Origin of the sequence: Bacillus sp. 3255, assembly GCF_031456485.1 — a bacterium.
Classification (GTDB): domain Bacteria; phylum Bacillota; class Bacilli; order Paenibacillales; family NBRC-103111; genus Paenibacillus_E.
The window spans coordinates 114586-208089 of record NZ_JAVDUS010000017.1 but is presented as its reverse complement, the minus strand read 5'-3'; the positions used below and the strand labels follow the sequence as shown (position 1 = coordinate 208089).

The following is a 93504-nucleotide window of genomic DNA, read 5'->3' as shown; positions in this document are numbered from 1 at the left end:
GTAGACGACGAGGTTGATAGGTTCGAGGTGGAAGTGCAGCAATGCATGCAGCTGACGAATACTAATCGGTCGAGGGCTTATCCTAATATACCTAATGTTCAACTTTACAAGTTTCGTATCTAGTTTTCAGGGAACAACTCCCTACTGTGGCGTTTAAGATCGCCCTCGTCCCTATCTTATTGGGGATTAGCCAAGCGGTAAGGCAACGGACTTTGACTCCGTCATGCCTAGGTTCGAATCCTAGATCCCCAGTTTACTTCCTTCTAAGCGGTCGTGGTGGAACGGCAGACACACCATCTTGAGGGGGTGGCGCTCACAAGGCGTGAGGGTTCAAATCCCTCCGACCGCATCCCGGCAACAAATCAGAGAGGTTATGCGAATCGTAGAGCTATCTACGAATTGCATAACCTCTTTTTTTGTCGCCGTCCTAACAGGCAAATGCAAAAAATCCCGTGCTCTTCCAGATGAGCACGGGATTTTTGTCGTTATTTTTTATCCGCCAGCCAAGTGGCAACAGCGGAAATTTCGTCGTCGCTAAGTCTGCCTTTGAAGCTCGGCATAGCGCCTTTTCCGTTCGTAATGATGCCGGTAATTTGGTCTTTGGACAGTTTACCGCCTACTTTTTGCAGATTGGGACCTACGGCTCCCTCTAGATTGCCACCGTGACAGCTCACGCAGTTCGCCTTGAAAACGGTCTGTGCATCCGCTTTGGTCCCTGCCGTGCTTTGCGTTGCGGCTGGAGATGTCGTGGCTGTGGCAGCAGGGCTTGTTGCCGGCGGAGTTTCTTTTTTACCGCAAGCAGCGAGCGATCCTGCAAGCAGCAGCGTCAGGACGATTAACGTTTTCTTCATGTGTGTGTACTTCCCCTCAAATATTTGTAATAACGCTATCCTTACATTGCCCTCATTTTAATTTTTTCATACGAGATTCATGAATAAGATATTTAGCGAGTGCTCATGATATCCATAACTACCATAAGCAACCTGTCATTGAATAAATTCCAAGGAGGCAAACAGTATGGCTGAGAACAAAGAAGACAGAACCCCCGATCAGTCGAGGCGCAGTTTCCTGAAATATACCGGTACCGCCATAGGCGGAGCTGTTGTCGGTGGCGTGATCGGCAGTGCAATATCCGGAGGATTTAAGAATAAATCTGCGACACCGGCCCCATCGCCTAGCGCAACGCCGCAAGCTCAGGCAGGCGTGGACTACAATCGGGCGCCCATGTTTTTCAACCAGGCTCAGCTGCAAATAACGGAGGCCGCGGCCGAACGCATATTTCCGAAGGATGACAGCGGTCCGGGGGCGTCGGAGCTGGGGGTTGCCTTTTATATTGACCATCAGTTGGCAAGCCCTTGGGGCGTCAATGCCCGAACTTACCGGACAGGCCCCTTCGTGAAAGGGGAAGTGACACAGGGTGACTACTTAAGCATCCAACGCCACGAATTGATTACGATGGGGCTGCAGAGCATGGAGGACGCCAGTAAGTCCAAATATAACAAGACGTTCGTAGAGTTGGCGCCTGAAGAACAAGATGCCATCCTCAGCTCGATGGAGAAGGGCGAAATCACGGTGGTCAACGGGGTTACGGGAAAAACCTTTTTCAATCAATTTCGTGTGCTTGTGATGGAAGGGGTATATGCCGATCCCTTGTACGGAGGCAATAAAGATATGCAAGGTTGGAAGATGCGCAAGTATCCGGGCAATCAAATGAGCTACACGAACATCATAGACAAGGATCAGTTCGTCGTTATGGAGCCGCGCACATTGCATGATCATTTTGTTCATTAATTGGCAAATTCAATGAGGGAAGGGAAAGCATATGGCAACGAAAATGCCGAAAGTTCCGGTAGTGATTGTTGGAATGGGATGGGTCGGGGGCATCATCGCCGCGGAATTAACCAAGCAAGGCGTGAAGGTAGTTGGACTTGAGCGAGGTAAACCTAGAAGCACCCAAGATTACTTTATGGTGCATGACGAGCTGCGCTACGCTTCACGGTACGATCTGATGCAGGATCTTTCCAAGGAAACGGTCACGTTCCGGAATACAGACAAAGTTGCAGCTGTGCCTATGCGGGAATACGGATCTTTCCTGCTGGGCGAAGGGCTGGGCGGAGCGAGCATCCACTGGAACGGACAGACGTACCGCTTTCTTCCGTATGATTTTGAAATCTACAGCAAAACGGTCGAGCGTTACGGCAAACAGAAAATTCCTGAAGGCATGACGATTCAAGATTGGGGTATCACCTACGACCAGCTGGAGCCTTATTTCGATAAATTTGAAAAGCTGGCAGGCATCTCCGGCGATCAGGAGCAGAATCCGTTGGTGGGCAAGCGTTCGAATCCATTTCCTACGAAGCCGATGATTAAGACGCCGATACTGAAGCTGTTTGAAGAGGCGACCAAAAAGCTCGGCTATCATCCTTACATGATGCCGTCGGCGAACTTGTCGGAGCAGTATACGAATCCCGACGGGATAACCCGCGCCGCATGTCAGTATTGCGGGTATTGCGAACGCTTCGGCTGCGAGTACGGAGCTAAGGCCGACGCTGTCGTCACCGTGCTTCCCGTGGCGCAGAAGACAGGTAACTTTGAACTGCGCTCCTACTCCAATGTGATTCAAGTCATTCATGACGGCAAGAAAGCTAGCGGAGTCCTGTATGTCAACACGGTGACAGGCGAGCAATTCGAGCAGCCTGCGGATGTGGTCATTATGGCCAGCTATGTGTTCAATAACATTAAGCTCTTGCTCACTTCGAAATTAGGCAAGCCCTATGATCCGTCATCCGGTAAAGGCGTCATCGGCAAAAATTACTGCTACCAAACGAACGGCGGCTCAGCGACAGGATTTTTCGACGATAAGGAGTTCAACTTGTACGCTGGAGCCGGCTCGCTCGGGATGGAAATTCCCGACTTCAATGGCGATAATTTCGACCATAGCAATTTGAACTTCATCCACGGAGCCGGCATTCGCATCTCCCAAACCGGGCAGCGTCCGATCGCCACCAATTCCGTTCCCAAGGGGACCCCGACATGGGGCAAGGACTTTAAGCAGAAATCGCTGAAATACGCAAACAGCGTGCTGGCCGTCTCTCCGCAAGGTGCCAGCATGCCGTGGAAGCATCATTATGTGGACTTGGACCCTACATATAAAGATGCGTACGGATTGCCGCTTGCGCGGATTACGTTCGATTTTGAAGAACAGGACCGGCAGATGATCAAATTCGTCAGCGGGAAAGCCGCTGAAATTATGAAAGAAATGAAACCGACCACCATCGGGTCATCGGATCAGCTTGGACCTTACAATATCGTGCCCTACCAATCCACGCATAACACCGGTGGGGTCATTATGGGCTCGGATCCGTCTACTTCCGCGGTCAACTCGTATCTGCAAATGTGGGATGCGGAAAATGTGTTCGTCGTCGGAGCGTCGGCTTTCGCTCACAACAGCGGATACAACCCGACAGGCACGGTCGGCGCGTTAGCCTATAGAGCCGCCGAAGGAATCGCCAAATATTTGAAACAAGGCGGCATGGTCGTTTAGCCAGCAGGGAACAAGGAGCATGATCGGCCATTCAGCAAGGAGGGATGTCATGGAGCAGGAAGATTGGATCCTCCACTTGACGGAAATACGCAAGCGGCTGCTCATCGTACTTGCTTGGTTTGTTGTCACGTTAAGCGCAGGGCTGTACTTGGCCGGGGATATTCTGCTGTTTTTGAAATCGCAGCCCTTGATCGGTGAAATTCAATGGAATGTGTTCTCCTTTACGGATGGGCTCATGATCTACATGAAGTGCGCATTCCTCGTCGCCCTGCTGTTCACCGTTCCGGTGCTGCTATACCAATTATGGGCGTTCGTCCGCCCCGGGTTGACGGAAGCCGAATCGAGAAGCGCTCTTCCGTATATTCCCGTAGCTTTCGCGCTGTTCATCATCGGCATCTCGTTCAGCTATTGGGTCGTTTTCCCTATGATGATTCGTTTCATGATGCGCATGAATCAGACGATAGGGGCAATTGAAACGTATGGAATTGACCGGTATTTCGGTTTTCTGTTCCAGATCGTCTTTCCGATGTCGATTGCCTTCGAGCTGCCGGTTATTATTTTGTTCCTGACCAAAATCGGATTGCTCACGCCGGAGCGGTTAAAATGGTCGAGAAAATACGCGTACCTTGCCTTAACTATCACAGGCTCATGCATTTCGCCGCCGGACATGATATCTCATCTCTCCGTGACGGTGCCGCTGATTCTACTGTTCGAAATTAGCGTTCTGGCTGCCAATTGGCAGTGGAGAACGATGAAGCATAGCTCCGCCAACAGCTAACGCTTCAATCAAAGGAGGATACCTATGTTTAATAATATCGGAGTTTCGGGTTTGATTTTAATTCTGGCGATTGCCTTGATCGTCTTCGGTCCATCCAAGCTGCCGCAGCTAGGCAGAGCGTTCGGCGATACGCTGCGTGAATTCCGCAACTCGACACGCAGCATCATCGACGATGGCGAGCGCGGGGAGCATTTGATCGAGAATGAAGGGAAGAAGCCGTTTTGACGGTATGAAACAGGTCGGAATTGGAGCCTCTGCGGGGGCTCTTTTTTTGTGTGCATTTGTTATATAAAAATAAAAGAAATTCACTTTGTTATCGCACAATTATCTTCACAAAGTTATATAATAAATTAGTTGAACATAAATGTAATAATACAATGATCGGCATATTGAAGGGAGAGATCGTTCATGAGCAGCTTGTCTTCATCGATGGAGCATGAGAGAATGGCGGTTATCCGGCGGCGTCCTTATGATTATCAAAGAGTGCTCGCCAATCGTACGGAACGCAGGGAACACGATGAATGCGGTGAAACGGCGTTGTATGCCCTGTCTCCAATCTGTTTGGCCTTGTATTATGCCTTCGACCAGGAAACTATTGCGGAGTAAATGGCGCCATCCATAAAAGGAAAGATACCTGCTGAGTGAATAGCAGGTTTTTTTGTGCCGACACGAAGCTGCAGCTTGGTACAAATTTACTTTTCCAATTCTCCTATACTATACTTACGTTAATGTTATAGTACAGTTCAGCGAGGTGCGACGATGAGCGCAGGCCATTCAGAGCTTCATACAAAGCATGAACAGATTACGAAATACATCGAATCCTTGCCTGTCGGCACCAAGCTGTCCGTTCGGCAAATCGCGCAAGATCTGGACGTTAGCGAAGGAACGGCATACAGGGCCATCAAGGAAGCTGAAAACGCCGGGCTCGTCAGCACCAAACGCCGAATCGGCACGATCCGAATGGAGAAGAAAGAAGAGCCTGTCATTGACAAACTGACGTTCGCGGAAATTGTGAATGTCGTGGAAGGCACCGTGCTTGGCGGCTCCAGCGGCATCTACAAATCATTGAACAAATTCGTCATCGGCGCCATGCAGCTGGAAGCGATGCTGAAATATATCGAAGCAGGCAATCTGCTCATCGTAGGGAATCGTGTGCAAGCGCACATGTGCGCACTCAGCCAAGGGGCCGGGGTGCTGATAACCGGCGGCTTCGATACGACTCCTGAAGTGAAAGAGCTGGCGGATGAATTGCAGCTGCCGATTATCGGCAGTTCGTTCGATACGTTTACGGTGGCCACGATGATCAATCGGGCGATGGAGGACCGGCTGATCAAGAAGAAAATATTGCGCATCGACGATATCATGGGGAGAGATCGCCCGGTATACTCGCTTCTAGGCACGAATACAGTCAAGGACATGCAGAAGCTAGTGGAGGAAACCATGCATACCCGGTATCCCGTTATCGATCAACAACACATTCCGATCGGTATGATCACGACCAAAGACATCGTGGGAGCTAAGCCGGAGCAGCCTGTCAGCACGTTAATGACACCGAACCCGCTTGTGATCTCATTAACGACGTCGGTTGCCTCTGCCGGACACATGATGGTATGGGAAGGGATCGAGCTGCTGCCGGTGATTGACGGCGGACGCCGCATGATCGGCGTCATCTCCCGCAAGGACGTTATGAAAGCCATGCAGCATATGCAGCAGCAGCCGCAGAACGCGGAAACGTTCGAGGTGCAAATCTATGCGGGGATTGACGAGCTGCGGGACGCGGAAGGCAAGCTGTTTTTTAAAGGTACGATTACGCCGCAAATGACGAATTTCGAAGGCCTCGTTTCCGAAGGCGTTTTGACGACGATAATGATCCGCGCCGCTTACCGCACCGTTCAGGATCAGAAGAAGGGGGATCTCATGCTGGACAGCTCCTCCTCCTATTTCCTGATTCCGCTGCAGATCGACGATGTTATTACGATTGTACCGACGATCATCGAGATGAGCCGCAGATTTTGCAAGATAGACATGGAAATTGTGGCGAACGGCCTAAGAGCGGCTAGAGCGATGTTCACAGCGCGTATTCTATAAATATTGAGGAGGAACAAGGTCATGCTAGCTTCCATTCGAAAAAACGATAACGGCGGCTTCCTGGTTCAATACGACCGGCCGCTGCCGCATGCTGCCGCAAAGGTGTGGGCAGCGCTTACGGAGAATCATCTATTGGAGAAATGGATGTCCAATCTTCAGACAGTCGATCTGCGTCAAGGCGGCGTGATCCGCTTCCATATGAATGACGGTACAGGCGCATTTGAGAATTTAGAGATTACCGATTATGAAGCTTTCGCGGTGCTGGCGTTCACGTGGGGGGCTGACCGCGTCCGGTTCGAAGTATCGGACAAGCCCGAAGGCTCGCTGCTCGTGCTTCAAGAGTTCGTCGGCACTTTGACCGAGCATACGCCCAAAGATTTGGCGGGCTGGCACGTCTGCCTGGATATGCTGTCTGCACTGCTGGACGGACAAGCGATCGACTTTCCGATGGATCAATGGAAGGTATGGTACGAGAAGTATATCGAATTGGTCCATCATAGCAAAGAATAAAATAGGGCTGTCTCCGAGGTCTTGAAGACCAGGGGACAGCCCTTGTTCGTGCAGCTCTTAGCGAGCCGAGACAGTCTCTATTTCTTTAACGCTTTGATAAATAAGGTTAAACAGCTCTTCCAGGCTGCTTTCTTCAATGCAGGAGAACGCAACGCGCAGATCGGTTTCGCCTAGGGCAATGGTGCCTACGCCGTACTGGTTCAGCAGATGAACGCGCAGTGCTTCGGCATCGACCGTTTTGAGCTTCAAGCACATGAAATACCCGGAGTTGAATGGGTAGTAGCCCCATGCATCATCGAATTTGCCGCTGTCCAGAATCGCTTTGGTACGGTTGGCGCGGCCTTTCATGATTTCGTACTTCTCCTGCTTCTGCTGCTTGAACTCCGGTGAATTCAAGGCATGAAGCACGAAGGTTTGGGAAGGGTGAGGACCGCTGGAAATCGTCGCACGGATGATCCCCATTGTCTTCTGCTCCAGAGCGCTAAGCAGCGCTTCGCTTTGTCCCGCATAAGTGATGAAACCTACGCGGAAGCCCCATACGTACTCTTCCTTGGTCGCTCCGTCGATTTTCACGGCGAGTACGCGCGGATGAATGTCCGCCAATTTGCCGAATAGCGACTCGTGCAGAGAGCCTTCGAAGAAAAGGCCGAAGTAAGCGTCATCCGTCAGCACGACGACGTTAATGCCGGCTTCAGCGGCTTCCTTGATGGCTGCGGCAATCTCATTGCCTTCCTCGGCGCCGGGCGTGTAGCCTGTCGGATTGTTCGGGAAGTTCAAGACAACGATCGCCTTGCCTTTGGATTGCTGGGCCAGAAGCGCATCGCGCAGACCTGCAGCATTAAACCGCTGCTCTTCGTTGTACAGCGGATAATTCACGATTTGGGCGCCGCGGCGAATTTCAAAGGTTAATTCGTAATTCTCCCAATTCTTATCAGGGATAATCACGGTGTCTCCAACATCCGCGAACAGGTCGGCGGCAATGCTCAGGCCGTGTGTCAAGGCGTTCGTCACGATCGGGTTGCCGATCAGCTTGCTGCCGATCTCCGGGTTTTCTTCGAGCATCTTTTTGCGCCATGCCGTACGAAGCTCGGGCTTGCCGGCTGGCGGCGCGTATTCATATATATCTTTTGGCGCATAAGTGGAGAGGGTGTCTTGAATGACCTTCAAATGCATCGGCTGACCGTTCTCGATAGCAATGCCGATTGTTGCATTGTATTTCTTGGCTTTCGCCTTCGCTTCAGCGGACTGGCTGAGAATGCCTTCTTTCGGGAAGTAAATCGATCTACCTAATGCAGAAAGCATGTTAAATACGTGAGAATTTTCACGTTCCAGGGTCTCGTTTAACTGTCTTGCCAGAGGATTCATAAGCATGGGTCATTCCTTCCAATTTGCTATTCATTTTTTGCAGTTATTATACCACTTTCACTCCCGTACGTCACTGCGCGAAACAAATTTATTTTGGCTAGGATGGCTATCCTCGGCTACACGCTGACTCTGTCCAAAAAGCCCTCCAGCCGTTGTTTGACTTGGGGCCATTCCCGGTCCAAAATGCTGAACATGACCGTGTCCCTGACATACCCGTCGTGAAGCACACGGTGCTGGCGGAGCACCCCTTCCTTGTGAGCGCCGAGGCGAGCGATGGCGGTTTGGGAGCGCTCGTTTCTCAGATCGGTTTTGAGCTGAACGCGAAGCAGCTCCAATTGTTCGAAACTATGCCGCAGCAGCAAATATTTGCATTCGGTATTCACTCTCGAGCGCCATACGCGCGGATTGTACCACGTATGGCCGATCTCGGCGTGCCGGTTGGCGGCCGAGTAATCGAACAGCCGTGTGCTTCCGACGAACGTATCCGTATGTTTGTCATAGACGCTGTACGGCAGGCCCAGTCCTGCTTGCTGTTCATCCAGCGCTTGACGGACAAACTGTTCGACGGCCGAGCGATGCGGCAGCGGCGTCATATAGCTCCAGATCGCCGGGTCGGCGGCGGCTTCCGCCAATCCGCTAATATGCGACTCCTGCATAGGCAGCAGGACGACTTGCGTTCCTTCTAGAAGCGTAGGTTGGAAATTCATAGGGCATCTACTCCTTGTCTTTCTTTTGATTTTATGAGATTTTAGATAGCATAAAGGAAAAATGGCTTTGTAAGAAGGTCCAATTTCCGACTGTTTGTATGTACCAATCGGGAATGCTTTTGGATCAAACTAATGGAGGACAGTATGGAGTTTCACATCCCTTATCGTTCCTATCGGGATCGCTATTCGAGCAAATATGCTGCGCTGTATCATGCTCTGCACGACAGCATTCTGGGAGGCAAGCTGCAGCGCAATACGAAACTGCCGTCGAGCCGCGAGCTCGCGGCCCTGTACGAATTGTCGCGCGGCACGGTGAACCAGGTCTACGATATGTTGATCGCCGAAGGCTATTTGCAGGCCGATGTGGGGAGAGGAACATTCGTCGTCTACAGCGGGGGGACGGGGAAGCAGCAGCCGTTCGCCGGCAAACCGATTCAATTGTCCGACTGGGGGCTTCGGGTTTGCGCAGCGGATAATCTGGGGCGGGGACAGCGGCAGATTCGAGATCAAGGTCAGGGGAACAGTCCGGGGCCTGAGTACGGGGCAGGGAAAGAGCGGGTATCCTTTACGATGGGTCACCCGCTTATCGAACAATTCCCCCGGGAGCTGTGGAACCGCGGGATGTACGAACAGGTGCGGCGCATGACGGAGTCCCCGCAGGAAGAAGCCTACATCGCCGAGGGGCACTATGCGCTTCGCGAAGCGATCGCACAGCACCTGAGGCGGATGCGCGGCATTGATGCGCCGCCGGAGCGCATCGTCATCACAGGCGGGTCGATGCAAGCCATCGCGCTGCTGACCCAAGTGCTCGTGAATGAAGGCGATCCCGTCATCCTGGAGCGCCCGGGCTACCAAGGCGCCGCCAAAGCGGTGCTGGCGGCAGGCGGCGTGCCCGTCCACGCGGCGGTGGACGGGCAAGGCTTGATCCCGCAGCCGTGGAACGCCCGGCTGCTGTTCGTAACGCCCAGCCGCCAATTCCCCACGGGGGCGGTGCTGGGCCTGGACCGCCGCCAGCTCCTGCTGCGCTGGGCGGCGGAGCAAGGCGCTGTCATCGTCGAAGACGACTATGACAGCGAGTTCAGGCACCGCGGGCGGCCGATCGAGCCGCTCAAGGTGCTGGACCAGGAGGGCCGGGTGGTCTACATCGGCACCTTCTCCAAAACGATGCTGCAGGACCTGCGCATCGGCTATGTTGTGCTGCCGGACGCGCTGCACGGCGCGTTCGCAGCCGCGAAGCGGCTGTATGAGCCGCACCCGTCGGGGCTGCTCGAACAGCGCTCGCTCGCCGCATTCATGGCGAGCGGCGGCTACGAGCGTCACCTGCGCCGCATGCGGCGGGTGTACGCGAGCAAGTTCCTGCTCCTGCAGGCGCTGCTGCAGGAGCAGCTCTCCACCCTCTTCGATTGGGTGGAGAGCGATGCGGGGCTGCATCTGTTCGGCTGGTGGCGGGGGGACCCCCGCACCTATGCCGCTTATGCAGCCGAGTGCCGCCAAGCCGGCGTCGAGTGGAGCGACGCCGCGTCTTATGCTTTGCCCCCGGGCCGGGCCGGGGTTATCTTCGGCTTCGCGCATCTGACCGAGGACGAAATCCGCCGAGGTGTGGCAATCTTAAGGCAAACCTATGAAAATACCGTTTGTTCACCAAAATGATTTTGGCATGATTGACAGAGTATGCTATTATCAACATGTGGTCAATTAATTATTTATTGTAGGAGTGATCCCAGGATGGCAGGATTAAATGGTGGAGGCACAAGTGTGATTGTGCGTTTGGAGATACATAAGGAACTGGTCACATTTGGGAAAATTGCAACGGCCATTGGCGATGCCGGCGGCGACATCGTTGCGATTGACGTAACGCGGGCCAGCAAAACAACGACAACACGGGATATTACCGTCAATGTCAACGATCCGGAACATACCGAGGCCATTGTTAAAGTGTTGAAAAGTATTCCAGGCGTTCGGATTATCAACGTCTCCGACCAAACGTTCCTCATGCATTTGGGAGGTAAGATTGAAGTCACTCCGAAAGTGCCGATCAAAAACCGGGACGATCTGTCCCGTGTCTATACACCTGGGGTCGCCCGCGTTTGTATGGCGATTCATGAAGACCCGGTCAAAGCTCATTCTTTGACGATCAAAAGAAATACCGTTGCCGTTGTGTCCGACGGTACGGCCGTCTTGGGGCTCGGCAATATCGGTCCCGATGCGGCGATGCCGGTGATGGAAGGGAAGGCCATGCTGTTCAAGCAGATGGCCGGGGTCGATGCTTTCCCGATCTGCTTGGATACACAGGATACGGAAGAAATCATTCGCACGGTGAAGGCGATCGCTCCGGCGTTCGGCGGCATTAACCTGGAGGATATTTCGTCGCCGCGCTGCTTTGAAATCGAAGAGCGCTTGATCAACGAGCTGGATATCCCTGTTTTTCATGACGATCAGCACGGAACGGCGGTTGTGATCCTTGCCGGGCTGCTGAATGCCGTGAAGGTGGTCGGCAAAGAGCTCGAGAACTGCAAAGTCGTCGTTACGGGCATCGGCGCGGCGGGGATTGCTTGTACGAAAATGCTGCTGGCCGCAGGCGTGACCAATGTCATCGGCGTAGACCGCCAAGGGGCGATTGTGCGCGGCGAGAGCTACGCGAATTCCGCATGGGATTGGTACGCCAACAATACGAATCCTCACGAGCAGAAAGGCACTTTGTCTGACGTGATCGCCGGCGCGGATATTTTCATCGGCTTATCCGGACCGGGCGTGCTGAAAGTGGAGGATGTCAAACGGATGGCTGCCGATCCGATCGTCTTCGCGATGGCCAATCCGACGCCGGAGATTACGCCGGAAGAAGCGGAGCCATACGTGCGCGTTATGGCCACCGGACGTTCGGATTATCCGAACCAGATTAACAACGTGCTGTGCTTCCCGGGTATTTTCCGCGGCGTATTGGATTGCCGGGCTTCCCGCATCACGCAAGAGATGAAGCTGGCCGCTGCCAAAGCGATTGCTTCGGTTGTAGGCGAAGACGAGTTGAATGAGTACTACATCATTCCGAGTGTATTCAATCACGCTGTTGTTGAAAAGGTGCGCGAAGCCGTCATGGAAGCCGCTTATGAAGCCGGCGTGGCCCGCCGCCGCACGCAGCGCGAGCATCAAGAGGCGCATCACGAATAATAAAAAGCCCGAGGCAGCTCTTAGCAGCGCCCCGGGCTTTTTTATTTGAGGAGCCGAAGAGGTCAGGGCCCGCGCCTAGCGTCCGCGCCAACCCGCACCAATCCGGCTAACGGACACAGCAGCCCTTATTCGGCGGGTATCAGCCGATTGGGAATGCTAACGGACACCAGTGTCGCTATTTGCCCATTTGGCCCATGTTTTCCTGCCGAAATCGGCAAATAAGGATACGTGTGTCCGTTAGAAACGAGAGACGCACGTTTTCGGTGAAATAACAGCCGCTGTGTCCGTTAGTCGGCTGTGTGAGCTGGGATGCTGACCCCGGGCTGTCATGGAATCCGCTTATGATTAGGGGAGCCGAAGGGGTCAGGGGGCGCCGCGCCTAGCGTCCGCGCCAGCCCGCACCAATTCGGCTAACGGACACAGCAGCCCTTATTCGGCGGGTATCAGTCGATTGGGAATGCTAACGGACACCAGTGTCGCTATTTGCCCGTTTGGCCCATGTTTTCCTGCCGAAATCGGCAAATAAGGACACGTGTGTCCGTTAGAAACGAGAGACGCTCGTTTTCGGTGAAATAGCTGCCGCTGTGTCCATTAGAGGTTTTCGTTCGGCTGTGCGAGCTGGGCTGCTGACCCGGGCCGTCATGGAAGCCGCTTATCATTAAGGGAGCCGAAGAGGTCAGGGCGCGCCGCGCCTAGCGTCCGCGCCAGCCCGCACCAATCCGGCTAACGGACACAGCGGCCCTTATTCGGCGGGTATCAGCCGATTGGGAATGCTAACGGACACCAGTGTCCTTATTTGCCCATTTGGCGCATGGTTTCCTGCCGAAATCGGCAAATAAGGACACGTGTGTCCGTAAGAAACGAGAGACGCTCGTTTTCGGTGAAATAACAGCCGCTGTGTCCGTTAGAGGGTTTCGTTCGGCGGCAGTGCGAGCTCCAACCGCCAAAAAAACCTTGCCCCAAGGCAGTCACAGCCTACAGGGCAAGGTTTCTATGTTTTACGCTTGTTCCTCCGTCCACTCCCGCAGCTTGCGGTCGGATGGTAGAAGGAACGTCAGGATGCCTAGCAGCGGAAGGTACGCGCACAGCTCCATGACGCGGGGGGTGCCGATGGCATCGCACAGGTTGCCGAGCACAACGGAGCCGATCCCGCCTAATCCGAAGGCGAGGCCGGTGATGAGACCGGAGACGGTGCCTACTTTACCGGGAAACAGCATTTGCGCATAGACGACGGTAACGGAGAAGCTCGATAAAAGGATGACTCCGATGACAACGAGTAAAATATAAGACCAGGTAATGCCGACATGCGGCAGCAGCAGCGCGAATGGCGCCGAGCCCAGCATGGAGAAGAAAATGACGTTGCGCTTGCCGAATCTGTCGGCGATCGGACCGCCGAAGAAAGTCCCTACCGCGCCGGCTGCGAGGAACAGGAAGATGAAGTCCTGCGCCCGGTTGATCGACATGCCGTAGTGCTCTTGCAGGAAGAAGGCGAAGTAGCCGCTCATAGCCGCCCCGTACCAGGAACGGACGAATACGAGAAAAATCAATACATAAATGGCAAAAAAGATGCGCTTGCGGTGGACCGGATTGACGGTCCGCTTGACCGCGGATTTGGCTTTGACCGGTGCCGTGACGAGCACGGCTTTGTACCAGCGCGCGATGTACAGCTGGACGGCGATGGCGACGGCTGCGACGCCTGTGAACCAGATGGACCCGAATAATCCGAGCGGGATGAAGATCCATTTGGTCATGACCGGCGCCAACGATTGGCCGAAGTTGCCGCCGACCTGGAAGATCGATTGGGCCAGACCTTTGCGTCCTCCGGCAGCCATGTGCGATACGCGCGAGCCTTCCGGGTGGAAGGCGGCGGAGCCGAGACCGACGAAGCATACGGCGAGCAGCACAACCCAGTAGGAATGAGCGAAAGCGAGCAGCAGCATCCCAATCAATGTGGAGGTCATGCCGATCGGCAGCATGTACGGAGACGGTTTGCGATCGGTGTACAGGCCGACGACAGGCTGCATGATGGAAGCCGTGAAGTTGATGGCGAACTGCACCCATCCTACCTGCGTGTAGGTTAATCCCATCTCGCTTTTGAGTATCGGGAAAATCGCAGGTATGACGGATTGAATCGAGTCGTTCAGCAGGTGAACGAGACCGATGGCCAATAAGATCCGATAGACGGTCGGTTTCACGTCACCCGCGCTCTGCAAGCTATTGGAGCCGGAAGACGGTGATGTTATAGCTGCCATGGTTCTCTCCTCTCCAGATCACTTATGATGTTTTATTTGAGAAAGCGGCCGAGGTCCTCTCCCATTTTCACTTTGGAGCCTAGCTTCAGGTCCGGACGGGGTTCGAACATATCGTCTTCAAACAGCAGCACGACCGTGGAGCCGAATTCGAAATAAGCAAGCTCCTGACCGCGTTCAAGCGTGTTGGGAAGCGGCTTCACATACTGAATTGAGCTTACGTTCAACGCCCCGACTTTCACGACGGCGACTTCGCCTGCACCATGCTGGATGAACGTGATTAGCCGTTCGTTGCGGCTGAGAACCCGTTTCATATGGCGAAGGCCGAATTCGTTGACCGGATATACCTTGCCGGGCACATGCTCTTTCTCGATAATATCGCCTGTAATCGGAGAATGAATCCGGTGATAGTCGGTCGGGCTCAAATACAGGACGAAGTAGAAGCCGTTCTTATAGTTGACCGTCCGGGGAGAGCGGTTAAGCAGCTCGTCGATCGTATAATCCTGGCCTTTGACGTTGACGATCTGACCCTCTTGAATGTCGCCAATGCCTGTAATCATGGCATCCACCGGACTTACGACACGGGTTGGATCGGCATGAATCGGACGAAGTCCCGGCTTCAACCGGCGGGTGAAGAAATCATTGAGGGATTTGTAATCCTTGATATGCTTCTCAGCATCCTCAATGCGTATACCGTAGGTTTGGGCAAAACGGGGGATGAACATCCGGCTTGCTTTGGACCTGGCAAAAGCTCCTGTCACCTGGGATACCCATTTGCGTGAGGAGAGCTCTGTTAGCAATTTGAAAAACGGTTTTGACATAGATTGACTCCTGTTCGTTCGAGTGGTTAAGTGCAGCTGCTGAGATTTGGAAGGGATCCAAGATCCCGGTAAAGGGTTCTTCGCTAATCTTGCCACAGAAAGGTAAAAGAATCAATTGTCGAATGGAGAAGGATTGCAAAGGTAGTCGCTTAAAAAATCAGCATACAGGCGGTTAGCGGTGAAATATGCGAATTGGGCAGATGATCCTATGGATGCAGGCAGTTATGCAGCCTATTAGAAGAACAAACCCAAGATAAACGCATAGAATGTTTAAATAGGTGGGTACGCCCGTAGGAGGAGTAGGGATATGCTCGTTTTCGTATTAGACTCAACTTCTCAATTGAGTACTAGGATAACCCTCGCTCAACTAGAACATGTCGTCCCTGAATGGCCTGTCCTAGTAAGTGCGAACGGGATCGGCAAGCAATTGAATAAGGAGCTTGCCGCCTATCATGACGATTTCTTCATGACGATTCAAGCCGGAGATCGGTTCGATGCGACATTCCTTCAAGAACTAAACGAACAGCTCCAACGTGTTTCCGTTAATTGCGCGGGCGTATTTGTTCATCCAAAACATAAGAGCGGCTCCCCAGAACAAAGCGGTAAGGCTCCGAGCGTCTGGCGCACGGCCGCTGTGAAACAAGGAGGGCCGGCTTGCTTTTCAGAGATAGAACGATTGCCCTTCGAACAATATGTTATGTATGAGAAATGGATCCAATTAAGCGAAGCTTGGGAATGGCAGCACATGCTTACTGAGCATTGGGAGCCTTGTGCGACCAAGGCTCCCAGTTGGAAGCGAAGCGAAGAGGAATGGAAGGCCATTAAGCCCATATTGCATGCAAAATCGCGAGTCCAACACGGCACAGCGGATCCGCTGATTTCTGTCGTCATCAGCACTTATAATAATGCTGAGTATTTACCATGGGCGATTCGCAGTGTGTATACCCAAAGCAATGCCCAGTGGGAGCTGCTAATCGTCGATGACGGTTCACAGGATCAAACGGGGGAAGTGCTTCGCTCTCTGGAGAGAGATTCGCGGATTCGATTCATAGAAAATGAAAGTAATCAAGGTAAGGCAGGATGTTTGAATCAAGCTTTGCGCCAAGTACGCAGCAGGTGGTTGCTGGAGCTTGACGCGGACGATTGGCTGGCGCCGGACTGCCTTGATGTATTGACTGCACAGGTACAATCGGCCTCCCATTCAACTGCCCTCTTCCATGGCAATTATTATGAATGGTACGAAAGGAAACCGCATCAGCTGCTGTATAGCGGCGTGCGCAACATGCCAGGCTTATTTGACAAACAACAATTTCTGACAATGGGACTGCCATTGGTACCGCGGTTATATCGCGTAGATGCTTTGAAGCAAATCGGTGGATGGTCTCAGGAAGATCCTTCACATGGAAGACTTTATGAGGATTTTGAAGTGATTACACGTCTTTCCAAAGATTTTTCATTTAGGCATATTCCCACGCCGCTTTATCATCGAAGGTTACGTAGATTCAGCATCACTCATCAGAATTATGCTCATTTTTCCAACTGGCGGGAGTGGATTGAGAAGCAATAAAAAAAGAGAAGACCTATATAGATAGGTCTTCTCAAGCAAGCTTTTAGTTCAAAATACGCAAATATTCAACGCTGCGGCTAAATACAGTAATTGATTGTTCTGGCAAGTAGTAGGCGGAATTCACAACCATTGTGAAATAACCATCTTCTACGCTTTGCAGTTGTCCTACGTAAAATTGATTAATAAAGTAAACTTCGATATCTCTACCGATAAGACCTTTTAGGAAGGATTCAAAAGTCCAATGTGGCTCTGGGTGTGGATGTGGATGTGGTGGATGGGGAAGAGGCATTCTCGATCACTCCTTTCTTAATAAATAACTTCAATACTCGTAATCGGAATCATGACGCCTTCTCCGCTTACTTCTTTGACGAGAATAAAATCGTCACCAACAATCATGAGTTCTCCTGAAATAGGTCCAGCGGCAGTTAGAACAGTCACTGGTTGAAATCGTAATTCTTTCAGTAGATGCATCATAGGTTTGGTTACTCTTAGGAGATTAATCTCCTGTCTTAAGTGCTCTGATTTTCCCACAGTTCTTACCTCCTTAAGTTAGTTAATCATTTACTGGAGTATACCTTTTTACCATATGATGTATATTTGGGGGCTGACACGGTACATGCCCTATGTCCATTCATCCACTTCTCATTTTATTTATTTGTTCATCTGCGCCGCAGAGCAGCTTATATTAGGTTAAAGCGGAAAAATATGGACAAATAGATACCTATCCCAATCACATCAGATGAAAGGCTCATATACTTCTAATGCAAGTAAATAACTACCGGAAGAGGGAAGGGATATCGATGGACAAAGCAACGCTGGAATTGCTGGTTGGGAAAGATGTTCGTGTAGATAGGGGGGGGCCGGAATCGAGATTGGGCAAGTTGCTCGTCGTAAAAGACGATTACATTGTTGTCTATATTAAGGATACTGGAAACGTTTATTATAAAACCGAACATATCAAAAGCGTTAGTGTAGATACACGCACGATTGCTGATACATCGGTTGTCATAGTAGATCCAGATCTCCCGGAACCATTATTGCCTCCGGTCATCGATGGTGTAGACTTCATTGCTGTCGTTAAAGAAATGAAATTTCGTTGGGTGCAAATCAACCGTGGAGGCCCTGAGAAAATTGAGGGTATATTAACGGATGTGACAGATATTCTCGTAACATTGACTGTAGGCAGTGAAATTGTTCGCGTTATGCCTTTCCATATCCGTAACATCAGCTACGTAAACAAAAACAACGAGCAACAGCAAAATGCTAACGGTCAACAAGAAGCCGCAAATAACAGCAAAGATAAAAAAGATAGCAAAAAAGACAAGAAATAAATAATTAGAAAATTGAATATGCTTTGCAACTTTAAAAAGCCGTACTTGTACGGCTATTTTTTTAACCTTTTGCAAGCGAATGTACAGGCTAGACGAAAGACTAGGAAAGGGGAGGTTAAGATGCTTATTAGTTTTAGTTATCTATTAATCAGCGGAGCACTTCTGTATCTGCTATTGAAGCCTGAATCTACCTCCAGGCATGCGGAAATAAAAACAGAATTTAAGGAAGAGATGCCAGTCGTTCATATATCGAGTATAAAAAGCGCAGGGAAAGGCAATGAGTAGCGCGGAGACTCTGCTGATGATCAGTATTTTCTTAGTTACGGTCATTTTTGTTATGTGGAGACCCCGCGGAATCAATGAAGCCCTTCCTACCTCCATTGCGGCCGCTACCGTTCTAGTCATCGGATTTGTCCCCTTAACCGACATGGTAAGCATTTTAAAAATTGTAAGCGGGGCTTCCATTACGATCCTTTCGACTATTGTGATGTCGATTGTTCTGGAAAGCATCGGTTTTTTTAGATGGGCGGCCTTGAATTTGGCTATAAAAGCAAAAGGATCTGGCGTGCTGCTGTTCTGGTATATTAATTTACTATGTTTTTTGATGACATTGTTTTTTAATAATGACGGGAGCATTCTCATTACGACGCCTATTATTATTCATACCCTGAGCATGTTGAAGCTAAAGCCGCATCAAAAAGTTCCCTTCTTAATTTCTGGGGCTTTAGTAGCTACTGCGGCAAGCGCACCGATCGGGGTAAGTAATCTAGCTAATCTGATTTCATTGCAAATCGTCGGGTTAGATTTGAATACCTATGCCAAGATGATGTTTGTACCCTCCATGCTCGGGATTGGCTGTATGGCCTTGATGTTGTTTCTTATTTTCAGAAAAGATATTTCGATTGGATACAAAACGAATATGAATCAGCAATTTATGATCGAGAACTCCTCTATGAGATCACATCCGCTGTCTTCAAGACCGCAGCAAGGGACGGATATCGACTGGAAAATGTTTCGAATCAGTATAGGTGTCGTCATTGCAACCCGGCTCAGTTTCTTTGTTCTCGCTCCGCTAGGCATTCCGACGGAATGGCCTGCCATTATTGGCGCGATCATCTTAATCCTGATTAGATGGTTTAAGAAGCAAATCGGCCCAGCCGATGTACTGAGGAAAAGTCCGTGGAGTATTATTTTGTTTGCTTTCAGCATGTACATTATCATTTATGGCCTTCACAATTCGGGAATGACTGCACTGATTGTGAAACAATTCGGCGATACGGTTGCAACAAGTCCATTTCACGCGATATTCACTATGGGCGGGCTGCTGACTGTTTTATCTAACCTTTGTAATAATCTGCCCTCCGTTATGATAGGTACTTTATCTATTAAAGAGATGGGGTTAGATCTTCATTTACAGCAAATTTCTTATTTGGCGAATGTCATTGGAGCTGATATTGGGTCTTTGATTTTGCCAATGGGGACGCTCGCTTCCCTGCTTTGGATGCATACATTGAGACAACATAATGTCCCCATGCATTGGGGGAAATATTTGCAAGTAACGATCGTTGTTGTGCCCCTCAGTTTATTCGTTAGTTTACTTGGCTTATTTATTTGGACGTCATATGTTTCGTTCTGAGTGATGATGAATAAGGAGGTAAGACGGATATGAATTGTTTACAGCCTATGCTCGGCAAAACGATCGAGTTGAAGATAACTGAGAACGTGACCCGAAGTGGTGTGTTAATTGACTATGGCGCCGATATCGTTGTTATTTATGACGGTAATGACTATCTATATGTGCCAGCTGTTCATATTCAAACAATCCAATTAACCAGTGTACCTCATGAAATTATAGGCTATAAAGTAACGGATGTCGTAAATGAGACTTCCTACGAAGAAATTTTGAAAAAGTCCTTTGGCATTTTCCTGCAGATTTATGTCTCCGGCAATCAATCGATCCACGGTTATATCACAAACGTACAATCGAATTATTTTGTTTTTTATTCCCCCATCCATAAGACCATGTATATCCCCATGTTTCACTTAAAATGGTTAATTCCTTACCCTAACAATCCATTGCCGTATGCGCTCAATAGCATATTGCCAGAGACTTCACCAGATAATCAGCTTAACGATACGTTCGAAGGCCAGCTAAAAGAGTTGGAGGGACATCTTGTCGTTTTCGACTGGGGAAGCAGCTCCAGCAAAATTGGCCTGCTGAAAAGTGTGAATCAACATATGGCTGAGCTGATCACGGCCGATCAAACCTCCGTTTTCCGAAATATACAACATGTTAAAACAGCTTGCTTTCCCAATCTCTAGAAGCAGGTATCTGAAAAACCTCCCTGGTGAGGTTTTTTTATATTATATGAAAAAGGAAATTAACTAGAAACGGTATTTAACTAGCAAATACTTGTACAATTAAGTATTTTCAGAGTAAAAACCGTCAATGCTATGGTAATGAGGTGAGCAAGGAAAATGACGGTAATCATAACGGTTATTATATGTATTATCCCTCCGGTTATGCTGTTGGGAGCTTGGCTGTTCAAGTCGTGGCGAGTTGTCTATAATGTTCTGGCCGTGCTGTGTGCGTATATTTTCGGTATCATCAGCACTTTGGCAATCTACGAAATTTTGCACGATAAAACGGTGTTTATGACTAATATTCATGCGGTTTTTCAAAATAATTGGTTTCTGTTAAGCGGAGCCTATTTGGGCAGTTATGGCATGTATGTGATTCAGCTCCGGATGTTGAAGCAGTTTAGGCAGGAATAAACATAGATGCAACTAAATGCGGACGTCCGACGTCCAACAATTGATAGGATCATACATAAGGAAGGTGAGCGGATGCTCGGAGTTGTCCAACGGTTTATGAAATATAGCCTGCCCCTAGGCTTAAGTCTGTCGGTACTGACGGGATGCTTCCAACACGCGCCAGCGAAACCTTCGGCTGTTCCTTCGCCTGCGCCGTCAGGGACGCATGCAAGCAGTCCCCCTGCTAGTCCTTCAGCCGTACCGACACCAACAGCGGATCCTGTTCAGACGATTCTTCAGGGAATGACTGTTGATGAGAAAATAGGCCAATTGATATTCGCTGGAATAGATGGTTATGAAATGAGTCAGCATGCTCGTGAGCTCATTGATTCCTATCATGTTGGCGGGTTGATATTGTATAAAACGAATGTGAAGGATACAGGCCAGTTGATTGCCCTTGTGAATGCATTGAAGCAAGAGAATGCCGGGAATAAGCTGCCTCTCTGGCTTGGGGTGGATGAAGAAGGCGGGAGAGTAACGCGCTTGCCTGATGAAATTGAGAAAACACCTCCGAGCGGAGAGATCGGAAAGACGAACAGTAAGGAGTTCGCCTTCGGAGTTGGCAGTCTGCTCGGCCAAGAGCTGAGAGCGTTCGGATTGAACGTTGATTTCGCACCCGTGCTCGATATCAACAGCAACCCGAACAATCCTGTTATCGGCGATCGCTCCTTTGGGGCCAATGCGCCGATTGTCAGCTCCTTGGGCATTCAAACGATGAAGGGCTTGCAGACTCAGAAGGTGATGCCGGTCGTTAAGCATTTTCCAGGACACGGAGATACGTCCGTGGATTCCCATGCCCAGCTTCCTGTTGTTCAGAATGATTTGGCAAGGCTGCGCAAACTGGAGCTCCTGCCCTTTGCGGAGGCGTTTAAGCAGCAAGCGGATGCGGTGATGGTAGCACATATTTTGCTGCCCAAAGTAGATGGCCAGAACCCGGCTTCCATGTCGAAGAAGATCATGACGGACCTGCTGCGGCAGGAGATGGGCTTCCAAGGACTGATCATGACAGACGACATGACGATGGGAGCTATTATTAAAACGTATGATATCGGTGAAGCTGCAGTTAAGTCGATTCTTGCCGGGACAAATGTCGTGATGGTCGGTCACGATTATGAGAAGGTGGTGGCGGTTGCCAAGGCACTTCGCCGAGCAGTCGATGAGAAGCGAATTCCCATGGCAGCGGTCGATGAAAGCGTAGTTCATGTTCTCAAGCTGAAACAGAAGTATCAGCTGACTGATGCGGCTGTGAAAACGCCTGACACGAAGCGAATAAATAGTGATGTGAAGCACCTTCTGGAAACCTATCTTCACAAATGAAAAAGCCTTTATTTCCCTGGTTATATTGCCTGGGGAGATAAAGGTTTTTGTTATATCCCTGCATGCTGCAATTAATAAACAGGGATTCCGCCATCCAATAAAAATTTGGCATAGGCGATCGGTTTGTAGAAGGTTGCCTTCCATTCATCCATCATATCGGCTTCCTTAAAGCTATAACGTTGATCTTTGCTGTTGCATTCAATAAATAAAGGGAAGCCATGGCTGGTAAGTCCGATGTCTAGCCCAATATCAGCCAAATGGGGCAACTCCGCACTTAAATGCTTGGTTACGCGCATTGTAAAATCAGTGATCTGCTGAAAAACGGCTGCCTGATCGAGTGCCGGATATTCTTTCGCCAGAATATCCGATAAGCGCATGACTTCGCCTCCTTGCGCCACATTCGTAAGAAAGTGCTTTCGGGAAGCCACTTTGGCAACAATCCCCGTTATTCCCCATTCGCCGCAATCGCCGCGCTGGACCGAAATGCGCAGATCAAATGGACGGCCGTCATATTGAGCCAGCGGTAAGCATTGCTGGACGATGTAAGAGCGGGTTTTGAGCTTTTTTTGCAGGGAGGCCGGGAGCTGTTTCGAAAAACGGACTTGCCGCCATATGCGATTGCTGATTCGCATGCTTGCCGGATAGATGAGATTCCAGCCTTTTCCAACCCGATCCATTTTCATAATCCCACGGCCAATACTGGAATTCGTTGGCTTAATAATAAGCGAATCATAGGCGTTCATCATCATTCTCAAATTTATCAGGTTTGCCGCGTACGTACCAGGCATATGCGGCCTTATCGAGTCGTCTTTCAGCAGAATCTGATGGATAAGCAGCTTGCTGTAACGGTTCCAACGATTAAATAGAATGATACCGTGCTGCGTCCAGCTTTCCAACATGTCATAAGAAGCATGATCCAGGTAAATGGCGCGGTTGTGAATGACTTTAGGCAGATCGATCCATGCAAGGACGAATTTATCGCCGGAGGGGATGTAAGCGCGTACCTTCATCGAATCTATTCGAACATCTTGAATGCGGAAATAGCAAGGAATCACCCCATATTTTTTGCCAGCTTCACTGTAGTAATGAATAGCTTCGTATATTGTCTTCCCTTGAGGGATGCCATCGAATAAGGTGTCGTTTATTAAAATGCCCACATAGGGATTTTCCATTGTATTCCTTTCACTCCTTTACATTCAATTTACTGGCAGGTGATGCGGATGTCTTCATTTAGTTTATGGAAAAGCAGGGCTGCTTGTTTGTACGGATGCTGATAGACCCGTTAGAAGATGTGACGTTTGCACAGAATGTAGGGGCAAATACCCAGACTAACCCATAAAATCCGCATATGTATAGAAAAGAGGCCGCATAAGGCATTTAACGGATACGGAAAGGGGTCAGAAAATGTGCAGCTTGCCGATCAAAGTAGCCATTGTAACACCCGGTACTTTCCCCATACCATCTGGAACAAGCAGTTCGGTAGAAATGGTCGTTAACCATACAGCCAAGCATTTAGTTAAACATATGGGGGTGTATGTGCTTGGGCGTAAAACATTGCATCAACCGAGCCATGAGGTTCAAGAAGGCGTTCATTATTTACGTGTTCGATACGAGAAACCTGCTTCTTATATAGCGAGGGTCAGCCAGCAAATCAAATTGGTAAAACCGAACGTTATCCAGGTTGAGAATCGTCCGCGGTTTGTACGGTATTTACGCAGGCGGCATCCGGGAATCAAGATTAGCTTAATGCTGCATTCCACCTCTTTTATTTCCATGCCTCACATCTCCGTTCGAGAGCTGTCGACATGCCTTCGAGCTGCGAATGTCATTGTTGTCAATAGTGATTTCCTAAAGCGGTTAATCCAACGTAAGGTTCCTAGCTGCTCCCATAAAGTCGTGACTCAGCATCTCGGAGCGGATCTGTCGCAATTTACATCCAAATGGACCCCGGAAGGAAGCGAATCCCGCCTGGAAACGCTGAAAAAGCTAGGGTATGAGAATAAGAAAATCATTTTATTCGTCGGAAGGCTCATCCCGAAGAAAGGCGTACATCATCTGCTAGATGCGATGCTCCAAGTGATCCGATCTGAGCCCGATGCTATCTTGCTTATTGTTGGCAGCGCCTACTACGGAAAAGATACACAAACGGATTATGTCCGTAAACTGCACAGGATGGGGAGCTCAATGCCGCAATATGTCCGTTTCTTCCCGTACGTGGCCCATAACGACATTGCCAAATGGTACCAACTGGCGGATGTAGTTGCTGTTCCTTCTGCACCGAATGAAGCATTCGGTCTAGTCAATGTTGAGGCCATGGCGGCGGGTGTGCCGGTAGTTGCCACACGTTCGGGGGGGATCCAGGAAGTTGTTAATCATGGTACAACCGGATATTTAATCAATCCGGACCAAATTGCGGATGAACTTCCCCGCTATTTGGTTCGAGTGCTTGGAGATGTGGAGCTTCAGAAGGTGATGGGCGAGCAGGGGTTGCAGAGAGTGAAGCATCTGTTTACGTGGGAACGAAGCGCTGACCAATGGTTTGAACGATATCGGAGCATGATGAAGTCCATGAGGTGATGCTACCTGGGTAACGATTTTGATTTCCGAGCATATCAAAATCGCACCTGGGTGACGATTTTGATTTCCAAGCATATCAAAATCGCACCTGGGTTAATGCACATTTTAAAGGGCAAACGTACATTTTACTGGATGTATGAATATGTTACAAATGACTAGACCATGAAGAAATGGAGAGGAGTCTATGAGCAAACGGAATAGCAATCGTGGCGTCCCCCGAAAGCAGCAAGTGCAACGAGTGAATTCCTATACGAACGAGCTGAAGTGGTTGGATGAATCGGATTCCGCGCTTGCCCAGCCTAATCCCGAACGCGAGCAAAAGAACAATGTTCAGGCTGTTGTCACCACGAATGCAACCAAAATGATTCCCAAACCGAAGAAAACGGAAGCTCCCCCCTTGGAAAAGCCGCAGCCGCAAGCCTCAATCCCGCCTAACCGTGCAGTCAACCCTGCACCACCGCTCATTTTGTTGACGGAGCGGAAAGCCGGAATGTCTTCAAACCCTGTTGTCTATACCGATGATATCGTTGAAGAAGCGATTACATCGGAAAAAATAGCCAATCGGGCAGTGGATGAAAGTAAAATCAAGCCGCAGAGCATTAGCACCAAGGTGATAAGGGACCATGCAATCGACCACACGAAGCTGGCTACGGCAAGTGTGACCAGAGAGAAAATTGCAAACAGCGCCATTCACGACGAACATATTGCCCCCCACAGCGTTTCCGGCGAGAAAATTCATAATCATTCCATTTCCGGAGAGAAGCTGATGGATAACAGTATCACCGCCGATAAATTGGCGGATCAAGTGATTGACTCCATCAAGCTGGCGAATGGATCGATCTTGTCGCACCATTTGTCCGAGATGGTGATTTCGACCGAATTGATCGATGACCAGGCCGTTAGCTCGGAGAAAATACGCAGCGGAGCCATTCAAGCCAAGCATTTGTCAAATAATATTATTGATACGGCCAAAATCTCAGACGCGGCTATCACGACGGATAAACTGAGAGATCAAGCAGTGACGCATGATAAAATTGCCGATGACAGCATCGGTCCCGTCCATTTACAGCCCGAAAGCATTCTCTTTCAGCATTTGGCTCCGGGAAGCGTTCAGAGCAGGACGATTAGTCCATGTCAGATAGACAGCATTCATATTGTAGAAAATGCGATTGAAACCGCCCATCTGCAGCCGGAATCCGTAATCGAAGAGAAGCTGGCCGAGCGGGCAGTCACAGAGGAGAAGCTCGGGGATCAAGCCGTTACAAGCGCTAAACTAGCGAAGGAATCGGTTGGATCTGTTCATCTGAAGAAAGCTTCTATCCAAGCTATGCATATCGGCAGCGAAAGCATTACCGGGGATAACATCGGAGCGGGTGAAATTGGAACGGAGCACCTGCGAAAAGGCTCCATACAAACCGATTTGCTCCAGGACGCTTCGGTTACATCCGAGAAGCTTGTTAACAGCAGCATCGAAGCAAGGCATATCCAAAATCAATCCGTCACGGCTGAACATTTGGCTGACTTTTCGGTTACAACCTCTAAATTAGCGCCTAGGTCCATCACTTCCGAACAGTTGGCTGCTGGGAGTGTCGACTCTATCCAACTCAAGGATGGGAGTATAACATCGGAGAAAATTGCCCCTGGAGCTGTCCAAGGGGTGCATGTCGGGCATGGAGCCATTGCCAAGGAGCACTTGGAGCTGCGTTCGATTGGCGAGGAACAGCTGGGGCTTTATGTAATCCGCAGAGAGCATATTGCGAATGAAGAAATCATTACGAGGCAATTGCATGAAGAGGCGGTCACAACCAGTAAAATTGCGGAAGAAGCCGTAACGAGCAATAAAATTGCGCCACTCACCATTGAAACGCGTCATTTACAAGAACATATCATCGAAGGCATTCATATTAAACCAGGCACGATTAGTTCCGAGCACCTGGGCGATAATTCAATCAAATTGGACGTTTTTGCCGACCGAAGTTTGTCTGGTAAGAAGCTAATTGAACAAACCGTTACGGAAGAGCTCATTGCTAATCATGCTGTAACCGGGCAAAAGCTTGCCCCTGGCTCTGTAGATTCACAGCACTTGCAGGAAGGCGTTGTTCAGACATCGAGTATTCAGGACGGCGCCGTACAGACATCTAAAATTCAAAACGAAGCGATTACTGAAATAAAGCTTGCTGATTTCAGTGTGACAGCCGGCAAGATTGCCGAAAAAGCGGTCAATAGCGAACATATTCTGGACGGAGCGATTACAGCAGCGAAGCTGGCCAATGAAAGCATTCATGGCAGCAAGCTGGTTGGCGGAGCCATTCATGCCCGTCATCTTGCGGAAGAAGCTGTAACCGGCTCAAAGCTGGCCCCACACAGTGTGGACGGCAGTAAACTGATTAGCGGAGCCGTACAGAACGAGCACCTGAAAGCAGGTGCTGTGAGCAGCGAGAAATTAGCAGAGGGCAGTGTCGTTAGCAGTAAATTGGCAATCGAGGCTGTTGGGACCGACCATATGGCGGACGAAGCGGTTACAGCATCGAAGCTGGCGCCATGGAGCGTAGACAGCACCAAAATTATCTGGGAAGCGATCAATACGCAGCACATTGCGGATGGTGCGGTTAGTGGAGAGAAACTATCGGAAGCTAGTGTGGATGGCAGCAAGCTGAGCCAAGAAGCCGTGCTCACGGAACATCTGGCTGACGAGGCTGTAACCGGAGCTAAACTGGCTGCGGGCAGTGTAGATGGCAGCAAGCTGGTCATCGGTACGGTGGGCAGTGAAATCCTTGCTGATGGCGCGGTAAGCCTTGAGAAATTGGCGTCCGGCAGCGTAGACGGCAGCAAGATCGCCGATGGTGCGGTCGGAACCGAGCATCTTGCGAACGGTGCAGTAACCGGTGCGAAGCTATCGGCAGCGAGCGTAGACGGCAGCAAGCTTGCCATTGGAGCTATTCAGGGTGAACATATCGCAGATGAAGCAATTAGCGGCATCAAGCTGGAGGCAGGAAGTATCGATGGCAGCAAGCTGATGACCGGGGAGGTCAGAGGCGACCACTTAGCTCCTGGCAGTGTGGACGGCAGCAAGCTGGTAGGCGGAACTATCGAGAACCATCATATTGCTTATGGAGCCATAACCCGGGCTAAGCTCGCTTCGGGCAGTGTCGACGCTACCAAGCTGGTTAATGCGTCGGTGGAGAATGAACATTTGGCTGACGGTGCGGTTACCGGCGTTAAGCTGGCCGCCGGCAGTGTGGACGCTAGCAAGATGACGAACAATTCGGTATTCGGCAAGCATATTGCTGATGGTGCTGTAAGCTCGTCGAAGCTGGCAACGGCCAGTGTGGATGGCAGTAAATTAGTGCTTGGTTCTATCAGCAGCGAGCATCTGGCGAATGGAGCCGTTCATGGCGAGAAATTGGCTGTCGGCAGTGTCGATGGCAGCAAGCTTGTTAAAGATGCGATAACCCGCGAACACCTGGCAGACGGTGCTGTGGATGGCAGTAAATTGGCTTCTGAAAGCATAGACGGTTCCAAGCTGGCGGAAGGCTCGGTTAGCTACCACCACTTGGTTGACGGTGTGATCGACAGTGCCAAATTGGCCATCGGCTCTGTCAGCAGCGAACATCTCTTAGACGGTGCTGTCAGCGGAGCCAAGCTCGAACCGGGCAGCGTGAATGCGAGCAAGCTGGCAAGTGGAGCGGTGGAAGGCGAGCACCTCGCGGACGGCGCGATTCTTGGTTCGAAGTTGGCGGCAGGCAGTGTGGACGCCGGCAAGCTGGCCGTTAACTCGGTGTTTGGGAAGCATTTGGCCGACGGTGTTGTCAGCAGTGCCAAATTGGCGGCAGGCAGCGTGGACGGTACTAAACTCGCTCACGGAGTGATCGGTGAGGCTCATCTTATCGATGGGTCTATTAGCGGAGCTAAGCTGAAGGAGGCCAGCATTGACGGCAGCAAGCTGGTGATCGGAAGTATCCACAGCGAGCATTTGGCTGACGGTGCAATCAGCATGAGCAAGCTGGCAGAAGGCAGCATCTCCGGCTCGATGCTGGCAACTGGCGAGATCACACGCGACCATTTACTCGACGGTGCCATTGATAGCCAGAAGCTGGCGAGCGAAGCTGTACAGGGCGAGCATCTGGCCAACGGGGCTGTAAGCAGAGCCAAGTTAGCCAAAGGCAGCGTAGATAGCAGCAAGCTGACCAAAAACAGTGTGAACAGCGAGCATCTGGCCGATGGCGCGGTGACAGGGGCTAAGCTTGCGGTAGGCAGCATTGATGCCAGCAAGCTGTCGAGCGGTTCCGTTTACGGTGAGCATATCGAGGATGGCGTCATTAGTGCAGCTAAACTAGCAGCAAACAGTGTAGATGGCAGCAAGCTGGTAAGCGGAGCCGTAAATAGCGGGCATCTTGCTGACCGCTCAGTGACGACAGCCAAGCTGGCAGAAGGCAGTGTAGACGGAACTATACTCGCCAAAGGCGTTATCAAGGGTGAGCATGTCACTGACGGTTCGATTAGTGGAAAGAAGCTGACGGCAGGCAGTGTAGATGCAAGCAAGCTGGCTCATAATTCTGTTTACGGAGAGCATCTGGCGCTTGGTTCAGTAGGCGGATCGAAGCTGGAAGCAGGCAGTGTGGACGGCAGCAAGCTAGCCGCTTGGGCAGTGAGCAGCGAGCATCTGGTAGACGGTGCAGTTACCGGAGCAAAGCTGGCCGCAGGCAGTGTAGACGGCAGCAAGCTCGCTGCAGGCAGCATTAGCGCTGAGCATCTTACAGACGGTTCAATTAACAGTGCCAAATTAATGGCAGAGAGTGTTGACGCGAACAAACTTGCTCCGGGAGCCGTGAATGGCATACACCTTGCGGACGGAGTCATAGACAGTTCGAAGCTAACGCCTGAAGCTGTACATGGCGAACATTTGGCCGATGGAGCTGTAAGCAGAGCTAAGTTAGCTGAAGGCAGTATAGATGGCAGCAAGCTTACTAAAGACAGTGTGAGTAGCGAGCATTTGACGGATGGTGCGGTGACCAGGACTAAGCTGTCAAACGGTTCCGTTTATGGCGAGCATCTCGCAGATGGTGTCATTAGCGCAGCTAAACTGGCCGCAGGCAGCGTTGACGGCACTAAACTGGTTGTTGGTGCCGTAAGTATGGAGCATCTGGCAGACGGCTCAGTGACGGCAGCCAAGCTGGCAGAAGGCAGTGTAGACGGAACTATACTCGCCAAAGGCGTCATCAAGGGTGAGCATGTCACAGACGGTTCAATTAGCGGAAAGAAGCTAATGGCAGGCAGTGTAGACGCCAGCAAGCTGGCCTATAATTCCGTTTACGGCGATCATCTCGCATTCGGCTCTGTGAATGGGTCGAAGTTAGCGGCCGGCAGTGTGGATGGAGGCAAATTAGCTGCTTGCTCCGTGAACAATGAGCATCTCGTCGACGAGGCGATTACCGGGTCAAAGCTGGCTCCTGAGAGTGTAGACGGCACAAAGCTTACCAAAGGCAGCGTTAGCGCTGAGCACTTGGTCGATGGAACAATCAGCGGTACGAAGCTGATGGCGGAGAGCGTGGACACGTACAAAATTGTCCAGGGAGCTGTGACCAGACGTCATTTAGCGGATGGGATCGTAGACAATACGAAGCTGGCGGATGGAGCCGTACATGGGGAGCATCTTGCTGACAACTCTGTTACCGGAGCGAAGCTGGCAAGCGGCAGCGTCGATGGCACGAAGCTGGTTCCTGGAGCAATCAGCAGCGAGCACCTCGCAGACGGTGCTATTAGCTTAGGTAAACTTGCCACAGGTAGCATAGACAGCGGTATGCTGGCCTTCGGTGCGGTAAGCAGCGTGCATCTTGCTGTTGGAGCAGTGACTGCAGTGAAGCTTGCGGCAGGCAGCGTCGACGGAAGTAAATTGGCCAGCGAGGCGGTAAGCGACGAGCATATTGCAGACGGAGCGCTAAGCGGATCCAAGCTGGCAGTTGGCAGTATCGACGGAAGCAAACTAGCCCCTGGCTCCGTATACGGCGAACATCTTGCTGTAGGGTCGATAAGCGGGACGAAGCTGACAGAGGGAAGTGTCGATGAAAGCAAATTATCATTCCGTACTGTTCAGCTGCCTCCTTCAAAGTCCGTCGCCATGCAGCAATTCGGCCTTGTTCCCTTCGAATACAAAGTGCAGGATGAAATCGTCGATGTTCAAATTTATTTCGATGAACCTTTTGCGGATAGCAACTATGTGTTAGTTGGAACAACGAATCATACCGTTTGCTATGCGGTTGTTAAGCAAAAATATACGAATTATGCGGTTTTATCATTAGTAAGAACACGTTTCTCCCCAGAAATCTACGGGATCGTCAACTGGATGGCAATAGGAAATAAATAACACAGTAATCAGGCAGGGTCGTGCTTCGCACCGATCCTGCTTTTTTTGCTGCCATCAGCAGTGAAAGCTAGGGATAAAACCCATTTTTTTGTCTTCTCCGCTATTCGTCCATGTTTCGCGGTAGTTGAACGCATAGAATGAAGCAGATATCCCGGATGCTTTGAAGGAGATGAGTCTCTGATGAAAGTCGTAATTATGGCAGGAGGCAAGGGACTGCGTTTTTGGCCGCGAAGCGTGGAAACGAAGCCTAAGCAATTTTTGGCTTTAACTTCCAATGAAAGCATGCTTCAGCAGACTTACCAAAGATTTAGCAAGTATGTAGACGTGGCGGATATTTATGTGGTTGCGGGCTCATCCTACACCACATTAATTCATGAGCAGCTGCCGCTCTTAGATCCGAGCCGCATGATTGTGGAGCCCTATCAAAGGGATACCGGACCTTGTATGGCTTTAACAGCGAGGTTTTTTTTGCAGCAAGAACTGGATGACGTCATCGTGACGACTCCCTCCGACCAATACATTCCCGACGATGCGGAATTGATGAGGGTATTGCTGGAAGCGGAAGCGATTGCGAAACAGGATGCATCGATTGTCACGCTAGGGATTGTTCCGACAAGGCCGGAGACGGGCTTCGGGTATATACGGGCGGAAGCGAACTCGATGCCAGGCCAGGCCAAGCGTGTGCTGAGCTTTGTAGAAAAGCCAGACAAGAAACGTGCCCGTGAATTCATGAAGGAGCCGAATATGTACTGGAATAGCGGTATTTTCATTTGGAAGCCTTCGACAATTAATTATTATATGAAGATTCATCAAAGTGAGATGTGGCATAAGCTGTGGCTATCCGATCTTCCATTAGAGACCGTTTATGCTTCGCTGCCCAGATTATCTGTGGACTATGCCATTTTGGAGAAAGCCGAGAGTGTGTATACGATCCCCGTTCATTTCGTTTGGGATGACGTAGGTTCGTGGAATGCGCTGGAACGGGTTTTTCCTAAGGATGAACAGGGAAATTTGTTTTTCGGAGAGGTCCACTCCCTCCATGCCGCCAACTCGATTATTTATGCGGAAGATCAAAAGGTGGTGGCAATCGGAGTCAGCGATTTGATCATCGTTTCCACGAAGGACGGCTTACTCGTTTGCCCGAAATCGGAGGAGCAAAATATTAAAATCGCGATAAGCATGATGGAGTCTTCAAAGTAGAAATTTAAGTCAATCAGGTGGTGAACGCATGAATATCGCATTCGATATGTCATTTACACGAACGAAATCACATGAGCGTGCTGTGGGCAAATTCGCCAGGAGATTCATACGTTCGATTCAGAAAGAAAATCATAACCACAGCTTCCATTCTTTCTACCCGGAAACAGGCCCGAATGCGCAGCCTATGGAGGTTCAGCTGGAACGATTTCTGAGAGAGAACGCGATTGATTTGTTTCAAATTCTGAGCCCGTTTGACATTTCGTCTGCAAGCCTCAAGAAAGCTTGGTTCGGGACAACGAAAGTGGCTGTGCTCCTGCATGACATGATCCCGTACGGCGAGTTTAAGAATAGTGATAACCAGGCTGCTTTTACCGATTTTATCCGATCCTGTGATTTGATACTCACGAATTCTGATCAATTAGAGCAGGAAGCGATCGATACGCTAGGAGTCATTCCAGAAAAAATAATCTCGATCTATGGCAGCATTAATAGGCGGTTTATGCACTCCGGCGATAAGGATGGCTTGCAAACGTTTGGGATCGGCAAACCTTTTGTCCTGAGCACGGCAAATGTGTTTGACACGAAGCTTATCGTGAAGCTGATCCGAGCCTTCGGTCAAGTAAATCGACAGCTGCATAGTAAATATCAGCTCGTCATCGCAGGTAAGATGGATGAAGCAGAAAAGCAATCCTTGCGTTTTGAAGCCATCCTTGCCGGAGTCGAGCAAGACACCTTGTGGCTTTCGGATGTCTCGGACGGAAAGCTGGCTCAACTGTACAGTCGTGCAGATGTATTTGTGTATCCGTCCCCGCATAAGGGCTATGGTGTGCAGGCGCTGGATGCGATGGCCTGCGGTACGCCTGTGCTCACATTCTCACAGTCTCCTTCGCGGTCAAGTGCGGCTTATAGTGTCGATCTGGCCAATCCCGACGGCATCGTTCAGGGGTTATTGGCATGTTTAACTGACGGTGCGGTAAGGAACGATTTACGGAATCAAGGATACGAATGGATCGATCGATTGGAGGAACAACCCGACGGAACGAAGGTTCATGAAGCGTATCAGGTTGTTTTGCGAAAAAAACTGGCGATATTCACGCCTCTTACACCTCTCAAAAGCGGTATTACTGCTTATATGAATGTCATTTTGCCAGCACTGCAAAAATCTTACGAATGTGATTTGTTCATTGATGGCGGCTACGAGCCCCTATTACCGCAAGAGATCGGGGAAGAACAAGCGAAACGCATTTATCCTCACGATGTATTTCCACAAAAGGCTGGTCAATATGATGAAATTTTGTACCAATTAGGCGATAGCATCCTTCATGCCTATATAACCCCATATGTATTGAAATACCCGGGTGTTGTTGATCTTCACGATCTTCAGTTGAAGAAAATGCTTCGCAATGGGACGGAATCCCAAGCCGAGCTGATCGACACGGAACAACTGCTGCACGCCGCCAAGTCCATTCTTGTTCATAATCAGTACGCCAAAAAAAAGCTGCAAAGCAAAGGGTTTCGCAATGTGGGCTATTGTGCGCTGCCGCAAAAGCTTCCGGTGATGATCTCGCTCTTGATGGATCGCGATTTTGTATTTTCCAGCTTCGGTCGCATTGCGGAAAATAAAAACCTGGAGCTAGCAATACGCTGCTTTAAAAGGCTGAAAGACGAAGGCTGCACGGACATGAAATACACGATTGCTGGGGATGGTTCGTCCCGCTATATCAAAAAGCTGAAAGCCTTCGTAGCTGAGCTGGGACTTGAGCAAATGGTGGAATTCAAAGGATCCGTCGATCATGCCGAATACCAGACAACGCTCAGCCACTCGGATGCTTGTATCCAGCTGCGGTACCCGGCGGACGGAGAAGCTTCAGGAAGCTTGCTCGACATTCTATCGCATGGCAAAGCTGCGATCGTTTCGGATGTTGATTCGTTCTCAGAGCTGCCAAGCGGTGTGGTTTGTAAAATCAAGCATGATGATGCAGTCGAAGATCGATTGTATATTACCATGCGACAGTTGTACAAAGACAAACATTTGCGCAAGCAGATGAGGGAGCGTTCGAGAAATTATGTAGCTGAGCACCATTCAGTTTCGAAATATGTGGAGAAATTTAAACGCATTGTTGAGGACGGGAAATACGACGAATTGCAAGAGGCATTGGCTGATGAAAAACCTGAAGCGGCTGCATCACCGCAATCGGAAGCCGGCTCGGACACGGCAGAATCCGCTGCTCCAAGCGAAGAAACGGCGAAGGCACCGATCGAAGGAAAAACCACCCGTACAGTTTATATTTCTCCTAACCGATACCGAAGAATACGAATTGGAAAGAGGCCGGTCTCTTATTTTTCATTCAATTTAAACGAACTGCCTCAAGGCTGCACCATAGAGCGTGCTGTGATGCAGATCCCGGCGATAACGAAAGTTCTTCGCATACATCGGATTAAGACGCCTTGGTCCACAAAGAGCATATTGCGCCGAAGACCCCGGGTTCGTAAATTACCGATTTTCAAAAGCGCGATGAATCGAAAAGCGAAGCCGAACCAAAGCTTGCTCTTTACGTGGGACTGTACCCGGCTGGCTCAAAATTGGCAGCAGGATCAGTTAAACAATCATGGCGTATTCGTATCTAATGCGTCGGCTGTGAGAAGGCCGAACCTGCATGTCGTTGTGAGCGGGGAATTTGAGTCATAGTTGATATCCAAGAAAGGAAGCGGGTATGTGATGGGGAAAATAAAAAAAGCGATCATCCCGGCTGCTGGCCTAGGAACGAGATTCCTTCCGGCAACAAAAGCAATGCCCAAGGAAATGCTGCCCATTGTCGATAAACCGACGATTCAATATATCGTCGAGGAAGCCGTCGAATCCGGCATTGAAGATATCATCATTGTAACTGGACGAAGCAAGCGGTCGATTGAAGATCATTTTGATATCAACTACGAGCTTGAATTTAACTTAAGGGAAAAAAATAAACAATCGCTGCTGAAAATCGTCGACGATATTTCGAATATGGTGGACATTCATTATGTGCGGCAAAAGCAGGCGCTTGGCCTCGGTCATGCCATTTGGTGCGCGCGTAAATTTATCGGCAACGAGCCGTTCGCCGTGCTGCTTGGCGACATGGTCATCGATAGCAATCCTCCGTGTCTCAAACAGCTGATTCAAATCTACGAAGAGAAGCAATCCTCTGTCATCGCTGTGAAAGAGGTCGCGTGGCCGGATGTCGGTATGTATGGCATCGTAGATGGAGATCTCATTAAAGATGGGCTCTATCAGGTGAAAGCTTTGGTTGAGAAGCCGGTTGTGAATCCTCCGTCCAATACAGCTATCGTAGGCAGATACATTTTGGAACCTGACATATTCGAAATTCTAGCGTGTACTCCTTCAGGTGCGGGGGACGAAATTCAATTGACGGATGCCATGCAGGAGCTGATGAAGCGTCAGCCTCTCTATGCCTATAAATTTGTAGGTAATTTGTACGATGTTGGAGATAAACTTGGTTTCTTAAAAGCCACGGTTGAGCTTGCGTGCAAGAATAAGGAGCTGCAGGAGGAATTCAAGAAATATTTGTACCGGGTTTTAGCAGAGGATGGTGGATCGCTTTGAAGAAAGTGGTAATCACCGGAGCAGCCGGGTTTCTGGGATCCCACCTCGCGAAGGAATTGATTAAGCGCGGCGACCAGGTTATCGGCTTGGATAACTTCTCAACCGGTAAAGCAGAGAACATACGAGAATTATCCGAATCTAAGCTTTTTACATGCTTCGCCTGTGACGTCGCTGAAGAGCACGCAGGATCCATGCCCGCATTAAGCGGGATCGATGAAATTTATCATCTGGCGTCTCCGGCATCCCCTAAGTTTTATCAGGCAGAGCCATTTGCAACGATCCGGGTGAATACGGCAGGTACGGCGAATATGCTCGAGTTGGCTCGCAGAAACAACGCCAAGATGGTATTCACCAGCACAAGCGAGGCCTACGGAGACCCGGTGGTTCATCCTCAACCGGAGGACTACAGGGGCAATGTCAATACGTGGGGACCTAGAGCTTGTTACGATGAGGCGAAACGGCTTGGCGAAGTGTATTGCTACGAATATGCTTCACGTTATGGCGTCAAGGTGAAGGTTGCCCGAATCTTCAATACGTACTCGGCGGGATTAAGGAATGATGACGGCCGGGTGATTTCCAACTTCGTTACGCAAGCCTTGAACGGCCAAGATATAACGGTCTATGGCGATGGCTCGCAAACCCGCTCTTTTTGCTATGTCGACGATACCGTTAGAGGCTTGCGATTGATGATGGACCGCGAAGAAGCCAATGGACAATTGATCAATCTTGGAAACCCTGTAGAAATCTCCGTGATGGAGGTCGCACATTTGGTCAAGAGCTTGGCGCAGTCCTCAAGCAGGATAACCTTCAGTCCCCTTCCTCAGGATGATCCTAAAGTAAGGCGGCCTGTGATAGACAAGGCGAAGACGCTATTAGGCTGGGAGCCGTTCATTGATTTAAAGGAAGGTCTGCGTCTTACGATTGAGGCATACCAGGCAAAACTGTCGAAGTAAAGGTGGAGGAGGATAGCGATGAAAGTTGTTTGTATAGGCTCCGGCTATGTAGGAAGTGTGACGGGAACTGCCTTTGCCATCCTAGGGTTTCCAACAATCATTGTAGACATGGACGCGCGTAAGGTTAACGAGATTAACGGAGGCATAAGTCCGATCTATGAGCCGGGCCTGGCTACTTGTATCGAGCGAATGGTGCAGGCCTCGCGTCTTTCTGCAACACAGACTTATGATTGTGTGTATGAGGCGGACGTTGTATTTATCGCCGTCGGCACCCCATCCAAACCGGATGGAGCAGTTGAGTTGAAATATGTCAAAGCAGCTGCCAGAAGCATTGGCGAGCATTTGAACCCCAGCCGGTTCACCGTTATTGTCAATAAGTCAACCGTGCCCGTAGGTACATCCGAACTGGTCGCAACGATCATCGAGGAAGTATCAGGCTTAGAGAACAACCGGCACTTTGCGGTCGTTAGCAATCCTGAGTTTCTGAGAGAAGGCTTCGCGTTAGAGGATGTGTTCTTCCCGGAGCGAATTATTATCGGCTCAGGCTCGCCGAAGGCAAAGAAGATGATGCGGGATCTCTACAAACCGCTGTTGGAACGAACGAATTATGCTGAGCTTACCGCGCACCTCGCGTCTGCCGACAGCCTTGAGGCTACGAAAACGGTGCTGTTTGAAACGGATGCGAAGAGTGCGGAATTGATTAAATACGTATCCAACGCCTTTCTTTCTGTAAAGATCAGTTATATCAACGAAGTGGCCCGGCTCTGTGACTCGCTTGGCGCCAATGTCAACGATGTCTCTTATGGAATGGGGCTCGACACACGGATCGGCAATAAATTCCTCCAAGTTTCCAGCGGGTGGAGCGGGAGTTGTTTTCCGAAGGATACGGCGGAAATATTATCCGAGAGCCAGAAGTACGGCAGTGAGCTTACCCTTGTGAAAGCAGCCATTGAATCGAATATCAGCATGCACGATTACTGCATCCAGAAGATTCAGAGAAGCCTGACCTCCTTAAATAGTAAAAACATTGCCATTCTCGGCCTCACATTCAAACCGAACACGGACGATGCCCGTCACACGCAAGCTTCTTATATCATCGGAAAGCTGCTTGATCTGGGCGCTAATGTGTCGGTGCATGACCCGAAAGGGATGTCCATGTTTCAACAAATGAACAGCCAGCTGCAAATCCGTTATTGTGAACGGCCGATCGATGCGGCCGCAGGTGCAGATGCGCTTGTCCTGCTAACCCACTGGGATGAGTACAGGCTGATGAACTGGGAGACCATTTATAAACTAATGAAAAATCGGTATATTCTGGATACGAGAAACTTCTTAAAGAAATTGAATCTCGGTGAGTTAGGATTTGCATACGAAGGCTTGGGCCTGCATTAATGATCCAGAAGGGAGTAGCCAATGGGGAGAATTAAGCCTGTTTCTTATGTCAAGCCTATGAGCGGGGGGAGATCCTCTCCCCACCTGATTCTGTTCGATGACGGTCATAAATATGTGGTTAAATTTAAAAATAACCCGCAGGGCAACTGGGTCGTCACTTACGAATATATCGTAAATACGTTGGCCAAACGGCTTCAGCTGCCAATTCCCGACTACAAAATCGTAAAGGTTCGAAGCCGGTTTATTAATGAGAACAAAGAGCTGGCTAGCATAGGGTTCAAATCGGGCAACCAGTTTGCCAGCCGATATATCGAGGACTCCGTAACGTTCCTTAATCTGCCCGGGAGCTTGGCAAGGGAACAGCTCGTCAACGCAGATCAAATTGCCGGACTTATCGTCTTCGATCATTGGATTGGAAACTCGGACCGAAATCCCAAGAATCTACTTTTCCTGCCGACAGAATCAGACAGTCAACGATACGAATTCAAAATGATCGATCATGCGAACTGCTTCAACATCTCGACGTCGAATCCGGAGAGAAAGTTCTTACCGCTGAAGGTACGGAAAAAAGAAATATATCGTTGGTGCAACACGCTGCTGAAGGACACCCAACAATTAAAATCGTATGTAGACAGAATCCTTGAGATCAAAAACAAGGAGATTTATGAACTCATCCAGTCCATGTCCAGCGATTGGCTGGTTGACGAACAAGCGAAGGATAGACTGTTCAGACATATCAAATATGCCAAAAAAGCTCTGCCGGCAACCATCGATGATTACATCAAATGGTATCTAAAGGGGAAAAAACAGTCGTAAACAAAAATCCGATAGGCGGCTCCAACTGTGGAGACTGCCTATCGGATTTTTGTTATGTGATGCCGGCCCGGCTCATGATCTCTTTGAAGTCATCCATAGCAATGTGAATATCGGCGCTCCTGTCATGAGGATCGACGTACTCTGGAGGGCGTTCTCCTTCGCCGATAATGTAGTAATGGCGATGTCCAATCAGACTGCTCAGGATGGGGTAGCAGTTATGAACCAGGCTTGGAGCGACCAACTCGATGATTGCCGCGCCTGGCGGGGTGAAGACCATGTTCGTCAGGCCTGCTCCGTGCGGCGCAACGATGATCTCCGCTGAAGCGAACAGCTGAATCTGTTCAGCTACCGTCAAGTCTTCGAGGATGACATAGTGAAAGCCATACGGCTTCAAATATGCATAAATATCCGCTTCGTTAGTCAGCATTCGTTTCCTAGCCTTGGATCGGCTAATAAACAACCGCTCGAAGCCGGGGACCGGCATGATTTGTTTATTAACCATAAGCTCTTGCTTAAGAAAATCAACTGCCCATTTGGGCCGGATGCCTCTGGTGAAGTAAGGGAGAACCAGCTTTCTGGGCTGTAGATGCAGCCCGTCATAACTTTCTATCACCTTGTCCTTGGGAATCCCAAGCGCTTCCAACGTCTCGTATTGAAAGGGTGCTAGTTTGGCCCCGTTGATGATGTACCGATCCGGTTGGAGGCCGCAAACCTTGAGCATATGAAGACGCGGAAGGACATCCATCATCCAGTGATAATAGATGCCGCTGTCCTTGATACTTAGCAGGGCTACGGTGTCCGAGGTGACCTTTAATTTGGGCAACCGGTCTAGCTCGAAAATGGAATGCTCTTCGGGGAGCTTGTGCTTCTCCCGCGAATGGCTCCATACCAGCTTATGATCGGGTGTCATTATATCCGGCTTCGGGCCGTAGACGATCCCTCGGGGGATGATCTCGACAATTCCGTTTCTTTGCTTAAAGGGCTGCACGGCTTCGGAGAAGCGAACTGTCCAGAACGTCGGATCTTCTAAGCCGATGGGTTCGTTGAGATGAACGGGGCTGCCTAAGTTCAATTTCTTCATATGCTTCCTTTTACGCAGGCCCTTGGCTCGGATCCATTCCTTCACAACCTTATAATAACCGTTGGGAATGCCCGTTTTGTTCACATTGCCCATGTGACCACTTCCCTTTATGCACTTATTTGTCAACACCAGCTTTCTGCAAAATCTTCTTTAAACCATCGATGTTCACGGTAATATCATCATATAAGCCCTTCGTGTATTTGTGTTCACGAATCGGGCGCTTGCCCTCGCCTATCAAGTAATAGTAGTCCAATTTCATATGGGCGGCGATGACCAGATAGTAATCCCTGACATAGTTCGGGGAAAAGATCTCGATCAGCTTCGTTCCGGGATTCGTGAAAACCAAGTTAGCCAATGAGGCGCCATGCGGAGATACGATGATGTCGGCGGATTGAAAAGCTCTGACCTGTTCGGCGAATGACATCGTACCCGGATGGATGCAGTGAAATCCGTAGGATTCCAAGTATTTTACAACTTCATCTTCATTCGTTATCTTGCGCCCGCCTGCATGAGCACGGCTTACGTACAGACGTTCATACTTTTTGGAGGTTCCTTTCGTGTTGCACGCGGATAATTCATCGCGCAGAAATTTGCTGGCCCATTCGGGATAGGTATGGGCATAGGGCGCCCACTTGGAATATTTATCAACAACGACCACTTTATTTGCCTTAAGGTGGAAATCTTCGGAGGCGATGATCACTTTCTCTTGAGGGATACCCAAAGCTTGCAGCATTTCTAGGTAAGGAAAGTTGCCCGGAGGGCTGATTACGTATTTATGAATGTTGACTTTACATTGACGGAGGATAGCAATTCGCGGAAGAACGTCAAACATCCAATGAAAATAATTATTCGGATACCGGAAAGAGAGATAGGCAACGGTTTTATTGAGATAGAGAGGTTCAGGGAGCCGATCCTTGCCGGCTAAAATCTCCGAATAAGAAATGTGCCGGATGAATTTATTCTCTGGCGTTAAAACAACGCCTCTGGCTCCGTAGATTCTCCCCTTCTTGATCACAGCGGCATAAATTGTCGGATATATCGTATCCGTCTTCCACTTCACTCCGCATCTGCGAAAGTACCAGTGAAGCTTTTTTTCTATCGTTTTGGGCTCCAAAAAAGGCACGTCTTGCTGGAAATGGAATTTTTTCAATCGATGCTTGTAGTTTAAAGATCTGCCGGTCTTAAACCATTGTTGAATGGTTAGATAGTTCCCTTTGGAGGGTACCCGTAAGTCAGATTCGAACTTCGCCAATGAGCTTCCACCTCAACTTCGTTCAGAATGATTTAAACAAATTTGCCGCGTTCCAATATCAGCTTTTTCATTGCTTCTCTGGTCTTTGCTTTCTTGTATTGTTTAAGAATAGCATCATTCGCATCATGATTCGGGTTGCCTTTCGTGCCTACATAAGGGTGCCAGAGGTGATATACATCGGAATCGAGACGACGGTAGGCTCCGCAGCGCACGTTTACCGATAAAGCGAACGCAGTATCTTCGCAGCCCCATCCTATAAATCGTTCATCGAACCCGCCGACCTTCTTATAGATTCCGCGCGGGAGCACATTTAGTTTCCCGGCCCAGCGGGAGAAATCTTTGCGGCGGTAGTCCTTGATTTTTACTTTTAAAGGCCATTTGGCTTTGCTCTCATAAATCTTCTTGGAATTTTCCTCCGAAATATTGAGCACATCGTGAAAAGGCACGACCCAAGTATAACGATCGAGGAGTTCGATGGACTTGGTAATGATGGCAGGATCATAAATGGTGTCATTGTCCGCTACGACAATAATGCTTCTTGTGGATTGCTTGAATGCGTTATTAATGGCTTTGGATCTGTTGAAAAGTTCGCTATTGTCTTCTCCAATACAGATTTCGGCATCCGGCATCGCTTTCTTATAAAATTTTTTGATCCATTGAAACGCGGCGTCTCTGGGACCATTGTCGGACTTATAAGGAATAAGCACAGATACGTCTTGGAACATAGGAAAACCTCCTTAGAGTTTCATAGAACTCGCATCATAAGCAAAAATTTTCATTCCTTTGTAGTATGTTATGCAAAAAAAACGATACAGCAGAGGCGGATGTACTAACTTTCACATTTAGTTTTCAATTAATTAACAATAAATTTACAAATAGATCTTTGAACTAGGAGGTTTGCCCAACACGGGCAGTAACCGGTGTAAATATATTGGAGATAGAGGTCTAGAAAGGATGGTGACCCCTGATTGAATATTTTATTCAAGGGCTACTTCTACACGGGCAGCGGCTATGCAGAGGGGAACCGGGTTCTTCTGCGCATTCTTGACAGGTGTGGTTATCGCGTTCGTATTGAACCCAGGGATAATGAGTCGGACAAAGGGCTTGCTTTGACAAGCGAAGAAAAACAGTATTTGGCTTCCTTTGAACATACGGAATTAACCTCCAACGATATATTCCTATTCCGGGGATCTGGCTCAGCGCTTCATACCCGTTCTGATTTTCGCATCAATATTGCGCACACGACCTTCGAAACGGACCGCATCCCTGCTTCGTGGGTAGCTACGCTGAATCGATTCGATGAGGTCTGGGTGCAATGCGGCTTTAATATGAAAACCTTCGAATTCTCCGGCGTTCAAGCGCCCCTGCGGTTTATTCCTTATTTTTTTAACGATCCGGCTTACCTCCCGCAGGGTGACAAGTTTGCACTGCCGCTCTCGCAGTCGTTCAAATTCCTTTCGGTGTTCGACTTGATTGAACGCAAAGGGTATGATGTGCTGCTGCGTGCGTACTTGAATGAATTCTCACGCAGCGACGATGTGGCTCTCGTGATCAAGGTCCGTGACCGCGAGGGGGTCGAAAAGCTGATGAGCATGATTGAAGCTCACCCTAAATCGAAGCTCGAGCGTCCGCCTGTCCATATTCTTGACGAAATGCTGTTAACACCTGAGCTGCTAAGTTTATATAGGGCTTGCAGCGCTTTTGTTCTTCCCACCCGCGGGGAAGGATGGGGGCGGCCTTTCTTTGAGGCGATGCTGATGGAAATGCCGACGATTGGCACCCGCTGGAGCGGACAATTGGAATATATGAACGAGGAAAACTCGTATCTTATTCGTGTGAAGAAGCTAGTCCCTGTCCGTCTGAAGGATCATCCCGATCCTTCTAAGTATGAAGGACATTATTGGGCGGAGCCGTCTACGAAAGATTTGCAGAGGAAGATGCGGTACGTCTATGAACATCAGGATGAAGCGAAAGAGCGGGGCAGGAGAGCCCGGCAGGAGCTGCTGAAGACATACAGCCTCCGGAAGGTTGCCAAACAGGTAGCTAAGGAAATCAATAAATTCGCAGTGGATCGTTAATCAACGGCATGGAAGGTGAGGATTCATGAACATTCTCTTGGAGGGTATCTTCTATAACGGACACGGCTTCGCTGAGGGGAATCGCATTCTGCTGCGTATCTTGAATCGAGCCGGTTATCAGGTCCGGATATTAGCCAGGGACTCACATGAAAGAAGCCTCGTCTTAGAGCCCAAAGAAGTTGCCTTCATCTCTTCCTTTGAAAAAAACAAATTGAGTTCCAACGACATCTACTTATGCAACTTTGTGGGAACGTCAATTCGGTATAATCCGGATTTTAGGATTAATATAGCGCGCACGACGTTTGAAACAGACCGGATTCCGGACGACTGGGTGCCGGAGCTTAACAAGTTCAATGAAGTTTGGGTACAGAGCACCTTCAACCTCGACACGTTTGCGAAATCGGGTGTAGACGTGCCGCTGCGGCTGATTCCGAACTTCTTCGATACGAACGCTTATGATCTTGACGTCAAGCCGCTGGCAATGCCGGTTGCCAAATCCTTTTTATTTCTAGCCGTATTCGATTTGCAGCAGCGCAAAGGCTATGATATCTTGCTCGAGGCCTTTCTGAACGAATTTTCACAAAAGGATAATGTTGCTCTAGTCATTAAAATCCGCAACAGCGGCGGAATTCACAAGTTGGAAAGCGTCATCGATGAGCATCCGAAATCCAAACGTGAAATGCCGGCGATTTATATGATTGATCAAATGCTCTCAACGCGCGAATTGCTCGGATTATATAAGGCGTGCCACGCATTCGTGCTTCCCACTCGCGGCGAAGGTTGGGGGAGGCCTTTTTTTGAAGCCATGCTGATGGAAATGCCGGTCATTGGTACGGGGTGGAGTGGACAAACGGATTTTATGAACGAATCGAACGCGTACCTCGTTAAGGTCGAACAATTGATACGGATTCAAAATAGTGATTACCCGATGTTCAATGGCCATCTGTGGGCACAGCCTTCGATACCGGACTTGCAGAAAAAAATGAGGTATGTATTCGAACATCCGGAAGAAGCCAAGCGAATAGGGAAGCAGGCGCGCAGCGATTTGCTCCGCAGCTATAAGCTTAACGATATCGCCGCGAGAGTGACGAAGGAACTAAATAAGTTTCGTTCTAAGGAAGGTGAGAATAGTGAACATCTTATTGGATGGTAAATTTTATAACGGGCACGGTCTTGCCGAAGGAAACCGTATTCTGCTGCGGATCCTTGATAAAGCCGGATATCGTGTGCGCATTCTAGCCCGGGATACGGCTGAGAAGCATAAGGTGCTGCCATCTGATGAAGTGAATTACATCTCTTCCTTTGAAAATACGCAATTAACCTCTAACGATATTTATATGTACAATTGGGTCGGCTCGCATGTACGCTACCAACCTGGATTTCGCGTTAACATTGCGCGTACGACATTTGAAACGGATCGGATTCCCGAATCCTGGGTTATGGAGTTAAACAAGTTTGATGAAGTATGGGTACAGAGCACGTTTAATCTACAGACGTTCACTTCATCCGGAGTAACCGCTCCGCTTTGCTTAATCCCCAACTTTTTTGATTTGAATGAGTTTACGCCGCAAGGTCCCCTTTTACCTTATGCGTTCCCTCCATCGTTTAAATTTCTGTCGGTCTTTGATTTAAAGAAACGCAAGGGATACGATGTGCTGCTCAATGCGTACTTGAATGAATTTTCAAAAGACGATCACGTTGCGTTAATGGTCAAAATCCGGGACAGCAGCAAAAATGAGAAGATCGAGCGGTTTATTGCGGACCATCCCAAACCTCGTAAGGATCGCCCAGCCATCTATATTGTCGATCATATGCTTCAGATGGAAGACATTCTGAAATTATACCGGCTATGTGACGCCTTTGTGCTGCCAACAAGAGGAGAGGGCTGGGGAAGGCCTTTTTTTGAAGCGATGTTAATGGAAATGCCCACTATTGGCACTAATTGGAGCGGTCATACGGAGTTTATGAATGAGGATAATTCCTACCTCGTGAAGGTCAAAAAGCTGGTCCGTATCGAGAATGCCGAGGATGATTTGTTTAACGGCCACTATTGGGCGGAGCCATCACTCAAGGATCTGCAGAAAAAGATGAGATACGTTTATGAGCATCCGGAAGAGGCTAAGGCGACCGGCCGCAAAGCCCGCCAAGATTTGCTGGCGAGATACAATTTGCAGGAAGTGGCCAGGAGTGTGGTTCGGGAAATGGATAAGTACCAGTACTTGTTCAACTAGTCCGGAAAGGCGGGGAAGCGGATGAATATTTTGCTTGAAGGTATCTTCTATAACGGACACGGACTTGCGGAGGGAAACCGTAATCTGCTTAGGATACTTGATCAAGCAGGATATCGTGTCCGAATCAAAGTAAGGGATCCGTCTGATAAATATAAGGTGCTGCATCCGAAGGAAATCGATTACATTTCCTCGTTCGAGAGCAACTCCTTGCCTACGAACGATGTGTATTTGTACAACTGGATCGGTTCCTTCGCCCGCATCAACCCCGATTTCCGTATTAACATCGCCCGTACGACGTTCGAGACGGATCGGATTCCAGACAGCTGGGTACAGGAGTTGAACAAGTTCGATGAAGTCTGGGTACAGAGCCGGTTTAATGAGATGACATTCACTTCATCCGGCGTCAAGGTCCCGCTACACCTCATTCCTAATTTTTTTGATTACCGGGGGTTTTCTCCGGAAGGGCCAGCGTTATCTTTGCCGATTACGGAGTCGTTTAAGTTTCTATCTGTTTTCGATTTGAAGAAGCGTAAAGGGTATGATCTGCTGCTCCAAGCCTTTTTAAACGAATTCTCGCAGGAGGATCAGACGGCATTAGTTATCAAATTGCGCGATAGCCGTCAGACGGATATAATTGAGCAATTTATCCATTCCCACCCGAAAGCGAAACGAAAGCGTCCCGGCATTTATATCATTGACCATATGCTGGTACCCAGCGATATCGCGAGCTTATACCGCGCATGCGATGCGTTCGTTCTCCCGACGAGAGGCGAAGGCTGGGGAAGGCCTTTCTTCGAAGCCATGCTGATGGAGCTGCCGGTGATCGGAACGAACTGGAGCGGGCATACGGATTTTATGAACGAACGCAATGCTTATCTGGTCGATATTCAGGGATTGGTGAAGATCTCCGGGAATGATAACCCTATTTGTAACGGGCATTACTGGGCAGAGCCTTCCATAGAGGACTTACAAAGGAAGATGAGGCTCGTATTTGACAATCGGGCGGAAGCGAAGGAAAAGGCCAAGGCTGCCAAACAAGAAATTTCGCAGATGTATAACAGGAGGGAAACCGCGAAGAAGGTCATTTATGAAATTGAAAAGTACAGGAGATGAGCTTGCTATGGCTGCGTATACAATAGCTGTATTTGGTCTCGGATATGTAGGATGCGTATCGGCTGCCTGTCTGGCCGAAATGGGCAATCAAGTCATCGGTGTGGATGTGAACCTGCACAAGGTGAATCTGATCAATCGGGGAATACCGACTATCGTTGAGAAAGGGATCGCCGAATTGGTGGCAGAGCAGCATAAACAAGGCAGGTTATCGGCAAGGAGTGATATTCAGACGGCCGTCGCGCAAGCTGATATTTGCCTCGTTTGCGTAGGGACTCCTTCGGATAAAAGCGGTTATCCCGACCTGTCCTTTATTCGGCATGTGGCGGATCAAATCAGTGATGCCATCAAGGGGCGAGAGAAGTTCCAAACCATTATTATCCGTTCGACGGTACCGCCAGGAACCTGCCGGGAGATTGAGCTGAGAATTGCCCGCTCGGGTAAAGTCGTCGACAAGGATTTTGCCGTTGTCAGCAATCCCGAGTTTCTGCGTGAAGGCACTAGTATTGAAGATTACTTTAACCCCCCCTATACGTTAATTGGAACTCGCAATGAGAAAGCATTAGAGATGCTAAGAAACATTTATAGCCCTATTCAGGCGCCGATCATGGAAACGGACAGAGAAGTGGCGGAGATGATCAAATACGTGAATAATTCGTTCCATGCGCTAAAAGTCGTATTTGCAAACGAAATCGCCGCTCTGTGTCATTCGATGAACGTCGACCCGCATACGCTGATGAACTTGTTTGTGAAAGACCACCATTTGAATATATCCCCCGCTTACTTGATGCCTGGCTTTGCCTACGGCGGATCTTGCTTGCCCAAAGACTTGAAGGCACTCAACGCGATGGCCCGTTCGAGAAATGTGGAGTTATCTGTCCTTTCTTCGGTTGAACGCAGCAATGCGTTGTTGATTGAGAAGGCGCTTGATATGATCGTAGCGGAGGGTATGGTTCGAGTGGGTGTGCTTGGCTTGGCTTTCAAATCAGGGACGGATGATTTGCGCGAAAGTCCCGTCGTGAAATTATTGGAAAGGCTTCTGGGCAAAGGCTACGATATTAAGATTTATGACAGCAATGTGCTTACTTCCCAGTTAGTGGGCGCGAACAAGCACTACATCGAATCGACAGTTCCGCATCTGGCCAAACTCCTCGCACCTAATCTGGAGGAGATCAAGGAATTCGCAGACCTTATTGTCGTCGCTCAGAAAAACGAGGAGAACCTGGAGTTCGTTCTGGACATTTTACCAGCGAAGCAAGTGATCGATCTGGTGCGCATTGTTGACGTGAAACCGGAAACGGATCATTATAAGGGACTGATATGGTAAGAGGGCAAATTTGTTTTGCTGAGGAGGAGTCCCACTTTATATAGAGTCGCATATGCTAATGGAGAAGTGAGGAAATCACAGCCAATGCGGATACAAAGGGAGGAACACGTGTGGAGGAAAGGATTACATCGATTCTTGAGTATATGGCGAAGTCCCAACATAAGCTGGCCGACATCTTGGAAGCCAAACGTTTCGCTGTTGAACATATGGCCGTTTTGGTGGGACAAATACCGGATAAGGATCCATCCCTAGGGGAAATTAAGACCCTGATGGAGCATTCTCTTGAAGTAACCAAAGGAATTGCCACCTACTTGAATAGTTTAGCAGATTTAGAGAATGCCTTATCGGATAATATAGCACCAATCATGAATATGATGAAAGAAGCTCCTAGCTACGAATAAGGATTGGGGTGAACACATTGGACAGAACGGAAAGCTACTTATCCATCTTGGATGCTATGGTGAAAATACAGTATAACGTTGCTTTGATTCTGGAAGCGAAAGCGGTCCATGCCGAGAAATCAAGAAACTGGATTTGCAATCACTTATCTACGGCTGCCTATGCGGACAACGCTGAGCATGTGAAGGAGTCGCACGACATTCATGAGCAGCTTATATCCGTCATTGAGGGGATTACTAAGATGGAAGTTGCTTTTGCTAAACATATGGGGGTACTCCTTGCCAAGGAGGAGGAACCTTCAAACGGAGTAGCGGGAGGCTTTGGCGATTTGTTCGGATTAGGAAGCGATATGGAAAAATGAGATCCGAGGATAGAAAAGAATTACTTCAATTAGATTTATTGGAGTCTATGGCCCTCAGCCAACGCGCCTTGGCGCGTATTATCGAGAGTGTCACACAATGCATAGAAACCTCGCCGTCGCTGGCAAAGCATGTCGCTGAGAACTTAAGCATCATTGCGAAATATCAGCAGGTGCTCACGAGAAAGATAACGGGTATTCAGATCAATGAGAAATCTAGAGGAACTCCTGCGCAGCCCTGGATAAATCCGCGTGCAAGAGTTCATCCCAAAGTCCCCTCTTCATCTAAGGTTAGATGAGGAGGGGTTGTTTTATTTGGGACATACCATTTATGCAATAAGCAAATTAACCCAAAACTCCCTAGACATTCGCCAATTTTTAGCCAAGCTGGGTTCATGCGTATGAATCTAGAAGGAGGTATTCATAGTATGGAGGAAGGTTGGTGGAAATGACCTAGTCAGACAAGTAAAGGAGTGAAGTCGAATGAGGAAAACTTCCAATGCAAAAGCCCGAAAGCAGCTAAAGGATGCAGCTCACAAACGAATGATAAAGTCTAATGTGAAGAAAAAACAGCAGCAGCTCAAAACTAGGAGACCTTTGAGTGTTAAACCTATTAGAAAGAGTCATGTTTTCTTAGCTACCATTCCAACAGAAACAGAACAACCTGCACAGCCTGTAGAGTTGCTTCAACCTCCAACTGCAATAGAAACCTCTGAGCCTCAGTCACTACCAGCATCCATCGAACCACCATCGAATCTAGAACTGCCGGTTTTGCACACGGGTGTGAACCTGATCGGTTACATTCGGACGGAGATTGGAATCGGTGAAGCGTGCCGATTAATGGCAAAGTCCTTCGAGACCGTAGAGCTTCCTTTCGGCATCGTCAATTTTGCAGATCCAGGTGCCAGGTCGGCCAGAAACAACGATATGACGTGGATTCACAAGGAAATGGATGGCGCGCCTTATAATGTGAACTTCTTCCATATGAATGCGAGTAATCTACGAGACGCTTATGACCATCCGTTCCATCCCTTGGGTCGGGAAATCTTTCGCAATCGCTTCAATATTGGATATTGGGCGTGGGAGCTGCCGGAGTTTCCCGATGAATGGCGAGGAAGCTTTGAGCTAGTCAACGAAGTATGGGCGCCTTCTCAATTTATTGTGGATGCTGTGCAGCAGAAGTCTCCCCACCCCGTTGTGAAAATTCCGCATCCGATCTATATGAGAAATGACCAATCGTATGATCGCCAGCGATTCGGGCTCCCTGAAAATCGATTTCTATTCTTAAGTATGTATGATACACACAGTACGAAGGCAAGAAAAAATCCCCAGGCTGTTATCAGAGCGTTTAAAAAAGCGTTCCCGCCGGATGATGAGTCTGTCGGCTTGGTCGTTAAGGTCAATAACCCCAAATCTAACCCCAAGGATCTTGAAGAACTTATGCAGCTGATGGAGGGATATTCCAACATCTATCTCATTCGGCAAATCCTAAACCGCGATCAAGTGGATACGTTAATTAACTCCACAGACTGTTTCGTATCCTTGCATCGCTCGGAGGGATTCGGCCTTGTCATGGCAGAGGCTATGTACTTAGGCAAGCCGGTAATCGGAACGAACTGGTCTGGAAATACCGATTACATGAATGCCGACAACGCTTGCCCAGTGGATTATAAGCTTGTTCCGGTTGGCCAGGACATCGGACCGTACAAGGCGCATCAAATTTGGGCTAAGCCGGATACGGAGCATGCCGCTTATTACATGCGCAGGCTGGTGCAGGATGAGAAGTGGCGGGCGTTCATTGCGCAAAATGGCAAGCATACCATCCGTTCCGAGTACTCGCCTTGGGTAATAGGACAACAGGCCAAAAAACGGCTAATGCAGTTAGGACTTATTTGAACGGCGGGTAGGGATAGATGTCCCATTTTCAGCAAAAGCCGAACAGGGGTTAAACGGATGCCGTGCCCTTCGGGATGAATACACATACAATGGGAACGAAACCAAATGGCAATTCGCTCAGGAGGAAGTGAATATGAAGAAGCGAGTGATACGAAAGAGCTTGAAACCGAAAGCGAAACCTCGCTATGCCTCCAAACCTTTATCCGAACAGGAAAAACCCAAAGTTTCGGTCATCATACCGGCAATGAACGAAAGTAAGACGCTAGCCTCTGTCATTCGTCAGGCTCAATTGGTGCATCCTTTTACAGAAGTAATCGTTGTTTGTAACGGCTCGACGGATGGTACAGAGAACATTGCCAGGAGGATGGGGGCAAGAGTGATATCCTTCAAGGAATCGTTAGGCCATGATGTAGGCCGAAGTATCGGCGCCATGCATGCGAGAGGTGACATCCTGTTGTTTACAGATGCCGATATTGTGATTCCGGCAAGGGACTTGAAACCTTTTGTTTATGCCGTTGAACGAGGCGTCGACGTAGCGTTGAACAGTTACACGGGCAAAGTTCTAACCGATGAAGTTCATCCTGTTGTACTAGCGAAGCATGCTTTGAATCTTGCCCTTTCCCGCCCTGATTTGCGTGGAGCATCCATGACGACAATTCCCCACGCGTTAAGCCGAAGAGCGCTTGAACAGATCGATGCCAAGCATCTGTCTGTGCCACCGCTAGCTCAAACGATCGCTGTGCGCAAAGGACTTGATCTTCACAAGGTGCATGAAGTCAATGTAGGGCGAATGAATCCGCGAAAAAGGAAAGCATACAAGGTAGATCCGCTGCGGCATCTCATTATCGGAGACCACTTGGAAGCCATCGAATGGTTACTGCAGGATACGAACGAGCGTGGTCTACAGACAGATTTATCCCGGGATCGATCCTTTGTGGGGTGAAGTTATGAAACGAAAAGCTACCGTACAGCGATTACGCAAGAAAGTGCCGATGCGGTTGAAAAGAAAGGGCAAACTGATAAGAGGAAGACGGATGGCACCATCGGTACAGTGGATACCTATAACGCAGAAGGCTGGCAGTCGCTATGCGGTTGATCACCCGCTTCCGGAAAATGAACAGCCTATCCGCTATATTAATTTCCTGTGGTATTACCACTATTCAGGGGAAGGCAGAAAAATCCCGGATGCATTATATGAACGGTGTGCGGAGGCTTTTCTTACCGGCTACTGCACACAAGCGGGCATCGAGAAGCCGGAGGGCACGTTGGTTCCGACACTGAAAAGCCTGTCGGCTGTCATCACAGTGTTTAATGAAGGCTCTACGATAGCGGGCGTACTCGCACAGCTGCAGCGTCTTCCGATGAAGGAAATCATCATCGTTGTCAACGGTTCAACCGATAACAGCTTCTCGATCGCCCGGCAGTGCCCGCTTGCAACGATTGTTCATTATCCATATTCCGTTGGTTATGATGTTGGGCGATCTATCGGGGCAAGGTTAGCGACAGCAGATATGGTGCTGTTTATCGATGGTGATATCCCGATTAAGGCAGGACAATTGGTTCCATTCATACGAGCTATAGACCGGGGAGCGGATGTAGCCCTCAATGATATGACCCCTTTCATCGGCCAATTTGCTCGTCGCGACGGCGTAACGGTGATGAAACAATTTTTGAATACGGTTCAAGGCAGACAAGATTTAAAAACGAATTCCATGACAGCCATTCCTCATATGCTTTCCCGGAATGCGATTGAACGAATCGGAGCAGCCAATTTGGCCGTACCTCCGAAAGCTCAAGCTCTGGCGATCCAGCTCGGCCTATCGATATGCGCTCCAGCCAGCATCGATGTGATCTCAGGCAATAAGGTGACCAAATGGAATACAGGAGCTTCCAATCCTGTCTCGAGTCTCATCCTTGGCGACCATTTGGAAGCCATGCACATGTTACTCAGCAGCTACTGCAGCCGGCTTCATTATAAGGATGGTATCCGGAAGCGTTCCGCACTTGGGGAGGGATTCCATTGAATGCAACCAGTATCATTATTCCGACATTTAATGAGAAAGCACTGCTGATGGATTGCATCTATTCCATTCGTCTTCATACGCAGGTTCCGTATGAAATTATTGTTGTCGATAATGGATCTACCGACGGTACACTTGAATTTTTGGTTCAGGAAGGAGTACCTTTCGTCTCATTTCCCGACAACAGGGGGTTTCCGGTTGCATGCAACACCGGCATGAAATTGGCCAAAGGCAGCACGATTTTGTTATTGAATAATGACGTGCTGCTAACTCCAAATTGGCTGGTCAATTTGTTGGATTGTCTTCTTCACAGACCGGATGTCGGTATTGTCGGACCGATGACCAATTATGCCAGTGGCAGGCAGAAAATCGAGGAGCCTTATACGACTCTCGAAGAGATGACGCTCAGGTACAACGAGCAGAAGAAAGGAACGTATACCGAGGTTCAACGTCTTATCGGTTTTTGCTTCCTATTTAAAAGAGAAGTGATGGACACCATCGGCTTATTGGATGAGCGGTTCAGTCCCGGACATTTCGAGGATGATGATTATTGTTATCGGGCAAGGCTGGCGGGCTACAAGCTGATGATGGCGGAGGACACTTTTATCTTCCATCATGGCAGCGCCAGCTTCGGCAAGAAAAGCCAGCAGCAGTTTAAGGCGATTGTGAAGCGCTCGAAGGATCTGTTTATGGAGAAATGGGGCGTGGATCCGCAACAATTTATATGAGCATCTGATGAAAGGGTGGGCGTTGCTATGAAGGGAGTTATTCTTGCAGGTGGAACGGGTACGCGTCTCCGGCCATTGACTCAAATAATGAACAAACACCTGCTTCCCGTCGGCAAATATCCGATGATTTATTACGCGATAGAGAAACTGAGAGAGGCAGGAATCTACGATATTTTGCTCGTAACGGGAAAGCAGTCCGCTGCCCTCTACATTGATTTCTTGGGCAGCGGGAAGGCTTGGGGAGTCAAGCTTACCTACAAAATCCAAGAGAAAGCCGGCGGCATAGCCGAAGCGCTGGAACTTGCTGAAAGCATCGTGCATCCAGGTGAGAAGCTGATCGTCTTGCTGGGCGATAACTTGTTTGAATCTTCGTTGACCTCTTACGTAAAGGAGTTCGAGAAACAGCCGGAGGGAGCGAAGGTATTTCTGAAAGAAGTCGATGATCCGAGACGCTATGGGGTCCCGGTGATGGACGGAGCGCTGATTAAACGGATTGAAGAGAAGCCGGAAAACCCGCAATCCTCGTATTGTGTTACAGGGATCTATATGTATGATTCCTCCGTCTTCCATCTGATTCGATCGATCGAGCCTTCAGCGCGCGGAGAGATGGAAATTACTGATGTGAACAATTTGTATGCCGAAAAAGGGCAGCTGACTTATCACATATTGAACGGTTGGTGGATTGATGCCGGAACGTTCCCGTCCTGGTACGAAGCCACCGAAAAGCTGAAAGAATACCCGAAAATTAACTCAGGTGATGAGCAGTGAAGACATACGATTATGTCATTATCGGAGGCGGCATTATTGGGCTCACCATAGCTCGCGAGCTTAAGCTAAGAGAGCCGGGAACCACCGTATGTATACTGGAAAAGGAAAAAGATGTGGCCGCACATGCCAGTGGCCGGAACAGCGGAGTGCTTCATGCCGGCTTCTATTATACGGCAAACAGTCTAAAGGCGAAGTTTACCAAAGAGGGTAATCAAGCGATGAGAACCTATTGTAAGGACAATGGGCTCAGCATCAATGAATGCGGAAAACTGGTTGTCGCCAAGGATGAGACCGAGCTGGCCGGTCTCGAAGAGCTGAAGCGGAGAGGGGATATCAACGGAGTTGAGCTGAAGTGGATCGACGAGGCCGATGTCCATGTCATTGATCCGAATGCAAAAACGTATCGCAAAGCTCTCTTTTCGCCTACGACGGCGTCGGTGGATCCCGTGGAGGTGTGCCAGATGCTTAAATATGACAATATGGCGCGCGGGGTTTCGTTTTATTTTCAGACACAATATCAGAATCATAGAGGAGATTTGGTATTTACCGATAAGCAAACATATAAGTTCAAATATCTGATTAATGCTGCCGGCCTCTATGCAGACAGTATTGCTCATGATTTCGGATTCGGCCTCAACTATACCATCATTCCGTTTAAAGGCATTTATTTGAAATATACGAAGAACAAAACGGATGTAGCTACGAACATCTACCCTGTCCCCAATTTGGGCAACCCTTTTCTTGGCGTGCATTATACCAAGACCGTCGATGGCAGCATTAAGATTGGCCCTACAGCGATTCCGGCCTTCTGGCGCGAGAACTATTCTGGTCTTCGGGGCTTTCGGTGGAAGGAATTTTTGCAAATTGTGGGCTATGAGGCGAAATTGTTTCTTACGAATTCCTTTCAGTTCAGACGATTGGTATTCGAGGAAATGCGGAAATATATGAGATCCTATTTCATAGGTTTAGGCCTATCAATGGTTTGGCAAATCGATCCGGACGGTTTCGGACATTACTTGCGTCCGGGCATACGCGCGCAGCTCCTGAACAAAGAGACCTTGGAGCTCGTACAGGATTTCGTGATCGAAGGCGATCATCGTTCAATCCATGTGCTGAACGCGGTGTCCCCGGCCTTCACATGCTCTATGCCGTTTGCTGCTTATGTGGTCGATCAACTCACACAACTACGAGGAGGCTCTACAGCATGAAAGTAGTTTCGACGAAGCTGCCTGGGGTGCTGCTGCTGGAACCGAAGGCGCATGGCGATCATCGCGGCTTCTTCATGGAAAGCTACAATCGAGAGCAGCTGGCACAGCTAGGCATTCACCATGAGTTCGTTCAAGACAATCATTCCCTATCCGTAGAGGCAGGGATCTTGCGTGGACTTCACTATCAGCTGGCGCCAAAAGCACAGACGAAGCTCGTTCGGGTCCTATCTGGCGCTGTTTATGATGTCGCAGTTGATATTCGAAAGAGCTCCCCGACGTATGGTCAGTGGATCGGCGTCATCCTGAGTGCGGAGAACAAGCGCCAGATCTTAGTGCCTCAAGGCTTTGCGCACGGTGTATGCACGCTTGTCCCTAACACACAGCTCCTGTATAAAGTCGATCAATACTACTCCCCCGAACATGATCGCGGCATTCAATGGAATGATCCGCAGCTTGCCATCGACTGGCCGGTTTCGGATCCCATTTTGTCAGCGAAGGATCACCAGCATCCACCACTTCAACAAGCGGATAATAATTTTGTGTAGCTGAAGAAAGCATCTTTGAGAAATACGCTAAGGAGGAACATTATGAAGACAATCTTGGTAACGGGAGCCGGCGGGTATATCGGCAGTGTGCTGGTCCCAAAGCTGTTGGATAAAGGCTACAAAGTGAAAGCGGTAGACCGCTTCTTTTTTGGTACAGATAAACTTCCACAGCATCCGAATCTTATTCTGATCAAAGAAGATTCCCGTCGTCTAAAAGAAGAGGTATTCGCCGACGTAGAGGCGGTCATCGATTTGGTAGCTATATCCAACGACCCCAGCGGAGAGCTGTTTCAGGAAGCGACTTACCAAATCAATCATATCTCCCGTGTCTCTACGGCTCATAAAGCCAAGAAACTGGGCGTTAAACGGTATATTCTTCCGTCCTCCTGCAGCCTGTACGGCTTTCAACCGCCAAAGGTTATCGTGGATGAAACCTCTCCTACCAATCCGCTTACAACGTATGCCAAAGCGAACGAAATGGCGGAGCATGGTGTCCTCCCGCTTGCTGATGACTCCTTCACGGTTGTCGTCATCCGACAGGCTACCGTCTATGGTCATTCCCCTCGTATCCGCTTCGATCTGGCCATCAACGGCATGGCGCTTGGCGCATGGCGAAACGGCGTCATTCCGTTAATGAGAGACGGCTCGCAATGGAGACCCTTCGTCCACGTCCAAGATACGACTGACGTGATGTGCCTGCTGCTCGAAGCAGCCCCTGATGTCATTAACGGACAAATCTATAATGTTGGCTCCGATCGCAATAACTACCAGCTCGGCCAATTGGCCGAGGAGATTGCCGGCAGCTTACCCAAACAAGTCACGATAGATTGGTACGGCGCACCCGATCACCGTTCTTATCGGGTCAGCTTTGACAAAATTGAAAAAGACTTGCAATGGAAGGGCAAATGGACCGCTGCGCAGGGCGCGCTGGAAATTTACAATGCGCTTGAAGCGGGCGAAGTGGTCAATATGGCTCAAACGATTACGTTGGATTGGTACAGCGAGCTGGTGAAATGGCATCGGATAATTGAAGATGTCAAATTGTACGGAGGTATCATGGAACTCAAGGGATGGAATGAGTGATGAGAAGGATTGTGCTGCTAGGCGCTAATGGACAGCTGGGATCGGATATCCTCAGACAATTTGCCGGAGATGACTCGTACGAGGTCATCCCCGTTACACGCAATCAATTGAACGTGGAGGATACGGAAACGATCATTCCTTTCTTAGAGAAGCTGGGATCGATTCATGTACTGATCAATTGCACGGCCTTTCACAATACCGAACAATGCGAAAAAGAGCCGCTTAAAGCTCTTATGGTAAATGCCATTGCGGTATTGCGCATGTCCGTCTTTTGTAAACAACACGGGGTCACTCTGATTCATTTCAGCACGGATTATGTATTCGATGGCGACAACGCTCTTCCCTACACCGAAGACGACGAGCCTCGTCCGCTGAATGCTTACGGTAACTCCAAAGCAGCAGGCGAGAAGGTTATTGCGGACTATTTGGATCATTATTTCATATTTCGCGTTTCCTCGCTATATGGGGTTGCAGGATCCAGCGGCAAAGGTGGAAATTTCATTGAAACGATGCTCCGCTTGGTTAAGCAGGGGAAGTCGGTTTCGATTGTCGACGATGTCATCATGTCACCTACCCATACACTCGATGTAGCTAGAGCAGTCAAAGTCTTTCTCGATAAGAATGTGACGGAATTCGGCATTTATCATTGCGCGGGCGAAGGGGCATGCAGCTGGCATGAATTGGCTGTTCAGGCATTTACCTTATGCGGGCTTACGTACGAAGCCACCCCTGTGCCATCCAGCCAATATCCTTCAGGGTGCCGGAGACCTTCTTACAGTGTTTTGGATAATAGCAAGATGAACCGTATTTATCCAATGCCGCCATGGAAACGTTCATTGCGGGAATACCTTCAGCTTAAAGGATATGTAGGAAATCAGGAGTGATCGTGATGAATGCCATAAGTGAACGCAAAAAGCTACGGCCCAAAACGGTCTGGCAGGCCCCACCGTCAGCAAAGCAAGACTGGGAGGCCGGCCATCGAGTTGGGTATGCAAAGGGATGGTCTTACGGATATCATATGGGACGCTGCCAAAGAATAGTCCGAGATATACCACAAGAGACCGGTATTCTTTGGGACTTGAAAGTTATGTATGTAAGGGCAGTTGGGGCTCCTTATGTTTCCATTGATGAAGGCATTGAAGATAGCTTGCGGAAGCTGGTACGCGAGGTTATCGTTGTGAATCAGGAAGATGATTTTGTTAGCATTTCCAGGGAAACCAGGCCGGATATCGCTCTAATGCTGTTTACACTTGCCCCCTCGTTCCCTATCGATAAAGTGCAGGCTCTCCGTTCTTTGGGCATTCGGACGGCGATTTGGCTGTCTGATGATCCTTATCATACGGACCAAACGATAAAGATTGTACCCTATTATGATTTTATTTTTACACTGGAGATCAGTTGTATAGATTTGTATAAGTCTATAGGCTGCAATCATGTTTATTATCTTCCATTCGGAATTAACCCAGGTAGCCTCTTGTTCGAACACGTCCCCACATCCTATCGCAAAGATATTTGCTTCATAGGCACGGCGTTCTGGAATCGGGTACACCTTATTGATGAAATTGCAGATTATCTCAAAGATAAAGATATCATGATTAATGGCTTTTGGTGGGAGCGCCTTCGTTCCTACGATAAGCTTGCCTCCAAGATTCAAGGATACTGGTTAGATCCAAAAGAAACCGCCAAACATTATCATGCCTCGAAAATCGTGATTAATCTGCATCGATCCATCGATGATGAAACACATAATAGTAATAGTAGACGCATTCCAGCTTACTCACCTAATCCCCGAGTTATTGACATTGCAGCTTGCGGCACACTTCAGCTAACGGATGTACGCCAAGAATTATCCAATTTCTACACGCCCGGTGAAGAATTAGATACATTTAGTTCCTCGCAGGAACTGGTATCGAAAATCGAATACTACTTGAATCATGAAGAGGAGCGGCAGCGAATTGCCTTACAGGGCTTATCTCGTACACTACGAGAACACACGTACCGGAGCCGCTTACATCAAATGTTAACGATTATGAATGGCGTTTAGCCACCATGTCGAAGAGGTGAGTATATGAAAGGAAGACGTAGCGATTGGAATCGGGGTCATGGGGATGGATATAACAGCGGATGGCGGCATGGGTATCACTTGGGCAGATGTGAGGCCATTGTGAAGCGAACGCCGGAGATAGGCACTCGAAGAGCGATCAAAGTCATGTATGTATCTTCGGGCAACTGGTCTTACCGGCCGATGGATCATGGCATTCAAGCAGAATTGGAGGCACTTTGTGCGGAAGTGCTGACGGTTGCCCCTCATGATGATGTTTTGGATGCAGCCAGGACCTTTAAACCTGATCTGCTCTTATCGCTGAATTCCGTTGAACTTCTCAAGGTTCAAGTCGTAGATGAAGTAAGGGCACTGGGAATCAAGACGGCTGTCTGGTTCACGGATGATCCATACTACACGGATGTCACCGTCGATATAGCCAAACATTACGATATTGTGTTCACACTAGAACAAAGCTGTGTGCCATTATATCAGGAAACAGGCTGCAGGGAAGTTTACCATATGCCTTTTGGCGTTAATCGCTCAATCTATTACCCTAAGCCTGTTAGTGCTGAGTACCGGGTTGATATTTGTTTTATCGGTGTTGCCTTCTGGAATCGTGTTGCCTTCTTTGAACAAATTGCAAATGAGCTTGCCTCCAAAAAATTGCTAATTGCCGGCTATTGGTGGGATCGGATGAGGAGTTATGCTTTGCTGGAGAGCAAAATCAAAAATGGCGTATGGATGTCGCCGGAAAATAGCGCGAGTTACTACAATGGTGCTAAAATCGTGATCAATATGCACCGGTCAATCGACGATTCTACCAACCAGAACACCCGGATAATTCCGGCGCACTCGATCAATCCCCGTTCGTTTGAAATTAGCGCCTGCGGCCAGCTGCAGCTGACAGACGGCCGTGCTAACCTGGGCAGCATGTACACACCTGGACAGGAGATTGCAACGTACGATTCCCCGCAGGATCTTATGGCCAAAATTGATTATTATCTTCAGCATGAAGAAGAACGCAGTCAAATGGCTTGGCGAGGACTTGAAAGAACGATGCGTGAGCATACGTACCGGAACCGGCTCGTGCACATGTTGGATCTTATTTTTCACTGAACAGATTATTAAGGCAGGTGATCTTATGTTACCCCTTCAGAAGAAACAGCGTGATGCGAAGCGAAAAGGCTCCGTTATCTCTTTCTCATCAGGCAGCTCAAGAGGCCGGCGTAAAAGGAAATTCCGGTTAGCGGCTGCGAAAAAGCTCCGGAAGCGTTCCAAGGCTTCAAGGGTGAAGATCGTCTACGTTCAATCGCCCGCAGCGCTCCAGGAAGGGCAGCAGACGTATAATCATGGCTTCGATCATGGATATGATAAAGGCTTCGGCAAAGGCTTCCAGGAGGGTAAGCACACAGGCGGAGAGGCCATCGTCGATGAATGCTTGCCGGAGTATCAGATACTGCCGGAAGTGCCGATTGAACAAATCATCGCTGCTGGCGTAGCATCGCTGCGTCCGCAAATTCTCCACTTGGTTACCGCACAGGACCTAGGCGAAAGAATCGTTGAGGCGTTGAATAAACGAACGCCGTTTTCCTTAGTCCGATTGGGTGACGGGGAGCTGCTGACTTTGGCTCAAGAATCGATCATGTCGATCGAGCAGATCAGGGAAGACGGGCCATTTCTCCCGTATGCCGGCGTCGAAGTGCCCGACTTGGAAGTGAAAAGCGAGCTGCTGACAGCGGTGCGAGGAGCGACGGTCGTAGGAATTCCTAAGCTGCGCGTACGGAACTTTCAACCACTCGCGTTTGCTGTTTTCAAGCATGAGCATATCGATTACCGTCAACTCACCCTAACAGACTCATTAGTCAATTATTATCTCTACCAAACAGGTTACTTGTCCCGAATTACGCAGGGCCGCCGGGTTTTGCTTGTCGGCAACCTTGCCCCGCAGCTCGGCGAAGTGCTTCGCCAACATCAGGTTGAGGTCGTAGCCGAAATCTCGCCGGTTCATGGTTTCAAAGACATTCCAAGAATCAAGTCGGCCATCGCGGAGCATGAATTTGATATTGCGCTTGTGTCCGCAGGCATTTCCGCGGTTATTATCTCCGAGTGGATTGCCTCTGCATTCGGCAAAGTCGCAATTGATTTTGGTCATCTGGCGGATGCAATTGTTAAAGGGGAGGCGCCATACCGGTGAGAAGAATAAGAAGGATAAGAAGACGGTTCTTCAAAACAAGAAGAGCGAAGAGGAGCAAAAGCTATAATCAACTGTACCGCATAGGCTATAACCTGGGCTATGACAACGCACACGGATACGGATATCAAAACGGCTGGGAAGCTGGTATTGCCAGCTATTCTCAGCCTTTTAAAGGCACCAGCATTATTATCGTCACGACGAATGATCAGCGGGTTCATCTTCAAAACTGTATAGACAGCATTTATGCATATACACCGGAGCCTTTCGAAATCATTGTAATTGATAATGCTTCAACCGATGACACAGCCGACTACTTGAAGTCGCTCAGGGGGAAGATTCGCTATCGCGTATTTAAATCGAACCTTGGCTTCGCTGGCGGAACGAATCAAGGCCTAAGGTTAGCGCGAGGAGAGACGCTGCTCTTTCTTAACAACGATACGATCGTGACGAAGGATTGGCTCAAAAACATGCTGATTTGTCTGCATAGCAGTGAGAAGATCGGCCTTGTCGGCCCGGTTACGAACTACATCAGCGGCGAACAGCTGATTGAAACGCAGTATACCTCTACGGAAGAAATGCACCACTTCGCGAGGAAGTTCAATGTTTCAGATCCCGGGAAGTGGGTGCAAACAGGGAGATTAACGGGCTTTTGCGTGCTTATGCGGCGCGAATTCTTCGATCGGCTCAGTTATTTGGACGAAGGCTTTGAGATCGGCAACTGCGAGGACGATGATTTCGGGTTCCGCGCACGGATGATGGGCCACGAGCTCATCGTTGCCAAAGACACGTTTATTCATCATGTTGGCAGTGTCTCCATTAAAGCGCTAGGGGAACTATTCGAGAAAGTATACAGCAAGAACCTAGATTTCTTTTCGCGGAAGTGGGGAGACTCGCATAGCTTACTTCATGAGGTTCAGCAGAAGCTGGCCGGAGGCATAGCATCTATGAATGACTTCTATCCGAGCCATACGATCGTCCGCGGTGTGTTGCCTCAGCTGTACTGGATCGAAAATGGCACCAGATATCCAATCGAAGGTGAACTGTCTCTTCTCGCAAGCCGTATTTCACAGGTTGATTTGCGGAGCTGGCCTATTGGTTCTCCGGTCTCGTCTCAGGATGTGGAGGCGAAGCTGGCTTATCTGGCACAAGGCGTGCAGGCAGATGGAGCGCTCCCGGAAGGCCTGCTGGTCAGAAATGCCGATAGTACGGTCTTTCAAGTGAAAGGTAATAAGCTTTGCCGCATCATCAACGATTGGGCGTTGTCGTTCTGGCATCTGAAGGAGCGGCATCAAGTAACGATCAACGGACAGTTCTTGGTGCGATATGCCCAGGGATTGCCGATTATTGCGCCAGCCTCAATTGTAGCGAATAACGTATAAAGGAGTTTGGGATGATGAGCGTTAAACGAACTGCACGCCGTAAGCGTGTTGCAGCCTCGCGGAAGGGCAAATCGCTGGGTGCCAAACGCAAGCTAGGAATGAAAGGGAAAACGAAAAAAATAATCGTCAAACGGCGGCTGAAGAAGAAAGCTCGTCTCGTTAAAAAAGGAAGATCCGCCTTAAGGTTTATTCGGAGCGGAGGGTACAATCGAGGCTTTGACAAAGGTTACGATACAGGCTACACCGATGGCTTCAACAAAGGTTTCGAGGATGGCTTCGAGCATATGTATTCAGCCTCATAAGGTGAAGAGTAAGAAACCTCTCTTTCGTGATGTGGATATTACGAAACGACGAGGTTTCTTCTTTTAGGTTTAAGAATAATACGTGTATAGTCCTCGATGATGAAGGGTCATCCAGGTATGCATCTCGGCTATCATCTGCGGATAGTCTGAGACAGCGTACGTGAAATCTGCCCGGGTGGAGATCAGGCTTTTGTCAGAGGTATAGCGGTCATACTTATAGATGATTACATCATCTTTAGCGAATTGCGTTTGGAGCATGTGCAGCAGCGCGTATTTGGACAGCTTGGGTTGCCCTGCTAGGTGGACAAGTCCGTGAATCGGATGCTGAAGGCACCAGTGAATCGCTTTGGCAAGCTCCAGGGTGGTTACGCCGTTCCAGAACACCTCGCTGTAGCCAGGTATCTCTCCTGTTTGCTGCATAAACCAATGGAACAGTCCGATCCCGTTTGGCTTTAACTCCGGCCCGATAATCGACGTGCGAATCGTTAAGGTGTTCGGGCCTTGCACCTCGCCCAAACTTTTGGTTCTGGCATACAGGGTCGCACCATCGGCGGAATCGGATTCCGTATAATCCCCGCGTAAACCTGAGAATACGCAGTCCGTACTTATATGAATAAGCCGGAAGGGATAAATCTCCGCCCACTGTGCGAGTTGATGCGGAAACAAACTGTTGACTTCAATCGCTTCAGCCTGGCGCCGGCCTGCCTCTTCATTGAGCAGTCCGACTGCGTTAATCACGACATCCGGCTTAATAGTGTCAAGCAGCTCCTGCACGCGGCTCCTGTCACGGATATCCAATGCGAAGGAACGAGGATCTCCAGGGGAAGCGGTTCTAGCTGTATCCCAAACCTCAAATTGAGGCAGATCGCTGAAGTAATGCTTCACCATGTGCCCCGCCATACCTAGTCCCCCGATGACGAGCAGCTTCATGGCAGGAAGCCTCCTTGTTCGAGCATTTCTCGAATTTCATCAGCATTCATCAGCAGGTCATTCGAGGCATATTCCGTAATCATCGTTTTCGGCAGATGGCTGTAGTGGTTGTAGAGATCGGGGTCCGCATTGGAGGGGAGAATGACGAAGTACTTATCGCTATATTGAAATGTATAGGGAGCTTCATGCTCCGAGATCAGGACTTCATGAAGCTTCTCACCCGGACGGATGCCAACCTCTCTTATCGCAAGCCTCTTGGTTGATAAACGCTCGATGAGAACATTGGTGATATCGGTAATCCGGCAGGCATTCATTTTCATAACAAAGGTTTCGCCTCCGATGGCTGCGCGTGCGGCACTTAATAGCAGGTCGATGGCCTCGGGAAGCGTTAAGAAGAAGCGGGTCATGTCTTTATCGGTAAGAGGAAGATCCTCTCCTTGGAGAATGCGGTTCTTGAAAAAAGGAACGACACTGCCGTTGGTGCCAAGCACATTTCCGCCTCTAATGCAGACAAAGCGGGTAGAGGTGTCGAGGTTGTTGGCCCGAATCATCAGCTTCTCGCCAAGCGCCTTGGTCATCCCGTAGAAATTAATGGGATTGACAGCCTTATCCGTCGAGACATCGATGACTTTCTTAACACGGTTACGAATGCTGGCGCGAATGACATTCTCCGTCCCTTTGACATTGGTTTTCAACGCTTCATCGGGTTGATCTTCACAGACTGGAACATGCTTGAGAGCAGCTAAATGGAATAAGTAGTCCACATTTCGGCAGGCTTCATCGAGCGCTTCCAGATCCCGGATGTCGCCGATGATAAATTTAAGCTTCGGATTGAATTGAAAGTCGCGCTGCATGCGCACTTGCGCGAATTCGTTCCTGGAAAATATCCGAATTTCCTTAGGCTGTTCCAACAGCAGCTTGCGAACAAGCTCCTGTCCCCATGATCCGGTCCCTCCGGTCACGAGAAGCGTTTGATTATTAAACATAGCTTTGTCCTCCTAGTACAATATTGACCACCTTCGAAGAAACATGAGGATCCAGATAGCCTTCCGGACAATCCCATGCAAGAGGAGAATTCAGCATGAGCTTGACACAGGCATGAATGCGTTCAGGCACAAGTCCGGAAAGAAGATTGCTTCCACAGATTAAGGTTTCCGGTCTTTCCGTGCTTTGCCGAATGGTAACGGCAGGGACACCGAGTATGCAGCTTTCCTCTTGGACCGTACCGCTGTCTGTAATGACACAAGCTGCGTGCATTTGCAAGTACAAGAAGTCAAAAAAACCAAACGGAGGGAGGAAATGGATTAAAGGGCTATAGCCGGTTATCCCCGATTTGACCAAGCGGTCCCGTGTCCTCGGATGTGTGCTGCAAATGATAGGCAGCTTAAGATCGTCAGCCAATAGATCCAATCCTTGGACGATTTGCCTCAGCCGGGAAGTATCGTCCACATTTTCCGCACGGTGAGCCGTAACAAGCAGATAGCCTTTCGACTGCAATCCTAAGTCTGTGAGAATTGTGCTCTTGCACGCCTGCTCTTTATAGTGCTGCATCACTTCATAAATCGGATTGCCTGTCATCCAAATCCTCTGTGGAGGGACTCCGTCTCGAAGTAAATTCTCTCTTGCCCCCGGCGTATAAGGCATATTGCAGGTAGAGATCGCATCGATTGCTTTGCGGTTGATTTCCTCCGGCACACGCGTATCGTAACAGCGATTCCCCGCTTCCATATGATAAACGGGTATACCGTGACGTTCAGCGATCAGGGCGGTCAGCGCACTATTCGTGTCACCTAGAACAAGCATGCGGTCAGGCTTTTCCTTGATCAGCACTTTCTCGACCTGGGTGAACATCTGGGCAATTTGCTCGCCAACGGTTTGTGCTTGAAGCAGAATGTGAACGTCCGGTTTTCGAATACCCATTTGCTCAAAGAAAACATCGCTGAGTGAACGGTCATAATTTTGTCCGGAATGCACGAGAATGTGAGTATCGGCAAGGAGATCGAGTTTGGATATGACTAAACTTAACCGGATAATTTCCGGACGTGTACCTAGAACGGTCATAATCTTCATCGCGAATGGCTCCTTTTTATATGTGAAGTTCCTTCATAGATTCCGATAATAATTTAATGTATCCAAGACGGACTGCTGCCATGGAATACTTGGCATCCAGCCAGTAGCTTCTCTAAGCTTTGCAGCGTCCCCAAGCACAATACCCGCTTCCTGACGGCGCAGCAAATGGTCTTGAATCGATATTTCAAACGGAATCGAAGCATATTGCCCCAACAAGCTAACCATGGACCGAATTGAATAAGCTGTTCCGCGGCATACATTATAGATTTCACCAGGCGGACAGGCTGCCACCTGCAGAAGGGAGAAGTAAGCGGCGACAGCATCACGGACGTCTAGGAAATCCCGCTGTACATCCATGTTTCCAACTTGGAGCTTGGGCGGAAGGAGACCTTTCTCCATCATAGCCACTTGCTTAGCAAACTGCGCGCACACGCCTGCTGCTGGTCCAGGGCCGATCAAGTTAAACGTTCTTGCTACAACGGTGGGAATCGCATAGACATGTCCATACATCTGCATGACAGAGGACATCAACTGTTTGCTCCAGGCATAAGGACTTACAGGGCTAAGCTGCGACGACTCGGTTAACGGCTCATCCTGCAGCTGATATTCATAAGCCGTACCGACAGCCAGACATGCACGAAGCTTGTGATCCGGACATGTTCGGATGGCCTCCAGGATATTCAGTGTCCCCCAGGTGTTGGCATAGATGACTTCAGCAGGGTTGTCATACGAAACGCTCACATCGTTTACACCTGCAAGATGGATGATATGGGTTACCTTGTATGTTAGCAGCAGCTGCTTTATGAAAGATAGCTTCGTTATATCGCCTGAGACATACTGCAGGCGGGGATGCTGAAGAGGACAGCTGATACTGCGTCCAACCCCCAAAACGTTCATATGTTTAGTGAATAAATAGGCAGCCATATGCTGTCCGACGAATCCGTTTATGCCCGTCAGCAGAACGAGTGGGGATTCCGCCATTAGGATTCACCGGGAAGCAGGATGGATTTAAGTTTGCCGAACTCTTCATTCGCCAAGGTGTAATCGGAGGGGCGCCCGATATCGAGCCAGAAATCCGTATTTTCATAATGCCGAACCTTCTGGTCATCCGCTAGCACGGCATGGATCAGATCAGGAATATCAAAGAACTTATTGGCAGGGATATAGTCGGTGATTATTGGATTCATCATATAAATTCCCATGCTTACGCAAGCCAAATGAGTAGGCTTCTCGATGATGTTTGTTACGTAGTCATCCTTCGTTTCAAGGACGCCGAGCTGGATCGGAATGCCTTTTTTTTGTGAAGCAATGGTGAGTAAACTGCCTCCCTCGATATGAAAATCTCTAAACTTGGCGAAGTTTAACGTCGTGAGAACATCACAGTTAATAAGCAGGAATGGTCCTGACATCCGCCGGAGACATTTTAGCGGACCGATCGTACCTAAGGGTTCTCGTTCAACATGATAGGTAATATCGACGCCTCGGGAGCTTCCGTCTCCGAAATACGTTTGGATCAGACTCGATAAATAGCCGCAAGCCATAGTGATGGATGTAAAACCATAATGGCGTAGCTGCTTCACAATAATTTCCAGGATGGGCTGCTCCCCGACGGGTAATAATCCTTTCGGAAGTACTTTCGTATAGGGAGCCATACGCATCCCTTTTCCCCCCGTCATAATAACAACTTCCACAGGAATCACCTCTTATACAACATATTCATCTGGACGATAAAGCTCTGGATGGCTTTTTATCCAGTCTATCGTTCGGGCTAAGCCTTGCTCCAGGGTAACGGATGGCTTCCAGCCGATCAGTGCAGCTGCTTTACTGCTATCGGAGAAGAGGCGGTCTACCTCGCTTTTCTCCGGACGTACACGTTCACTTGCGACGCGTACGGGCAGATCGCGGCCAATAAGCTGTTTGATTTTATCTGCTAACTCGCCAACCGATATTTCATTTCCCGATCCCGCATTGATGACCTGGCCAATAGCCCCATCATGAACGGCTGCGTGTATGAAAGCACGGGCTGTATCTTCTACGAAGGTGAGGTCGCGAGATGACGTTAAATTGCCAAGCACAATTTCGGATTGATGGAGGGCTTGATTAATAATGGTAGGAATGACGGCTCTCATGGATTGACGGGGGCCATAGGAATTGAAAGGACGAACCGTCACGGCCGGCAGAGCGTAAGAGCAGTAAAAGCTTTCAATAATTTTGTCCGCTCCGATCTTGCTGGCTGAGTAAGGAGATTGGCCTTGCAGCGGATGAGTCTCATCCATTGGCACATATCGGGCGCTGCCATAAACTTCGCTGGTGGAGGTGTGAATGAGCCGGGAGGCGCCTAATTCCAAAGCGGCTTGTGCGATATTCAGGGTGCCGACCACATTCGTTTGCACAACGTCATTGGGGTGGAGGTAGGAATAGGGAATTGCGATTAATGCGCCCAGATGAAAGATGGTGTCGTTCCCTTTGACAGCACGATAAACGGCATATGGATCGCGCAAATCTCCTTTAATGACTTCGATCTCCTTTTGAATATCAGTAGGAAGCGTGTCAAGAAAGCCGCGTGAATTACTGGAATTATACCGAATAAAGGCTTGCACCTTGGCACCCTCAAGAACTAGCTGGTGAACAAGATGACTGCCGATGAAGCCGGCGGCACCTGTTACCAATGCATGCTTTCCTCTCATCATGAACGGATTCACTCCTTTTTAACATATAATAGCAATCTATTCGCAGTTAGAAGTTTTGTTGTGGACTCGACCCTATTTTAACCAATAAATGGGTTGGAATGATGTTTCAAGGAACATTTAGGAGTTCGTGGAAATAACATAGTAAAGATCTTCCTTGTACGGGGAGGATGAATCTAGCAAATGGGTAAGGAGGTAAAGCTTGTGAATCAGGATCCGCTTGTGTCGATCGTTATTCCTTTCTATAACTGTGCTTATGTGAATCAAGCGATAGAGAGTGCGCTTGGGCAAAGCTACCCCCATATCGAGGTCATCGTGGTGAATGATGGTTCTACTAAATATCTGGATAAAGTCAGTCCTTACTTTGGGAGAATCGTCTATGTATCGAAAAGGAATGGAGGGACGGGCAGCGCTCTCAATGCAGGGATCAGGCGGGCCGCCGGCAAGTACTTCACCTGGCTTAGCTCAGACGATCTCTATGATCCTGATAAAGTAGCCAAGCAGGTTGCTTTCATGCAGGAACGCGGGGCGTCGGCTAGCTATGGCGCTTACTATCATATTGATTCTAACAACTGCAGAGTAATGGGAGGAAAGGCAGGGATCACGTATCCGGAGAGGGATCAATTTATCAAAATGATGCTAAGAGGATGCTTTATTAACGGCTGTACCGTGATGCTGGACATGAATGTATGGAAGGAAGTCGGTTTTTTCAACGAAAGTCTGAAATACACCCAGGATTATGATATGTGGATGCGGCTCCTGCATAAATATGACTTCTATTACTTGGATGAACCGCTGGTATCATACCGCGTTCATGCAGAGATGGGGAGTCAGAAATACGCCGGGTCCATCACAAAAGAAATTTATCAGGTTCAGTACAACTATAGAAAATCGTTAGAGGCGCTGCTCCACAAATAAAAAAAAACCATCCAAGTCTCATGAGGGATCCGTGAGTAATTGCCATCATGACTGGGATGGTTTTTCTATTAGGAATGGGAAATGATTTGATGGGCTACTAAATAATCAAGTATGGAGGATGTAGATTCCCCAAGGGGCTGTTGGTGCGAGGCGATAACGATCTCCGGTTGGAGCGGCGGTTCATAAGGGGCCGAAATGCCAGTGAATTCGGAAATGGAACCGGACCTTGCTTTCACATAGAGCCCCTTCGGATCCCGCTGTTCGCACACATGCAAAGGGCAATCTACGTAAACCTCCATAAATTCACCGGGGGCGAATAAAGATCTGGCCATATCCCGATCGACCCGGTAGGGTGAAATGAGAGCGACAAGCGTGATCATTCCTGCATCGACCATGAGTTTGGCGATCTCTGCGGTCCGGCGAATGTTTTCACTCCGATCTTCAGCGGAGAATCCGAGATTTCCGTTTACGCCATGACGCAGATTGTCGCCATCTAATACATAAGTACGAACTCCAAGTTGAAATAGGATGCTTTCCAGTTCGTAAGCCAAAGAAGATTTTCCGGCGCCCGATAAGCCAGTGAACCACAGCACGCAGCTTTTGTGGCCATTCATGAGCTGGCGGTCGTTCAGCGTAATGGTAGAGGGCTGCCGTTTAATATGCCGATTATTCACCTTTGCACCTTCTTTCATTCATTGTGGTTACATTCTTTTGCCTGTAATGGCATGGATGGCATCTTCGAATTTATCCAGACTTCGCTTCCATGTCCATTTGGCGGCCTCTGCTTCCCCGGCGGCAGCGAGTTTCTTGCGTAGTGCCGGGTTCTCAATCAACTGCCGGATATTGTGGGAAAGATTGTTCTCATACCGGTACGAAAGCAGACAGTTATCTCCGTGTCGGCAATAATCCATATTACCGCCGGCATAGGTGGTAACAAGAGCTGCACCGCATCTCATGGCTTCTAACCCGGGAATTTGAGCGGTGTCATACGTGGAGGAGCTGACGAAAATGTCCGCTTCACTATAGTGCCGGCTCATCGCTTTATCATCGACAGGCTGCAGGAAACGAAAATCATATTGTTTTTTTAACGATTGCAGGTAGGGAGAGGTTGAATATTCATAAGGCGGAGTGAAAATGTTAATCGAAATATCCGGGTACTGCTCTTTGATAATTTGGAGATGGTAGAGCAAATAGTCTTGTTCCCGATGCCACACATGCCCCCATTCAGGTCTTCGCAGGATAGCGGATATGTGCAGTTTGCTGTGGCGCTCACGGATATGTTCATTGCGGAAGGCCGAACTGATGCCAACCGGAACGATTTGACCCATAACGCCATGGTTTAGAGCAATCAATTGCTGCTGCCAAGCTGAGAGAACAAGGAGATGTCTCGTTAAATGATAAGTACGGAAAGTGATATCATTATTAGGGAGAAAAGCAGGCTCATAGCAAAGGCTTAACCGGATATGCACGCCTTTCCCTTGCTCGCTGGCGACCTGAGAACCGGAAACGATGGTGTAATAGTTTGAAATAATGAAGTCGCTTTTTGGAAACTCATCCACGTCAATATAATCGAGCTGGCGGGTACGGATGATTTTCGCCTTTATCGCGTATTCAATAATGCCGCAACGCGGCATTAGAATCGTGACTTCATGCCCTCTCTCTACTAAACCATTGACGAGTTCAGCTAGCATACGCTGAGCTCCCCCCATAGATAAAGTTATAATAGGGAATGTAAATTTCAATGTACGGTCTCCTTCCCAGACAATCAGATGTTAGATATCTTATGACTAAGTTTGTTGGTAGGAGTGGACGGTTGTTCGGATAAGAAAAAGTTTACACAAATCAAGACCTGGCCCGGTGGCCAGGTCTTTGGGTTATACTGTGGCAATTGCAATGCCGCTGATAGCAACAGGGCCTATGACAGTAGCAATCGTTAAGGCAGATGAGACATCAGCAATTAAACGGTAATTGTGGCTGCCCGCTGGCGGGTTAATATCCACTGTATTAAAAGAAAGATTTCCTTGCTCCAATAATGTTAAATTGCTTGAAGTGATCGTGAATATCGGTAATGTGTCTCTGACGATACGAAATGTTACATCCGGTAATCCAAGAGTCGCCGCATATCCAACAGTGGCACTTAAATATACACTCGTATTAGCTCCGAACGTAAGACCAAAATCGGCTAAGATAATACTGCTGGGCGCTGCCGGAATTGGTCTGCTAATCGAACCTGTTGAGGTAGATGGAATACTTTGAAAAGCATCAACAATTTGCTTGGCCATGGTGAATCCCCCTCTCCACTAACATTCACCATAAAGATAACTCTATGATGATACTCTTAACTTATGTAGGGGATTAATAGATTGACTGTGCAAGTTACATATTTTACATAAAAAGGGTATAAACACGGAAGGTATTTGTAGTCCTGAGAAACAGCTTGCTGAGTTGTCTTGATTTTTTGAGTAAAAATAGGTCCTTATACAATCCAATTTATTCCATTTTGAGTATAATGACGATAAGTTTTGTATATCAGAAATTGTAGTGAAAATAGAGAGGGGAGTTCTTCTATGACCGTACCTTCAAAGCTTCCTGGTTTCTTTCAAAATACGATACCCAAAAGCGGAACCCATTTATTGTTGCAGATCCTCTTAGGAATCCCCGATGTTACACACGATGAAAACAAACATATCTACGAAGGAACAGCCAAACAGGTTCAGACGCATTATCAAGTATTACGCGGCGCCGCGGACAATGAAATGATTACAGGACATATCTACCATATGCCGGAGTGGGCCGCCATGTTTCGTCAATTGCAGATGAAGCAAATTTTTATGCTCAGAGATTTGCGTGATATCCTCGTTTCTTTTGTTCATTTTGTCCGAACCATCCCCTATCCGTTTTCGTTTGCAGATCCAAACCTCCCATTGAAAGAAAGTTACATGCAAATTATTTACGGTATTCCTGAGATCGACTATCCCCATCTTGCGGACTATTATCGCTTGTTCCTGGGCTGGATGGATGAACCTGGGGTATGTACGGTTACCTACGAAGACTTGATGCGGTCTCAAGCATCCCGTAGAGCGACGATCAAGAAAATAGCTGAATATTTGTGGGAAGGACGCACGCCTCCGATATCCATTGAGCAGATGGTGGATCGAATGGAGGGTAACATCAATCCATCAGGTTCACCTACTTTTCGAGAGGGCAGAATCGGGGGGTGGGAGAAAGCATTTGATAACGAAATCAAGGATGCATTTAAAGAAGTGGCAGGAGATTTGCTGATTGAATTAGGGCAGGCCAAGAATAAGGATTGGTGATGGGGGGAGCTCATGGATAAGCGTAACGTGCCGAAAGTATCTGTCGTGATGCCTTTTTATAATTGTCCTTATGTAGAGCGGGCGATTCAAAGCGTCCTGCAGCAATCCTATCCGCATATCGAACTGATTGTCGTCAGTGATGGCTCCACCAAGCATACCGATCTTGTAAAGCCGTACTTATCTCGAATCGTTTATGTGGAGAAACCAAACGGCGGAACGGCGACAGCCTTGAATGCGGGGATTCGGCGGGCAACTGGCGAGTTGTTCGCGTGGTTGAGTTCTGACGATGTATATGATCTTACAAAAGTTGAAAAGCAGGTCAACTTTATGCTGCGTAAAAATGCCGCGGTCAGCTACACGAATTTTCATCTTATCGACGGGAACGACCACATCACAAGGATGAATGTTGGCCTGCATTTTGAAGACCGGCTCTACTTTCTAAAGCATTTGGTGAACAGCTGTCCTGTGAACGGTTCGACGATCATGATGAGAATGGACGTGTTCCAGAAGGTCGGGCTCTTCGATGAAGCCCTTCCGTTTACACACGATTTTGATTATTGGAAGAGGGCTGCGCACTTCTATACGTTTCATTCGCTTCCTGAATCGCTGACCCTTTACCGTGTGCATGATGCAATGGGGAGTGTCGTGCATAGCAAGGAACAATGGATGGAAATTCAATCGGTCAACGAAAAGTATAAAGGAAGTCTCGAACGTCTAATTAATGAAGTGAGGTAAGGTAAGCTCCTGTTAGCTAGAAAGGGTGAATCCTGCATGCTGCATGAACCGATATCTTTCTCTGGGAATGAATCGCTGACGATTCAGAATATGATTAGAGCACTGCCCAATTCCTTTACTTACGAGTTTTGGGTGAAGCCGGCCGGGGCGGGAATTCACCTGGGCGCAGAGGCATCGTATGGCATATACGGAAACACAGGACAGGCTTACATTATCGGACCGGCCTGCGGCGAGCATAGCGACGAGGCCGGTATTGGCATTTCCATCGGGGTGAATGGCATTTCGGTCTACGAACATACCATTGACCATTTGCCTGCTGTCCTTGTTTATCCTGTTTCCATCAACCAATGGGCGCATGTGGCCTTAGTCTATCAAGACAAGGTGCCTTCTCTGTATGTGAACGGACGATTGGCCAAAAAAGGTCAGCCAAGCATCAAGAGCATGATCTACCCGTCACTTGTTTTGGGAGGTCTTTCCCCATATGGTTGTTTTCAAGGCGAGATGAAGGAGCTAAGAGTTTGGAATCACGCGAGAACGCACGGGCAAATTAGCAGCAGTATGCATTCCTCGCTATCCGGGAATGAAATTGGATTGTATTGGTATTCGAATCACAAGACCAATCTGCTCGTACATCAGGGGTTGAAAAGAACCATGGAGGTCAGCCTCGTGCTGCCTTCCTATAACCGTTATCCCTACAATTTGCTTACTTTATTTTCACTGCAAAAGCAGACCTTTGACCTCTCTAAGGTAGAAGTTATTATGGTGGACAATGCATCTGATGACTCCACACCGTCTATCGTACAGAAGAATGAATTCCCTTTTGTATTTAAATATATAAAATGTGAAAAAAATGTGGGCAGACCCCGGTCCAGAAATATGGGCATCCGGGCGGCGAACGGGAAAGTCATTATTTTCTTAGACGCCGAAGTGCTTGTCGGTCCGGACTTTATTGAGCAGCATGTGCAGGCTCATCAAGCGCGCGACCGGTACATCGCAATAGGGACTATACATTTGCGAGGAGTGTACTCACTGATTCATCCTGGGTTTAGCAGCGGGCAATTCGAGCATATCAAGGCTATCATGAGTAAGTGCAAGCAGGAATACTCGAAGAGATGGCGCAAATATGCAACCAGCCCCCAGATCACTCCGCTTTTGAATAAAGAAGATTTAGAAAATGTACAATTGCTGAATTCGTTATCTTTTCTGAAGCCGCATGAGGAATATTACGAGAAGGAAGTTCTCCAGCATTATGGAGACCAATTGTCCGGGTTCATGTTTCCCTGGATTTTCTTCTACACCGGGAACATTTCCTTGCGGAGAAGCTTTCTTGGGCAGGCAGGTTTTTTTGAGGAGTGGGACGGCTACGGCTGGGATGACGTGGAAATGGGCTATCGCTTGTTTAAAATGGGGGCGCAGTTTGTCAATCTGGGCAAAATGGTTACGTACCACCAGGAGCATCCGATTTCCGCCTCGATTGGAGAAGAAGCGAATCTTAATTTTTACAAATTCCAAATGAAGCATAGCGTCATTGATGTGCAAATCTTTGCGCTTAATTTAGTTCCCCATGCGAAAACATTATACCAGCTAAACCAAATTCTCACGCAGTACAAAGCACTTTGTTATGAAAATGCGCGGGAGTTCGGACTTTTTAAACAAACGTTCGTAACTCTTCTGGAAAGAGCCAGCTATCGGCTGGCCCATAAAATGGAAGTGACGAAGCTGCTCCTTCCCGATGAGCCGTCCTATTCGAAGATTCAAGAGGAGAAATATAGAATCAGTCAAATGGGAAAATATCCGATGGTCATTGACGCTTTTGAAACGCTGTGCAGGCTATAAGCTTATCTTTTGCCTAGTTATCCCCAACGAACAATCAAGCCTGCATGCGTTAAGCCGCCGCCAAAGCCGTATAACAGAAGCGTATCTCCAGCTTTAACTTTGCCCTCTCTGATGCCAAGGTCCAGCGCCAACGGCATCGAAGCGGCAGAAGTATTCCCGTAGTACTCCAGGCTGTACAGCGCCTTGTCAAAAGGAATGCCGCTCTTTTCACAGATGGAATCAATCATCCGCAAGTTAGCGCTATGGGGGATGAACCAATCCAAATCATCAAGCTGCATGTTGCTTTTCGCAAGCAGTTTTTCTACCCCTAGCGGAACTGTGGATACGGCAAATTTGTACACCTCGCGTCCGTTCTGGACAAGCTTGCCGTTGCCTGTGAGCGGGATGTCCTGCCATCTCGCGGCCAATCCCGAACGGTACACATGCTTGCCGCCGGAGCCGTCCGAGCCGACGTGGTGCGCAAGGAAGGCAGGATGTTCGTCTTCGCGTTCCACGACGACAGCCCCGGCGCCGTCGCCGAAGAGGATACAGGTCGAGCGGTCGGTGTAGTCCGTGATTTTGGACATGGAATCGCCGCCGACAACGAGAACTTTGCGGTGCAAGCCGGCCGCGACAAGTCCGCTTGCCGTGTGCACGGCATAGGCAAATCCCGCACACGTAGCGTTCAGGTCGTAGGCGCCGGCAGCGGGGAGCTCGAAGTGCGCCTGGACTTGGCAGGCGACCGGCGTCGACGGCAGCTCCGGCGTATGCGTTGTGACGATAACCAGATCCACGCCGTCCAGCGATTGCGGGTATCGGTCCAGCATGTTTTGAACGGCTGCTATACATAGATGGCTTGTGAATTCCTCGGCCGCGGCGATCCGGCGCTCGCGAATGCCGGTGCGTTGGACGATCCATTCGTCGTTGGTGTCAACCATTTTCTGCAAATCAGCGTTCGTAAGTATATGGGAGGGCACGTAGCTGCCGATAGCGGTGATGCGGGCGTGCAAGGGAGTCGATGCGGGCATGGAAATCTCTCCTTATTGTTATCAGGTATTAGTACTTGGTACTAATTCTAAGGGAGATTGCTGCCGGTGTCAATGGGCAGCTGGAGAAGAGAATAACAATTGCTCATTCGCAGATTGTCCGAATTCGCCATACCTAAACAAATGGAGGCGTCTCCGCGATGAACGCGAAGACGCCTGAAAGCAGCGGCTATTGTGACGCTGAATGACCTTGGCGGGGAAGCTCCGCCGCCAGCCGTTTGAGCTTGCGCTTATCCCGCCACTGGGCGAGCGGCAAGTAGAAGGAAGGGACGATCACTAACGTAAGCAGCGTTGAGATGATCAATCCTGAGATAATGACGACAGCCATTGGCCGCCACAAGCTGCCTCCGATAATGGCCATGGGTAGGAGGCCGCTGATTGCCGTAGCGGACGTCATCAGGATGGGACGAAGCCGCGCGCGGCCGGATTCGGCGATGGCGTCGTACAGGGCCATGCCGCTGTGCCGGGCCTCTTCTATAAATTCAACGAGCACGATGCCGTTGCGCACGACAATCCCCGCCAGACTGACGAATCCCATGAGCGCCATGAACCCGATCGGTGCGCCCGTCACGAACAGCCCGATCAAAGCGCCCCCCATGGCCAAATAGACGGTCAACATCACCAGGAACGGTATGGATAACGAATAAAATTGAATCGCGATAATGATATAGATCAGACATACCACAATAATGGACAGCTTGCCGATGGAGGCGAAGGCATCGTTGCGGTCGGCGTTCTCGCCGGCGAATTCGATGGTGTAGCCATTGGGCTTGTGCAGTTGGTTAATCTGCTGCTCCAAATCCTTCACAATGTCAGCCGCCAATCTCCCGTCCGTATAAGATCTAACTGTGATCGTCCGCACCAGATTGTGGTGCTGCACGGATGTAATCATGCGGCTGGGCTGCAAATCGATAAACTGCTCGATCGGGTATAACGCCCCTGATTGTGCGGGAACGAGCAGATCGCCGATCGTTTGGGCGGACGGGGTCCCGTTCGTCTCGCTGAACAATGTGACGGGAATATTCTCGTTGCCCAGCTGCAGCTTGGAGACTTCGATCCCATCGGTAGCAAGCCTCGCCGTTGCCGACAAGTCCTTCTCGGTAATGCCGTAATGGCGGGCTTTCTCCTGGTCGAGCCGAAGATTCATCGTGTACGTATCCTCGCCGATGCTGTCGGAGACGTTGTCGGTGCCGGGGATGCCTTTCAGCATCGACTGCACTTGCTTCGAGAGCGATGTCAACTCGCCTAGATCCGAGCCGCTGATTCGCAAGGCGATCGGCGCCCCGACCGGAGGTCCCTGCTCCAGCTCCCTGGGCAGCAGCTCAATATCCGGATAGAGGCTGCGCAGCTGCTCGCGCCAGCTGGCTACGAGCTTGCCGGTGTGGGTCCGTGATTCGTCGACTTTCACATACAATTGGCCCATTCTTGTCCCGCTGGCATCGTTCTCCGCATAGTAGAACTTAGGCGTGGTTCTTCCTGCGTAGGCCGAGACGGATAAGACCCCGTCTTGTTTGGCCGCCCATACCGACAAACTTGCCATCATATCGGCGGTTTGTTTGTAGTCGGCGCTGACCGGCATTTTCACATCGACAAGAAATTCGCTGCGCTCCGCGCTTGGGAAGTACTGCACGCCAAGCAAAGGCAGCAAGCCGTAGCTGGCCGTCCCGATGACAAGGCCGATCGTGCCGGTTAACAAAGGCTTGCGCAGCAGGCGGCGGATCCATTTCTCATACTGCTCGCTCAGGTGCCATATGGGCTTGCCCAGAAGTCCCGGCATCTTGTTCTTGGCGGAAATTCCTTTGCGAAGGCTGCGTTCGCCGTTCCATTTGCGGAAAATCGGAACGATGGTTAGCGACATGGCCATCGACGCGGCTAATGTCAGGCTCACGACGACGGGAATCGGACGGATGAAGTCGCCGATATTGCCTTTCAGGAAAAATAGCGGAAAGAAAGCGGCCGCTGTGGCGATCGTTGCGGTAAGAATCGAAATCGCGACTTCCTGGCTTCCTTTCAACGACGCATCTAATGGGGAATCGCCGAGGGATAGCCGGCGTTCGATGTTATCGTTCACGACGATGGCGTCGTCGACAAGGATGCCGAGCACGATGACGAGCGCGACGATAGAAATCTGATTGAGATCGATAGACGTCATGCCGATCGGCAGGAACCCGAGCGCGATGGAGACGGGGATCGCCATAGCAACGATAATGGACGTTCCGAAGGCGAGCCCGAGGATGCAGACGAGCAGTACGGCAGCCATCCCGATGAGCATCTCCCGCGACAGCTCGTTAAACAGCTTGCTCACGCTTTCCTTTTGCGTGAACAACGATACCATCGTCACGTGCGCGGGGAGCTGTGCCTGCAATTCGGCGACCTTGGCGTCAATTCTCGACTGCAAGGAAGGAATATGTTGGCCCTTGGCCGGATAGATGACAACATCGATAGCGGGTTTGCCGTTGTAAAGAACTTGCTCCTTCGTTTTCTCCGGACCGATGCCGACCTGTGCGACATCTTGAATCTTAAGCGAATTGCCCTGCGCCGCGGAACGGTAGACGACCGTCTCCCCGATATCCTGAGCGGATTGCCATTCGCCCGTCAATTGCACGTAGGTGTCTTGTTTATTGGCACTCACATTCCCGATAGGCGTACGGTCGTGGGCGCTCGTCAGCGCCTGCATGACCAGCGTCCATGGAAGCTGGAGGCTTTCGAGCTTCTCCTTGTCCAGAATCACCTTGGCTTCCAGATCGGAGAGCCCGACGATTTGAACATCGCTGACCCCGGCTATCGCGCGTATCTGGTCTTTCCATATGAGGGAAATAGGGCGCAGCGACTCCAACTCCGATGAGCTCGGCACAGTCAGATGAATGATTTGAGCCGCGGTCTTGGCCAGGTCGTCGAAGATTTCGGGCTGGTGCGCTTCCGCAGGCAGCTTGCTCTGTGCCTCTTGCACTTTCTGTCTAAGCGTATCCCAGGCTCGTTTGTTGTCAACGCCAGGCTCCATCTCGACCGTTATGAAAGATACGTTGGTGGAGGATGTGGAATCGATCGACTTGATCGCGTCCATCTCCCGGATCTTTTCTTCCAGCGGTTTGGTGACGAGCTGTTCAACCTTTTCCGGCGAAGCGCCGGGATACACCGTCGATACCGTGGCGATGGAAACGGTGATTTCCGGATTCTCACGCTGGCTTAACTTAAAAAAACTGATGGTGCCCATCAGCACGAATACGGCAAAGAATAACAGCGTGATTTTTTGATATTTGATCAGTTTGGCAATCAAGCGGACTCCTCCTTCTGTTCTGCCGTTCCGGTTGGAGCCGAAACCTATTCGCCGGGGGTTACTTTCTCCATATGCTTAAGCTGGTATTGGCCGGACACGATCAGCGTATCGCCTGCCTGAAGCCCTTGGGAGATTTCCGTCATGGCATCCTTGCTGCGGCCCGGCTTAACCGTCCTCTTCTCCGCATGGTCCCCATTCAAAATGAATACATAGGGCTCGCCGTCCTCGCGAAGAATGCTGTCCGACGGCACGGCAATGACTTGCTGGCCTCCGTTGTCAGCTAGTAGAAGCTGTACGCGCATACCGGCTTTGAGCCGGCCCTCTTCGTTCGCAGCCTCGAGCTCCAGCGTATAAGTCTTCGTCTGAATGTTGGCGGCGGAGGCCAAATAAGTCACTTTGCCTTGATAGGTATCGGCGGAACCGGGAATCTGATACGAAAGGTCCGTTTGGCCTTGCACGAGCGGCAAATCCGCTTCCGTTATTTCGGCGCGGATTTTCATCGGTGTCTGCCGCTGGACAACGCCGATCTTCTGACCGCGGGGCAGCGTCATCCCTTCCTCGATGGGCATCTCGGTCAAGAGGCCGTCTGCCGGTGCCTTGACGTCATAATAAGACAGGTTAACTTCCATATCCTGCAGATCGATCTCGTTAGCCCGCATTTGGTATTCAATGGCCGCTAGGGGATTGGTGCTTCGGAGCGTCTGCAGTTTCTGTTCCAAGGTTTGAAGATTACGCTGCAGCTGGTTCACCCCTGTTTCCAATTGTTCCTTCTGTTCTTCGGTTGCCTGGCCGATATCATAGTCGTTCAGAACCCGGTTATATTGCTTCGTTGCATCTTCCAAGGCTTGCTTGGTTGAGGCAACATTATTCGTTAATTCAAGCGTGCTGTCGGTAAAATCTTTCTTGGCCTTAGCCATTTGTTCTTCCAAGCTGGCTCTGGCATACAGCAGCTTCTGCTGCTGGCGCAGCACATCCTTCTTATCCAGCTCGATAATGACATCGCCTTTATGAACCTGTTCTCCGCGTTTCTTCAGCACGCTCTGTACATCGCCGTCGACTTTCAGGATGACGTTCAACTCCAGCGAGGGAATCGCGTCAGCCGTCAGTGTTTTGGCGCCGGTCCAGACTTGTGAGGCGACCTTGGCGGTTTTGACCGGCTTGCCCGTTATGCCGGCAGCCTGGTCCGGTGCTGAGGCCGGGGATGAGGGCGCTCCGTGGGAACAGCCTGCAAGTGTAAGGGCCGTCAGAATCAGCACAACGCCGGCTTTATGCGCAGCGAAGCCCCGGGCTGTACGTGCGAGCTTCTTCGGCCAAGGATTCGATTGTGTAGACATGGTTCTCCCGCTCTCCATGGTAATGCCTCCCTATCTATCGATGAACTGTTTCCAAATTTAGTTATAACAAAAATTGTGACTGACGGTCAATAATATTTTGACTAAAAGTCATTTGTCTTGATTCTGAAATAAAGCCAAGTCGATAAGGTTCATCAGGTAATCGGTTTCAATTGGCTTTTTAGAGGAATATATATTTTAAACTGGCGGTCATTAATTTGTTGATCGGCGGGTATGGTTGGCCTACAATGATGGGCGGATTTGATAATGGGGCGGGCGGCTTTCCAACCACATGGTGAGCGCTTGTTCCCTTAATCGTTGCAGACCGCACGATTCGCATGTGCAGATTTGTCTCCATCAATAAAAAATGGATAAAAACCAAAAATTAGGTCACGCTAAACCTGTCGTCCGTTCCGGGCGAATGATACTGATGACGATGGGGAGTGAACGTAAACGTATGTTTCATGGCAGGAATAAGCATGTCTGGATCGTACTAATCTGTGTCGCCTTGTTCTGCTCGACCTCCACGACCGCTTTTGCCTACGGGAAAGGGGCGAAGGGCCCGGACGTTTATGCGGTGCAGGGGATGCTCAAATCGCTGGGCTACTATAGTGGTCCTATTACTGGCTACTACGGCAACCAAACCGCTGCTGGTGTCAAAGCGTTCCAAAGCCGGTATGGACTTCCGGTAACGGGGAATATTGATGACCAAACGCTGCAGTCCATTCTTTGGGCATATGGTAATTTGAAAATACCGAAGAAACCGGCGCCTCCACCGGCACCGTCGGCACCGCCGTCCACACCGCCGCCTGCACCGCCGCCATCCGAGCCGGAGCAGACACCTCAACCTGCACCGGAGGTTCCGCCGACATCTGGCCTCACGGTAGAGGAGCAGCAGATGCTGGATCTGGTGAATAAAGAACGTGCAGCCGTAGGGCTGGCTCCGCTGGCGGCCGATGCCGCGCTGACCAAGACAGCAAGGCTTAAGAGCCAGGACATGGTCGATAATAAATATTTCTCGCATGATTCGCCGACGTATGGCTCCCCTTTCGATATGATGGAGAAGTTCGGCATCACCTATAACGCTGCGGGAGAAAATATCGCTTGCAACCAATCGGTGCAGGCCGCGCATGAGGCGTTAATGAATTCGCCCGGCCACAAAGCGAATATTTTGAGCAAAGATTACACGCACATTGGGATCGGTATTGTGAACGGCGGCCCTTGCGGCAAAATGTTCACGCAGCAGTTCATCGGGAAATAGCTTCAAAGCCTCTGCCTGTTGATAGGGCGGAGGCTTTTTTGTGTTATTCGGATGCGGGGGAGGCTAACGGACATGGCAGCCCTTATATGGGCAAAATGGGCGGCTCCGAACATGCAACGGACACCAGCGCCGTTATTTGCGCATCTGAGCCTGATTTCGCACTGAAATCAGGCAAATAGGCGCAGTGGTGTCCGTTAGCGGGGGAAGCTGCCGATTGTCGCTCAAATAGCGGCCGCTGTGTCCGTTAGGATAGCCGCGGAGTTACTCGCGGGTACCTGGAGCAGGGGAGACTGGTCGGGAAGCGGCTAGCCCAGTCGGATTCGCCCCCGCGCGCGGAGGCTAACGGACATGGCAGCCCTTATATGGGCAAAATGGGCAGCTCCGAACATGCAACGGACACCAGCGCCGTTATTTGCGCATCTGAGCCTGATTTCGCCCCGAAATCGGGCAAATAAGCGCAGTGGTGTCCGTTAGCGGTGGAAGCCGCCGATTGTCGCTCAAATAGCGGCTGCTGTGTCCGTTAGAGCAGCCGGGCTTACCCAGTCGGATTCGCCCCCGTGCGCGGAGGCTAACGGACATGGCAGCCCTTATATGGGCAAAATGGGCAACTCCGAACATGCAACGGACACCAGCGCCGTTATTTGCGCATCTGTGCCTGATTTCGCCCCGAAATCGGGCAAATAAGCGCAGTGGTGTCCGTTAGCGGGGGAAGCCGCCGATTGTCGCTCAAATAGCGGCCGCTGTGTCCGTTAGAGCAGTCGGGGAGTTACTCGCGGGTTCCTGGGGCAGGGGAGGCTGGCCGGGAAGCGGCTTGCCCAGCCGGATTCGCCCCCGCGCGCGGCGGGCTAACGGACATGGCAGCCCTTATATGGGCAAAATGGGCGGCCCCGAACATGCAACGGACACCAGTGCCGTTATTTGCGCATCTGAACCTGATTTCACCCCGAAATCAGGCAAATAAGCGCAGTGGTGTCCGTTAGCGGTGGAAGCCGCCGATTATCGGGCAAATAACGGCTGCTGTGTCCGTTAGAGCAGCCGCGGAGTTACTCGCGGGTACTGGGGTAGGGAGGCTTCGGGAAGCGGCTTGACCAGCCGGGATGCCTTTTAGGCCGACGCGGCCGGCAGTTGGCGAAGCCGCCAAGCTTGCCGTGTATGCGCAAGTGGGAGGCACAGCCATTTGACAATGATAATCATTATCACTTAGAATAGCGATAATGATCATCTCATTTTAACCATGTCAGGATGTGAACCCTATGGTCAAGACACTTGCTTCAGGAGCGCATACCCTCCATTATCTGCGAACGGATGAGCTTCACATCGAGAGTGAAACGACACTTGAATTGGACAGCCAAGCGACTTGCGCGTTCGGGTATGCAATAGATGAAGTCATTCGAGTTACCCTGGAAAATGGGACTCACCGCCGCACCAATAAGATATTGACCGGTGAGCTGTTCTTCGTACCGCCGGACTGCCGCTGCATGATCAAGAACAGCGGCCACCACCGCGCCCGTGTAATCTGGATCCGATTCCAGAAGCTAACTTGCACGCAGCTTGGAGCTTCGGCGGGAGAGCAGGTCTCCGGCGATGATTTTTTGCATCAGGATGAACTGCAGCTGCACAGCTTCCGGATGCCGCACTTTTTCCATTGGGTGCCGGACTTCCTGAGCGATTGCGGCCAGCCGGATACGTCGCTGTATTACCAACTGCAGTCGCACCTCTACAAGATGGCGGCGGCCTTAACGGCTTGTCTGCATCACCCGAAGCAAGTGGAGGGCGATCTGGTCGAGTATGTCGAGCAGGCGAAGCAATATTTAATGGAGCATTACAACCAAGCGATCGATGTGGAGGAGATGGCCCGTCTGTCGGGAGCGAGCCGTAAGTTCTATCAGGCGTTCCGGGGGATCACCGGCCTTAGCCCGCATAAATTCGTGACGACGATTCGCCTGAACCGGTCATTAGGGCTGCTGGGCAGCTCGCCGTCCTCGATTGCCGAGGTTGCGCACGCTGTCGGGTATCCCGACGAGCTGTATTTCAGCCGGCTTTTCAAAAAGCATATGGGGCTGTCCCCTTCGGATTTTATGAAAAAGGCGCAAATTCGTGTTGCGAATCTCAGTGCGATTTTTCATGGGAACCTGTCCATTCTAGGCATTACGCCCAAGATCAGTTTGCACAAGGATTGGCATTTGGAGCCGGATCTCCATCCCTATATCGAACAAATTCGGGATTGCCGGCCGGACTTGATTCTGTGCGGTCCGCTTTCCGATGAGCTGCTCGAAACACTGTCCCACATCGCTCCGGTCACCGTTATTCAGTGGCGCGATTACAGCTGGAAGGAGACGCTGCTGATGATCGGCCGCTTGCTGGGTCTGTCCAGCGTGGCCGAGAGATGGCTGGCCTATTTCGATATGAAGGTGGAGAATGCCCGCGAACATATTCGGGAGCGGCTTGGCGGCAAACCGTTTCTTCTGGTCACCGCGCAAGAGAAGCACTACCGGGTGTATGGATTGACGAGGAAGAAGATGAAGGACTTATTTTATGATGAGCTGCGAATTACTCCGCCCAAGCCTGTCGAGCAGGTATCGTTCCTGGATACATACTCCCTCCATGAAGTAGCTTCAATGGACTGTGACAATGTCATTTTCTTCGTCTCCAACATGTACCCGAGCGAGTACTGCCTTAGCTTGGATTCGACGTGGCGCCGCCTGAAGAAGGCTTATAGTGACAGGCAGCAGCAAATTATATTCATACGCCATCAGGGACTGCTGATGTATAACGCTACGATGCATGACACCTTGATCGATGAGACGGTATACCATTTGTTGTCCAAATCATGACTGAGAGAAAAAATCCATATCGAAAACAGGAAATTCCATTCACGCGACCCTTCAATCGTGCCAAAATAGGTATCGTTGATAACGATTATCATTCTAAGTGCAGTCGTGAAGGCTGGACAGGGGGATACATGGAACTTACACAACTAATCAAAGAACGGCGATCCGTTCACCAATTTGCAGATAGACCGGTATCCGTGGAGCTTGTGACCGAGCTTCTGGATGCAGCCGTTTGGGTGCCGAACCACCGGCTGACGCAGCCGTGGCGCTTCGTAGTTATTCATGGGGAGGGACGCCGCAAGCTGGCGGAGACCGTTCGGAAGTTCAGACAGGAGAGAGAGTCCGACCCGGAGAAAGCAAGGGAAATCGGGGAGAAGATGTGGAACAAGTTCATGTCCGTGCCCATGTTCATCGCCGTCGTTCTGAAGGTGAACGAGGACCCGGCGATTGCCGAAGAGGATTATGCCTCGGCTTCCTGTCTCATTCATAATTTCAGCTTGTTAGCCTGGGAGCAGGGCATCGGTATGGTGTGGGAGACGTACCCGCTGCTGAAGCTGGAGGCGTTCCGGGAAGCTTTCGGCGTACAGGCGGACGAGCGCATCATCGCCAGCTTGCACACCGGCTATCCCGGCAAGATACCTCCGGTACAAGCGCGCATCCCAGCCAGAGACCGATTGACTGTCATGGAATAGGCTGCCTAAGGTCATGAAAATCAGATACTTAGTTCTCGCACTTCTTCTATTATCTACTGTTTCCCTATTTATCGGGGTTAAAGGAATCACGCCGTTGGATTTGTTCCATTTAACGGAGGATCAAGCCCATATCCTGCTGGTGAGCCGCATCCCGCGCCTCATCTCCATCCTTATCGCCGGGATCAGCATGAGCGTCATCGGACTGCTTATGCAGCAGCTTAGCCGCAATAAATTCGTATCGCCGACAACGGCGGGGACGATGGACTGTGCGAGGCTGGGGATCCTGGTGTCGATGATCCTGTTTGCGGATGCGACGCCGCTGCAGAAAATCGCCGTCGCCTTCGTCTTTACGCTCGCCGGCACTTATGTCTTCATGAAAATCTTGGACCGCATCCGCTTCAAAGATACGATCTTCATTCCGCTGGTCGGCTTAATGTACGGAAGCATCATTACTTCGATTTCCACTTTTTTCGCCTACAAGTTCGATCTGATTCAAAATATTTCGTCCTGGCTGCAGGGCAACTTCGCGACCGTCATGAAGGGACGATACGAGCTGCTTTACATCAGCATCCCGATGTTAATTATCGCCTATGTGTATGCGAACCGGTTTACGATTGCGGGGATGGGGGAGGATTTCGCTACGAATCTGGGGCTGAATTACCGGCAGGTCGTCAATATCGGATTGACGATCGTTGCGGTGGTCGCTTCGGTGAATATTTTGAGCGTCGGCATCATCCCGTTCCTGGGGTTGGTCGTTCCGAACATCGTATCCATCTATCAAGGGGACAATTTGAAGAAGATCGCGCCGCATACAGCGCTCCTTGGTGCTGTGTTCGTTCTGTTTTGCGACATTCTGGGACGTGTGATCATCTATCCTTACGAGATTCCGATCGGCTTAACCGTAGGCATCATCGGGAGCGGGCTATTCTTATTTCTGCTGTTGAGGAGACAAGCTTATGACGATTAGATGGAAGCTCAGTCTGCTCGCGCTCGCTGCCTTGACGGTCATTGCCGCCTTCCTTACGCTGCATGCGGGTGCCAACTGGGATTATGTGCTTCCCAGACGAAGCATTAAAGTCGTCAGCCTCATGCTGACGGGCGCAGCGATTGCTTACTCCACCATTTTATTTCAGACGATAACGAACAACCGGATTCTGACTCCGAGCATTATCGGTCTGGACGCTTTGTACATGCTCATTCAGACGACGGTCATTTTCTTGCTGGGATCGAAGAGCGTGCTGTCCGCCAATGGGAATGTCAATTTCGCCATCAGCGTCGGATTGATGTCGCTGTTTGCTCTGCTCCTGTTCAAGTTCCTGTTCCGGAGCGAGAAGAGACATCTGTACTTCCTGCTGCTATTCGGCATTATTCTCGGGACCTTCTTCGGCAGCTTCACGACGTTCATGGAGGTGCTGATCGATCCGAATGAATTCGCCATCCTGCAGAGCCGGTCTTTCGCCAGCTTCAACACGGTTAACAGCAAGCTGCTGGTGATTTCGGTTCTGCTAAGTGCCACAGCCACCTTATACAGCCTGAGATTCGTGAAATATCTGGATGTCCTGTCGCTCGGCAGGGATCAGGCTGTTAACCTTGGAGTGCCCTTTGAATATGTGGTGAAAAGGCTGCTGATCATCATTGCGATGCTCGTTTCTATCGCCACGGCACTGGTCGGTCCGGTCACCTTCCTGGGCTTGCTCGTGGCGAATCTCTCTTACCAGTTCATGAAGACATACCGGCACAGGTATTTGATTCCCGGCGCTATCCTGCTCTCCATCTTCTTGTTAGTAGGCGGACAGTTGATTGTGGAACGCATCTTCAGCTTCTCCACACCGCTTGCCGTTATCATCAATTTCATCGGGGGCGTGTACTTCTTATACCTGCTGCTAAGGGAGAATAAATCATGATTGAAATTAGCAATGTGTCCAAATCCTATGGTACCAACACCGTTCTTGAGCAGGTTTCCCTGCGTATCGCCAAAGGCAAGGTTACTTCGTTGATCGGGCCTAACGGCGCAGGGAAGAGCACTCTCATCTCGATCCTATCCCGGCTCATTGCGAAGGATAGCGGCGAAGTGTTCATTGACGGCGAAGAAATCGGCAAAGTCAAGAGCCAGGAGCTGGCTAAGCGAATCGCCATTCTGAAGCAATCCAATCAGATCAATGTCCGGTTGACCGTGCGCGATTTGGTGAGCTTCGGGCGATTCCCTTACTCTCAAGGCAAGCTAACGAAAGCGGACTGGCAGTTCGTGGATGAGGCGATCCGGTACATGGAGCTTGAGGACATGCAGCACAAATATCTCGATCAGCTGAGCGGAGGGCAGAACCAACGGGCGTTCATCGCTATGGTCATTGCCCAAAATACGGACTACATCCTGCTCGACGAACCGCTGAACAATTTGGACATGAAGCATTCCGTGCAGATTATGAAGGTACTGCGCAGACTTGCGGATGAGCTTGGCAAGACGGTCATCATCGTGATTCATGATATCAATTTTGCCTCGTGCTATTCGGACCGGATCGTTGCCTTTAAGCAAGGCAGATTGGTGAAGGAAGGAACGACGGATGAATTGATCGATTCCGCCGTCCTTCATGCTGTGTATGACATGGACATTCCGATTCAAGAAATGAACGGCAATAAAATTTGTTTATATTTTAAATGAAATGAAAGAGGTGCTCAACGATGAGAAAAATACTTGTATTACTTACGGCGGCGATGATCGCCCTATTTGCAGCGGCATGCGGGGCCGGCAGCGGAGCCGGTACGGAAACGGCCAAGACCGCGGCAGCGACCCCGCAACCGGCGGCGACAGCAGCGGCAACAGCAGCAACAGCAGCAACAGCATCAGCTTCACCTGCGGTACCTGCGGAAATTACCGTGAAGCACAAGCTGGGGGAAACGAAAGTGAAAACGAACCCGAAGAAAGTGTTCGTCTTCGATTACGGCGTTCTGGATTCACTAGACCGTCTTGGTGTAGAAGTAGTCGGCCTTCCGCAAACGAATATTCCATCGTATTTGGATAAATTCAAAGATGCCAAATATGTGAACGCGGGCACGCTGTTTGAGCCGGACTTTGAGAAAATCAATGCGAGCAAGGCGGATCTGATTATCATCTCCGGTCGTTCCGAGAAAGCCTACGCTGAACTTAGTAAAATTGCCCCGACCATCTACATGGGCGTAGATACGACCAAATATATGGAGTCGTTCAAAGAGAATGCCTTAACATTAGGCAAAATCTTTGGCAAAGAAGCGCAAGCGGCAGCCGAAGTCGCCAAGATCGAAGAGGCTTCGAAACAATTGCAAGCGAAAGCATCCGCATCCGGGAAAAACGCACTGATCGTCCTTGTACAGGATACATCGCTGAGCGCTTTCGGCGCCGGTTCAAGATTCGGTATCATTCATGACGTATTTGGCTTTAAACCGGCAGACAGCAGCATTCAAGTCACTACGCATGGCCAGAACATCTCCAACGAGTTCATTCTGGAGAAAAATCCCGATTACTTGTTCGTGGTCGATCGGGGGAAGGTTGTAGACGGTAAATCGTCAGGCAAACAAACGATTGAGAACGAGATTGTCAAGAAGACGAACGCCTTCAAGAACGGCAACATCGTTTATCTGGATCCGAACTTCTGGTACCTTTCCGGCGGCGGCTTGATTTCCGTTGAAGGCATGGTCAAGCAAGTTGCTGAAGCTGTAAAATAGGATAAGAAAAAGGCTGCGCGAACATCCGTTTGGATGTCCGGCAGCCTTTTTGGGCTCTTATACGATCCGGGTGGCGCGCAGCCATTGTGCGAATTCCGCTGCCGCAATCGGCCGCGAGATGAGGAAGCCCTGGATGCTGTCGCAGTTGATTTCGGCCAGGAAGTTGTACTGCTCCTGCGTTTCCACGCCTTCCGCAAGTACGCTCAGGTTCAGGCTGCGCGACAGGGAGATGATACTTTTGGCGATTTGTCCCCCCTGCGGCGATTTGTCGCCGATGAACGACTTGTCAATTTTGATTTGATGAATCGGCAGTTTGTTGAGCAGAGACAGAGACGAGTACCCGGTACCGAAGTCGTCCAGCGCAATGGATATGCCTAGCGCGCTTAGCTGCTGCAGCACGGCGATGGCTTTCTCTTCGTTCTGCACCGCGACGCTTTCTGTAATTTCCAGGCACAGACGGCTCGGATCCAGTCCGGTTTCCTCCAAGACGGATTGAACTTGGTCTCCGAAACAATGTTGATGAAATTGCAGCGCGGAGATGTTGACCGCCACCTTCAGGGGAGGGAGACCTTCGTCCTGCCAACGTTTGCTCTGCAGGCAAGCGTTCCTCAGCACCCAGTCGCCTAGCGGAACGATCAATCCGCATTCTTCGGCGAACGGGATGAAGTGCTGCGGAGGAATCATCCCTTTGTCAGGTGAATGCCATCTGACGAGCGCTTCCACGCCGCAGACTTGCCCGCTTGCCAGATCGATCTGCGGCTGGTAATAGAGAACGAGCTCGTCCAGCTCGATCGCTTTACGCAGATTGCGCTCCATCGTGAGCCGCTCATCGGCTTTATGGCTCATGGAGGCTTGATGCGCCTCCAATTGGTTGCGGCCTTGCTCTTTGGCCTTATACATCGAGATATCCGCGCTTTTAATGAGGGAATGCACATCCTCGCCGTCATCCGGATAGAAGGAGATGCCGATGCTGGCCGTAATGCTCAGCTCCAGCCCTTCTTCTTGGAAGGAGGCTTTCTGGAAACGGCCGATCAGATGGCTGGCGATGCTCACTCCGGCTTCCTTGCATGGAAGATTCGGGAGCAGAATGAGAAACTCATCTCCGCCGATTCGAGCGACAGTGCTTCCTTCATGGAAGGGTTCATTCAGCAGGCCTGCCACATATTGAAGCAGCCGGTCTCCGACCTGATGACCCAGGGAGTCATTGACAATTTTGAACCGGTCCAAGTCAATCAGCATAACGGCGAGCAGCTGCCCGGTACTTTGGGCTTGCAGCAGCTCCTCGTTGACCCGTTCGTGGAACAAGTTCCGGTTCGGCAGTCCTGTCAGCGCATCGTGATAAGCTAGAAAGGAGATTTTCTGTTCGGCTTCCTTTTGCTCAGAGATGTCCCGAAGAATGAGGAACTGCAGCGTTTCGTCATCGACATCCAAGTACTGCGTATCCACCACGAAGGTGAGAGACTTGTTGCCCAGATAAGATGTTTTGGTAATCTCGTGGTTGCTCAAAGGCTGTTTTGCTTCAAACAGCCTGCGATGCGTTTCCAGCAAATGCGCATGCATGTCTTTGGGATACGTATCCAAGAAAGAGTAGGAGCGCTTCCCGTGGTTCTTCTCTACCGGAGGCAGCATGCTCCTGCCGGCGGCATTGATTTCCACGATGTTGGCATCCTGGTCGAGTAGCGCTACGCCGAATGGAGCCAGTTCGAAGAGCAGCTCGTATTTCCGCGAATCATTGGGCAGCATGTCATACTTTTTGATGATCCTGCGCACGGCATAAATATAGAAAATGACGGCGTGGATGGAGATTTCCGGCAAGGCCAGATACGCATCCGAGACATTGCCGACAATATACAGGCTGAACGCCCACAACAGCGTAATGAAGCTGCACACCATGAGAATCAAGTATTTGTGATTCCCGCTGCCGTTATGCCGGCGGATGATATGGACCAGCAGCAGAATCTCTGTAAGACAATAGAAGAAAACAAAAGCGATCAAGCCGGGAAATAACGGCCCAACGGCGGGCTTCACCCACTCATTGTTCACGACGTAGCCGTCGATAACGAGCGGCGTGAACATGGTCAGCGGCGCGAACAGGCAGAAGGGCAAGCAGTAGACGATCAGCCGCACGGCTTTCGGTATCCTCTGGGCAAACTTGGTCAAATGGAAATAGAACATCATCCCGATGCCGGTGGATGCCAGGATGAGAGGGAGAAAGACGAACTGATAAAAAAGCGGGGCATAGGCCAGCGGGAACAAGTTCAGCATACATTGCACGATGCACATGACGGCGAAGCAAGCAACGAACAACGCCGCGGAGCGGTTGATAATGCTTTTGGGATTGCGAAGACCGATCTCAACGGACGAATAGAAGAAATAGAAGGCCGGAAGAAGATAAATAACGGATGTAAGGACTAGATGACGGGTCGACATGATGCGATTCACTTCCTGACGAAAATCTGATAGTCGACCACTTCGCTGCCAGATGAAGGTGTTCCTTCCTAAAAGATGACAGTCACCAGGCGGACACAGAAAAGCCCCCAAGCAGTCGATGCTGCCTGAAGGGCTGTATGAAACAATCAAGTGGCGGATACGGTCTTAATGGCTTCCGTCCATTCCGTATAGGTCTGAAGAGCTGTTCCTTGTTCGATCGCGTGCCTTGCCATGTAAATGCCTTGCTCGATGGAGCCGGCTTTTTGGGAAATCCACAAACGAACCGCGCTGTTGAGCAGCACCATATTCAAGTAAGGCAGCTCGGCTTCCCCGCGCAATACGGCTAGTGCAGTGTCGCCTTGAAGCTTGGCCGTCCATTCCACTTCAGGCACTTCGACCATCAATTCATAAATCTCCGGATCGACTATGAACAGTTCGCTGTTACCGTCTTGTATGACGAAGGTCCGCGTGCGTTTCTCGACGGACAAATCTTCCGAGCCTTCCATGCCCTGCACGACGATGCCGCGCGTAACGCCAAGATCGATCAGCAGGTTCGTCACTTTCTCGAACACCGTGCCGTGGAACACGCCGACCGCCATGTATGGTGCTTCGGTGAAGCGCAGCAGCTTCTCGGCGGTGTTGAACACCGTCCGCAGGCCGAGCTCTTTGCGCAGCTCGCGCAATTCGCCTAGCGGCGGGCACCAGCTTTCCGTCGGGGCGAACAGGAAACCGGTTCGGGCTGCAGCGGAAATGAGCGCTTCCCGCGATGTTGTCAGTACGGGGACGCCGAGCGCGTCCAGCACGTCCGTCAGCGTGATGCCCCATTTGGGCGGCATGCTGGGCGTGCCGTGCAGCGTAGCGGGCAGCCCGCAGGCGGCAAGCACGAACGCAGTAGGCAAGGTTGCGATGAACGTGCGGCCGCGACCATCATAGGGTCCGGCGCAATCCATACTGCCGGGGATCGGGTACGTGGCCGAGCGTTTGCTAAGAGCGTGGATGAACGCTTTAATTTCATCGGGCGACTCCATTTTGATCCGCTCGGCAACGAGGAAAGCCCCCATCTGAGCTTGTGTCGCGCCGCCTGTCAGCATGAGTTCTGCAGCTTGGGAAGCCTCTTCGTACGTAAGATCTCTGGCTCCGCGTTTCCCGCGGCCCACTTCTTTGAGTAAAGATATCATCGTTTCCGGCCTCCTTGATTCTGATCTTGTAGTATTTGGTACACCTTGACGATGGAGGTAGCGACATCTACCATACGCTTACGTTCATTCATAGCTTGTTTACGCAAAAAGTCGTACGCTTCCG

The 93504-nt window shown here is 49.8% G+C and carries 85 protein-coding genes, 2 tRNA genes and 1 rRNA gene (1 of these 88 only partly in view); 61 read left to right on the top strand and 27 right to left on the bottom strand.

Annotation, left to right across the window (positions count from 1 at the left end; translation table 11 throughout):
• The 3 genes from J2X61_RS24690 to J2X61_RS24680 all read left to right on the top strand — a co-directional run.
• Nucleotides 1-85, top strand: a 23S ribosomal RNA gene (locus J2X61_RS24690); the annotation flags it as partial.
• A 95-nt stretch (nt 86-180) separates the two neighbouring features.
• A tRNA-Gln gene (locus tag J2X61_RS24685) sits at nt 181-252 on the top strand.
• A gap of 15 nt (nt 253-267) precedes the next feature.
• A tRNA-Leu gene (locus J2X61_RS24680) sits at nt 268-349 on the top strand.
• Nucleotides 350-485: 136 nt separating this feature from the next.
• On the opposite strand, the gene J2X61_RS24675 is transcribed toward J2X61_RS24680, so the two are convergent.
• A complete protein-coding gene (locus tag J2X61_RS24675) occupies nt 486-851 on the bottom strand; it encodes a c-type cytochrome (RefSeq protein WP_274473510.1) in 366 nt (121 codons plus the stop codon).
• Between the two features lie 166 nt (nt 852-1017).
• On the opposite strand from J2X61_RS24675, the gene J2X61_RS24670 reads away from it, so the two are divergent.
• From J2X61_RS24670 to J2X61_RS24640, 7 genes are all read left to right on the top strand, one after another.
• Nucleotides 1018-1791: a gluconate 2-dehydrogenase subunit 3 family protein gene (locus J2X61_RS24670; RefSeq protein ID WP_274473509.1), complete on the top strand. Its 774-nt coding sequence runs from the start codon at nt 1018-1020 to the stop codon at nt 1789-1791.
• Between the two features lie 31 nt (nt 1792-1822).
• Complete coding sequence (locus tag J2X61_RS24665) at nt 1823-3544, top strand: GMC family oxidoreductase (RefSeq protein ID WP_274473507.1); 1722 nt, start codon at nt 1823-1825, stop codon at nt 3542-3544.
• A 49-nt stretch (nt 3545-3593) separates the two neighbouring features.
• A complete protein-coding gene (tatC, locus tag J2X61_RS24660; RefSeq protein WP_274473506.1) occupies nt 3594-4322 on the top strand; it encodes a twin-arginine translocase subunit TatC in 729 nt (242 codons plus the stop codon).
• A gap of 24 nt (nt 4323-4346) precedes the next feature.
• The gene (gene tatA, locus J2X61_RS24655; protein ID WP_274473505.1) at nt 4347-4547 is read left to right on the top strand and encodes a twin-arginine translocase TatA/TatE family subunit; all 201 of its coding nucleotides are present in this window, start codon (nt 4347-4349) and stop codon (nt 4545-4547) included.
• A gap of 183 nt (nt 4548-4730) precedes the next feature.
• A complete protein-coding gene (locus J2X61_RS24650; protein WP_274473504.1) occupies nt 4731-4928 on the top strand; it encodes a hypothetical protein in 198 nt (65 codons plus the stop codon).
• A gap of 153 nt (nt 4929-5081) precedes the next feature.
• Nucleotides 5082-6410: a DRTGG domain-containing protein gene (locus J2X61_RS24645; protein ID WP_310191524.1), complete on the top strand. Its 1329-nt coding sequence runs from the start codon at nt 5082-5084 to the stop codon at nt 6408-6410.
• A gap of 21 nt (nt 6411-6431) precedes the next feature.
• Nucleotides 6432-6920, top strand: a complete 489-nt coding sequence (locus J2X61_RS24640; RefSeq protein ID WP_274473501.1) for an SRPBCC family protein — start codon at nt 6432-6434, stop codon at nt 6918-6920.
• A 57-nt stretch (nt 6921-6977) separates the two neighbouring features.
• Here the strand turns inward: J2X61_RS24640 and J2X61_RS24635 are convergent, their stop codons facing one another.
• Together J2X61_RS24635 and J2X61_RS24630 are read right to left on the bottom strand one after the other, a co-directional pair.
• The gene (locus J2X61_RS24635) at nt 6978-8285 is read right to left on the bottom strand and encodes an aminotransferase class I/II-fold pyridoxal phosphate-dependent enzyme (protein WP_274473511.1); all 1308 of its coding nucleotides are present in this window, start codon (nt 8283-8285) and stop codon (nt 6978-6980) included.
• 116 nt (nt 8286-8401) lie between these two features.
• Nucleotides 8402-8992, bottom strand: coding sequence for a GNAT family N-acetyltransferase (locus J2X61_RS24630; RefSeq protein ID WP_310191521.1), 591 nt, complete (start codon nt 8990-8992; stop codon nt 8402-8404).
• Between the two features lie 144 nt (nt 8993-9136).
• On the opposite strand from J2X61_RS24630, the gene pdxR reads away from it, so the two are divergent.
• Both pdxR and J2X61_RS24620 read left to right on the top strand, forming a co-directional pair.
• On the top strand, nt 9137-10642 hold the full coding sequence (gene pdxR, locus J2X61_RS24625) for a MocR-like pyridoxine biosynthesis transcription factor PdxR (RefSeq protein ID WP_310191516.1): 1506 nt from the start codon (nt 9137-9139) through the stop codon (nt 10640-10642).
• A gap of 75 nt (nt 10643-10717) precedes the next feature.
• Complete coding sequence (locus J2X61_RS24620; RefSeq protein WP_274473496.1) at nt 10718-12157, top strand: NAD-dependent malic enzyme; 1440 nt, start codon at nt 10718-10720, stop codon at nt 12155-12157.
• 998 nt (nt 12158-13155) lie between these two features.
• Here J2X61_RS24620 and J2X61_RS24615 read toward each other — a convergent pair.
• Both J2X61_RS24615 and asd read right to left on the bottom strand, forming a co-directional pair.
• Nucleotides 13156-14409: an MFS transporter gene (locus tag J2X61_RS24615; RefSeq protein WP_274470853.1), complete on the bottom strand. Its 1254-nt coding sequence runs from the start codon at nt 14407-14409 to the stop codon at nt 13156-13158.
• 32 nt (nt 14410-14441) lie between these two features.
• Nucleotides 14442-15227 carry an archaetidylserine decarboxylase gene (asd, locus tag J2X61_RS24610; protein ID WP_274470852.1) on the bottom strand — a complete coding sequence of 262 codons (786 nt, stop codon included), beginning with the start codon at nt 15225-15227 and terminating at the stop codon, nt 14442-14444.
• A gap of 466 nt (nt 15228-15693) precedes the next feature.
• Between asd and J2X61_RS24605 the strand changes: the two genes are divergently transcribed.
• Nucleotides 15694-16794, top strand: coding sequence for a glycosyltransferase family 2 protein (locus tag J2X61_RS24605; protein WP_310191510.1), 1101 nt, complete (start codon nt 15694-15696; stop codon nt 16792-16794).
• Between the two features lie 43 nt (nt 16795-16837).
• Here the strand turns inward: J2X61_RS24605 and J2X61_RS24600 are convergent, their stop codons facing one another.
• A complete protein-coding gene (locus tag J2X61_RS24600; RefSeq protein WP_274470850.1) occupies nt 16838-17083 on the bottom strand; it encodes a hypothetical protein in 246 nt (81 codons plus the stop codon).
• Nucleotides 17084-17100: 17 nt separating this feature from the next.
• Nucleotides 17101-17325: a hypothetical protein gene (locus J2X61_RS24595; protein WP_274470849.1), complete on the bottom strand. Its 225-nt coding sequence runs from the start codon at nt 17323-17325 to the stop codon at nt 17101-17103.
• A gap of 269 nt (nt 17326-17594) precedes the next feature.
• On the opposite strand from J2X61_RS24595, the gene J2X61_RS24590 reads away from it, so the two are divergent.
• The 5 genes from J2X61_RS24590 to nagZ all read left to right on the top strand — a co-directional run bounded on the left by J2X61_RS24590 (nt 17595) and on the right by nagZ (nt 22256).
• Nucleotides 17595-18125 carry a hypothetical protein gene (locus J2X61_RS24590; RefSeq protein ID WP_274470848.1) on the top strand — a complete coding sequence of 177 codons (531 nt, stop codon included), beginning with the start codon at nt 17595-17597 and terminating at the stop codon, nt 18123-18125.
• 301 nt (nt 18126-18426) lie between these two features.
• Nucleotides 18427-19761, top strand: a complete 1335-nt coding sequence (locus tag J2X61_RS24585) for an arsenic transporter (RefSeq protein WP_274470847.1) — start codon at nt 18427-18429, stop codon at nt 19759-19761.
• Nucleotides 19762-19790: 29 nt separating this feature from the next.
• On the top strand, nt 19791-20447 hold the full coding sequence (locus J2X61_RS24580) for a DUF2642 domain-containing protein (RefSeq protein ID WP_274470846.1): 657 nt from the start codon (nt 19791-19793) through the stop codon (nt 20445-20447).
• Between the two features lie 156 nt (nt 20448-20603).
• A complete protein-coding gene (locus J2X61_RS24575; RefSeq protein WP_274470845.1) occupies nt 20604-20900 on the top strand; it encodes a transposase in 297 nt (98 codons plus the stop codon).
• Nucleotides 20901-20996: 96 nt separating this feature from the next.
• Nucleotides 20997-22256, top strand: a complete 1260-nt coding sequence (gene nagZ / locus J2X61_RS24570) for a beta-N-acetylhexosaminidase (protein ID WP_310191503.1) — start codon at nt 20997-20999, stop codon at nt 22254-22256.
• Between the two features lie 71 nt (nt 22257-22327).
• Here nagZ and J2X61_RS24565 read toward each other — a convergent pair whose 3' ends face one another.
• Nucleotides 22328-23428, bottom strand: a complete 1101-nt coding sequence (locus tag J2X61_RS24565) for a YheC/YheD family endospore coat-associated protein (protein WP_274470844.1) — start codon at nt 23426-23428, stop codon at nt 22328-22330.
• Between the two features lie 232 nt (nt 23429-23660).
• Here J2X61_RS24565 and J2X61_RS24560 point away from each other — a divergent pair, with 232 nt between their 5' ends.
• The 8 genes from J2X61_RS24560 (at nt 23661) to J2X61_RS24525 (ending at nt 39159) form a co-directional block, all read left to right on the top strand.
• Nucleotides 23661-24833, top strand: coding sequence for a glycosyltransferase family 4 protein (locus tag J2X61_RS24560; RefSeq protein ID WP_310191499.1), 1173 nt, complete (start codon nt 23661-23663; stop codon nt 24831-24833).
• A 184-nt stretch (nt 24834-25017) separates the two neighbouring features.
• Nucleotides 25018-31197: a WIAG-tail domain gene (locus tag J2X61_RS24555; protein ID WP_310191496.1), complete on the top strand. Its 6180-nt coding sequence runs from the start codon at nt 25018-25020 to the stop codon at nt 31195-31197.
• A gap of 180 nt (nt 31198-31377) precedes the next feature.
• Nucleotides 31378-32397 (top strand): mannose-1-phosphate guanylyltransferase, encoded by a 1020-nt coding sequence (locus J2X61_RS24550; RefSeq protein WP_310191493.1) that lies wholly within the window; start codon nt 31378-31380, stop codon nt 32395-32397.
• Between the two features lie 28 nt (nt 32398-32425).
• A complete protein-coding gene (locus J2X61_RS24545) occupies nt 32426-35086 on the top strand; it encodes a glycosyltransferase (protein ID WP_310191490.1) in 2661 nt (886 codons plus the stop codon).
• A 30-nt stretch (nt 35087-35116) separates the two neighbouring features.
• Nucleotides 35117-35998, top strand: coding sequence for a UTP--glucose-1-phosphate uridylyltransferase GalU (galU, locus tag J2X61_RS24540; protein WP_274470839.1), 882 nt, complete (start codon nt 35117-35119; stop codon nt 35996-35998).
• Nucleotides 35995-36951 (top strand): NAD-dependent epimerase/dehydratase family protein, encoded by a 957-nt coding sequence (locus J2X61_RS24535; RefSeq protein ID WP_396135493.1) that lies wholly within the window; start codon nt 35995-35997, stop codon nt 36949-36951. The genes galU and J2X61_RS24535 overlap by 4 nt, the downstream gene beginning before the upstream one ends.
• A gap of 18 nt (nt 36952-36969) precedes the next feature.
• The gene (locus tag J2X61_RS24530) at nt 36970-38343 is read left to right on the top strand and encodes a UDP-glucose dehydrogenase family protein (protein ID WP_310191485.1); all 1374 of its coding nucleotides are present in this window, start codon (nt 36970-36972) and stop codon (nt 38341-38343) included.
• Between the two features lie 21 nt (nt 38344-38364).
• Nucleotides 38365-39159: a HipA family kinase gene (locus J2X61_RS24525; protein WP_274470836.1), complete on the top strand. Its 795-nt coding sequence runs from the start codon at nt 38365-38367 to the stop codon at nt 39157-39159.
• Nucleotides 39160-39211: 52 nt separating this feature from the next.
• Here J2X61_RS24525 and J2X61_RS24520 read toward each other — a convergent pair whose 3' ends face one another.
• Genes J2X61_RS24520 through J2X61_RS24510 form a run of 3 tightly spaced genes read right to left on the bottom strand, consistent with a single transcriptional unit; the run spans nt 39212 to nt 42217 of the window.
• Complete coding sequence (locus J2X61_RS24520; protein ID WP_274470835.1) at nt 39212-40333, bottom strand: glycosyltransferase family 61 protein; 1122 nt, start codon at nt 40331-40333, stop codon at nt 39212-39214.
• A gap of 22 nt (nt 40334-40355) precedes the next feature.
• The gene (locus J2X61_RS24515; RefSeq protein ID WP_274470834.1) at nt 40356-41492 is read right to left on the bottom strand and encodes a glycosyltransferase family 61 protein; all 1137 of its coding nucleotides are present in this window, start codon (nt 41490-41492) and stop codon (nt 40356-40358) included.
• Between the two features lie 32 nt (nt 41493-41524).
• Entirely contained in the window at nt 41525-42217 is a 693-nt protein-coding gene (locus J2X61_RS24510) for a galactosyltransferase-related protein (protein ID WP_274470833.1), read from the bottom strand.
• A 243-nt stretch (nt 42218-42460) separates the two neighbouring features.
• Here J2X61_RS24510 and J2X61_RS24505 point away from each other — a divergent pair, with 243 nt between their 5' ends.
• From J2X61_RS24505 to J2X61_RS24405, 21 genes are all read left to right on the top strand, one after another.
• Complete coding sequence (locus J2X61_RS24505) at nt 42461-43570, top strand: glycosyltransferase family 4 protein (RefSeq protein WP_274470832.1); 1110 nt, start codon at nt 42461-42463, stop codon at nt 43568-43570.
• Between the two features lie 25 nt (nt 43571-43595).
• Complete coding sequence (locus J2X61_RS24500) at nt 43596-44723, top strand: glycosyltransferase (RefSeq protein WP_274470831.1); 1128 nt, start codon at nt 43596-43598, stop codon at nt 44721-44723.
• Nucleotides 44701-45801 carry a glycosyltransferase family 4 protein gene (locus J2X61_RS24495; RefSeq protein WP_310191478.1) on the top strand — a complete coding sequence of 367 codons (1101 nt, stop codon included), beginning with the start codon at nt 44701-44703 and terminating at the stop codon, nt 45799-45801. The genes J2X61_RS24500 and J2X61_RS24495 overlap by 23 nt, the downstream gene beginning before the upstream one ends.
• Before the next feature lie 21 nt (nt 45802-45822).
• Nucleotides 45823-46914 (top strand): glycosyltransferase, encoded by a 1092-nt coding sequence (locus tag J2X61_RS24490; RefSeq protein WP_310191475.1) that lies wholly within the window; start codon nt 45823-45825, stop codon nt 46912-46914.
• A complete protein-coding gene (locus J2X61_RS24485) occupies nt 46889-48238 on the top strand; it encodes a UDP-glucose/GDP-mannose dehydrogenase family protein (protein WP_310191472.1) in 1350 nt (449 codons plus the stop codon). The genes J2X61_RS24490 and J2X61_RS24485 overlap by 26 nt, the downstream gene beginning before the upstream one ends.
• Before the next feature lie 143 nt (nt 48239-48381).
• Nucleotides 48382-48639, top strand: coding sequence for a hypothetical protein (locus J2X61_RS24480; protein WP_310191468.1), 258 nt, complete (start codon nt 48382-48384; stop codon nt 48637-48639).
• A gap of 17 nt (nt 48640-48656) precedes the next feature.
• Nucleotides 48657-48998 (top strand): alpha-helical endospore appendage domain-containing protein, encoded by a 342-nt coding sequence (locus J2X61_RS24475; RefSeq protein ID WP_274470826.1) that lies wholly within the window; start codon nt 48657-48659, stop codon nt 48996-48998.
• 480 nt (nt 48999-49478) lie between these two features.
• Nucleotides 49479-50891 carry a glycosyltransferase family 4 protein gene (locus J2X61_RS24470; protein WP_310191465.1) on the top strand — a complete coding sequence of 471 codons (1413 nt, stop codon included), beginning with the start codon at nt 49479-49481 and terminating at the stop codon, nt 50889-50891.
• Between the two features lie 133 nt (nt 50892-51024).
• The gene (locus tag J2X61_RS24465) at nt 51025-51834 is read left to right on the top strand and encodes a glycosyltransferase family 2 protein (protein ID WP_274470823.1); all 810 of its coding nucleotides are present in this window, start codon (nt 51025-51027) and stop codon (nt 51832-51834) included.
• Between the two features lie 91 nt (nt 51835-51925).
• The gene (locus J2X61_RS24460) at nt 51926-52915 is read left to right on the top strand and encodes a glycosyltransferase family 2 protein (RefSeq protein ID WP_310191462.1); all 990 of its coding nucleotides are present in this window, start codon (nt 51926-51928) and stop codon (nt 52913-52915) included.
• A complete protein-coding gene (locus tag J2X61_RS24455; protein WP_274470821.1) occupies nt 52912-53640 on the top strand; it encodes a glycosyltransferase family 2 protein in 729 nt (242 codons plus the stop codon). The genes J2X61_RS24460 and J2X61_RS24455 overlap by 4 nt, the downstream gene beginning before the upstream one ends.
• A 27-nt stretch (nt 53641-53667) precedes the next feature.
• Entirely contained in the window at nt 53668-54408 is a 741-nt protein-coding gene (locus tag J2X61_RS24450) for a sugar phosphate nucleotidyltransferase (protein ID WP_274470820.1), read from the top strand.
• Entirely contained in the window at nt 54405-55616 is a 1212-nt protein-coding gene (lhgO, locus tag J2X61_RS24445; RefSeq protein WP_274470819.1) for an L-2-hydroxyglutarate oxidase, read from the top strand. Before J2X61_RS24450 ends, lhgO begins: the two co-directional genes overlap by 4 nt.
• Nucleotides 55613-56161, top strand: a complete 549-nt coding sequence (gene rfbC, locus J2X61_RS24440) for a dTDP-4-dehydrorhamnose 3,5-epimerase (RefSeq protein ID WP_274470818.1) — start codon at nt 55613-55615, stop codon at nt 56159-56161. Before lhgO ends, rfbC begins: the two co-directional genes overlap by 4 nt.
• Nucleotides 56162-56203: 42 nt before the next feature.
• Entirely contained in the window at nt 56204-57244 is a 1041-nt protein-coding gene (locus tag J2X61_RS24435; RefSeq protein ID WP_310191456.1) for an NAD-dependent epimerase/dehydratase family protein, read from the top strand.
• Nucleotides 57244-58128, top strand: a complete 885-nt coding sequence (gene rfbD / locus J2X61_RS24430; RefSeq protein WP_310191453.1) for a dTDP-4-dehydrorhamnose reductase — start codon at nt 57244-57246, stop codon at nt 58126-58128. The genes J2X61_RS24435 and rfbD overlap by 1 nt, the downstream gene beginning before the upstream one ends.
• Before the next feature lie 5 nt (nt 58129-58133).
• Nucleotides 58134-59288, top strand: a complete 1155-nt coding sequence (locus J2X61_RS24425) for a CgeB family protein (RefSeq protein WP_310191450.1) — start codon at nt 58134-58136, stop codon at nt 59286-59288.
• A gap of 24 nt (nt 59289-59312) precedes the next feature.
• Nucleotides 59313-60404, top strand: a complete 1092-nt coding sequence (locus J2X61_RS24420; protein ID WP_310191447.1) for a CgeB family protein — start codon at nt 59313-59315, stop codon at nt 60402-60404.
• A 172-nt stretch (nt 60405-60576) separates the two neighbouring features.
• The gene (locus J2X61_RS24415) at nt 60577-61482 is read left to right on the top strand and encodes a GT-D fold domain-containing protein (RefSeq protein ID WP_310191444.1); all 906 of its coding nucleotides are present in this window, start codon (nt 60577-60579) and stop codon (nt 61480-61482) included.
• Complete coding sequence (locus tag J2X61_RS24410) at nt 61479-62861, top strand: glycosyltransferase family 2 protein (protein WP_274470812.1); 1383 nt, start codon at nt 61479-61481, stop codon at nt 62859-62861. The genes J2X61_RS24415 and J2X61_RS24410 overlap by 4 nt, the downstream gene beginning before the upstream one ends.
• Nucleotides 62862-62875: 14 nt before the next feature.
• Nucleotides 62876-63163: a hypothetical protein gene (locus J2X61_RS24405; protein WP_274470811.1), complete on the top strand. Its 288-nt coding sequence runs from the start codon at nt 62876-62878 to the stop codon at nt 63161-63163.
• A gap of 69 nt (nt 63164-63232) precedes the next feature.
• On the opposite strand, the gene J2X61_RS24400 is transcribed toward J2X61_RS24405, so the two are convergent.
• From J2X61_RS24400 to J2X61_RS24375, 6 genes are read right to left on the bottom strand one after another with little or no spacing between them, the layout of a single operon-like run.
• A complete protein-coding gene (locus tag J2X61_RS24400; protein WP_274470810.1) occupies nt 63233-64093 on the bottom strand; it encodes a dTDP-4-dehydrorhamnose reductase family protein in 861 nt (286 codons plus the stop codon).
• Entirely contained in the window at nt 64090-65079 is a 990-nt protein-coding gene (locus J2X61_RS24395) for a polysaccharide biosynthesis protein (protein ID WP_274470809.1), read from the bottom strand. Before J2X61_RS24395 ends, J2X61_RS24400 begins: the two co-directional genes overlap by 4 nt.
• Nucleotides 65072-66163: a non-hydrolyzing UDP-N-acetylglucosamine 2-epimerase gene (gene wecB, locus J2X61_RS24390; protein ID WP_274470808.1), complete on the bottom strand. Its 1092-nt coding sequence runs from the start codon at nt 66161-66163 to the stop codon at nt 65072-65074. The genes J2X61_RS24395 and wecB overlap by 8 nt, the downstream gene beginning before the upstream one ends.
• Nucleotides 66164-66196: 33 nt before the next feature.
• Nucleotides 66197-67144: a GDP-mannose 4,6-dehydratase gene (locus tag J2X61_RS24385; RefSeq protein ID WP_274470807.1), complete on the bottom strand. Its 948-nt coding sequence runs from the start codon at nt 67142-67144 to the stop codon at nt 66197-66199.
• Nucleotides 67144-67854 carry a sugar phosphate nucleotidyltransferase gene (locus J2X61_RS24380; RefSeq protein ID WP_274470806.1) on the bottom strand — a complete coding sequence of 237 codons (711 nt, stop codon included), beginning with the start codon at nt 67852-67854 and terminating at the stop codon, nt 67144-67146. Before J2X61_RS24380 ends, J2X61_RS24385 begins: the two co-directional genes overlap by 1 nt.
• 12 nt (nt 67855-67866) lie before the next feature.
• Nucleotides 67867-68853: an SDR family NAD(P)-dependent oxidoreductase gene (locus J2X61_RS24375; RefSeq protein WP_274470805.1), complete on the bottom strand. Its 987-nt coding sequence runs from the start codon at nt 68851-68853 to the stop codon at nt 67867-67869.
• Between the two features lie 180 nt (nt 68854-69033).
• Here J2X61_RS24375 and J2X61_RS24370 point away from each other — a divergent pair, with 180 nt between their 5' ends.
• The gene (locus J2X61_RS24370) at nt 69034-69768 is read left to right on the top strand and encodes a glycosyltransferase family 2 protein (protein WP_274470804.1); all 735 of its coding nucleotides are present in this window, start codon (nt 69034-69036) and stop codon (nt 69766-69768) included.
• 68 nt (nt 69769-69836) lie between these two features.
• Here the strand turns inward: J2X61_RS24370 and cysC are convergent, their stop codons facing one another.
• From cysC to J2X61_RS24355, 3 genes are all read right to left on the bottom strand, one after another.
• Nucleotides 69837-70460, bottom strand: a complete 624-nt coding sequence (gene cysC / locus J2X61_RS24365) for an adenylyl-sulfate kinase (RefSeq protein ID WP_379240322.1) — start codon at nt 70458-70460, stop codon at nt 69837-69839.
• A 9-nt stretch (nt 70461-70469) separates the two neighbouring features.
• A complete protein-coding gene (locus J2X61_RS24360; RefSeq protein ID WP_274470802.1) occupies nt 70470-71459 on the bottom strand; it encodes a glycosyltransferase family 4 protein in 990 nt (329 codons plus the stop codon).
• A gap of 183 nt (nt 71460-71642) precedes the next feature.
• Complete coding sequence (locus J2X61_RS24355; RefSeq protein WP_274470801.1) at nt 71643-72050, bottom strand: hypothetical protein; 408 nt, start codon at nt 72048-72050, stop codon at nt 71643-71645.
• Nucleotides 72051-72335: 285 nt separating this feature from the next.
• Between J2X61_RS24355 and J2X61_RS24350 the strand changes: the two genes are divergently transcribed.
• Genes J2X61_RS24350 through J2X61_RS24340 form a run of 3 tightly spaced genes read left to right on the top strand, consistent with a single transcriptional unit; the run spans nt 72336 to nt 75656 of the window.
• On the top strand, nt 72336-73085 hold the full coding sequence (locus J2X61_RS24350; RefSeq protein WP_310191435.1) for a sulfotransferase domain-containing protein: 750 nt from the start codon (nt 72336-72338) through the stop codon (nt 73083-73085).
• Nucleotides 73086-73097: 12 nt separating this feature from the next.
• Complete coding sequence (locus J2X61_RS24345) at nt 73098-73820, top strand: glycosyltransferase (RefSeq protein WP_310191433.1); 723 nt, start codon at nt 73098-73100, stop codon at nt 73818-73820.
• A 36-nt stretch (nt 73821-73856) separates the two neighbouring features.
• On the top strand, nt 73857-75656 hold the full coding sequence (locus tag J2X61_RS24340; RefSeq protein ID WP_310191431.1) for a glycosyltransferase: 1800 nt from the start codon (nt 73857-73859) through the stop codon (nt 75654-75656).
• Nucleotides 75657-75673: 17 nt separating this feature from the next.
• Here the strand turns inward: J2X61_RS24340 and J2X61_RS24335 are convergent, their stop codons facing one another.
• The 3 genes from J2X61_RS24335 to J2X61_RS24325 form a co-directional block, all read right to left on the bottom strand.
• Nucleotides 75674-76663 (bottom strand): ketoacyl-ACP synthase III, encoded by a 990-nt coding sequence (locus tag J2X61_RS24335; RefSeq protein WP_274470795.1) that lies wholly within the window; start codon nt 76661-76663, stop codon nt 75674-75676.
• 187 nt (nt 76664-76850) lie between these two features.
• Nucleotides 76851-79958: an efflux RND transporter permease subunit gene (locus J2X61_RS24330; protein WP_310191428.1), complete on the bottom strand. Its 3108-nt coding sequence runs from the start codon at nt 79956-79958 to the stop codon at nt 76851-76853.
• A 44-nt stretch (nt 79959-80002) separates the two neighbouring features.
• Complete coding sequence (locus J2X61_RS24325) at nt 80003-81292, bottom strand: efflux RND transporter periplasmic adaptor subunit (protein ID WP_274470792.1); 1290 nt, start codon at nt 81290-81292, stop codon at nt 80003-80005.
• A 454-nt stretch (nt 81293-81746) separates the two neighbouring features.
• Between J2X61_RS24325 and J2X61_RS24320 the strand changes: the two genes are divergently transcribed.
• The 4 genes from J2X61_RS24320 to J2X61_RS24305 all read left to right on the top strand — a co-directional run bounded on the left by J2X61_RS24320 (nt 81747) and on the right by J2X61_RS24305 (nt 83511).
• Nucleotides 81747-82550, top strand: a complete 804-nt coding sequence (locus tag J2X61_RS24320) for a peptidoglycan-binding protein (protein ID WP_274470790.1) — start codon at nt 81747-81749, stop codon at nt 82548-82550.
• Between the two features lie 38 nt (nt 82551-82588).
• Nucleotides 82589-82729 carry a hypothetical protein gene (locus J2X61_RS24315; protein WP_274470789.1) on the top strand — a complete coding sequence of 47 codons (141 nt, stop codon included), beginning with the start codon at nt 82589-82591 and terminating at the stop codon, nt 82727-82729.
• Between the two features lie 334 nt (nt 82730-83063).
• A complete protein-coding gene (locus J2X61_RS24310; RefSeq protein ID WP_310191423.1) occupies nt 83064-83234 on the top strand; it encodes a hypothetical protein in 171 nt (56 codons plus the stop codon).
• 58 nt (nt 83235-83292) lie between these two features.
• The gene (locus J2X61_RS24305) at nt 83293-83511 is read left to right on the top strand and encodes a hypothetical protein (protein ID WP_310191421.1); all 219 of its coding nucleotides are present in this window, start codon (nt 83293-83295) and stop codon (nt 83509-83511) included.
• 15 nt (nt 83512-83526) lie between these two features.
• Here the strand turns inward: J2X61_RS24305 and J2X61_RS24300 are convergent, their stop codons facing one another.
• Nucleotides 83527-83772: a hypothetical protein gene (locus J2X61_RS24300; protein ID WP_310191418.1), complete on the bottom strand. Its 246-nt coding sequence runs from the start codon at nt 83770-83772 to the stop codon at nt 83527-83529.
• 31 nt (nt 83773-83803) lie between these two features.
• Here J2X61_RS24300 and J2X61_RS24295 point away from each other — a divergent pair, with 31 nt between their 5' ends.
• From J2X61_RS24295 to J2X61_RS24270, 6 genes are all read left to right on the top strand, one after another.
• Nucleotides 83804-85384, top strand: a complete 1581-nt coding sequence (locus J2X61_RS24295) for a helix-turn-helix domain-containing protein (protein WP_310191413.1) — start codon at nt 83804-83806, stop codon at nt 85382-85384.
• A gap of 128 nt (nt 85385-85512) precedes the next feature.
• Nucleotides 85513-86073 carry a nitroreductase family protein gene (locus J2X61_RS24290; protein WP_310191410.1) on the top strand — a complete coding sequence of 187 codons (561 nt, stop codon included), beginning with the start codon at nt 85513-85515 and terminating at the stop codon, nt 86071-86073.
• Between the two features lie 13 nt (nt 86074-86086).
• Entirely contained in the window at nt 86087-87040 is a 954-nt protein-coding gene (locus tag J2X61_RS24285) for an ABC transporter permease (RefSeq protein ID WP_274470785.1), read from the top strand.
• Complete coding sequence (locus J2X61_RS24280) at nt 87030-87977, top strand: iron chelate uptake ABC transporter family permease subunit (RefSeq protein WP_310191407.1); 948 nt, start codon at nt 87030-87032, stop codon at nt 87975-87977. Before J2X61_RS24285 ends, J2X61_RS24280 begins: the two co-directional genes overlap by 11 nt.
• Nucleotides 87974-88732 (top strand): iron ABC transporter ATP-binding protein, encoded by a 759-nt coding sequence (locus tag J2X61_RS24275; protein ID WP_310191405.1) that lies wholly within the window; start codon nt 87974-87976, stop codon nt 88730-88732. The genes J2X61_RS24280 and J2X61_RS24275 overlap by 4 nt, the downstream gene beginning before the upstream one ends.
• 20 nt (nt 88733-88752) lie before the next feature.
• Nucleotides 88753-89772: a siderophore ABC transporter substrate-binding protein gene (locus tag J2X61_RS24270; protein ID WP_310191403.1), complete on the top strand. Its 1020-nt coding sequence runs from the start codon at nt 88753-88755 to the stop codon at nt 89770-89772.
• Nucleotides 89773-89829: 57 nt separating this feature from the next.
• On the opposite strand, the gene J2X61_RS24265 is transcribed toward J2X61_RS24270, so the two are convergent.
• The 3 genes from J2X61_RS24265 to J2X61_RS24255 form a co-directional block, all read right to left on the bottom strand.
• On the bottom strand, nt 89830-92202 hold the full coding sequence (locus J2X61_RS24265; protein ID WP_310191401.1) for an EAL domain-containing protein: 2373 nt from the start codon (nt 92200-92202) through the stop codon (nt 89830-89832).
• Between the two features lie 146 nt (nt 92203-92348).
• A complete protein-coding gene (locus J2X61_RS24260) occupies nt 92349-93380 on the bottom strand; it encodes an anthranilate phosphoribosyltransferase (RefSeq protein ID WP_274470778.1) in 1032 nt (343 codons plus the stop codon).
• Nucleotides 93377-93504 carry the final stretch of an ANTAR domain-containing response regulator gene (locus J2X61_RS24255; RefSeq protein WP_310191398.1) on the bottom strand. It continues 520 nt past the right edge of the window, so 128 of the gene's 648 nt are visible here — the last part of the coding sequence; its start codon lies off the right edge, out of view; it ends in the stop codon at nt 93377-93379. The genes J2X61_RS24260 and J2X61_RS24255 overlap by 4 nt, the downstream gene beginning before the upstream one ends.

Excerpts from the sequence above, each read along its gene's own strand:
- J2X61_RS24675 (WP_274473510.1), bottom strand. The coding sequence starts at position 851 with ATGAAGAAAACGTTAATCGTCCTGACGCTGCTGCTTGCAGGATCGCTC.
- J2X61_RS24670 (WP_274473509.1), top strand. The coding sequence starts at position 1,018 with ATGGCTGAGAACAAAGAAGACAGAACCCCCGATCAGTCGAGGCGCAGT.
- J2X61_RS24665 (WP_274473507.1), top strand. The coding sequence starts at position 1,823 with ATGGCAACGAAAATGCCGAAAGTTCCGGTAGTGATTGTTGGAATGGGA.
- tatC (WP_274473506.1), top strand. The coding sequence starts at position 3,594 with ATGGAGCAGGAAGATTGGATCCTCCACTTGACGGAAATACGCAAGCGG.
- tatA (WP_274473505.1), top strand. The coding sequence starts at position 4,347 with ATGTTTAATAATATCGGAGTTTCGGGTTTGATTTTAATTCTGGCGATT.
- J2X61_RS24650 (WP_274473504.1), top strand. The coding sequence starts at position 4,731 with ATGAGCAGCTTGTCTTCATCGATGGAGCATGAGAGAATGGCGGTTATC.
- J2X61_RS24645 (WP_310191524.1), top strand. The coding sequence starts at position 5,082 with ATGAGCGCAGGCCATTCAGAGCTTCATACAAAGCATGAACAGATTACG.
- J2X61_RS24640 (WP_274473501.1), top strand. The coding sequence starts at position 6,432 with ATGCTAGCTTCCATTCGAAAAAACGATAACGGCGGCTTCCTGGTTCAA.
- J2X61_RS24635 (WP_274473511.1), bottom strand. The coding sequence starts at position 8,285 with ATGAATCCTCTGGCAAGACAGTTAAACGAGACCCTGGAACGTGAAAAT.
- J2X61_RS24630 (WP_310191521.1), bottom strand. The coding sequence starts at position 8,992 with ATGAATTTCCAACCTACGCTTCTAGAAGGAACGCAAGTCGTCCTGCTG.
- pdxR (WP_310191516.1), top strand. The coding sequence starts at position 9,137 with ATGGAGTTTCACATCCCTTATCGTTCCTATCGGGATCGCTATTCGAGC.
- J2X61_RS24620 (WP_274473496.1), top strand. The coding sequence starts at position 10,718 with ATGGCAGGATTAAATGGTGGAGGCACAAGTGTGATTGTGCGTTTGGAG.
- J2X61_RS24615 (WP_274470853.1), bottom strand. The coding sequence starts at position 14,409 with ATGGCAGCTATAACATCACCGTCTTCCGGCTCCAATAGCTTGCAGAGC.
- asd (WP_274470852.1), bottom strand. The coding sequence starts at position 15,227 with ATGTCAAAACCGTTTTTCAAATTGCTAACAGAGCTCTCCTCACGCAAA.
- J2X61_RS24605 (WP_310191510.1), top strand. The coding sequence starts at position 15,694 with ATGACGATTCAAGCCGGAGATCGGTTCGATGCGACATTCCTTCAAGAA.
- J2X61_RS24600 (WP_274470850.1), bottom strand. The coding sequence starts at position 17,083 with ATGCCTCTTCCCCATCCACCACATCCACATCCACACCCAGAGCCACAT.
- J2X61_RS24590 (WP_274470848.1), top strand. The coding sequence starts at position 17,595 with ATGGACAAAGCAACGCTGGAATTGCTGGTTGGGAAAGATGTTCGTGTA.
- J2X61_RS24585 (WP_274470847.1), top strand. The coding sequence starts at position 18,427 with ATGATCAGTATTTTCTTAGTTACGGTCATTTTTGTTATGTGGAGACCC.
- J2X61_RS24580 (WP_274470846.1), top strand. The coding sequence starts at position 19,791 with ATGAATTGTTTACAGCCTATGCTCGGCAAAACGATCGAGTTGAAGATA.
- J2X61_RS24575 (WP_274470845.1), top strand. The coding sequence starts at position 20,604 with ATGACGGTAATCATAACGGTTATTATATGTATTATCCCTCCGGTTATG.
- nagZ (WP_310191503.1), top strand. The coding sequence starts at position 20,997 with ATGAAATATAGCCTGCCCCTAGGCTTAAGTCTGTCGGTACTGACGGGA.
- J2X61_RS24565 (WP_274470844.1), bottom strand. The coding sequence starts at position 23,428 with ATGGAAAATCCCTATGTGGGCATTTTAATAAACGACACCTTATTCGAT.
- J2X61_RS24560 (WP_310191499.1), top strand. The coding sequence starts at position 23,661 with ATGTGCAGCTTGCCGATCAAAGTAGCCATTGTAACACCCGGTACTTTC.
- J2X61_RS24555 (WP_310191496.1), top strand. The coding sequence starts at position 25,018 with ATGAGCAAACGGAATAGCAATCGTGGCGTCCCCCGAAAGCAGCAAGTG.
- J2X61_RS24550 (WP_310191493.1), top strand. The coding sequence starts at position 31,378 with ATGAAAGTCGTAATTATGGCAGGAGGCAAGGGACTGCGTTTTTGGCCG.
- J2X61_RS24545 (WP_310191490.1), top strand. The coding sequence starts at position 32,426 with ATGAATATCGCATTCGATATGTCATTTACACGAACGAAATCACATGAG.
- galU (WP_274470839.1), top strand. The coding sequence starts at position 35,117 with ATGGGGAAAATAAAAAAAGCGATCATCCCGGCTGCTGGCCTAGGAACG.
- J2X61_RS24530 (WP_310191485.1), top strand. The coding sequence starts at position 36,970 with ATGAAAGTTGTTTGTATAGGCTCCGGCTATGTAGGAAGTGTGACGGGA.
- J2X61_RS24525 (WP_274470836.1), top strand. The coding sequence starts at position 38,365 with ATGGGGAGAATTAAGCCTGTTTCTTATGTCAAGCCTATGAGCGGGGGG.
- J2X61_RS24520 (WP_274470835.1), bottom strand. The coding sequence starts at position 40,333 with ATGGGCAATGTGAACAAAACGGGCATTCCCAACGGTTATTATAAGGTT.
- J2X61_RS24510 (WP_274470833.1), bottom strand. The coding sequence starts at position 42,217 with ATGTTCCAAGACGTATCTGTGCTTATTCCTTATAAGTCCGACAATGGT.
- J2X61_RS24500 (WP_274470831.1), top strand. The coding sequence starts at position 43,596 with ATGAACATTCTCTTGGAGGGTATCTTCTATAACGGACACGGCTTCGCT.
- J2X61_RS24490 (WP_310191475.1), top strand. The coding sequence starts at position 45,823 with ATGAATATTTTGCTTGAAGGTATCTTCTATAACGGACACGGACTTGCG.
- J2X61_RS24485 (WP_310191472.1), top strand. The coding sequence starts at position 46,889 with ATGAAATTGAAAAGTACAGGAGATGAGCTTGCTATGGCTGCGTATACA.
- J2X61_RS24480 (WP_310191468.1), top strand. The coding sequence starts at position 48,382 with ATGGCGAAGTCCCAACATAAGCTGGCCGACATCTTGGAAGCCAAACGT.
- J2X61_RS24470 (WP_310191465.1), top strand. The coding sequence starts at position 49,479 with ATGAGGAAAACTTCCAATGCAAAAGCCCGAAAGCAGCTAAAGGATGCA.
- J2X61_RS24465 (WP_274470823.1), top strand. The coding sequence starts at position 51,025 with ATGAAGAAGCGAGTGATACGAAAGAGCTTGAAACCGAAAGCGAAACCT.
- J2X61_RS24460 (WP_310191462.1), top strand. The coding sequence starts at position 51,926 with ATGGCACCATCGGTACAGTGGATACCTATAACGCAGAAGGCTGGCAGT.
- J2X61_RS24450 (WP_274470820.1), top strand. The coding sequence starts at position 53,668 with ATGAAGGGAGTTATTCTTGCAGGTGGAACGGGTACGCGTCTCCGGCCA.
- rfbC (WP_274470818.1), top strand. The coding sequence starts at position 55,613 with ATGAAAGTAGTTTCGACGAAGCTGCCTGGGGTGCTGCTGCTGGAACCG.
- J2X61_RS24435 (WP_310191456.1), top strand. The coding sequence starts at position 56,204 with ATGAAGACAATCTTGGTAACGGGAGCCGGCGGGTATATCGGCAGTGTG.
- rfbD (WP_310191453.1), top strand. The coding sequence starts at position 57,244 with ATGAGAAGGATTGTGCTGCTAGGCGCTAATGGACAGCTGGGATCGGAT.
- J2X61_RS24425 (WP_310191450.1), top strand. The coding sequence starts at position 58,134 with ATGAATGCCATAAGTGAACGCAAAAAGCTACGGCCCAAAACGGTCTGG.
- J2X61_RS24420 (WP_310191447.1), top strand. The coding sequence starts at position 59,313 with ATGAAAGGAAGACGTAGCGATTGGAATCGGGGTCATGGGGATGGATAT.
- J2X61_RS24405 (WP_274470811.1), top strand. The coding sequence starts at position 62,876 with ATGAGCGTTAAACGAACTGCACGCCGTAAGCGTGTTGCAGCCTCGCGG.
- J2X61_RS24400 (WP_274470810.1), bottom strand. The coding sequence starts at position 64,093 with ATGAAGCTGCTCGTCATCGGGGGACTAGGTATGGCGGGGCACATGGTG.
- J2X61_RS24395 (WP_274470809.1), bottom strand. The coding sequence starts at position 65,079 with ATGTTTAATAATCAAACGCTTCTCGTGACCGGAGGGACCGGATCATGG.
- wecB (WP_274470808.1), bottom strand. The coding sequence starts at position 66,163 with ATGAAGATTATGACCGTTCTAGGTACACGTCCGGAAATTATCCGGTTA.
- J2X61_RS24385 (WP_274470807.1), bottom strand. The coding sequence starts at position 67,144 with ATGGCGGAATCCCCACTCGTTCTGCTGACGGGCATAAACGGATTCGTC.
- J2X61_RS24375 (WP_274470805.1), bottom strand. The coding sequence starts at position 68,853 with ATGATGAGAGGAAAGCATGCATTGGTAACAGGTGCCGCCGGCTTCATC.
- J2X61_RS24370 (WP_274470804.1), top strand. The coding sequence starts at position 69,034 with ATGGGTAAGGAGGTAAAGCTTGTGAATCAGGATCCGCTTGTGTCGATC.
- cysC (WP_379240322.1), bottom strand. The coding sequence starts at position 70,460 with ATGAAAGAAGGTGCAAAGGTGAATAATCGGCATATTAAACGGCAGCCC.
- J2X61_RS24360 (WP_274470802.1), bottom strand. The coding sequence starts at position 71,459 with ATGCTAGCTGAACTCGTCAATGGTTTAGTAGAGAGAGGGCATGAAGTC.
- J2X61_RS24355 (WP_274470801.1), bottom strand. The coding sequence starts at position 72,050 with ATGGCCAAGCAAATTGTTGATGCTTTTCAAAGTATTCCATCTACCTCA.
- J2X61_RS24350 (WP_310191435.1), top strand. The coding sequence starts at position 72,336 with ATGACCGTACCTTCAAAGCTTCCTGGTTTCTTTCAAAATACGATACCC.
- J2X61_RS24345 (WP_310191433.1), top strand. The coding sequence starts at position 73,098 with ATGGATAAGCGTAACGTGCCGAAAGTATCTGTCGTGATGCCTTTTTAT.
- J2X61_RS24340 (WP_310191431.1), top strand. The coding sequence starts at position 73,857 with ATGCTGCATGAACCGATATCTTTCTCTGGGAATGAATCGCTGACGATT.
- J2X61_RS24335 (WP_274470795.1), bottom strand. The coding sequence starts at position 76,663 with ATGCCCGCATCGACTCCCTTGCACGCCCGCATCACCGCTATCGGCAGC.
- J2X61_RS24325 (WP_274470792.1), bottom strand. The coding sequence starts at position 81,292 with ATGTCTACACAATCGAATCCTTGGCCGAAGAAGCTCGCACGTACAGCC.
- J2X61_RS24320 (WP_274470790.1), top strand. The coding sequence starts at position 81,747 with ATGTTTCATGGCAGGAATAAGCATGTCTGGATCGTACTAATCTGTGTC.
- J2X61_RS24300 (WP_310191418.1), bottom strand. The coding sequence starts at position 83,772 with ATGATCATTATCGCTATTCTAAGTGATAATGATTATCATTGTCAAATG.
- J2X61_RS24295 (WP_310191413.1), top strand. The coding sequence starts at position 83,804 with ATGGTCAAGACACTTGCTTCAGGAGCGCATACCCTCCATTATCTGCGA.
- J2X61_RS24290 (WP_310191410.1), top strand. The coding sequence starts at position 85,513 with ATGGAACTTACACAACTAATCAAAGAACGGCGATCCGTTCACCAATTT.
- J2X61_RS24285 (WP_274470785.1), top strand. The coding sequence starts at position 86,087 with ATGAAAATCAGATACTTAGTTCTCGCACTTCTTCTATTATCTACTGTT.
- J2X61_RS24280 (WP_310191407.1), top strand. The coding sequence starts at position 87,030 with ATGACGATTAGATGGAAGCTCAGTCTGCTCGCGCTCGCTGCCTTGACG.
- J2X61_RS24275 (WP_310191405.1), top strand. The coding sequence starts at position 87,974 with ATGATTGAAATTAGCAATGTGTCCAAATCCTATGGTACCAACACCGTT.
- J2X61_RS24270 (WP_310191403.1), top strand. The coding sequence starts at position 88,753 with ATGAGAAAAATACTTGTATTACTTACGGCGGCGATGATCGCCCTATTT.
- J2X61_RS24265 (WP_310191401.1), bottom strand. The coding sequence starts at position 92,202 with ATGTCGACCCGTCATCTAGTCCTTACATCCGTTATTTATCTTCTTCCG.
- J2X61_RS24260 (WP_274470778.1), bottom strand. The coding sequence starts at position 93,380 with ATGATATCTTTACTCAAAGAAGTGGGCCGCGGGAAACGCGGAGCCAGA.